Here is a 115,343-nt window from a genome sequence, read left to right as displayed (position 1 = left end):
GGATCTGGTGTTGTTCGATCCTGCGACGATTCGCGATGTGGCCGACTTCAACGATCCACAACGGGCGGCGCAAGGGATTGATGGAGTGTGGATCAACGGAGTCTTGAGTTATCGCGACGGGCAGGCGAACGGCAGAAGGGAAGGGCGATTTCTGGCGCGGGAGGGGGATTTGCGTAAAGGGTTTCATTGATCGCGCCTTCGTAGACGCTGCCAAAGGTTCGGGCCGCGTTCGGACGATCTTTTGATCCAGGTCTCATGGTGGCACATTGCAGTTAAAGAAAGCCGTCGCCAAGCCGAAGCGCTGACATCCAGCCCAGCCACACTGGGCTCATTCAGTCAGGGAGTTACCCCCATGAGTTTCGGCAAAACCACCCCGATCCTGCGGATTTTCGATGAAACCAAGGCTTTGGAGTTCTACGTCGAGTTTCTGGGGTTCAAGATTGATTGGCAGCACCGCTTCGAGGCGAACCTCCCGCTGTACCTGCAAATCTCCCGTGGCGAATGCGTACTGCATCTTTCCGAACACCATGGCGACGCGACACCGGGCTCAGCCCTGCGCATCGAGACCGATGAGCTGGAGGCTTTCCAGCAGCAATTGCTGGCCAAGGAATATAAGTTTGCGCACCCACAAATCCAAGCGATGCCGTGGGCCAGTCAGGACATGACCGTGGCCGATCCGTTTGGCAATCGGTTGGTGTTTACCAATGCGATTAGTGTTTGAGGCAGCAGGAAAAAGCTTAACCCGTGATAGTGTCGTCCGATCAATTCAGCGAGCACAGAGGGCGCTTATGGCCAGCCTTACCATTGGCAATCTTGACCCGCAGATTTATGAGCAATTGCGCAACAACGCGCGCAGCAATGGCAGGTCCATGGAGGAAGAGGCTCGCTTGATTCTGAGGCGCGCTCTCGATCAGATGGATGGTGCTCATGGATTGGGGACACGAATCAACAACCGATTCAAAACTAGTGGCGGGATCGTGTTGGATCTGCCACATCGCAAGAGTGGGCAGTGAATGCGAAGCAAGGGCTAACCCGAAATAACTTGTGTCTGTTCAAAAGCATTCGCGGGCAAGCCCGCTCCCACAGGTTCAGTGAGTAACCTGTAGGAGCGAGGCTTGCCCGCGAATGGATCTTTCATTCACCGCAAAGTGAATATCAAACCCGGAAGTGACTCACCATCATCTGCAACTGATTGCCCAACCGCGCCAGCTCGACACTGGACGCAGCGGTTTCGTCGCTGGCGGTGGCGGTCTGTTCGGACACGTCGCGTACGTTGATGATGCTGCGGCTGATCTCCTCGGCCACGGCGCTTTGTTGCTCGGCGGCGGCAGCGATCTGCTGGTTCATTGACTGAATGTTGGACACCGTGCGGGTGATGTTTTCCAGTGATACGCCGGCCTTGCGAGTCAGCGCCACGCTGCTGTCGGTCAGGGTACGGCTGTTGTTCATCACCGCCGCCACTTGTTGAGTGCCGTTCTGCAAGCCGGCCACCAGGCCTTCGATTTCCTCGGTGGATTTTTGCGTGCGCTGGGCCAGGCCACGAACTTCGTCAGCCACCACCGCAAAACCACGACCGGCCTCACCGGCACGGGCCGCTTCGATGGCAGCGTTGAGGGCCAGCAGATTGGTCTGCTCGGCCACGGCTTTGATCACATCCATGACGCTGCCGATCTTGTCGCTTTCCTGCTGCAGTACGCTCATCGCTTCAGTGGAACGCACCACTTCGCTGGCCAGGCGCTCGATCTGGGCGATGGCTTCGTTGACCACTTTGTCACCTTCGCGAGCTTCACCGTCAGCGGCGGCTGCGGCTTGGGAGGCTTCTTCGGCGTTGCGCGCGACTTCCTGCACGGTGGCTGTCATTTCGTGCATGGCGGTGGCGACCTGATCGGTTTCCACTTTTTGGCTGTTCACACCGGCGCTGGTCTGTTCGGTCACGGCCGACAGTTCTTCGGCGGCGCTGGCGATCTGAGTGACGCCGTCACGGATGCCACTGATCAAGTCCCGCAGGGTCACGCCCATGCGCGCAATGCCTTGCTGCAACACGCCGAGTTCGTCGCGGCGGGTGACTTTGATGTCTTGAGACAAGTCACCACCGGCGATGCGTTCGACCACTTTAAGGGTATCGCGCAACGGACCGGTGATCTGACGGGTGATGACCACGGCGGCGATGATGCCCACCAGCAACGCCAGCAAGGTGCTGATCAATTGCAGTGTGCGGGCCTGGGCGCTTTCGGCATCACGGCGGTCGAGCTGGAATTGATACAGCTTATCGCTCAGGGTCACGATGGCGGCGCCCTGATCGGTCATTTCCTTGCGCGCCTGCACCGCATCGCTGTTGGCGGCCTTATAGGCTTGCAAGGCACTGCGGTAGTTGCTTAGGGCGGTTTCCAACTGACGCAGCGCGTCTTGTTGGGTTTCGGCGAAATGTGTGTTCAGTGATTTCAGGCTGGCAATGGCCGCATCCAGTTGGGAAACGGCCTTTTGCTCGGTCTCGGCATTGGTGTTGGCGGTGTAGCCGCGCACTTCATAGCGGGCAAGAATGAACGCTTCCTTGGCGGCGGTGATGGCCAGGAACTGTTCGAAGCGCTGATCGCTCAAGGGCATTTGCTGCACACGGATATTGATCGCATCGATCAGCTTGCTAGCGGTTTCGGCGTTGGCTGCCATGGCTTCGCGGGCACTGTTGCCGGTGCGGTAGGCGCTGCGCATTTTGTTCAGCGACGTCTGATAATCGGCGATGGTCGCGGCCTGCTCTTTGAGCATTTTGACGTTTTCAGGGTTTTTGAAGCTGCCCAGCAGGGCGGTTTGCTGAGCAACAAAACCGTCCAGGGTGGTTTGCACAGTCTGTGCGGCGGTTTCGTCGCCGTTGGTCAGCATGTATTGCAGGCGAACCACGCGCAGCTTGGTCAGGCCGGCATTGAGCTGAGTGATGTCGCTCATCCAGTTGCTGCGGTCAATCAACCCGCCCAGGCTGGTCCAGCCGGTCAGGGCGAGGATGCAGGTCAGTGCCAGGACCAGGCCGAATCCCAGGCCCAGTTTCAGGTTCACGCTGATGTTGCCGAACCAGCTATTCATCAAATTCCTCCAGGAACGTTGCGCTTTTGATCGTCGGTTGGCTGGAAGATTTTTGTTTTTGGGAGCCAGCAAGGTGTGTAGCAGGTATGTATCGGCCGCAATCCCGGGAGCTGAAAGGATTTTGTCGGATGGATTCTGTAACAAGATTTTTACGCAGGTCTTAAGCTTTTTTTCACATGGGTTTCACCAGCAGCCGACGCGAGACTCTCTACTCTGGTGGCTTTGTATGATTGTGATGCATGCCGGCGAGGCGGCTAACCGTGGAATTGAGACTGAGTCTGTTCGGGATAAAACGCTCGATCGATCTAAGCCGTTTGGCCCGTTATCGAAACGCCGCGGTCATCGTGGCCTCGCTGCTGCTGGTGATTCCGCTGACCGTGTGGCTGTTGCGGCCTGCGGCTGTGCCCGATCTGGCCCATGGCAATGTGGCGGGTGCCCGTGCGCTGGCTGCGGGTTGGGCCAAGGGCGACATGATCGTGCTGGTGCGTCACGTTGAGCGTTGCGATCACTCCACCGCCGCCTGTCTGATTGGCAATGATGGCATTACAGATCGCTCGCGCAGTGTGGCAGTGGGGGTCGGTGCGCAGTTTGAACATCTGGGCCTGAACAAGGCCGATATCTACAACAGTCCGGTCATCCGTGCGGCACAGACCTCCAGTTATATGTTCAACAAGGTCGGCGTCGGCGAAGACTGGCTGATCAACTGCCGGGGCAGCATGTTACGTGATGCCCTGGCGCACAAAGTGGCCGGGCGCAACCTGATTCTGGTGACCCACAGTGAGTGCATGGCGGAACTCGAAAAAGAGCTCAAGCTGCCGACTGCTACTCTAGGCTACGGCGCTTCTCTGTTTATCTCCGCTGAAAAACCTCAGGAACCTCGTATGCTTGGTTCCATCGAAGCCTCTGACTGGCATTCGGTGACCACCGAATGAGCTTCTTCATCCCTCTGGATCTGGACGTACGATGCTGACTTCTTCCCGTTACCGCTTTTACTGGGTGAACTTTGGTATTCCGCTGGCCTGCGCGGTCGCGGTGTTTCTGATGTTTGACATGACCAAAATCGACATCGCTTTCAGCGATCTTTTTTATGACCCGGTTACCCAGGTGTTTCCGTTGGAGCATGTCCGTCTGTTCGAGCAGATCACCCATAAATGGGCGCGGATCATCCCGAACTGGACCGGTGAGATTGCGATCATCGGCGCCGTGCTGTCATTTCTCTGGCCGCGACTGAAGGCTGAAAAACATTCGAAGATCATCGCCTTCCTGGAAAAAATCAAAGTCGCGCCCGTGCTTCGGTTCGCCAGTAAACACCGCCGAGACTTCCTGTATATGGTGTTCGCGTTTTCCATCAGCACCGGCGTTATCCACTACCTCAAGAGCCACACCAGTGTGTATTGCCCGGTTGAAACCACTCAGTACGCCGGGAAAATCGAGCACAAGGAGTGGTACCAGAATTTTGACCTGCTGAAAGAAGCCGGTGACGGTCGCTGCTGGCCGGGTGGGCATGCGTCGGGCGGCTTCACCATGCTCGCGTTGTACTTCGTGGCTCGCCGCTACCGCTGGCGGCACGCCAAAGCGGTGATGTACGGCTCGCTGCTGCTCGGTTTTGTCTATGGCACGACACGAGTCCTGCAAGGCTGGCACTACATGTCCCACACCTTCTGGTCCGGGATCTTCGTGTGGCTGACGTGTTTGCTGACGGCGTTGGCGTTTTATGGGCGTGCGCGGCTGGAGCTGCCGTTGTTGCAGAAGGCTGCGCTACCCGTCGCTGAGCCGTTTACAGGGTCACAAAGTAGTAAGCCTGACGCCCCACCTTCATTGTCTTGATCACCTTCAAGGGCGCGGCGGGTTCATTTACACCAGACATGAGTGCCACATTAGCCGGTGAGGCGCTCAGAAACTCATGCAATTGCGCCTCGGTATCCAGGCCTTTGAGTACGCGCCGGGTGTAGAACACACTGGCGCCGCCCACCCGCTCGTTGGCCTGAAACAACGCGACCTGCTGCCCGCTGTCCTGAAATGCCTGAATCTGTTCAGTCAGCGGCAGGAAGGACAGTGTGCGATCAGCGTGAGGCAATGCCCATTGAGCCGCGGCGACATAGCTGCCGATCACCACGGCCAGTACGCCAACACCTACACCACGACGATGCCGGACAATCAGCCCAGGCAAGGTCGACGCACCGGTGTAGGCTTGAAGCCGCTCGAACAGCACTCTCGCATACTCCGCGGCAATCACCGCCGCCGCCGGCGTCATGGACATCATGTACACCGTGCGTTTGCTCGACGCCAGGGTCAGCATGACGAACTGCGCCAGCAGCCACACCGTGAAAAACAACAGGTAACGATTGGCCATCAGGCTTTTGCGAAAGTGCCACAGCCCCAGGTACACCAGAATGTTCCAGGGCGCGAAGGCCTCCGGCAGCTTGGCCAGGTAGTAGTAGAACGGTTCGTAATGGCCGGCCTCGACGAAGGAGCCGCTGAAGCGCCCGACGCTATTGGTCAGCAACACTTCCCCCACGGCATGCACGCCATCGCGCTGATACAGCACCGCGAGCCAGATCATCAGCGGCACCAATCCCAACAGTGTCAACAGGCCGGGGCGCAGCCAGTCCGAGGGCTTCAGGCGCTTGTCCATCAAGGTTTCGGCCAGCAGATACGCGAAGATCACCACCCCCGGCATCGCCAGCCCCAGCACGCCTTTGCTCAAGGTCGCGATAGCGATTCCTGAAGCAAACAGCAGGGCATTGCCGACGGTCGAGTGCCGTTGACCATGAAAAAACGCCAGCAGCGCCATACTCACGCCGAAGGCCAGCAATGCGTCTTCGCCGACGCTGCGCGTATTACTCCAATAACTGGCCATGGTCGCCAGCAAAATCCCCGCCGTCCAGGCAACAACCTTGGGCCGGTTGAATCGCCGCAGCATCGTGTACAACAGCATCACACTGAACAGCCCGGCAAACGCGGACGTCAGTCGCACCGCCCACGGCGTACCACCGAATGCGCGAATCGCCCCGGCGTCGAGCCACAAGCTCAAGGGCGGTTTTTCAAGAAACGGCTCGCCGAACAAATGCGGGGTCACCCAGTCGTTATCCAGGTGCATCTCCATGGCAATTCCGGCGACCCGGGCCTCCGTGGAACCTTGTAATTGGTGATTGCTTAGCGCGAAGAAAAACAGCAGAGCGGCGAGTAGAAACAGTGAAGAGACGGGACGTGACATGAGTTTCTGGCTAACCGAGCAGGGACCGGGAACCCAAGCATACGAGTTGAATGCTTAACGAAACATGAACGGCCAGCGAGAGGTGACGGGTGACGTTGGGGCAGCACTAACGGGGGCGATCTGAGTAGCAGCGTCCTTCCAGGCGCTGTTATTGTCTGACGTCATGGAGTTGGTAGCTAAGGATGATGCAATGGAGCTTGCGCTGACGGTTGGCACTCACACATTGAGATTGAGCGCCCCCGACCCCGAATGGTGTAAAGCGTTGCAGCATGCGCTGAACGCCAGTTTTACAGTCCACTGCGAATTTCTGCCCTGGGCCAAACCCTACACCACCGAGGACGAGGCCCGATCGTTCCTCGCGCGGGCAGTCGATGAATTCAAAAGCGAAACCGGTGAGCGGCGGCTGTTTATCGTCGACGATACCGCGCACGCGATCGTCGGCTGCATTGGCTTGAAGCCCCGGCGCCGTAACCGGTATGTGGTCGGCTACTGGGTCAATACCGAGTATTCGGGCAAGGGCTATATGCGCACGACGCTTGAAGCGTTGATCAAAAGCATGCCCGGATTCACGTTTTACCTGACCATTGCCTCGGCCAATGTGGCGAGCCAACGGCTGGCCGAAGCGGCCGGGTTTGGTTTGATCAGACGGTGTTATCAGAGGGCTTGTTTGCAGCCGCATGAGGCGCAGGATACGTATTTGTATCGGTTGAAATGATGGTGGGAGCAGTCACTGGAACCGACCGCTAACCAAATCGCAGGCAAAAAAAAGCCCGCGGGAGGGCGGGCAAACCGTAGTTTCTTGAATGAGCGAGGGGGAATGTACAGGTTGGAGGGAGGCGATGGGGTGAAGAAAAATTCATGTGGATGGATGGCTTCAGTCGCTCGTTCGTAGCTTCACCAAAGGTATGTAATGAAACTGCATTGTCTCGTATAAGTAACATTCAGCTTCAATTGTCACGCATACAGAACATCTCTACCCATTCAAAGCCCAAAAAGGCACCTGCGATATTCTCGTCAGGTGCCTTTTTGTGTTGGGGGAGCGGTAAAGACTCCATTCGATCAACGAGCGCGATCACTCAGTGAAGAACGGGAGGCTCTCCCGCGGCAACCGACGCGTTCGGATCAAGGTTATCCTTCGCTCGGTTGACCAAAAGCTCGGTCAGCATCGTCAACTGCTGAAGCGCCAGTGCCACATTGCGCTGTGGGCCTTCGAGTCGGTTGGCAAAGTCCAGCGTCATGACGTTGAGGGACGCCAGGGTTTCGCTGGCGTGAGCGAGCAGGGTGGGCATGTCGACGTCGGGGCGGACGCTGAAGATGTTCCTGTTCAGGTTGCGCCGACGGGCGCTGACGGCGCGTTCGGTGGTTTTGGGCTGTTGGGTCGGGTCGAGGGTTTCAGGCTGTGAAGTGGCTGGGTTTTTCAGTGGGATTCGGGTGATCTTTTTCATAAGGGCGTTCCATTGGTTTGGGGATCCTTACGTAATTTCGGCTTGTTAAAACCATCCGCAGGGTCGCAGCGAAGGGTGAAGACTATCTTCCAGAAATGTTGTTCGCCAGTTCATGACAGTCGCTACGGGTTGCAGGAAAATTCCCAGGACGACGTGGTTCTAATCTGTCAGAGAAATCCTTTTTCACTACTGTTGACCCTGAGCAACCGCCGTGCCGTCTCAGCCGCTCAGTGTTGGTGCCTGTGATGGATATCGGGAAAGTGCGGATGACTGTGTTTGATGGGAGCGTGGTCGTGTAAATGGCTATGAGGTTCAGTGCCGTCCCACTCAAAGGCATGTTCATGTTGATGGTGTTCATCGTGAATATGCGGATGGTCATGTGTTTGCGGATCGTGTTGGTGTTCGTGAGAATGGCTTTCGGTCAGGTGTATCCAGACGCCAACCCCCATCAGGCCTGCGGCCACCCAGAACACCCACGTCACCGCTTCGCCTAACAACAGGATCGAAATAGCGGCCCCCAGGAACGGTGCAGTCGAGAAGTACGCACCTGTGCGCGCGGTGCCAAGCCACCGCAAAGCCAAAACGAACAGCACCAGGCTAACGCCGTAGCCCAAAAAGCCTACGAGTAGCGTTGGCCCCAGTAGAGACAATTCAGGGAGATGCATTCCAAGAGCAATCCCCAAAGCGCAGTTGACGACCCCGGCGACCAATCCTTTGATGCCAGCGATGAACAATGCATCCGACGCGGAAACCTTCCGGGTAAGGTTGTTATCGATGGCCCAACAAAAACAGGCAATCACCACGGCGACCGGGCCAACCCAGCCATGGATCCCTGCGGAAGTTTGAGGCCAACCCAAGAGCACGCCACCGGCAACGATTGCGATCATTCCAGCGACGATCCGCCGGTCGGCGTTCTCCTTGAACAGCATCCAGGCAAGCAGGGCGGTTAACACCGCCTCAAGGTTTAGCAACAGCGAAGCAGTGGTAGCGGATGTGAGAGTGAGGCCGAACATTAAAGACACCGGCCCCAGCACGCCGCCGAACGCGATAGCACCAATGAGCCATGGCCATTCGGAAAGGGTTAAACCGACAGGCAGCCAGCCGTGATCACGGATCAGCCGGGTGACCGTGAGACCCAAGCCACTTCCCAGGTAAAGCAAGCCGGCGAGCAAGACGGGTGAAACGTTCAGCCCCAGGACCTTGGCAAGCGGTGTACTGGCACCAAACAGCGCTGCAGCACCCAAGGCGTATAAAACGCTTTTGTTCATCATCTGTTCCGTAGCAAAAGGCATGGTTGAGAGACACGATACTCGTCATGCATCGACAGCGCATTGAATCGAACCCACAAAAAAGGCACCTGCGATAGGCTCGTCAGGTGCCTTTTTACGTTGGGGGCGCGGCTGCCGGAATCGTTAAGACGCTGAAACCTGCCTCTGCAACCGCCGCCCAACCACATCCAGCAAATCGCAACCATCGCGCAACGAAGTCACCAACACCCGCGCCAGCTCACTGTGAACGCCTTCGCTTACGGCGAAACTCTCCAGCAATTGAGTCGCCGTGCGGATGCGGTAGGCCGCCGTTTCATGCAGCACATCCAGCGGCGCTTCGGTGTCGATCAGCAGCGACGCGATAGTGCAGTCGATGCCGGTGATCGGCATGTATCGATCCATGACAAAACCTCCATTCGATCAACGAGCGCGATCACTCAGTGGCAGACGGGTTCGACCGCCGGCATGGGCGAATCGAGATTATCCAGCGCTCGATTGATCAACATCTCGGCCAGCACGGCCAGTTGCTGCATCGCCAACGCCACATTGCGATGCGAGCCTTCGAGATGGTCGGCCAGGTCGGTGGTCATGACGTTCAAGGAGGCCAGGGTTTCGCTGGCGTGACCGAGCAGGGTGGGGGTGTCGACGTCGGGGAGGATGGTGAACACATGGCTCACGGGGTCGGGGTGTTTCGGGTTGCGCAAGCGGGCGCTGACGGCGCGTTGGGTGGCTTGGGAGAGTTGGGTCAGGTCGAGGTCTTCCGACTCTGAAAGGGTTGGGTTTTCAAGTGGGTTGGTCTTTTTCATGGAGGAACTCCGAAAGGTTAGGGATCCCTACGCTTTTCGGCCTGTCAAAACCGTCCGCCGGGTTGCAGCGAAGACGGAAGGTTATCTTCTCGGATCGTTACTCGCCAGTTCATGAGGTTCGCCACAACTTGAGGGAAATTTCCTAGGACGGGGCGGATGCCAGCCAGAATTTTTTTGGAAGGAGGTTCTGGATTTGTCGTGGCGTTTGGGGGGGCGACGCTGGGCTGGCTGCCGATGGGTGCCTGGACGCCAACTCCCAGATGCAACAAAGCCCGCACTTGGCGGGCTTTGTCGTTTTCGGATTGGTGGAGCCGGGGGGAATTGAACCCCCGTCCGCCAGTACTCCGCTGTCGGTACTACATGCGTAGCCGTGTCTATTAAGTTAACCCTCAGCGACCCGACGGGCAGGGTGCTTTGGGCGAGTTGTGTAAGTTTTAGCCGCTTCGTCCACAACGTACTGCACGGCGATTCTGTTCTATATGACAATCACTTTGGGTTTACAGACATCCCCTGATGATTGCTGGACCCGAAGGTACCAGAAGCTCAGGATCTAAAGCTGCTTACGCAGCGAGAGAGAATTCCTGGCCGTAGGTTTCGTCATTGGCAACTATAAGTAGTTGCAACAGTGGATTTACGACTTCTGTTACCAAGTCGGCATGCACCTAAAGTTTCGCAACCGGCGTCGAATCCAAAGCGGCCCCGAACCTGCTGTGCATAACCAGCAGGTAAGCGAAGTGTACGCCAATACGCGCGCCGAGTCGACCTTCTGTCCTTACCTGCATGTTATCTGGCCTGGCCCTAATGGCTATTCATGTGGCTTTGAATGTCCTGAAGCGCTTGCTGCGCCAGGGAAACACACTCTCTGTCGTTGTTGGAGGCGTGGGCGGCCTTGGCTTGTTCGGCTTTGGTGACGACGACACCTTTGGTGGCGGCATCCAGCGTGGCTGCGCTGGACAGCTTGCTGTTGACCTCCTGGAGCTTCATTACGCATTGATCGCTATCGTTTGAGGCGTATGCGGAGGAGGCCAGCATTGTTGCAGCGATGAGCAGTCCAGCCAGGGCGGAACGCTTCATGGGTATCTCCTGGAACGGGGGTGGGGATTGGGCCACGCTGATTGGGGCTTAACAAATGGACTGTGACGGCGTGCAAGGGTTCTGTTTTCGCTTGCGAGGGAGTGAAAGATTTTCCGAGAGGAGGGTGCGAAAAAGGGGCAATAACGCCTAACGCACAATCCCTGTGGGAGCGGGTTTGTGCATTATGCGTTAATGCCCCTTCTTTTTGTGCTTCGGCGTCAGACCGCTCTAGCCCGGGTCACCCGATCCACCAGATAGACCAGCCCGTGGTAGTCAATTCCACCGTGTTGTGTCAGACCAATCTCACAGGTGCGGCTGGTGGAGATCCCTTCGCTGCATTGCTGTACCGCGTCCTTCAGCGTGCGTAACGAATGCGCGTTCAATTCCGGCGTGGTGAAGCCTTTGTCGCCAGCAAAACCACAGCAGTGAATGCCTTCCGGAATGACTACGTTGTTACTGCACTTACGCGCCAGATCGATCAACGCCTGGCTTTCGCCAAGATGTTGCGTGCTGCACGTGACGTGTACCGCGATCGGTGCTTCCTGCGGGGTGAAGTCCAGTCGGTCCATCAAATGCGTACGAATGAAACGCACCGGGTCGTACAGGTCCAGTCGTGCGTCGCCCAGGTCCTGAACCAGCCTCAGCGTGCAGGGGCTGGTGTCGCAGTAGATCGGGTCGAGCCCGCCGCGGCTGGCATGCAGCAGTGCGCCGATCAGCTCCTGACGTTTGTGTTCGGCCTGTTCGGCATAGCCCTTGGACGCGAATGGCTGACCACAGCAGAGGTTGTCCTGATTGTCTGGAAAAACTACCTGGTAACCAGCCTTTTCCAGCAGGCCACGGGTTTTGTCGTACAGCGACATTTGCTCTTTATCACCTGCCGTCGGGCCCATGACCCGCGACACGCAGGCCGCGAGGTACACCACCCGAGGGCGTTTGTCCGACACGCTCGGGCTGAAGCGAATGGCCTTTTCCGGTTGTGGCATGGCGTTGGTCCATTGCGGAACCTGGCCTTTGGACAAACGGGTCAATGTTGCCGAAAGCTTCGCCAAACGTGGTGCCCCCAACAGCATCCGCGCACCGTTGGCGACGTGCAGGGTGAAGCGTGCGCCTTGCAACGCGGTGGCGAAATTACCTTCAATCCAGTTGGCGGTTTTCGTATGGGTCGCGTTACGGCCACGGAGCTTTTTCACCAGCTCGCCGGTGTTGATGCCTACAGGGCAACGTTGTGCACACAGGCCTGTGGCGGCGCAGGTATCGATGCCCTGATATTCGTAGGCCTGTTCCAGTTCGGCGGTGTCTATGCCGGCGCGCTTCTTCGCCTGGATGTCACGCCAGATCACAATGCGCTGGCGAGGGCTCAAGGTCAGGCCTTTCGACGGGCACACCGGTTCGCAGAAACCGCACTCGATGCACTTATCCACAATCTCATCGGCGGCGGGCAGCGGCTTCAGGTGTTTGAGGTGGATCTGCGGATCGTCGCTGAGCACCACGTCCGGGTTGAGGATGCCGTTGGGGTCGAGCAGGCGTTTGAGCTGCCACATCAACTGGTAGGCATCGCTGCCCCATTCCAGTTCGACGAAGGGCGCCATGTTGCGACCGGTGCCGTGTTCGGCCTTCAGCGAACCGCCGAACTCCACGGCCACCAACTGCGCCACGTCGTCCATGAACGCCTGGTAGCGTGCGATTTCTTCCGCGCTGTTGAAGCCTTGGGTGAAGACGAAGTGCAGATTGCCTTCCAGGGCGTGTCCGAAAAGGATCGCTTCGTCGTAGTGATGTTTGTCGAACAGCTCGATCAGGCGATTCACGCCGATGGCCAGTTGTTCCACCGGGAAGGTCACGTCTTCGATGATCACCGTGGTGCCGGTTTTGCGCACCGCGCCGACGGCGGGGAAGGTGTCCTTGCGGATCGCCCAGAGCCGGGCGTTTTCCACAGGGTCTTCGGTGAAGTCGACTTGTTTCTCTACCGGGAAGCCGGTCAACGACGCCATGATCTGCGCCAGTTGTTCCTGCAGTAACGTGGAAGAGGCTGCGCGGGATTCGATCAACAGGGCGCAGGCGTTAGCCGACAGTTGTTGTACGAAAGCCGGCATGCCGGGTTTGTCCTGCACTGAGCGCAGGCTGCGACGGTCCAGCAGTTCCACGGCCGACACCGGTTGGCTTTTCAGGACGGTGACGGCGTTGCAGCAGGTTTCCACGTCCGGGAACACAATCAGCGCCGACGCCTTGTTCGGGTGATCGATCACCGTGTCGTAGGTCACCGCGCTGATGAACCCCAGCGTGCCTTCGGAACCCACCAGCAAGTGGCTCAAGATATCCACAGGCTCGTCGAAGTCCACCAGGGCATTGAGTGACAGCCCGGTGGTATTTTTCAGACGGTATTTGTGGCGAATTTTCGCAGCCAATTCGGCATTGGCGCGGGTCTCGCGGCCCAACGTCGCCAGGCGCTCCAGCAATTCGGCATGACTCTTTCGGAACGCCGCAACACTGCTGGCGTCTTCGGTATCGAGTCGGCTGCCATCGGCCAGCACCAGACGAATCCCGGCCAGGGTGTGATAAGTATTTTGCGCCGTGCCGCAGCACATGCCGCTGGCATTGTTGGCGACGATGCCGCCGATTTTGCAGGCATTGATTGACGCCGGATCCGGGCCGATCTTGCGTCCGAACGGTGCCAGCCACGCATTAGCTTGGGCGCCGATTACGCCCGGTTGCAGGCGGATTTGCATGCCCTGACCACGGATCTCGCGACCGTTCCAGTTATCCCCCAGCACGATCAGTACCGAGTCACTGATGGCCTGGCCAGACAGGCTGGTGCCGGCGGCGCGGAAGGTCACCGGGACGTGGTCCCGTTGCGCCAGTTTGAGCAGCGCCACCACTTCATCTTCGGACTCGACGCGGATCACCAGTTCTGGAATCAGCCGGTAGAAACTGGCGTCGGTGCCGAAGGCCAGAGTCGATAGCGGGTCGTCGAAACGTCGTGCTTCAGGAATCAGTTGCTGCGCATCGCGCAGAAAAGCCGCTGGTAGACTCATTGGTCCTCCAGGATCAACACCACCAAGTCTTTCGGGCCGTGGGCACCGTAAGCCAGCACTTGCTCGATGTCGGCAGTCTTCGACGGGCCGGACACCAGCAAGGCGTTGGTCGGCATGCCTTGGGCCCATTCGAACTCCTGCTGCACCTGATAGAAGTTGTCGCGGATTTCACTGGCCTTGAGCAGGGCGAAATGCACCGGCGGCACCAGGCTCATCAAGCGCGGTTCTTCCCGCGTCGGCCAGAGAATCAGGCTACCGGTCGCGGCGATCGCGCCGAGGGTGGTGGTCAGGCTGGCCGGGGTGTCGTTGAACAACTCGGCTTTCCATTCCTCGACCGGGCGGTTGTAGGCTTTGAGCGCTGGCAGGCCAGGATTTTTCGCCCAATGCTCGGTGATGCGTTGCCCGTGGGGCGTCGTCGGCGCAATCAGCAGGCTCGACAATTGGCGATCCCGCAGCAACTGTGCGAGCAATTCGGGCCAGCCTTCTCTGGAGGTCAGATGGATTTCGGTGTGCACCGCTTCCATCAGTTTGCGCAGTTGCGAAATGCGTTGTTCCGGCGTGTAGGTGTAGGGCTCGGTCACCAGTTCGACATCGAAGTTGTCAGCCACCGGCGTGGTGCCCGTCAGACTGTTGCGCAACTTGGCGAGGATATTTTGCTTGGCGCTCATCAACGGTCCCCTTGTTTGGCCAGATGCTCGCGGGCCATGTCATGCAGTGAGCGGGCCGCGGGTTTCGGTGCGCTGTGGTTCTGGGTCCATGGGCCGACGTTGCTCGGTGTCAGCGCTCGCAGGCGAGTGGCGAAGAAGCCGAACAGGCGATAAAGCGTTGGCGAACTGTTGAGCCTGGCCCAGGCGTTCCAGATAAATCGTTCTTTGCGCGAATACTTGCTGCCCTGACCGCGCATCACTTGATGTGGGCTGTCCGGCGCTTTGACGTTTTCTTCCCGCAGGCGACGCAGCAATGCGGGGATCGGAATTTTTACCGGGCAGACTTCACCGCAGGCGCCGCATAACGACGAGGCACTCGGGTGGTCGGGGACTTTCGCCAGGCCGACCATGTGCGGGGTGATGATTTTTCCGATAGGCCCAGGGTAAACCTCGCCGTAGGCATGACCGCCGATTCGGGTGTAGACCGGGCAATGATTCATACAGGCGCCGCAGCGGATGCAGTTCAGGGTCTGGCGCAATTCGCTGTCGGCAAACGCCTGGCTGCGACCGTTGTCGAGCAGCACCAGGTGCACTTTCTGCGGGCCGTCGAGTTCATGTTCCTTGCGCGGACCGGAGATCATGTTGACGTAGGTGGTAATCGGAATGCCCAGGGCCGAGCGGGTCAGCAGCGACAACAGAGGCACTACGTCGCGCAGGTTTTCCACGACTTTTTCGATGCCGGTGACGGCGATGTGCACCGGCGGCACAGTGGTGGTCATCCGCCCGTTACCTTCGTTTTCCACCAGCAGCAAGGTGCCGGTTTCGGCCACGGCGAAGTTGACGCCGGAGACGCCAATGTCGGCTTCGAAGAATTTCTGCCGCAAGACTTTGCGACCGATCTGAATGAGTTGGTCAACGTCCTTGGTGTACTCCACGCCAAGTTTGTCGTGGAACAAGGACGCGACCTGACCGGCATTCTTGTGGATCGCCGGCATAATGATGTGTGAAGGCTTCTCGTGGTCGAGCTGGACGATGTATTCACCCATGTCCGACTCCAGGCATTCAATGCCTTGAGCTTCGAGGACATGGTTCATCTCCATCTCTTCGCTGACCATCGATTTGCCCTTGATCACTTGCCGCCCCTCGTGAGCGCGGATGATCGACAAGACGATGCCATTGGCTTCGTCCACCGTTTCCGCCCAGTGCACTGTCACACCGTTGCGGGTCAGGTTCTGTTCAAGCTGCTCGAGCAGGTCGGGCAACTTGGATAACGCACGGGCGCGGACCGCATTGCCCAGCGCTCGCAAATGTTCTCTTTCATGGGCATCGCTGAAAGACGCTGCCCGTTTGCTCATTAGTGAATCCATCGCCGTGCGAAAGTTGTTTCGCAGTTGCGTGTCAGCCAAAGCCTTGTGAGCCCGGCTGCGAAAATCTTCTTCTACGGCGACCGTAGGAATAATCGTGGAGCTGCTCATCGGGCACCTCCGGTTCGCTGCCAAAGGAAGCTGGCCAGATGCTGACCGCGCAACGCTTCCTGCTGTTTCTCCAACGAGCCGTTGATGTTCATCAGGCAGCCGCAGTCGGCACTGAGTACCTTGTGCGCGCCGGATTCCTTCAACGCACGGGTCTTGTCAGCCACCATCGCACCGGAAATATCCGGCATACGGACGCTGAAAGTCCCACCAAAGCCACAGCATTCACTTTCGTGGCTGTGGTCGACTCGCTCCACGTTGCTCAGCTGCGCCAACAACTCACGGCCATGCAGGTGGGTGTTCATTTCACGGCGTGCCGAGCACGACGTGTGCAACGCCACTTTCACCGGTTCGCCGCTGTCCTTGAGCTGCACCTTGCAGACAAACAGCAGGAACTCGGCAAGTTCGTAAGTCCGTGCCGCGAGGGCCTGAACCTGTTTCAACGTTTGCGGCTCGTCCTTGAACAGGTCGGCATAGTGTTCGCGCAACATGCCCGCGCAAGAGCCCGACGGCACCACCACCGGATAATCCCCGGCAAACAACGCCAGTTGCGAGCGCGCCACGGTCCGGGCCTGTTCGGTGTAACCCGAGGTGTAGGCCGGTTGCCCGCAGCAGCTTTGCCCTTGCGGGTATTCGACACGAATGCCCTCGCGTTCCAGCAGGTGGATCGCGTCCATCCCGGCTTCGGGGTAGAACAGATCCACCACGCAGGTCCCGAACAGGTACACCCGTGACGGTTTTTCGCTGGGGTATTGCCGAGGTTCAGGCAGTGGCGGGGCGACGCGGGTCGCGTTCGGCACAGCGTTGTAAAAAAGCTCGCTCATCAGGCGTGTCTCCGGGTGGTCCCGGTTATCCGTCCGCTGAGGCTGCTGAATATAGAGAGAGAAGCTTTCAGCAGCCTTGCAGACCCGGTTGTGAATAGCTGACGCCGGGGGCGTAACCCAGCGTCGGTTTTTTCCGTGTGGCGTGTAGTGCTTAGTGCACCAGCATGCCGGTGAACCAGTAAGCCTGGGCCAAGGTGATCAGGCCGACGATCGTTGCAAAGAATAGGCTGTGCTTGAGGGTGAAGCGGAACAGATCCGATTCTTTGCCCACCAGCCCGGTCGCGGCGCAGGCCACGGCGATCGATTGCGGCGAGATCATTTTGCCGGTCACCCCGCCGCTGGTGTTCGCCGCCACCAGCAAGGTGTCGTTGACGCCGATCTGGTGCGCGGTGGTCGCTTGCAGCGAACTGAACAGCGCGTTGGACGAGGTATCGGAGCCGGTCAGGAACACACCGAGCCAGCCGAGGAATGGCGAGAAGAACGGGAACGCCGCGCCGGTGCCAGCCAATACCAGAGCCATGGTCGACGACATGCCCGAGTAGTTGGTGACGAAGGCGAACGCCAGCACCATGCCGATGGACAAAATCGGCCAGCGCAGTTCGTAGAACGTCTCTTTTAAAGTGGTCAGACCAGTTTTGATGTTGACCTTCAGCACCAGCATCGAGATCAGCGCGGAGAAGAAAATCGCCGTGCCGGTCGCGGAAACCGGATCGAGTTTGAACACCGCCGGAATCGCTGTCGGGTTGGTTACGATCGGCGCAACCTTGATCACCATTTGATCCAGGTGCGGGATCGCGAAGTTGAACACCCAGCCATACATCGAGCCGCCGGCGGCAAACATCGCCTTGAACGGTTTCAGCGTCCAGATAGTCACCAATACGGTGAGGATCAGGAACGGCGACCAGGCTTTGAAAATTTCCCCCAGGCTGTAAGGCGAAGCCTCGGTGGTGCGCGGTTGGCCGAAACCACCGGTGCTGGCCACCACGGAAGCCGAGACTGCGCCGACGATGTGCGCGCCCGCAGCGCGTTTTGGCTGCCAGATTTTCAGGAACAGCGTCAGGGAAATCAGGCTGACCAGCGCCGAGGTGATGTCCGGCAGTTCCGGGCCAATGAAGTTCGAGGTGAAGTATTGGGTGATGGCAAAACTCAAGCCGGCCACCAGCGCAGCTGGCCAGGTTTCCCGAACGCCGCGCAGGCCGTCCATCATGAACACCAGCCAGAACGGCACGAACAGCGACAGCAACGGCAGCTGGCGACCGGTCATGGCGCCGATCTTGAAGGCGTCGATGCCGGTGACTTGCCCGGCGACGATGATCGGAATCCCCAAGGCGCCGAAGGCCACCGGCGCGGTATTGGCGATCAGGCACAGGCCGGCGGCGTACAGCGGGTTGAAGCCCAGTCCAACCAGCAGTGCGGCGGTAATCGCTACCGGTGCGCCGAAACCGGCGGCACCTTCCAGGAACGCGCCGAAGCAGAAGCCGATCAGCAGCACTTGCAGGCGCTGGTCATCGGTAATCGACAGCACCGAGCTGCGGATCACTTCGAACTGGCCACTCTTGACCGTCAGTTTGTAGAGGAACACCGCTGCCACGATGATCCACGCAATCGGCCACAGCCCGTAGGCAAAGCCATATCCAGCGGCGGCGAAAGCCATGTCGACCGGCATCTGGAAAGCGAAGATTGCCACGGCAATGGACAACGCCAGGGTGATGCTGCCGGCCACATGGCCTTTGAGGCGGAACACGGCCAAAGCCAGGAAGAAAAATACGATGGGAATGACGGCCGCGAGTGCGGACACGCCGAGACTGCCGAGCGGGCTGTAGAGCTGTTGCCAGGTTTGCATATGGGGTGGCCCCTAATTGTTGTTGGTCAGGCACTGGTCAGCGTTCTTGGATAATTGGTAAGACCAATTTACAATCGCTGTTGGCTAGGGTAAAAGCCTTGGAGGCGGTGTGTCAATTTGCCGCCCTAAAACTTTTGTCGAATGAGCGGTGCAGAACGCATCTGATCTGTTCGATCAAGCGTCGTCTGGTAGGTGCTGGCGCAGCGCCGATAGGCCAGAATAGAGAGCCCGGCGAGCCGCCGGGATCGTGGAGAATTGAGTGATGGGGTTTGATCAGATTCGGCAACGCCGTTTGTCTGACGATATTGTCGAGCAACTCGAGGGGATGATTCTCGAGGGCACCTTGAAGGCTGGCGAACGCCTGCCGGCAGAGCGTGCGTTGGCCGAGCAGTTCGGCGTGTCACGCCCTTCGTTGCGTGAGGCGATTCAGAAACTGGTGGCCAAAGGGCTGCTGGTCAGTCGTCAGGGCGGCGGCAATTATGTGGTGGAATCCCTGGGCTCGACGTTCAGCGATCCACTGCTGCATCTGCTGGAAAGCAACCCCGAGGCCCAGCGCGATTTGCTGGAGTTTCGCCATACCCTGGAAGCGTCCTGTGCTTACTACGCAGCATTGCGCGCCACCGACGTCGATCGCGAGCGGTTGACGGCGGCGTTTGACGAATTGCAGGACTGCTATTCGCGCCACGACGAAGTGAGCCGGGCGGAAGAGGGCGCGGCGGATGCAAATTTTCACTTGGCGATCGCCGAGGCCAGTCATAACGCAGTGTTGCTGCACACCATTCGCGGACTGTTCGACCTGCTCAAGCGCAACGTGGTGACCAACATTGGCGGCATGTACAAACAGCGCGTCGAAACCCGTGACATGCTGATTGCGCAGCACCGAGAGTTGTACCAGGCGATTATTGAGGGGCGGGCGGAAGAGGCGCGAGAAGTGTCCAGTCGGCACATTTTGTATGTGCAGGAAGTGCTGGAAGAGGTGCGTCAGGAAGTGCAGCGCATGGCTCGGGCGGAGCGACGCAAGGGGATGTAGTGTGTGGCGAGGGAGCTTGCTCCCGCTGGGGCGCGAAGCGGCCCCCCGGCCAGCATTGTGGGCAGATTGTTTACGACTGCTTCGCAGCCGAGCGGGAGCAAGCTCCCTCGCCACAAAAGCCGCGATCAGGCAGGAAAATTAATCTTCCTTGCCCTTGTTCCGCACCGCACGCTGCAATTCACGGCCGGCGTCGCGTTCGCGTTCGGTATCACGCTTGTCGTACTCCTTCTTGCCCTTGCCCAGAGCAATCTCGCACTTGACCATGTGCTTGCTCCAGTACCAGGACAGGCATACGCAGGCGTAACCTTTCTGCTGCACGGCAGCGGCCAGCTTCTCCAGCTCGCGCCGATTGAGCAGCAATTTTCGGGTGCGGGTCGGATCAGCGATAACGTGGGTGCTGGCCGTCGTCAGAGGCGTAATGTGGCTGCCGAGCAGCCAGGCTTCGCCATCTTTGAGCAGTACGTAACTGTCAACCAGTTGCAGCTTGCTTGCCCGCAGACTTTTTACTTCCCAGCCGGCCAGGACCAGACCAGCCTCGAACCGATGTTCGATGAAGTAATCGTGTCGCGCCTTTTTATTTTGCGCGATGGTCCCTGTTGGGTGTTTCTTCTGTTTAGCCATAGGGGCGGCATTATAGGGAGTTGCGCGCGAGTCGGCTACGGTGACGCTACGTGCTTGAGCAGGTTGATTGAATCCCGGACAATGCGGCCTCTTTTTTGAACGCTTGGGCGTGATAACGATGTCGACAGACAAGGTTTCTGTCCACGGCAGTTGGGCTAGCCGCTGGGTCTTCATACTCGCCGCGACCGGTTCGGCCGTGGGTTTGGGGAGTATCTGGAAATTCCCTTATATGGTTGGCGTCTATGGCGGCGGGGCCTTCGTGCTGATGTTCCTGGCCTGTATCGCGCTGATCGGTATGCCCGTCATGCTGGCCGAAACCCTGATCGGCCGGCGCGCGCGGCAGAGCCCGGCCAATGCCTTGAAGGTCCTGGCGCTGGACGCGGGGCATTCGGCGAAGTGGTCCTGGGGCGCCTTTGCCGGGATGATCACGGCGTTGCTGATTCTGTCTTTCTATAGTGTGGTTGGCGGTTGGTCGCTGGATTACATCATCGACATGGGCCGTGGCGACTTTCGGGGCGTGACGGCTGATCAGGTCGGCGCATACTTCGGTAATGTGATCGCTGACCCATGGCGCCTGACACTTTGGCACACGATTTTCATGCTGTTGTCGGCAGTGGTGATCGCCAGGGGTGTGGTTGCCGGGCTGGAGCGCAGCCTGCGGATCATGATGCCGCTGCTGTTCGTGATGGTGATTGTCCTGCTGGGTTACAGCATGACCACCGGCCACTTCATGGAGGGCGTGCATTTCATGTTCGACTTCCATCCGGACAAGGTGCTTGATGGCTTGCTGCCGGCCATGGGGCACGCGTTCTTCTCTCTGAGCGTGGGTGTCGGCTCGATCATGATCTACGGCGCCTACATGCCGAAGCACTCGTCGATTTCCGGAACCGTCGTCGGTGTAGCGTTGCTCGACACCTTCGTTTCGCTGTTGGCCGGTCTGGCATTGTTTCCGATTGTGTTCGCTGCTGGCCTGAACCCGAGCGAAGGCCCCGGCCTGATGTTCGTCAGCCTGCCATTTGCCTTCGGTAACGTAGCGTTCGGCCAGTTGATGGGCGTAGTGTTCTTCGTACTGGTGGCGATTGCGGCCTGGAGTTCGGCGATTTCCCTGCTCGAACCGATGGTGGCTTACCTGGTTGAGCGCACGAAAATCAGCCGCGCCTGGGTCACCTTCTGGCTGGCATTCACCTGCTGGTTCGTCGGCCTGGGTACCGTGTTTTCTTTCAATATCTGGAAGCAAGCCAAGTTTTTCGTGAACGAAGGCGGGATGTTCCATCTCTACCAATGGGGAGCCGCCGGTGGCCTGGACTTCTTTGGTGTGATCGACTTCTTCACCTCACGGATCATGCTGCCACTCGGTGGTTTGTGTTTCGTGGTGTTTGCGGGCTGGGTGATGGGGCGTGAAGCGGTGCGCGACGAGTTGTCGATCCGTAGCCCGGTAATGTTCGCCCTGTCCCTGTTTTTGATGCGCTATGTGGCGCCCATCGGCATTCTTGTAGTGTTTGCCGCCCAGCTGTGGAAGTAACGCTGACATGACGACACATATTCAACGTTCGGCCCTGCTGCCGTATCCGGCGCAAGCGCTTTACGACCTGGTCAACGACGTGGCCCGCTATCCGGAATTCCTGCCGTGGTGCTCATCGACCGAAATTCTGGAAAGCTCCCCTGAGTTCATGCGCGCCAGCGTCGGCGTGGCCAAGGGTGGGCTTAGTCAGCATTTCGTAACGCGTAATACCCTGGTGCCCGGGCGTTCGATCGAAATGAACCTCGAGGAAGGTCCGTTCAGCCAGTTGCACGGCGTCTGGGTGTTTAAACCGTTGGGCGAGAAGGCCTGCAAGATCAGTCTGGACCTGTCGTTCGACTACTCGGGGCCGCTGGTGCGTGCGACGTTGGGGCCTTTGTTTAATCAGGCGGCGAATACGTTGATGGACGCGTTCTGCCAGCGCGCGAAGCAAATGCATGGTTGAGGCCGTGATCAAGGTCGAGGTGGTGTATGCCGTCGTTGATCGTCAGGTGCTGCTGAGCGTAACGGTGCCGGTGGGCGCGACGGTGCGGAATGCGTTGTTCAAATCGGGCCTGAATAGCGAATTCCCGGAGCTGGATCTGGCCAGTTGTCCGGTCGGGATCTTTGGCAAGGTGATCGCTGATCCGGCCACTCGCCAGGTTCAGGAAGGGGATCGCATCGAGGTTTACCGGCCGTTGCTCGCCGATCCAAAAGAAGTTCGGCGGTTACGTGCAGCCAAAGCGGCCGAGGCCAAAGCCCGGAATCAGTGATTCGATTAAACGCCAGACAATAAAAAACCCGGACATGCCGGGTTTTTTATTGCGTCGCAAATTATTGCGGCGAGGTTTCCAGCGGTTCTGGAGTCGGGACCGGGACAGTTTCTACGTTGTCCACGTCCTTCTGGATCTGGTCCAGCAACGAGCCTGGCTTGACCGGTTTTTCTGGCTTCGGCTTCTCGGCGTTTCCTGCCGGCGCGGTCACGGTAGTGCCGCTGTCCTTGCCGAGAATGGCCTCGTCGCGGCTCACGCCTGGCATGAAATCGCCAGAGAGGCTGACAAGTTGGTCATTCGGGTTGAAGATAACGCTGATGCGTTCCTGTTGGCGTTCACCGCCACCCGGTTGCAGGCTATACAAGTAATCCCAGCGATCGGCGTGGAACGTGTCAGTCAACAGAGGGTTGCCCATGATAAACCGTACTTGCCGACGGGTCATTCCCGGGCGTAACTGGTCTATCATGTCCTGCGTGACGACATTGCCCTGCTGGATGTCGATTTTGTAAACCCCGGGGAATGAACAACCGGCGAGTGCGAGCAGTCCCACAAAGGTGAAACTGGTTAGCAAGAGCTTGGTGTTTTGCATCGGTGGGCGACTTCCACTATCTTGGCTGGGACAACGTAAACGCCGATCATACCCGCATTAAGAGAAGCTGCGAAGCAGCATCGCGAGAAAGCTGACCATGGTTGAAAATAGCGAACTACGCAAAGCCGGCCTCAAAGTGACCCTTCCACGGGTCAAAATTCTGCAAATGCTCGATTCCGCCGAGCAACGCCACATGAGTGCCGAGGACGTCTACAAGGCACTGATGGAGGCTGGTGAGGACGTCGGTCTGGCCACGGTTTACCGTGTTCTGACCCAGTTCGAGGCAGCTGGCCTTGTGGTGCGGCACAACTTCGACGGAGGCCATGCGGTCTTCGAGCTGGACGACGGCAAGCATCACGACCATATGGTCAACGTCGAAACCAGCGAAGTGATCGAGTTCTTCGACGAAGAAATCGAGCGGCTGCAGAAAGCAATCGTCGACAAGTATGGCTTCGAGATGGTCGATCACAATCTTGTACTGTACGTGCGCAAGAAAAAGTAAGCATGTCGCGCGAACGCAAGGTTCGCGAAACGAACGAAGGCGACCTCAGGGTCGCCTTCGTGCTTTCTGCCGTCCTTAGATTTTTGCGGTAACGACCATTTTCTTCGCGTGAGCCAGGGACTCCTTGGTGAGGTCGATGCCGCCCAGCATCCGTGCCACTTCTTCGACACGATCATTCTTGCTCAGCTTGGAGACGGCCGTGTGCGTGGCGTCTTCACCGCGGACCTTGTGCACAAATAGATGTTGATGCCCTTGCGCTGCCACTTGCGGCAAGTGAGTCACGGTCAGAACCTGTCCGCGCTCCCCGAGGCGTCGCAGCAACTGGCCGACAATCTCGGCGGTCGGGCCGCCAATGCCTACGTCCACTTCGTCGAACACCAGCGTCGGTACGCGGGAGGTCTGTGCGGTGATCACCTGAATCGCCAGGCTGATGCGCGATAGTTCGCCCCCCGATGCCACTTTTGCCAGGGCTTTCAACGGTTGCCCCGGGTTGGCGCTCACCAGCAGTTCCACTTGTTCGAGCCCGTTGGGCAGCAGTTCGTCGCTGCTGTTGGGGCGCAGTTCGATGGTGAAGCGGCCGCCGGGCATGCCCAGGCGCTGGATTTCCTGTTCCACGGCGCTGGCCAGGCTGCTCGACGCTTGATGGCGCAGGTCGCTCAATTCCCGAGCCTTCTCCTGATAATGACGGGCGTAGGAGGCCAGCTCATCGCCCAGTCGCTCGATGGATTCATCGTTGGCATTCAGGGTTTCGATTTCGTCGAGTAGCTTCTGTTGCATCTCGGCGACTTCGGTCGGCTGGATGCGGTGTTTGCGCGCCAGGGTGTAGATCGCATCGAGGCGTTCTTCCAGGTATTGAAGGCGTGCCGGGTCAGCGTCGAAATTGTCGAGGAAACGGTTCAATTCGCCCACCGCTTCTTCAACCTGAATCTGCGCGCTGGTCAGCAGGTTGCTGGCTTCACCCAGGGCGCCGATCGAATTGTTCACGCTCGATAGGCGATTGAGGCTGGCGGTCAGTGCGTTCAATACATTGCCGGAATCACTTTCGCTGCATTGTTCGACCACTTGCCGACAAATGCCCAGCAGGGTTTCGGCGTTGGTCAGGTTCTTGTGTTCCTGCTCCAGTTGCTCCAGCTCGCTTTCGCCGAGGCCGAGGTTTTCCAGTTCTTCGAGTTGATAGCTGAGCAACTGATGGCGAGCGCGCTGTTCGTCGCCGGAGTTGGAGAGACGTTCCAGCTCCTGGCGGGTTTGGCGCCAGCGTTGGGCGGCCAGTTGCACCTGGCGGGCAAGGTCCGTGGCGCCAGCGTACTCGTCGAGCAGGCGGCGGTGGGTATCGGTTTTGAGCAGGGATTGGTGTTCGTGCTGGCTGTGGATATCGATCAGCAACTCGCCCAGGGCCTTCAGGTCGCCGAGAGGGCAGGGGGTGCCGTTGATATAGCCGCGCGAACGCCCTTCGGCGGTGATCACGCGACGCAGGATGCACGGGCCATCGTTCTCGAGGTCGCGCTCGGCCAGCCAGGCGCTGGCTTCAGGGATGTCGATCAGGTCGAAGGTGGCCAGGATGTCGGCCTTGTCAGCCCCCGGGCGGACCACGCCGCTGTCGGCGCGATCACCCAGGGTCAGACCGAGGGCGTCGAGCATGATCGACTTGCCGGCGCCGGTTTCCCCTGTGATCACGCTCATCCCGCGATCGAGTTCGAGATCGAGATGTTCAACGATGGCGTAGTTGTGTACGGACAGGTGCACCAGCATAAAGGCCGCTCCCAGGCTTTAGGTCTGGTTATTTATACAGTGTTTTGTTTCTGGCTGACAATGCCCCTTCTTAGGTCGATTTGCTTGATTGAAAGAAATCCTTAGCGCGCCTGGGAATGACAAAGCAGTTGTTTTTTGTAGGGTTAATCATCAAACAGCCCTTGAAGCTGAATTTTGCGGCCCCATATACCGGGGCAGAAGCGCGAGTTGAGCTCGCGGACGATATTGGAAGGAGAAATCTATGGCTGACGAACAGACAGTGGATACGCAAAATCTAGACGCCAATCAGGCCCCCGAGGCTTCGGGTGAAGACCTGGCGGCTCGTGTACAAGTGCTCGAAGAGCAATTGGCTGGTGCGCAGGATCAGGCTTTGCGTGTAGCCGCCGATCTGCAGAACGTCCGCCGTCGTGCTGAGCAGGACGTTGAGAAGGCTCACAAGTTCGCCCTGGAAAAATTCGCAGGCGACCTGCTGCCGATCATCGACAGCCTGGAGCGCGGCCTGGAGCTGTCCAGCCCTGACGACGAAAACATTCGTCCGATGCGCGAAGGGATCGAGCTGACCCTGAAAATGTTCCAGGACACCCTGAAGCGCTATCACCTGGAAGCCATCGATCCTGAAGGCGAACCCTTCAATGCTTCGCATCATCAGGCAATGGCCATGCAGGAAAGCGCCGACGTCGAGCCAAACAGCGTGCTCAAAGTGTTTCAGAAGGGCTATCAGCTCCACGGTCGCCTGCTGCGCCCGGCCATGGTCGTGGTCAGCAAGGCACCTGCACCGGTTTCGCCTTCGATTGACGAGCAGGCTTGAAATTAGCCGCAAGGCCCCCATTTAGAAGTCAAGCGTTTAAGTGCTACCGCAGTCAGCCACCACTACTGCGGCATCCAAATCCAAAGTTTCGGGAGAGTGAACATGGGCAAAATTATCGGTATCGACCTGGGGACTACCAACTCCTGCGTCTCCGTGCTGGAAAACGGCAAAGCCAAAGTTATTGAAAACGCTGAAGGCGCGCGTACCACGCCGTCGATCATCGCTTATGCCAACGATGGCGAAATCCTGGTTGGCCAGTCGGCCAAGCGTCAGGCAGTGACCAATCCGCATAACACCCTGTACGCGGTGAAGCGTCTGATCGGTCGTCGTTTCGACGAAGAAGTCGTACAGAAAGACATCCAGATGGTTCCTTACAAGATCGTCAAGGCTGACAACAGCGACGCCTGGGTTGAAGTGAACGGCCAGAAAATGGCTCCGCCACAAATCTCGGCTGAAATCCTGAAGAAAATGAAGAAGACCGCCGAAGACTACCTCGGCGAGCCTGTGACCGAAGCGGTAATCACCGTTCCGGCCTACTTCAACGACAGCCAGCGTCAAGCTACCAAAGACGCCGGCCGCATCGCGGGCCTGGACGTAAAACGTATCATCAACGAACCAACCGCAGCCGCACTGGCCTACGGTATGGACAAGGCGAAAGGCGATCACACCGTGATCGTTTACGACCTGGGTGGCGGTACTTTCGACGTTTCCGTGATCGAGATCGCTGAAGTCGATGGCGAGCACCAGTTCGAAGTGTTGGCCACCAACGGTGACACCTTCCTGGGCGGTGAAGACTTTGACATCCGTCTGATCGACTACCTCGTCGACGAATTCAAGAAAGAAAGCGGCATGAACCTTAAAGGTGACCCGCTGGCGATGCAGCGCCTGAAAGAAGCCGCTGAGAAAGCCAAGATCGAACTGTCCTCGAGCCAGTCGACCGACGTGAACCTGCCGTACATCACTGCAGACGCTACCGGTCCTAAGCACTTGAACGTGAAAATCTCCCGCGCCAAGCTCGAAGCGCTGGTGGAAGACCTGGTTCAGCGCACCATCGAACCTTGCCGCATCGCGATGAAAGACGCCGGTATCGACGTTGGTTCGATCAACGACGTGATCCTGGTCGGCGGTCAGACCCGTATGCCACTGGTTCAGAAGCTGGTGACCGATTTCTTCGGTAAAGAAGCGCGTAAAGACGTCAACCCTGACGAAGCTGTTGCCATGGGTGCTGCTATCCAGGGCGCGGTATTGGCTGGTGACGTGAAAGACGTTCTGCTGCTCGACGTCAGCCCGCTGACCCTGGGTATCGAAACCATGGGCGGCGTGATGACCGCGCTGATCGAGAAAAACACCACGATCCCTACCAAGAAATCGCAAGTGTTCTCGACTGCCGACGACAATCAGGGCGCCGTGACCATTCACGTGCTGCAAGGTGAGCGTAAGCAAGCCGCACAGAACAAGTCCCTGGGCAAGTTCGACCTGGCCGAGATTCCACCGGCTCCACGTGGCGTGCCACAAATCGAAGTGACCTTCGATATCGACGCCAACGGCATTCTGCACGTAGGCGCCAAAGACAAGGCTACCGGCAAGACTCAGTCGATCGTGATCAAGGCCAACTCCGGTCTGTCCGAGGACGAAATTCAGCAGATGGTTCGCGACGCTGAACTGAATGCTGAAGAAGACCGCAAGTTCGAAGAGCTGGCGAGCGCTCGTAACCAGGGCGACGCACTGGTTCACTCGACTCGCAAAATGATCGCTGATGCTGGCGACAAAGTGAGCGCTGAAGAGAAGACTGCAATCGAAGCGGCAGTAGTTGCCCTGGAAGCCGCTGTTAAGGGCGACGACAAGGCTGCTATCGAAGCCAAGGTTGAAGAGCTGTCCAAGGTCTCCGCGCCAGTGGCTCAGAAGATGTACGCCGATCAGGCTCAGCCAGCTGAAGGCGCGGCACCGCACGACGAAAAAGCTGAAAAAGCGGACGACGTTGTCGATGCCGAGTTCGAAGAAGTCAAAGACCACAAGTAAGTTGTTGGTCGCCCGGTTGACTGCCTTAAGGCGGTGACTGGTAGGATGTCGCCGCGCGGGAGCTTGCTCCCGCGTTGGCGTGTCTGGAGTAAGCGAATTTTTACAGCATGCGACAACGCTCGGATGTTGGTGGTATGGCCGGGAATGCTCCTGCTTTTCGAGCCGAAAGTACCGCATTGAATCAAAGACCAGGATCGTTGAATTGACGTGAGTTGGGTCCGGGCCTGTATTGGGGCTCAACGAGTTCGGCGAGGCTCAGGAGAGGTTTGTCGAACGTCCTTAAGAGTGCAAAGACTTATGGCAAAGCGTGACTATTACGAAGTATTGGGTGTTGAGCGTGGCTCAAGCGAAGCAGACCTGAAAAAGGCCTACCGCCGCCTGGCGATGAAGCACCACCCGGACCGTAATCCCGATGACAAAGCATCGGAAGAGATGTTCAAGGAGGCCAACGAGGCCTACGAAGTGCTGTCCGATTCCAGCAAGCGCGCGGCCTATGACCAATACGGTCATGCCGGTGTCGACCCGAGCATGGGTGGCGGCGGTGCCGGTTTTGGTGGCCAGAACTTCTCCGACATCTTTGGCGATGTCTTCAGTGACTTCTTCGGTGGCGGTCGCGGCGGCTCCCGTGGCGGCGCGCAGCGCGGCAGCGACCTGCGTTACACGCTGGAGTTGAACCTGGAAGAAGCGGTGCGCGGCACAACCGTGAATATCCGTGTTCCGACACTGGTCAACTGCAAGCCGTGTGACGGCTCGGGTGCCAAGAAAGGCTCCTCGCCGGTCACCTGTCCGACGTGCGGCGGTATCGGTCAGGTACGCATGCAGCAAGGCTTCTTCTCGGTGCAGCAGACCTGCCCGCGTTGCCATGGCCAGGGCAAGATCATTTCCGATCCGTGCGATTCCTGCCACGGCGAAGGTCGTGTCGAAGAGTACAAGACGCTTTCCGTCAAAGTGCCGGCCGGTGTCGATACCGGTGACCGTATTCGTCTGTCCGGCGAAGGCGAAGCAGGCGCGCAGGGTGGTCCGACCGGCGACCTGTACGTGGTGATCAATGTGCGTGAGCACGCGATCTTCCAGCGTGACGGCAAACACCTGTTCTGCGAAGTGCCGATCAGCTTCGTCGACGCAGCGTTGGGCGGCGAGCTGGAGATTCCAACCCTCGATGGTCGGGTCAAGCTGAAGATCCCTGAGGGGACTCAGACCGGCAAGCAGTTCCGTGTTCGCGGCAAAGGCGTTGCGCCGGTTCGTGGCGGCGGCGCTGGCGACCTGATGTGCCGTGTGGCGGTCGAAACCCCGGTCAATCTGGGTCGTCGCCAGCGCGAATTGCTGGAAGAGTTCCGCAGTTCTTTGGCGGACGACAACAGTCATTCGCCGAAAACCACTGGTTGGTTCGAAGGCGTGAAGCGCTTCTTCGGCGATTTGTAAGGAGTGAACATGCGACGTATAGCTGTGATGGGTGCCGCCGGCCGCATGGGCAAGATTTTGATCGAGGCGGTGCAGCAGCGCGCGCCGCTGACCGGTCTGACCGCCGCCATCGTGCGCCCCGGCAGTACGCTGATTGGCGTGGATGCCGGTGAGCTGGCCTCGTTGGGGCGTATTGGTGTGCCGCTGTCCGGTAGTCTGGATTCGGTGGCTGATGAGTTCGACGTGCTGATCGACTTTACGCTCCCGGAAGTCATGCTGAAAAACCTGGCTTTCTGCCGCAAGGCGGGCAAAGCCATGGTGATCGGCACGACAGGATTGGACGCCGCGCAGAAGCAGTTGCTGGCCGAGGCGGGCAAGGATATTCCTATCGTGTTCGCGGCCAATTTCAGTGTCGGTGTAAACCTGTCGCTGAAGCTGCTCGACATGGCTGCGCGCGTGCTGGGTGATGATGCGGATATCGAAATCATCGAGGCTCATCACCGGCACAAGATCGATGCCCCTTCAGGTACGGCGCTGCGCATGGGCGAAGTAATCGCCAGTGCGCTGGATCGTGATCTGCAGAAGGTTGCGGTCTATGGGCGTGAAGGTCACACCGGTGCGCGCGAGCGTGAAACGATCGGCTTTGCCACTGTTCGTGGTGGTGATGTGGTCGGTGATCACACGGTGCTGTTCGCCTGTGAGGGCGAGCGACTGGAAATCACGCACAAGGCATCCAGTCGCATGACCTTCGCCAAGGGCGCGGTACGTGCGGCTTTGTGGTTGGACGGTCGTGAGCCAGGCCTCTATGACATGCAAGACGTGCTCGACCTGCGTTAAGATGCAGCCGAAACCGGGTTCAAACATAGCCTTTGAGCCCGGTTTTAAACCGCCAAGCGACGTCCTGTCGCATTCTCCGGCCTTTAGGGCTCATTGGCGGTAGACCAAAAATGCCTTTTTCTGTAAGCTACAGCTTTAGTGTGTCCACTAAAAGCGCGCAGAATAATTCGATGAAGAAGCGGGGTGACGTGTCCATACGTCACTCCGCTTTTTTACAACCTGCGATCGCCCTTTCAGGCTTTATTTACGGGAGGTCTTCTTGACTAAGCCAGCCATACTCGCCCTTGCTGATGGCAGCATTTTTCGCGGCGAAGCCATTGGAGCCGACGGTCAAACCGTTGGTGAGGTGGTGTTCAACACCGCAATGACCGGCTATCAGGAAATCCTTACCGATCCTTCCTACGCCCAACAGATCGTTACCCTGACTTACCCGCACATCGGCAACACCGGCACCACGCCGGAAGACGCCGAGTCCGATCGCGTCTGGTCCGCTGGCCTGGTCATCCGTGACCTGCCACTGGTTGCGAGCAACTGGCGCAACACGATGTCTCTGTCCGACTACCTGAAAGCCAACAACGTCGTGGCTATCGCTGGTATCGACACCCGCCGCCTGACACGCATCCTGCGTGAGAAAGGCGCGCAGAACGGCTGCATCATGGCCGGTGACAACATTTCCGAAGCCGCCGCCATCGCCGCTGCCCAGGGCTTCCCTGGCCTCAAAGGCATGGACCTGGCGAAAGTCGTCAGCACCAAAGAGAAGTACGAGTGGCGCTCGACTGTCTGGGACTTGAAGACCGACAGCCACGCGACCATCGACGCTTCCGATCTGCCATACCACGTGGTTGCCTACGACTACGGCGTCAAGCTGAACATCCTGCGCATGCTGGTCGAGCGCGGTTGCCGCGTGACTGTGGTGCCAGCTCAAACGCCGGCGGCTGACGTTCTGGCTCTGAAGCCGGACGGCGTGTTCCTGTCCAACGGCCCAGGTGACCCTGAGCCATGCGACTACGCGATCCAGGCCATTAAAGACGTGCTGGAAACCGAGATCCCGGTATTCGGTATCTGCCTCGGCCACCAACTGCTGGCTCTGGCCTCCGGTGCCAAGACCCTGAAAATGGGCCACGGCCACCACGGTGCCAACCACCCGGTCCAGGATCTGGACAGCGGTGTGGTGATGATCACCAGCCAGAACCACGGTTTTGCGGTAGACGAAGCGACCCTGCCAGGCAACGTTCGGGCGATCCACAAATCGCTGTTCGACGGCACCCTGCAAGGCATCGAGCGTACCGACAAGAGCGCCTTCAGCTTCCAGGGTCACCCTGAAGCCAGCCCTGGCCCGAACGACGTAGCGCCACTGTTTGATCGCTTCATCAACGAAATGGCCAAGCGACGCTAATCGCTCGCCCTGATGTAGCTAAGCCTGAGGGCGGTCCCGAAACCGGCGGCCCCCTCAAGGCTTCAGAGATTGAACAAGACGGCTTGCCGACTGACCTGCGGATTTGAGTGACAACCCATGCCAAAACGTACAGACATTAAAAGCATCCTGATTCTCGGCGCTGGCCCGATCGTGATCGGCCAGGCCTGCGAATTCGACTACTCCGGCGCCCAGGCCTGTAAAGCCCTGCGCGAGGAGGGTTACCGCGTCATCCTGGTGAACTCCAACCCGGCGACCATCATGACCGACCCGGCCATGGCCGACGCCACCTACATCGAACCGATCAAGTGGCAGACCGTTGCCAAGATCATCGAGAAAGAGCGTCCGGACGCGCTGCTGCCGACCATGGGTGGCCAGACCGCCCTGAACTGCGCCCTGGACCTGGAGCGCGAAGGCGTTCTGGAGAAGTTCGGCGTAGAGATGATCGGCGCCAACGCTGACACCATCGACAAGGCTGAAGACCGTTCGCGCTTCGACAAGGCGATGAAATCCATCGGTCTGGACTGCCCGCGTTCGGGTATCGCCCATAGCATGGAAGAGGCTAACGCGGTTCTCGATCGCCTGGGCTTCCCGTGCATCATTCGTCCGTCCTTCACCATGGGCGGCACCGGTGGCGGCATCGCTTACAACCGTGAAGAGTTCGAAGAAATCTGCGCCCGCGGTCTGGATCTGTCGCCGACCAAAGAGCTGCTGATCGACGAATCGCTGATCGGCTGGAAAGAATACGAGATGGAAGTTGTCCGCGATAAAAAGGACAACTGCATCATCGTCTGCTCCATCGAAAACTTCGACCCGATGGGCGTGCACACCGGTGACTCGATCACGGTCGCACCTGCACAGACCCTGACCGACAAGGAATACCAGATCCTGCGTAACGCCTCCCTGGCGGTACTGCGCGAGATCGGCGTGGAAACCGGCGGCTCCAACGTCCAGTTCGGCATCTGCCCGAACACTGGTCGCATGGTGGTCATCGAGATGAACCCGCGGGTATCCCGCTCCTCGGCCCTGGCATCGAAAGCCACCGGTTTCCCGATCGCCAAGGTCGCGGCGAAACTGGCCGTGGGTTACACCCTCGACGAACTGTCGAACGACATCACCGGCGGCAAGACCCCGGCGTCCTTCGAGCCGTCCATCGACTACGTCGTCACCAAACTGCCACGCTTTGCCTTCGAGAAATTCCCGAAAGCCGACGCACGCCTGACCACTCAAATGAAGTCGGTCGGTGAAGTCATGGCCATCGGCCGGACCTTCCAGGAATCCCTGCAGAAAGCTCTGCGCGGGCTGGAAGTGGGTGTTTGCGGTCTGGACGAGAAGCTCGACCTGAGCAACCCGGAAAGCATGAGCATCCTCAAGCGCGAACTGACCGTGCCGGGTGCCGAGCGTATCTGGTACGTGGCTGACGCGTTCCGCGCGGGCCTGTCGGTCGAAGATATCTTCGGCATGAACATGATCGACCCGTGGTTCCTGGTGCAGATCGAAGATCTGATCAAGGAAGAAGAGAAGGTCAAGACCCTGGGTCTGTCCGCTATCGACCGCGACCTGATGTTCCGCCTCAAGCGTAAAGGCTTCTCCGATCAGCGTCTGGCCAAGCTGCTGGGCGTCACCGAGAAGAACCTGCGTACCCATCGTCACAAGCTGGAAGTGTTCCCGGTCTACAAGCGCGTCGACACCTGCGCCGCCGAGTTCGCCACCGACACCGCGTACCTGTACTCGACTTACGAGGAAGAGTGCGAAGCCGCGCCGTCGGGTCGCGACAAGATCATGATCCTCGGCGGTGGTCCAAACCGCATCGGTCAGGGCATCGAGTTCGACTATTGCTGCGTACACGCAGCACTGGCCCTGCGCGATGACGGGTACGAGACCATCATGGTCAACTGCAACCCGGAAACCGTTTCCACCGACTACGACACCTCCGATCGTCTGTACTTCGAACCAGTGACCCTGGAAGACGTGCTGGAAATCGTCCGCGTCGAGAAGCCAAAAGGCGTGATCGTTCAGTACGGCGGTCAGACCCCGCTGAAACTGGCCCGTGCCCTGGAAGCCGCCGGCGTGCCGATCATCGGCACCAGCCCTGACGCCATCGACCGCGCCGAAGACCGTGAGCGCTTCCAGCAGATGGTTGAGCGTCTGAACCTGCGTCAGCCGCCTAACGCCACCGTGCGCAGCGAAGACGAAGCGATTCGCGCCGCCGCCAAGATCGGTTACCCGCTGGTGGTTCGTCCATCCTACGTACTGGGCGGCCGTGCGATGGAAATCGTTTACGAAGAAGAAGAACTCAAGCGCTACCTGCGTGAAGCGGTTCAAGTGTCCAATGACAGCCCGGTGCTGCTGGACCACTTCCTCAACTGCGCGATCGAAATGGACGTGGATGCGGTCTGCGACGGCACCGACGTGGTGATCGGCGCAATCATGCAGCACATCGAGCAGGCCGGCGTTCACTCTGGTGACTCCGCATGCTCCCTGCCGCCGTATTCGCTGCCTGCACATATCCAGGACGAGATGCGCGAACAGGTCAAGAAAATGGCCCTGGAACTGGGCGTGGTCGGCCTGATGAACGTTCAGTTGGCGCTGCAAGGCGAAGACATCTACGTCATCGAAGTCAACCCGCGCGCATCCCGTACCGTACCGTTCGTCTCCAAGTGCATCGGTGTGTCCCTGGCGATGATTGCGGCTCGCGTGATGGCCGGTAAAACCCTGAAGGAAATCGGTTTCACCAAAGAAATCATTCCGAACTTCTACAGCGTGAAAGAGGCGGTGTTCCCATTCGCCAAATTCCCTGGCGTGGACCCGATCCTGGGCCCAGAGATGAAGTCCACCGGTGAAGTGATGGGCGTGGGCGACACCTTCGGTGAAGCCTTTGCCAAAGCCCAGATGGGCGCCAGTGAAGTGCTGCCGACCGGCGGTACCGCGTTCATCAGCGTGCGTGACGATGACAAGCCACTGGTTGCAGGCGTGGCCCGTGATCTGATCAACTTGGGCTTCGAAGTGGTTGCCACTGCCGGTACTGCCAAGCTGATCGAAGCCGCAGGCCTGAAAGTGCGTCGTGTGAACAAGGTAACCGAGGGTCGTCCGCACGTGGTCGACATGATCAAGAATGACGAGGTCACTCTGATCATCAACACCACTGAAGGTCGTCAGTCGATCGCTGATTCCTACTCCATTCGTCGTAATGCCTTGCAGCACAAGATCTACTGCACCACTACTATTGCTGCTGGCGAAGCTATCTGCGAAGCGCTGAAGTTCGGTCCCGAGAAGACCGTGCGCCGCTTGCAGGATCTACACGCAGGATTGAAGGCATGATCAAATACCCAATGACCGTCAAGGGCGCTAAAGCCCTGGAAGAAGAACACGCTCATCTGACCAAGGTCGTTCGTCCGAAACTCAGTCAGGACATCGGTACGGCCCGCGAGTTGGGTGACTTGAAGGAAAACGCCGAATACCACGCTGCTCGCGAGCAGCAGGGGATGGTCGAGGCGCGGATTCGTGACATCGAAGGCCGGATTCAGAATCAGGTCATCATCGATGTCACGACCATTCCTCATACCGGCAAAGTGATTTTCGGCACCACCGTTGAAATCGCCAACGTCGAGACGGATGAGCGCGTCACTTACCATATCGTGGGTGAGGATGAGGCTGACTTCAAACTCGGCAAGATCTCCGTCGGTTCGCCACTTGCCCGTGCCTTGATCGCCAAGGAAGAGGGTGATGTGGTGGCGGTCAAAACGCCGGGTGGCGTTATCGAGTATGAGATTGTCGAAGTTCGCCACATCTGAAAGAAGGCGCCCGCTACGTGCGGGTGCCATGCTTTGGCAGCTGACCCAGATGCTCTGGGTTGGCGGCTTGTGGTTGTTGCACATCGGTCTGCTGCCGGTGCTGGGGCAAATAGGCCTGGCGCCGCTGCTGATCGACGAAATTGCAGGTGCGCTGAATACGCTGATGGTGGGATTCGCCACAGCGAGTGTGATTTTTCAGGCTTTGGTGCTGGTACAGGCCGAGGGCCTTGCCAGTCTATGGCGGGATATTCGCGGGCAACTGCTGCTGATGGCGCTGTATGGGTGCGCGATGTATTTCGCAGTACGCTTCGGTTGGCCGCAGGCGCTGCATTGGCAGTTGTTCAGCTATCTTGTTCTGGGCTTTTCCGGGCTGGTGCTGGTCATGCAGCCGGTGCCTGGATGGAGTGTCAGGGTGCGCGAAGCACACCCTTGACCCTTGTCATCACTTGAAGCGATGGACGTTCGACAGCTGCTTGTTGACGCTGAAGTTCTTGCGGTAAATCAGCGCCATCTTGCCGATGACCTGAACCAGATCGGCTTTGCCGGCCTTGCAGAGTTCTGCAATGGCTGCCAGGCGCGATTCGCGATCGAGGATGTTGAGCTTGATTTTGATCAGCTCGTGATCCGCCAAAGCGCGTTCAAGTTCGGCTAACACGCCTTCAGTCAAGCCGTTGTCAGCCACAATCAAAACTGGTTTCAGATGGTGGCCAATGGACTTGTACTGTTTCTTCTGCTCTTGAGTGAGCGGCATAATCTGACCCTTTCGTCTGGATTCTGTAAAATGGCGGCCATTTTACCCGAGGGCTCGTGGATCCGCCCAATTAATCACGACCCTTATCATCGAGGTGCCCAATGGCGCGTTCCAAGACAAGCCTTGGTTGGCTGAAAAGACATGTCAACGATCCCTACGTGAAGCAGGCGCAGAAGGATGGCTACCGCTCGCGTGCGAGTTACAAACTTCTGGAGGTCCAGGAGAAATACAAGCTGATCCGTCCCGGCATGAGCGTTGTCGACCTGGGTGCGGCGCCCGGGGGGTGGTCGCAGGTGACTAGCCGTCTGATTGGTGGTCAGGGGCGTCTGATCGCCTCGGACATTCTGGAAATGGACAGCATTCCGGACGTGACTTTCATTCAGGGGGACTTCACCGAGGACGAAGTGCTCACGCGGATCCTTGAAGCTGTGGGTAATTCGCAGGTGGACCTTGTGATTTCCGATATGGCCCCCAATATGAGTGGTACGCCTGAAGTGGACATGCCAAAAGCCATGTTTCTTTGCGAGCTGGCGCTTGATTTGGCTGAGCGGATACTCAAGCCGGGTGGCAATTTTGTGATCAAGATTTTTCAGGGCGAGGGGTTTGATGTTTACCTGAAGGATGCTCGTCGGAAATTCGACAAGATCCAGATGATCAAGCCGGACTCTTCCCGTGACAGTTCCCGCGAGCAATACATGCTGGCTTGGGGTTACCGCGGGCGTAGTGAGTAAAACGAGGTTTTTTGGCGGGGTGATAGGTTTTTCATATTTCGCCCCGCGTGCATTAGCGAATATCGTGTAGAAAGTGTTTCACAAAGGGTTACAGACGGCGCCTGCCAGAGCCGTAGGTAATGTAGTAAGTTAGGCCGGTGAATATCATGCGAAGCGCGCGCCATTAGCGGAGCTTGCTTCAGAGGGTAGTTAATTGAACGATATGGCAAAGAATCTGATCCTGTGGTTGATCATCGCGGCTGTCCTGGTGACGGTGATGAACAACTTCTCCAGCCCTAACGAGCCGCAGACCCTCAACTATTCCGACTTCATCCAGCAGGTCAAGGATGGCAAGGTCGAGCGCGTAGCGGTTGATGGCTACGTGATTACCGGCAAGCGCAACGATGGCGATAGCTTCAAGACCATTCGTCCGGCAATCCAGGACAACGGTCTGATCGGCGACCTCGTGGATAACCACGTTGTGGTCGAAGGCAAGCAGCCTGAGCAGCAAAGCATCTGGACTCAACTTCTGGTCGCAAGCTTCCCGATCCTGGTGATCATCGCCGTCTTCATGTTTTTCATGCGGCAGATGCAGGGCGGTGCCGGTGGCAAGGGTGGGCCGATGAGTTTCGGCAAGAGCAAGGCGCGCCTGCTCTCCGAAGATCAGGTGAAAACCACCCTGGCTGACGTTGCAGGTTGTGACGAAGCCAAGGAAGAAGTCGGCGAACTGGTTGAGTTCCTGCGTGATCCGGGCAAGTTCCAGCGCCTGGGCGGTCGCATTCCTCGCGGCGTGCTGATGGTTGGTCCTCCGGGTACCGGTAAAACCTTGCTGGCCAAGGCGATTGCCGGCGAAGCCAAGGTACCGTTCTTTACTATTTCCGGTTCCGATTTCGTCGAAATGTTCGTCGGCGTCGGTGCCAGCCGTGTCCGTGACATGTTCGAGCAGGCGAAGAAACATGCGCCATGCATCATCTTCATCGATGAAATCGACGCCGTCGGTCGCCACCGTGGTGCTGGCATGGGTGGTGGTCACGATGAGCGCGAGCAGACCCTCAACCAGTTGCTGGTAGAGATGGACGGCTTCGAAATGAATGACGGCATCATCGTCATCGCCGCGACCAACCGTCCGGACGTGCTGGACCCTGCGTTGCTGCGTCCGGGCCGCTTCGACCGTCAGGTCGTGGTTGGCCTGCCGGACATTCGTGGTCGCGAGCAGATTCTCAAAGTCCACATGCGCAAAGTGCCGATGGGTGACGACGTCGCTCCGGCCGTGATCGCTCGTGGTACTCCTGGTTTCTCCGGTGCTGACCTGGCCAACCTGGTGAACGAGGCTTCGTTGTTTGCAGCTCGTGCCGGCAAGCGCATCGTCGAAATGAAAGAGTTCGAACTGGCTAAAGACAAGATCATGATGGGTGCCGAGCGCAAATCCATGGTCATGTCCGAGAAAGAAAAGCAGAACACTGCTTATCACGAAGCTGGCCACGCTATCGTCGGTCGCGTCGTGCCTGAGCATGATCCGGTCTACAAGGTGTCAATCATTCCGCGCGGTCGCGCACTTGGTGTGACCATGTTCCTGCCGGAAGAGGATCGCTACAGCCTGTCCAAGCGTGCACTGATCAGCCAGATCTGCTCGCTGTACGGCGGTCGTATCGCTGAAGAGATGACCCTGGGCTTCGATGGCGTCACCACCGGTGCGTCCAACGACATCATGCGTGCCAGCCAGATAGCGCGAAACATGGTGACCAAGTGGGGGTTATCGGAAAAACTCGGTCCATTGATGTACGCCGAAGAAGAGGGCGAAGTGTTCCTTGGTCGTGGCGGCGGTGGTCAGCACGCCAGTTTCTCTGGCGAGACGGCCAAGCTGATCGACTCCGAAGTGCGCAGCATCATTGACCAGTGCTACGGCACGGCCAAGCAGATCCTCACGGATAACCGCGACAAGCTTGATGCGATGGCGGATGCCTTGATGAAGTACGAGACGATCGATGCCGATCAGATCGATGACATCATGGCAGGTCGTACGCCTCGCGAACCTCGCGACTGGTCTGGCGGCAACGACACTTCCGGCACGCCTCCGGTGGTGCAGGATGGGCGTCCGGAAACACCTATCGGCGGTCCGGCTGCTGACGTTTAAGGTTTGAAATGACTTCTGTTCAGTCCTCGACCCGGTTGCCTTGCGGCAACCGGGTTCTTGATTTGGCCCAGACGCATGTCATGGGCATTCTCAATGTCACTCCCGATTCCTTTTCCGATGGCGGTCGATACAGCCAGCTGGACGCGGCCCTGCGCCACGCCGAGGCGATGGTGGCGGCCGGTGCGACGCTGATCGACGTCGGTGGCGAATCGACCCGGCCCGGTGCCAGGGCCGTTTCGCCGCTTGAAGAGCTCGAGCGTGTAGCGCCTATCGTTGAGCGCATCAGTCGCGAACTGGATGTGATTATCTCGGTCGATACCTCCACGCCTGCCGTCATGCGTGAAACCGCAAGGCTGGGGGCGGGGTTGATCAATGACGTACGCTCGTTGCGTCGAGATGGTGCTCTGGATGCAGCGGCGGCCACCGGTTTGCCGGTGTGCCTGATGCATATGCTCGGCGAGCCGGGCGACATGCAGGACAACCCTCAGTACCAGGATGTTACGAAAGAGGTCGGCGAGTTTCTTGCCGAACGCATGGTTCAGTGTGCATCGGTAGGTATCCCTGCTGAGCGGATCATTCTTGATCCGGGCTTCGGCTTCGCGAAAACCCTGCAGCACAACCTAAGCTTGTTTAAACACATGGAGGCCCTGCATGCCTTGGGGCGGCCCCTGTTGGTCGGGGTGTCGCGAAAAAGCATGATCGGGCAGGCGTTGAATCGTCCGGTGGGTGAGCGTCTGCATGGCGGTCTGGCACTTGCGGCACTGGCTTCGGTCAAAGGTGCGCGTATATTGCGCGTCCATGATGTGGCGGAAACAGTCGACGTGGTGCGGATGATTGCCGCCGTAGAATCAGCCGAATAAGAATGATGGAGTACTTATGAGCAAGAAATACTTTGGCACCGACGGCATTCGTGGTCGGGTCGGTCAATACCCGATCACTCCTGATTTCATGCTCAAGCTTGGCTGGGCGGCAGGCATGGCATTTCGCAGCATGGGCGCCTGCAAGGTGCTCGTGGGCAAGGACACCCGTATCTCCGGTTATATGTTCGAGTCGGCGCTTGAGGCTGGGCTGACCTCGGCCGGTGCTGATGTGATGCTGTTGGGGCCAATGCCGACTCCGGCCATCGCCTATTTGACGCGGACCTTTCATGCCGAAGCCGGCATCGTGATCAGCGCTTCGCATAACCCTCATGACGACAACGGCATCAAGTTTTTCTCTGGTAAGGGCACAAAGCTCCCGGATGAAGTCGAGCTGATGATCGAAGAACTGCTCGACACCCCGATGACCGTGGTTGAGTCGAGCAAGATCGGCAAGGTGTCGCGAGTCAACGATGCCTCGGGCCGTTATATTGAATTCTGCAAGAGCAGCGTTCCGGCCGGCACCAGTTTTGCCGGCCTGAAGATCGTGCTCGATTGTGCCCATGGTGCGACCTATAAAGTGGCGCCTAGCGTGTTCCGTGAGTTGGGGGCGGATGTTGTTGTGCTTTCTGCCAATCCCAACGGCCTGAACATCAATGACAATTGCGGTTCGACCCATATGGCGCCGCTGCAAGCGGCCGTACTGGCCGAGTGCGCCGATTTGGGTATCGCCTTCGACGGTGATGGTGATCGGGTGCAGATGGTTGATCACACCGGCGCTGTCGTCGATGGTGATGAGCTGCTGTTCATCATCGCTCGCGACCTGCAAGAGCGTGGCAAGTTGCAGGGCGGTGTGGTCGGTACGCTGATGAGTAACCTGGGGCTGGAGTTGGCCCTGGCGGATCTGGCGATTCCTTTTGTGCGGGCCAACGTTGGTGACCGTTACGTCATCTCCGAGTTGCTGGAGCGCGATTGGCTGGTGGGTGGTGAGAACTCGGGGCACATTGTCTGCTTCAGTCACACCACTACCGGTGATGCGATCATTGCTGCATTGCAGGTATTGATGGCGCTGAAGCGGCGCGCAGAAGGCCTGGCTCAGTCGCGTCAGGCGTTGCGCAAGTGCCCTCAGGTGTTGATCAATGTGCGGTTTGGCGGTGGTGCGAGCCCGCTTGAGCATCCGACTGTCAAGGAGGCCAGTGATCGTGTCACTCAAGCGATGGCGGGCCGCGGGCGCGTGTTGTTGCGCAAGTCCGGGACAGAGCCGCTGGTGCGTGTCATGGTCGAAGGCGAGGACGAAACGCAGGTTCGCGATTACGCCGAAGAGCTGGCAAAACTGGTAACTGAAGTTTCTGCCTGATTTCGGCTTGCCAGCCATGATTGTGTTGGGTAACATCTGCGCCCACTTTGACCGACGAGGTACAGCATGCGTCGCCCTATGGTAGCTGGTAACTGGAAGATGCACGGTACCCGCGCCAGCGTCGCTGAGCTGATCGACGGCCTTCGTCATCTGGCCTTGCCGAGCGGTGTTGATGTCGCGGTGTTCCCGCCTTGCTTGTATATCAATCAAGTGATTGATGGTTTGCAAGGGAAGTCGATTTCGGTCGGCGCGCAGAACTCTGCGATTGAATCCGGGCAGGGTGCGTTGACAGGTGAGATTTCACCGAGTCAGTTAGTGGATGCAGGTTGTTCCCTGGTGCTTGTCGGGCACTCCGAGCGCCGCCAGATAATGGGCGAGCTCGACGGGACGCTGAATCGCAAATTTGCGGCAGCACAGGCGTGTGGTTTGATTCCGGTGTTGTGTGTAGGGGAAACCCTCGAGCAGCGCGAGGCTGGAAAAACTCTTGAGGTTGTCGGGCGTCAGCTGGGCAGCATCATCGAGGAGCTGGGTGTTGGTGCTTTTGCAAAGGCAGTGATTGCTTACGAGCCGGTCTGGGCCATTGGTACCGGGCTGACTGCTTCGCCGCAACAAGCGCAGGATGTGCACGCAGCCATTCGCGCCCAGTTGGCGGCAGAGAATTCTGAAGTCGCACAAGGTGTGCGGCTTCTATACGGCGGCAGCGTGAAGGCGGCCAATGCGGCCGAACTGTTCGGCATGCCGGATATCGATGGGGGGCTCATTGGTGGGGCTTCCCTGAATGCAGATGAGTTCGGTGCGATTTGTCGCGCCGCGGGAAACTGAAAAAATGCTGGAAACAGTCGTAGTCGTTTTTCATCTGCTGGGTGCGTTGGGCGTAGTTGCTCTGGTATTGCTGCAGCAGGGTAAAGGTGCGGACGCTGGTGCATCTTTCGGAGCAGGTGCTTCAAATACTGTGTTCGGAAGCCAAGGTACCTCTACCTTTCTTAGTAAGTTTACTGCTATACTTGCCGCCGGTTTCTTCATGACCAGCTTGGGGTTAGGTTACTTTGCTAAAGAGAAAGCTCACCAGCTGACTCAAGTAGGTTTGCCAAACCCGGCAGTGTTGGAAGTTCCAAAGCAAAAACCGGCTTCTGATGATGTCCCGGTGCTTCAAGAGCAAAAGTCGGCTACTCCAGCGACTGACGTGCCTCCAGCTCAAGAGCAGAAGTAAGAAGAGTTTCAAACGTAGTATTGCCGAGGTGGTGGAATTGGTAGACACGCAACCTTGAGGTGGTTGTGCCCATAGGGTGTAGGGGTTCGAGTCCCCTTCTCGGTACCAATTATCAGGAGAGCCCGCTGTTGCGGGCTTTCTTGTAGGTGGAAGGTTACATTGACCCTGTCAGGGATCGGTCGTATACTTCCGCCCCAGCTTTGTCGCGGGGTGGAGCAGTCTGGTAGCTCGTCGGGCTCATAACCCGAAGGTCGTCGGTTCAAATCCGGCCCCCGCAACCAGTTTAAGGAGCCCCTTTTCAGGGGCTTTTTGTTAGCTGGACACTTTCAACGCCGCTATTCGGCGGCGTTTCAAGGATGGGCGTTTCGCCCATTTTTTTATTTTGCATAGCATGCACATACATGCACGAGGGGGTTCAGGTGTCGAGCAAGCTAGAAGAGTTGCAGGCCTTGCTGGCCCCGGTGGTCGTGGCCCTAGGCTATGAATGCTGGGGTATTGAGTTTTCGGCTCAAGGTCGCCACTCAATGTTGCGCGTTTATATCGATAAAGAAGGCGGCGTGCTGGTGGACGATTGTGCCATCGTCAGTCGCCAGATCAGCGGTGTGCTGGATGTTGAAGATCCAATCTCCGTTGAATACACCCTTGAAGTTTCCTCGCCTGGCATGGAACGCCCACTGTTCACTCTTGAGCAGTTTGCAAAATTTGCCGGTGAACAAGTGAAGATCAAGCTGCGCTCGCCTTTTGAAGGTCGACGCAACTTTCAGGGCCTTCTGCGCGGTGTAGAAGAGCAGGACGTCGTGGTGCAGGTTGAAGACCATGAGTTCCTGTTGCCGATCGATATGATCGACAAGGCCAACATTATTCCCAGTTTTGACTGAGACGCGGATCCCGCGGATCCAATGGCTTGCGAAAGGCGAGGCGTACGATGAGCAAAGAAGTACTGCTGGTTGTTGAGTCGGTATCCAATGAAAAGGGCGTACCGGCAAACGTAATTTTTGAAGCGCTGGAGCTGGCTCTGGCCACTGCTACCAAAAAGCGTTTCGAGGACGAAGTCGATCTGCGTGTGGAAATCAATCGCCACACCGGTGCTTATGAGACATTCCGTCGCTGGACGGTCGTCGAAGAAGCAGACCTGGACGATCCGGCTATCGAAACCTGGCCGAGCAAGGTTGCGCAAACGCATCCTGGCGCCAAGGTCGGTGACGTTGTCGAAGAAAAAATCGAATCCATCGAGTTCGGCCGCATTGCTGCACAGACTGCCAAGCAAGTCATCGTGCAGAAAGTTCGCGAAGCCGAGCGTGCTCAAGTCGTTGATGCCTATCGCGAGCGTCTGGGGGAAATCATCTCCGGCACCGTGAAGAAAGTCACCCGCGACAACGTGATCGTCGACCTGGGCAATAACGCAGAAGCGTTGCTGGCCCGTGAAGACATCATCTCTCGCGAAACCTTCCGGGTTGGCGTGCGTCTGCGTGCGCTGCTCAAGGAAATCCGCACCGAGAACCGCGGCCCGCAGCTGATCCTGTCGCGTACCGCGCCGGAAATGCTGATTGAGTTGTTCCGCATCGAAGTGCCGGAAATCGCTGAAGGCCTGATCGAAGTAATGGCTGCGTCCCGTGACCCGGGTTCGCGTGCCAAGATCGCGGTCCGCTCCAAAGACAAACGCATCGATCCGCAAGGCGCTTGCATCGGTATGCGCGGTTCGCGCGTCCAGGCAGTGTCCGGCGAGTTGGGCGGTGAGCGTGTGGACATCGTCCTGTGGGACGATAACCCTGCTCAGTTCGTGATCAATGCAATGTCGCCGGCTGAAGTGGCGGCAATTATCGTTGACGAAGATGCCCATGCAATGGACATCGCCGTTGGCGCAGACAATCTGGCTCAGGCCATCGGTCGCGGTGGTCAGAACGTGCGTCTGGCTAGCCAGTTGACTGGCTGGACCCTGAACGTGATGACCGAATCGGACATCCAGGCTAAGCAACAAGCAGAAACCGGCGACATCCTGCGCAACTTCATCGACGAGCTGGAAGTCGACGAAGACCTGGCACAGGTGCTGGTAGATGAAGGTTTCACCAGCCTGGAAGAGATTGCCTACGTACCGTTGGAAGAAATGCTCAACATCGACGGCTTTGACGAAGAAACCGTCAACGAGCTTCGCGCTCGCGCCAAGGATCGTTTGTTGACCAAAGCCATCGCTACTGAGGAAAAGCTGGCAGACGCCCATCCGGCCGAAGACCTGCTCTCGCTTGAGGGTATGGACAAGGATTTGGCGATGGAACTGGCGGTGCGCGGCGTAATTACCCGCGAAGACCTGGCCGAGCAGTCTATTGACGACCTGCTCGACATCGACGGCATTGACGATGATCGTGCCGGCAAGTTGATCATGGCCGCCCGAGCCCACTGGTTCGAGTAATTAGGCGCGGCCTGAGGAGAGAAGTGCATGACGCAAGTCACGGTGAAACAACTGGCCGATGAGGTCAAAACACCGGTAGAGCGCCTGTTGCAGCAGATGCGTGAGGCAGGTCTGCCGCACACCGCCGCCGAAGAACATGTGACTGACAGTGAGAAGCAATCTTTGCTGACTCACTTGAAAAGCAGCCACAAGGCGAAAGTGGAAGAACCACGCAAGATCACGCTGCAGCGTAAAACCACCAGCACCCTGCGTGTTGCTGGCAGCAAAAGCATCAGCGTTGAAGTACGCAAGAAGAAAGTCTTCGTGCAGCGCAGCCCGGAAGAAATCGAAGCCGAGCGCAAACGCGAACTGGAAGAACGTCGCGCAGTAGAAAATGCTGCACGTCAGAAGGCTGAAGAAGAAGCCAAGCGTCGCGCCGAAGAAGAAGCGCGTCGCCAGCCTGCTGCTGCGCAAACCGCTCCTGTCGAAGCTGTCGCAGCGCCTGTTGCAGTTGCCGAACCTGTGCGTGAAAGCGCCCCGGTCGTGGCCGCTGCACCTGCAGCCGACACTCGCAAGCGCGACGAGCAGCGTCGTCCGGACAAACCACGTGCCGACGATAGCAATCGTCGTGGCAGTGGCGATGGCGAGCGCAAAAACGCTCCGCATCGTGCTTCGGTCAAGGAAAAAGCGCCTGCTCCACGCGTTGCCCCACGTACTACCGACGAAGAAAGCGATGGCTTCCGTCGTGGTGGTCGCGGCAAGGCCAAGCTGAAGAAACGCAACGCCCACGGTTTCCAGAGCCCAACCGGCCCTGTTGTGCGCGAAGTGAAGATCGGCGAGACCATCACTGTTGGCGATCTCGCCCAGCAGATGTCGGTCAAGGCTGCTGAAATCATCAAGTTCATGTTCAAACTGGGTACCCCAGCGACCATCAACCAGGTATTGGATCAGGAAACTGCCCAACTGGTTGCTGAAGAGCTGGGCCACAAAGTGACCCTGGTCAGCGACACCGCCCTGGAAGATTCCCTGGCAGAGTCCCTGAAGTTTGAAGGTGAGACGTTCTCCCGTGCACCGGTTGTGACCGTAATGGGTCACGTTGACCACGGTAAGACCTCGCTGCTCGACTACATCCGTCGTGCCAAGGTTGCTGCTGGCGAAGCCGGTGGTATCACCCAGCACATCGGTGCATACCACGTTGAAACCGAACGCGGCATGGTCACCTTCCTCGACACCCCTGGTCACGCCGCGTTTACCGCCATGCGTGCCCGTGGTGCCAAGGCGACCGACATCGTGATCCTGGTGGTTGCAGCGGACGACGGCGTAATGCCGCAGACCGTTGAAGCTGTTCAGCACGCTCAGGCGGCTGGCGTACCTCTGGTTGTTGCAGTGAACAAAATCGACAAGCCGGGCGCCGATCTCGATCGCATCCGTAGCGAATTGTCGGTTCACGGCGTGACTTCGGAAGAGTGGGGCGGCGACACCCCGTTCGTATCGGTTTCGGCGAAAGTCGGTACCGGCGTGGATGAGTTGCTCGAAGCTGTTCTGCTGCAAGCTGAAGTTCTCGAACTGAAAGCGACCCCTTCGGCTCCTGGTCGTGGTGTTGTGGTTGAATCGCGTCTCGACAAAGGTCGTGGCCCGGTTGCAACCGTTCTGGTTCAAGACGGTACCCTGCGCCAGGGCGACATGGTGCTGGTCGGTTCGAACTATGGCCGCGTTCGCGCCATGCTCGACGAGAACGGCAAGCCAATCAAGGAAGCCGGTCCTTCCATCCCTGTCGAGATCCTCGGCCTGGACGGTACTCCGGACGCTGGCGACGAGATGAGCGTAGTTGCTGACGAGAAGAAAGCCCGTGAAGTGGCTCTGTTCCGTCAAGGCAAGTTCCGCGAAGTCAAACTGGCCCGTGCTCACGCCGGCAAGCTTGAAAACATCTTCGAGAACATGGGTCAGGAAGAGAAGAAGACGCTCAACATCGTCCTCAAATCCGACGTCCGTGGTTCGCTGGAAGCGTTGAACGGTGCCTTGAATGGCCTGGGTAACGACGAAGTGCAAGTGCGTGTGGTCGGTGGCGGTGTCGGTGGTATCACCGAATCCGACGCCAACCTGGCACTGGCCTCCAACGCTGTACTGTTCGGCTTCAACGTGCGTGCCGATGCCGGCGCTCGCAAGATCGTCGAGCAGGAAGGTCTGGATATGCGTTACTACAACGTGATCTACGACATCATCGAAGACGTCAAGAAAGCCCTTACCGGTATGCTGGGCAGCGATGTTCGCGAGAACATCCTGGGTACCGCTGAAGTGCGTGACGTGTTCCGTTCGCCGAAGTTTGGTGCGATCGCCGGTTGCATGGTTATCGAAGGTGTTGTTCACCGTAACCGTCCAATCCGTGTACTGCGTGAAGACATCGTTATCTTCGAAGGCGAGCTGGAATCCCTGCGCCGCTTCAAGGATGACGCTTCCGAAGTACGTGCCGGCATGGAATGCGGTATCGGCGTGAAGAGCTACAACGACGTCAAAGTCGGTGACAAGATCGAAGTCTTCGAGAAGGTTCAGGTTGCTCGCAGCCTCTAACTCGCGTACTTCAAGAGCCGTGATGGCCAGCCGCATGCAATTGCGCGGCGCATCAGTCGGACTCTAAACGCAACGCCCGGTCTGGCTTTTGTCAGGCCGGGCGTTTGCCGCTTTCAGACCCTTCGGGTTTCACCGTGGGGCAGTAACAGGTAACAAGACATGGCAAAAGAATATAGCCGTACCCAACGTATCGGCGATCAGATGCAGCGTGAGCTGGCACAGCTGATCCGTCGTGAAGTCAAAGACCCGCGCGTCGGGCTGGTCACCATTACCGCTGTTGAAGTCAGCCGTGACGTCGGTCACGCCAAGATCTTCATCACCGTGATGGGGCAGGACAGCCGTGACGATATCGCGCAAAGCATCAAGGTGCTCAACTCCGCCGCCGGTTTCCTGCGCATGCAGTTGGCTCGCGAGATGAAATTGCGCAGCGTTCCACAGTTGCACTTCCATTACGACGAAAGTGTCGTGCGTGGTGCGCACCTGTCGGCCCTGATCGAACGCGCGGTGGCTGAAGACAATCAGCACCCGGTAGCGGCTGAACCCGAAGACGCCAAGGAGTAATCGGTGGCTCAGGTCAAACGTATCCGTCGTAACGTCAGCGGTATCATCCTGCTCGACAAGCCGTTGGGGTTCACTTCCAACGCGGCGTTGCAGAAGGTCCGCTGGTTGCTCAATGCCGAGAAGGCCGGGCACACCGGCAGTCTCGATCCGCTGGCCACTGGCGTGTTGCCGTTGTGCTTCGGCGAGGCCACCAAGTTCTCGCAATACCTGCTCGATTCCGACAAGGGTTATGAAACCCTGGCGCAACTGGGCAAGACCACCACCACGGCGGATGCCGAAGGTGAGGTTTTGCTGGAACGTCCGGTGACCGTTGGTCGTGCCGATATCGAAGCTGTGTTGCCGAAATTTCGTGGGCAAATCAGTCAGATACCGCCGATGTACTCGGCACTCAAGCGCGATGGGCAGCCGCTGTACAAGCTGGCCCGTGCAGGTGAAGTAGTGGAGCGCGAACCGCGTTCTGTTACTATTGCGCGCTTGGAATTACTGGCCTTTGAGGGTGATACTGCGCGGCTTGCGGTGGATTGCAGCAAAGGCACCTATATCCGTACCCTGGTGGAGGATATCGGTGAGCAACTCGGTTGTGGCGCTTACGTGGCTGAATTGCGACGTACCCAGGCCGGGCCTTTCACGCTTGCACAGACCGTCACTCTGGAAGAGCTGGAAGCGGTACATGCCGAAGGCGGCAACGAAGCGGTCGACCGCTTCCTGATGCCATCGGACAGCGGCCTGCTGGATTGGCCACTGTTGCAGTTCTCGGAAGCGAGCGCGTTCTACTGGCTCAACGGCCAGCCGGTACGTGCCCCGGATGCACCGAAATTTGGCATGGTACGGGTACAGGATCACAATGGTCGCTTCATCGGTATCGGTGAAGTGAGCGAAGACGGGCGCATCGCGCCACGTCGACTGATTCGGTCAGAATGACCGAACGAGGGTGGCTGTTAACAGGCACGGTCACTACTCATTTTTAGATACAGGGATTTGTCCCTGGCCTGTTGAAACTGTTTTTCTGAAACAGTTTCCTGATAAAAGGATTGCCTCATGGCTCTCGACGTTCAAGAAAAAGCTCAAATCGTAGCTGACTACCAGCAAGCTGTTGGTGACACTGGTTCGCCAGAAGTGCAAGTTGCACTGCTGACCGCCAACATCAACAAACTGCAAGGTCACTTCAAGGCCAACGGTAAAGATCACCACTCCCGTCGTGGTCTGATCCGCATGGTTAACCAGCGTCGTAAGCTGCTGGACTACCTGAAAGGCAAGGACGTGAGCCGTTACAGCGCTCTGATCGCTCGCCTGGGTCTGCGTCGCTAATAAGCGATTGCGCTAGAGGTTGGTTGTTTGCTGTGTGCCAGCGGGTTTCCCGCAGGTACATGGCAGGCTCCCAGCCTCAAGTTTTATCTGGACAATAGTTTTACCCTGGACAATGACAGTCGGGCCGATTCCCGGCGTTGCCCAAGAATTTCGCAAGAAACCAGTTCCCCCAAGAGCCACAAAGAAGGTAGGACACCGTGAACCCGGTAATCAAAAAATTCCAGTTCGGTCAGTCGACCGTTACCCTCGAGACTGGCCGTATCGCCCGTCAGGCCTCCGGCGCAGTATTGGTCACCGTTGACGACGACGTCAGCGTATTGGTGACCGTAGTCGGTGCCAAACAAGCTGATCCAGGCAAGGGCTTCTTCCCTCTGTCTGTTCACTACCAGGAAAAGACTTACGCTGCCGGCAAGATCCCTGGCGGTTTCTTCAAGCGTGAAGGCCGTCCTTCCGAGAAAGAAACCCTGACTTCCCGATTGATCGACCGTCCGATCCGTCCGCTGTTCCCTGAAGGTTTCATGAACGAAGTGCAGGTTGTCTGCACCGTCGTTTCCACCAGCAAGAAGACCGATCCGGACATCGCTGCGATGATCGGTACCTCGGCTGCGCTGGCTATCTCCGGCATTCCTTTCGATGGCCCGATCGGCGCTGCCCGCGTTGCGTTCCACGAAAGCACCGGTTACCTGCTGAACCCGACTTACGAACAACTGAAAGCTTCGAGCCTGGACATGGTCGTTGCCGGTACTTCGGAAGCCGTGTTGATGGTTGAATCGGAAGCCAAAGAGCTGACCGAAGACCAGATGCTGGGTGCGGTACTGTTTGCTCACGACGAGTTCCAGGTGGTGATCAACGCCGTTAAAGAACTGGCCGCTGAAGCTGCCAAGCCGACCTGGACCTGGGCTCCACAGCCAGAAGCCACTGCTCTGCTGGGCGCTATCCGTGCCGAGTTCGGCGAAGCGATCTCTCAGGCTTACACCATCACCATCAAGGCCGACCGTTACGCTCGCTTGGGCGAACTGAAAGACCAGGTGGTTGCCAAGCTGTCCGGTGAAGAAGGCCAGCCTTCCGCTGCTGACGTCAAAGCTGCTTTCGGCGAAATCGAATACCGCACCGTTCGCGAAAACATCGTTAACGGCAAGCCACGTATCGACGGCCGCGACACCCGTACCGTACGTCCGCTGAACATCGAAGTGGGTGTTCTGCCGAAGACCCACGGTTCGGCACTGTTCACCCGTGGCGAAACCCAGGCTCTGGTCGTCGCGACACTGGGCACCGCCCGTGACGCACAGCTGCTGGACACACTGGAAGGCGAGAAAAAAGACCCGTTCATGCTGCACTACAACTTCCCTCCGTTCTCGGTAGGCGAGTGTGGTCGCATGGGTGGCGCTGGTCGTCGCGAAATCGGTCACGGCCGTCTGGCCCGTCGTTCGGTTCAGGCCATGCTGCCTGCTGCCGACGTGTTCCCGTACACCATCCGTGTTGTATCGGAAATCACCGAGTCCAACGGTTCGAGCTCCATGGCTTCTGTCTGCGGCGCTTCCCTGGCGCTGATGGACGCCGGTGTACCGATGAAGGCACCGGTTGCCGGTATCGCCATGGGTCTGGTTAAAGAAGGCGAGAAATTCGCCGTCCTGACTGACATCCTGGGTGACGAAGACCACCTGGGCGACATGGACTTCAAAGTGGCCGGTACCGCCAAAGGTGTTACCGCGCTGCAGATGGACATCAAGATCAAGGGCATCACCGAAGAAATCATGGAAATCGCTCTGGGCCAAGCCCTGGAAGCGCGCCTGAACATCCTCGGCCAGATGAACCAGATCATTGGCCAGTCGCGTACCGAACTGTCGGAAAACGCTCCGACCATGATCGCGATGAAAATCGACACCGACAAAATCCGTGATGTCATCGGTAAAGGCGGCGCGACCATTCGTGCGATCTGTGAAGAGACCAAGGCTTCGATCGACATCGAAGACGACGGCTCGATCAAGATCTTCGGCGAAACCAAGGAAGCGGCTGAAGCTGCACGCCAGCGCGTTCTGGGCATCACCGCTGAAGCTGAAATCGGCAAGATCTACGTCGGTAAGGTTGAGCGCATCGTCGACTTCGGCGCGTTCGTCAACATCCTGCCGGGCAAGGACGGTCTGGTTCACATCTCGATGCTGAGCGACGCTCGCGTTGAGAAAGTGACCGACATCCTGAAAGAAGGCCAGGAAGTGGAAGTTCTGGTACTGGACGTGGACAACCGCGGCCGTATCAAGCTGTCCATCAAAGACGTAGCAGCGGCCAAGGCTTCGGGCGTTTAATTACCCCCGCGCCTGACCGTTGAACAGCAAAACGCCCCGACTGGTTCGGGGCGTTTTGCTGTGTGCAGGAAAAAGCTGAGCGTGGAATTTGGTGTGGCGAGGGAGCTTGCTCCCGCCGGGTTGCGAAGCGACCCCACTGTTTTACGACTGCTGCGCAGCCGAGCGGGAGCAAGCTCCCTCGCCACAAGTTGCCGGACCTCGAGACCGGTGCTAGGTTTAGCCCACAGCCCGTGTAGCTCAGCCGGTAGAGCAGCGCACTCGTAACGCGAAGGTCGCAGGTTCGATTCCTGTCTCGGGCACCATTTCCCCCGCTTACTTCACCTTTCTGCTCAGCTCCTCGACGGTGCGCTTGAGCTGATCCATCGCGCGATCCTGATCGCTGATTTCCCGTTTAAGACTGGAGATCTCGCTGTTGTTCGAGCTGGAGCTGGAACCGCTGTTGCGCTTGAGCTCTTCCACTTGTTTGGTGAGAGTGTTCAGGTCGCGTTCCTGTTCATTGACCGTGCGCTTGAGATCATCAATCTCCTTGCTGCTGGAGCTGGTGCTGGAACCACTGTTGCGTTTGAGTTCTTCGATCTGACGGGCCTGTTCGCTGATAGTGCGCTTCTGGCTTTCGAGTTCGCTGGCATTGGCCTTCACGGTTTTTTGCAGGTTTTCCAGATCATCGATGCTGACACTGGTTCTGACGAGCGTGTCCTTGCCGTATGAATTGTGGAGGGCGGAGATTTTGTCGGAGTACAGCGAAGGGTCAGAGGCGACTTCGACAGCCGCTTGAGCTGCGCTGGCCAATGTCAGGCTGCCGAGCAGCAGGGTAGCAGCGGCAAGACGGGTAGACGAAAGCTTCGAAAAACTGCGCATCACTGGGGTTCCTTGTGAAGTGCCGATATGGCACATCGCTATGACTTGGGATTTGAATTTATGTTCCCCGAGGTCTCCAGCATCTCTTGCACACAGCTTTTTGCGGGATAGATGTAAAGAGCCGTGTAAATCGTCGGCAAAACGTCCTATATTCGTTGCCTGCATGAGCATCGCCCAGCAGTTTTCAGATGATCCCGAATGGTTCTGAAGGCCAGACAAACCGGGCTTCAAACGGTTTTTTTGCGTCAGAGAGATCCTTGATGATCCAGATCCATCTTCCATTCCCCAGATCAGCGAGAACGCCATGACCGTTAAAGAATTGACCCAAGAAGCCAGACACGAAGAAGCCCTGAAAAAGTACGTACTGGATGCACCCCAGTTACTGGAAGAGATCAAGGACTTGCCTGCCGACGATCAGAAAGACCAGATCCAGTGGGCATTCGAGGATGAGGCAGAAGCCCAGGGCTTGCAGCCTTGGGAACTGACGCTCAAGTACACCTCAACCCCGGAAGAGTTTGAGGCCGCTCGCCTGGCACTGCACAAGGAGGCGGCCGAGGTATTGGGTGTCGAGTGGGAAGAGTACTGCGAGATGAACAATCTGGTGGTCTGAAAAAAACGCCAGCCTTCATGAGGCTGGCGTTTTTGATTATCAGGGGCGTGATCAGAGACTCAGGCGCATCGACAGATCCACCGCCTTCACATCCTTGGTCATCGCACCAATCGAAATGTAATCCACCCCGGTTTGCGCAATCGGCAGCAACGTACTTTCGTTGATGCCGCCACTGGCCTCCAGTTTTGCCTTGCCGGCGTTCAGGCGCACGGCTTCGCGCATGTCATCCAGGCTCAGTTCATCGAGCATGATGATGTCGGCCCCCGCCGCCAGAGCTTCTTTGAGCTCCGCCAGGTTCTCCACTTCGATCTCCACCGGTTTACCCGGAGCGATCTTGTGCGCGGCAGCAATAGCCTCAGGGATGCCACCGCAGGCGGCGATATGGTTTTCCTTGATCAGGAAGGCGTCATACAGGCCGATGCGGTGGTTGTAGCAACCGCCGCAGGTCACGGCGTATTTCTGGGCCAGACGCAGCCCCGGCAGGGTTTTGCGGGTATCGAGCAACTTCACTTGGGTTTGGGCGACGAAATCCGCCAGGTACTGCGCGCGAGTGGCCACGCCCGAGAGCAGTTGCAGGAAGTTCAGCGCGCTGCGTTCGCCGGTGAGCAGCGAGCGTGCCGGGCCTTCGAGGTGGAACAGCGCCTGATTGGGTTTCACCCGCTCGCCATCGCTCACCTGCCAGTGCACGGCGACCCGCGGATCCAGCTGCCGAAACACGGCATCGACCCACGCAGTGCCGCTGATGACGGCAGCGTCGCGGGTGATGATGGTGGCTTTGGCCAGACGTTCGGCCGGGATCAGTTGCGCGGTGATGTCGCCGCTGCCGATGTCCTCGAGCAACGCACGGCGCACGTTGGCTTCGATTTCGGCGGTCAAATCGGCGAGACGTAGATTCGGCATAACGGGCTCCACAAACAAAGTGGCCCGATTATAGGGCCATGGCGCGAGGCAACCCAAGGCATCAACAACCATCCCGTCGTTCGCAAACCTGCATTTGGTCGATTCGCGTGAGCAATTGGCGCTAAGCAAGGGTCACTCATAAACGTCTATTCCTTGGTGACGCGCAGAGTCAGCTGGCACAAGGGGGGGCTTTTGTCGATAATCCGCCTTGCATTTGACGTCATGGCTTTGACGTGAACCGAAGAATCACCGTTTCAGGAGGCTTGGATGCACAACGACGGGAATGTAGTGCCTTTGCACAAGGCGACTACCGATCAGGCGACTCATTCGCTGCTCGCCCGCCTGCCTGTGATTCTGCTTCAGGTTCGCGACAAAGCTGCCCAACAGCTCAAGCAGGGTTTGCAGGAGCTGTTCGATAACGCCGACGACACCTTGTTCGAAATGGCCGACCGGGCCCGGAACGATGTCGAGCAAAACATCTTCTTCGAAGCCATGCGCGATTTGCGCCTCAAGCGCAAAAATATCGAGCGCGGTTTTCTTGAGCAGTTCCTCGAGGCTTTCCTCAGGCTCACGCAGTGCGACACCTCACAGGCTGCCTTGCCCCGGGTATTGGCTTTCGATACCTCGGTGTCGCTATCCCATGACGACATGGAGCGTAATGTGGCGGTGGAGGTCATGGTCGGCAAAGTGCTGAACCGTGATGGTTTCGCCCTCGACCAGCTCACCGCCCGACTGAGCACCTTGCTGGGCAAGAAATTGGTCGAACAGCACAACCCCCTGGGGCCGACGCTGCTCTGCGAGTATTTTCTGCAGGCGGGGCGCAACCTGGGGATGGAGATCAAGGTCAAGCTGATCATCCTCAAGCTGTTCGAGCGCTATGTGCTCAGCAACGCCGATCAGCTCTACGCCGAGGCCAATCAACTGCTGATCGCCACCGGTGTGCTGCCGGACCTCAAGCCCGCCCCGGCGCGACGTGCCACTGATCGAGCGGCTGCCAGTGCTCACGCCGACCCTGTCGAGGCAGGGAGTCGCAGCGGCAATCCACAGATTGACGAGGGGGTGCAGGAAGTTTTCGCCGCCTTGCAGGAGTTGCTGCTCCATGTGCGCGGCAGCGTTGCGCCGACCCTGGAGGTCAGTGCCCAGACCCAGCCCATTTCTACCCGCGATCTGCTGCGACTGCTCTCGCACTTGCAGCAATACGTGCCGGCGCTGGCGGTTCAGGACGACTTCGACCTGCGTAACCAGCTCGAACTGCTGCTGACCCGGGTCAGCGTCAAAAGCGGCAGGTCGCGGGTGGTCGGGGTGGCTGATGAAGACGTGATCAACCTGATCGCCATGCTCTTCGAATGCATTCTCGATGACCGCAACCTGCCGGACTCCCTCAAGGCGCTGATCGGCCGCTTGCAGATTCCGATGCTGAAAGTTGCGGTGCTCGACAAGAGTTTTTTCAGCCGCAGCAGCCATCCCGCCCGGCGCTTGCTCAACGAAATCGCCGCGGCGGCCATGGGCTGGGGCGAGTGCGATGACCATCAGCGCGACAGTCTGTACCTGCGCATTGAGCAGGTGGTGCAGCGCTTGTTGAACGACTTTGTCGATGACCCGGCGATCTTTTCCGAACTGCTGGCGGATTTCCTCGCCTTCACCAATGACGAGCGTCGTCGCAGTGAATTGCTGGAGCAGCGCACCCGAGACGCCGAAGAAGGCCGTGCCAGGACCGAACTGGCCCGTCAGCGCGTCGAGCAGGCGTTGAATCAGGTGTTGGTGGGCAAGGTTTTGCCGCACAGCGTGGTGGTGTTTGTTCAGGAGGCCTGGAGCAAAGTGCTGTTGCTGACCGGCCTCAAGCACGGTGATCAGTCCGCCGAATGGCACGCCGATGTGCAGACCATGGAGCAGTTGATCTGGAGCGTTCAGCGCCATGACGAACCCGATGCGAGCCTGCGCTTGTTGGCGCTGGTGCCAGGGTTGCTCAAGTCGTTGCGCGATGGGCTGAACAGCTCGGCATTCGACCCGTTCGCCACCAGCGAGTTTTTCAGCGAGCTGGAAGCCCTGCACGTTCAACTGTTTGAGCGTCCGGGCCAGAACAGCTCGCCTGTCGAGGGGCCGATGATGGTGGAAGTGCAGGAGGAAATCGTGCTTCGTACTGCTGACGAAGGCCCGGTCGAAACCGCCTCGGTGCGTTTGCCGGAGGATGATGTCGCGCTACTGCAAGTCGATCAACTGCGCCCGGGGTGCTGGGTCGAGTTTCAGGAAGACGAGGAAAACACCCTGCGTTGTAAATTGGCGGCGATCATTGAAACCACCGGCAAGTACATCTTTGTCGACCGCACCGGAATGAAAGTGCTGGAGCACAACCGTACCGGCCTGGCCCTGGAGTTTCGGCGTGGCGCGGTGCGCACGCTGGACGACACCTTGCTGTTCGATCGGGCGCTGGAATCGGTGTTGGGCAACCTGCGGCGTCTCAATCGCGGCAAGTGATCGCGCGCCGAGGGTCTATCGCGGCATACTGGGCGCCAACACAGTCGTCGTTGAAGGAGCCTGTATGCAGTTGGACCCCGCGAGTGGTTGGTGTCAGGGTGTGCGTTTATGCCCTTCGCCCAACTTCAATGCGCGCCCCGAGGGCGAGATTTCCCTGCTGGTGATCCACAACATCAGTCTGCCGCCCGCGCAGTTTCTGACGGGCAAGGTGCAGGAGTTTTTCCAGAATCGTCTGGATGTCACGGAACATCCCTACTTTGCAGGGATCGCCGACCTGCGGGTGTCTGCGCACTTTCTGATTGAACGTGACGGCACCGTCACTCAGTTTGTCTCTTGTCTTGAGCGCGCCTGGCACGCCGGCGTTTCGTGTTTCGAGGGACGGGAAACCTGTAACGATTTTTCCGTGGGCATCGAGCTTGAAGGCACGGATGATCTACCGTTTACCGATGCGCAATATCAAGTGTTGACGGCCCTGACCCGACAGTTGCAAAGCGCCTTCACGGGTATCACCGCGCAACGTATCTGCGGGCATAGCGACATTGCACCCGGGCGCAAGACTGATCCGGGACCGGCGTTTGACTGGGCACGCTATCGTGCGGCCCTGGCAAAAGCTGCTCAGGAAGAAGAGGAGCAACAATGAGTTTTCTGGTGCTGCTGTTAGCGGTATGGATCGAGAAATTCTCGGCCCTGCGCCATCGGGTTCAACGTGATGCGGGTTGGGTGCGTGAGCTGAACAAGCTTGAAGTGAGCCCACGCATGAGCAACCGTCCGTGGCTGATACTGGTGGTGCTGGTGTTGTTGCCGGTGGCGCTGCTGGGGTTGCTGTTGGTGGTGCTGGACCCGGTGGCCTATGGCTTGCTGGCGTTGCCCGTCCACCTGTTGGTGGTGATTTACAGTCTGGGGCGTGGCGATCTGCTGGCCGGCCTGGGGCCGTTTCGCGATGCCTGGCGCCGGGAAGACCTGCAAGCCGCCGCCCATGTGGCCAAACGCGATCTGGATATCTGCGCCGACAGCGGCGAGCAGTTGCTGGAGCGGGTACAAGGGCATTTGCTGTGGGAGGCCTATCAGAGCTTTTTCGCGGTGATCTTCTGGTACTTCCTGCTGGGCCCGGTCGCGGCCCTGAGCTATCGACTGCTGGCGCTGGCCGAAGAGCATGGGCAAAACCCGGCCGTGGTCGAGCGCGCGACACAACTGCGCCACGCGTTCGATTGGGTGCCGGTGCGGTTGCTGGCGGCGAGCTTCGCGTTGGTTGGCAACTTTGTCGCGGTCAGCCGGGTGATGCTGCATGAGCTGCTGAACTGGAACATCAGCGCCGCCCAACTGATCGAGAAGGTCGGACTGGTGGCCGGTGAAATTCCGGCGCCGGTGGTCGGCCCGGACGGCATCAACAGCCTGGACCGGATCTGGGAACTGCTGCTGCGCGCGGCGGTGCTTTGGTATGCCGGTTTTGCGTTGTGGACTGTTTTGTCGTAATCCAAACACATCTGAAGCGAACTTCATTGTGGCGAGGGAGCTTGCTCCCGTTGGGTCGCGAAGCGGCCCCTGGCCCCCCGGCGCCCGTCCAGACAGACCGACTTGTCTGGATTTACGACTGCTTCGCAGCCGAACGGGAGCAAGCTCCCTCGCCACAGGGGCTCATCCGCTCCAACAACGGCGACTTGTCGTTAACCTTAAGTTACAAAACCTCCCTCCGATTTAGGCTATACAGAGGCAGCGCCAATAGTGGCTATCTGCTGTCTCTGCGCGCCTGCCAATAAAAATAAGAAATCAAAGGGAGACTTCACAGTGAAGAGCTTGCTCTATCCCGCCGTCGCGCTGATGAACCGCTTGAGCTTCGGCATGAAGTTCAGCCTGATCAGCGTGCTGTTCCTCGTACCGATGCTGGTGACCAACTTCTATCTGGTGCGCGATTCCTATCGCGAATTCCAGGGCACCCGGATCGAGTTGCAGAGCCTCGACCTGTTGGGCAGCGGCCTGAGCCTGCGTCGAGACCTGGAAACCCTGAACAACCTGGTACAGATCAACGTCACCCTGGGCCAGTCCGGCAAGGCCAATCATGTCGAATCGACGATCAGTGCCCTGGAGCAAAGCGTTCTGAGCCGTTTGCAAGGGCTGGCGGCGATGACCACTGACCCGGAGCAAATCACGTTTTTCGATGGTAAACGCGATGAAATGATCGCCGCGTTCAAGGCCCAGCAAGCGGAAAACTCCCTGCAAAGCAAAAGTGCGCTGATCGGCAAGTTGCTCGGTAACGCGCAGATTTTCAGCCAGATCATCGCCAGTCAGGCCGGCCTGAGCCGCGACAGCCAGAGCGACATGCGTCAGCTGAGTGAACTCATTACCAACGTCACGCCGGCCGTCACTCAGACACTCGGCGAGGGCCGGGCGATGGGGTCTTACTCGCTGGGGCAGGGCTTTCTCAATTCGGCCTCGAGTACCCGATTTGATGAGTTGCTGGCGCAGATCGAAAAACTTCAGGCCGAATACGGCCTGAAGTTGAAGGACGCACTGGGCTCCAGTAAAGCCGCGCACGAAACCCTGGCGGCTCAGGCAGAAAGCAGCAAGGCCTCCCTGAAAAAGGCCAGTGAACTGTTCGAGGAACAGGTGGTGATGGCCGACACCCTCGATGCGCCGTGGCAGGCCTTTTTCGATCAGGTCACGGGCCTGATGGACCAGACCTATCAACTCAACGAAGCCACCCTGAAGTTTCTCGGCACCCAGTTGCAGCAGCGGCTGGAGCAGCACCGTACCCACATGGTGTTGCAGGCGGTGGCGCTGGCGCTGGTGTTTGTGTTGATTTTTTACCTCTATGGCGGGTTCTACGCCTCGACCCGCACCACCCTCAAGCGTCTGGGCGCGGTGATGGACAAGGTGGCGGCCGGTGACATGACCGTGACCTTCAGCGCCAACAGCCGCGACGAACTGGGCGAGTTGGGCGAGGTGTTCACCGGCACCGTGAAGAAAATCCATGACCTGATCGAACGAGTGGGGCAGACCGTCAGCGAGGTCGAGCGCCAGGCCGGGCAGGTCGAACACGTGTCCGCCCAGAGCAACCAGGCGGTGGCGGGACAGCGTACGCAGATCGAACAGGTCGCCACCGCGATGAACCAGATGTCGGCCACTTCCCTGGAGGTGGCGCGCAGTGCCTCTGCGGCTGTCAGCAGTGCCCACAGCGTCAATGACGAGACCATCAGCGGTCGCGGATTGGTGGAGTCCCAGCAGGGCAGCATCGCGGCATTGGCCAGCGAAATCGATCAGTCGGTGCGGGTGATCAATCAACTGGCCAGCGACAGTCAGTCCATCAGTCGTGTGCTGGAGGTGATCAAAAGCATTGCCGAACAGACCAACCTGCTGGCCCTCAACGCCGCCATCGAAGCCGCCCGCGCGGGCGAGCAGGGCCGGGGTTTTGCGGTGGTGGCGGATGAGGTGCGGACCCTGGCCAAGCGCACCCAGCAATCGACCGAAGAAATCGAGCAGATGATCGCCAAGTTGCACAGCGGTGTCGGTGCGGCGGTCAAGGCAATGGGCACCAGCCATCAGATGGCCAACGGCACCGTCGGGCAGTCGGAAAAGGTCCAGCAGGCGCTGGAAAACATCCTCGGCGCCGTCGGCATGATCGTCGACCAGAACCAGCAGATTGCCGCTGCGGTAGAGCAGCAGACCGCTGTGGCTCACGACATCGACCAGAACATCGTCGAGATCAACCGCGCCGGCGAGCGCACCGCCGAAGGCGCGCACCAGACCGAGAATGCGAGCCGAGCGCTGTCGGCGCAGGTGGTGGAGCTCAAGCAGTTGATCAGTGCGTTCCGGGTTTGATGTGGCGAGGGGGCTTGCCTCCGTTGGGTCGCGAAGCGGCCCCCGGCGCCGGTCCAGACAGACCGAGTTGTCCGGATTTACGACTGCTTCGCAGCCGAACGGGGGCAAGCCCCCTCGCCACAAAAGCCCGCTCCCACAGGTATTGGATTACCAGTTGAACAGCTCACAGGCGTTGGCCGTGCTGGCAGCGGCCAGTTGTTCGGGGCTGATCGTCATGAGGGTGGCCAGTGCCTCACAGATCGCCGGCAAATGGGCCGGGCTGTTGCGTTGGCCGGGGAACATGGCGGGGGCCATGTCCGGTGAGTCGGTTTCCAGTACCACCGATTCAAGGGGCAAACCGGCAATCACCCGGTGCATGCGCAAGGCTTGTGGCCAGGTCGCGGCGCCGCCGAGGCCGAGTTTGAAACCGAGCTTGATGTATTCGCGAGCCTCTTCCTGGCTGCCGGCGAAGGCATGAATGATCCCCGCCCGTTTCAAGCGAAACCGTTTGAGCGTGGCAATCACTGCCGCGTGGCTGCGTCGCACATGAATCAACGCTGGAAGGTTGAAGTCCGCTGCCAGTTGCAGCTGGGCATCGAACAGCGTTTGCTGACGTTCACGATCCAGAGTTTCGATGAAGTAATCCAGACCAATCTCGCCCACCGCGCATAGTTGGCGATGGCCCGCTAACCGCGTCAGCCAGTCACCGAGTTCGGTCAGATCCTCAGGGCGATGGTCATCCAGATACACCGGGTGCAAACCAAACGCCGCGTGCAGATCGGGATCACTTTGCACCAGCTCCCAGACCCGCTGCCAATTGGCCTGATACACCCCCAGCACCACCATCCGCCGCACGCCGAGGGCGCGGCTCTCGGCCAGCAGCGCCTGACGATCCGGGTCGAAGTCCGGAAAGTCCAGGTGAGTGTGGGTGTCGATCAGTTCCACGGTTCAGTCCTGAAGAATACGCTGCTTGAACGTCCGCGCGATGGCCTGCACGCCGGGCTGGTAATCGGCCTGTTCGATGGCGGCCACTGCCAGTTCCAGGGCTTTGTCGGCGATCAGTTGATGCTGCTGGGCCATGGCGTTGACCGGCAGCGGCAGGAAGTCCAGCAACTGCGTATCACCGAAGGTGCCCAGGCGCAGCGGGCGGCTTTTCAGCGGGAAATCGTGCAAGGCATCGAACACGCCCTGAAGCAGCACATAGGAGGTGGTCACCAGCGCATCCGGCAAATGGCCCAGGCGTTGGATCAATTCTTCCATCAGTTGTTTGCCGCACTCACGGCTGAACGACTCGCCGTGCTCGATCAGCGCCTCGCCTTTGAAACCGTTCAGCGCCTCCTTGAAGCCCGCTGCCCGCTCCTGGCTGATACTCAATTCGGGGCGTGCGCCGAGCAGTGCGATCTGTTTTGGCAGCGGGGTCAGCAGGCTGCGGGTCAGGTGCAGGCTGGCTTCGCGATCATCGCTGATCACCGAGCAGAAATGCTCGGGCTCCATCACCCGGTCGATGGCGATGATCGGGATGCCTTTGGCCTGCAACTGGCGATAGCTGTCGTCGCCGGCCGGCAGGCAACTGGCGACGATCAGCGCATCGCAGCGGCGGGCGCGGAACAGTTGCAGCAATTGCCGTTCGCTGTCTGGCGCATCGTCGGAGCTGGCGATCAGCAGCTGATAGCCACGCGCCCGGGCGCCTTGTTCCAGCAGTTTGGCGATTCGCGCGTAACTGGGGTTTTCCAGGTCCGGCAGAATGAAGCCCAGGGTGCGGGTGTGCCGACTGCGCAGCCCGGCGGCCTGCGGGTTGGGCGTGAAGCCATGTTGTTCGACCACTGCCCGCACACGCTCGACGGTGGCGCTGCTGATGCGTTGCTGTTCGGCCTTGCCATTGATGACGTAACTGGCGGTGGTCACGGAGACACCGGCCAATTGTGCAATATCACTGAGTTTCAACCCGGTATTCCTTGTTTTTAGAGCGTGCCCCGACATTTTCGCCAATCCTACCCGATTGAGGCAGGCGACCATTGTCGCAGCACATCCGATAATTGGACTTCAAGGATGAGACATTATCGAGTAACGTGCCTAAGATTCTAGATTAAACGTTTCAGCAGGCGTATTTTCTACGTTACAGGTCGCTTTGGCCGGTTCTGCCGCGAAACCGCCAAAACTGCGTCTGAAAAGGTGTACTCAAAGCGCCTAAGCTGAATCAATCAAAACAATACCTGGCGTCACACGGCGCCAAAAAGGAGAAAGCATGCTCGAGCTCACCATAGAGCAGATATCCATGGGCCAGTCGGCTGTGGATAAAGCCACCGCCTTGCAATTGCTCGCTGACCGACTCGTGACCGATGGCCTGGTGGCCGACGGTTACCTCGCAGGCTTGCAGGCCCGGGAAGCCCAGGGCTCGACCTTTCTCGGCCAAGGTATTGCCATCCCCCATGGCACTCCCGAAACCCGCGATCAGGTATTCGCCACCGGCGTGCGGCTGATGCAGTTTCCTGACGGCGTGGACTGGGGCAATGGCCAGATCGTTTATCTGGCCATCGGTATCGCCGCCAAATCCGATGAACACCTGCGCCTGCTGCAACTGCTGACCCGTGCCCTCGGTGAAACCGACCTGGGCCAGGCCCTGCGCCGCGCCAGTTCCGCCGAAGCCTTGCTGAAATTGCTGCAAGGTGCGCCACAAGAGCTGGCACTGGATGCACAGATGATCGGCCTCGGTGTGTCCGCCGATGACTTCGAAGAGCTGGTTTGGCGCGGTGCCCGCTTGCTGCGTCAGGCCGATTGCGTGAGCAACGGTTTTGCTGGCGTCTTGCAGCAGGTCGAAGCGTTGCCGCTGGGCGATGGCCTGTGGTGGCTGCACAGCGAGCAAACAGTGAAGCGTCCCGGCCTGGCGTTCGTTACCCCGGACAAACCCATCCGCTACCTCGGTCAGCCGCTGAGCGGGCTGTTCTGCCTGGCCAGCCTCGGTGAAGCCCATCAGGCACTGCTCGAACGTCTTTGCGCGTTGCTGATTGAAGGTCGCGGCCATGAATTGGGCCGTGCCACCAGCAGCCGCGCGGTGCTGGAAGTCCTTGGCGGTGAAGTGCCGGCGGACTGGCCGAGCGCACGCATTGCCCTGGCCAACGCCCACGGTTTGCATGCGCGCCCGGCGAAGATCCTCGCGCAACTGGCGAAAAGTTTTGAAGGCGAGATCCGTATACGCATCGTCGATGGCCACGACAGCGCGGTGTCGGTGAAGAGTTTGAGCAAACTGCTCAGCCTTGGCGCCCGTCGCGGTCAGGTGCTGGAGCTCATCGCCGAACCGGTCATCGCCGCCGACGCCTTGCCGGCCTTGCTGGCGGCCATCGAAGAAGGCCTCGGTGAAGAAGTCGAGCCGCTGCCCGTGGTGAGCCAGCAGCGCGAAGTGCTCGTAGAGGCGGAGGTCGCCGAAACACTGCTCGCGCCAGCGTCCGGCAGCCTGATTCAGGCGATTGCCGCGGCACCCGGGATCGCCATCGGCCCGGCACATATTCAAGTGCTGCAAGTTATCGATTACCCGCTGCGCGGTGAGTCTGCGGCCATCGAGCGCGAGCGTCTCAAGCAAGCGCTGGCCGATGTGCGTCGTGACATCGAAGGCCTGATCGAGCGCAGCAAGGCCAAAGCTATACGCGAGATTTTCATCACCCATCAGGAAATGCTCGACGACCCGGAATTGACCGACGAAGTCGAAACCCGCCTCAAGCAAGGTGAAAGCGCCGAAGCGGCGTGGATGACGGTGATCGAAGCCGCCGCCAAACAACAGGAAGCGCTGCAGGACGCGTTGCTCGCCGAACGTGCCGCCGACTTGCGCGACATTGGCCGTCGGGTGCTGGCGCATTTGTGTGGCGTCGAAACGCCTGCGGAGCCTGCGCAACCGTACATTCTGGTGATGGACGAAGTCGGCCCGTCGGATGTGGCGCGTCTTGATCCGACGCGCGTCGCCGGCATTCTCACCGCTCGCGGTGGTGCCACGGCTCACAGTGCGATCGTCGCCCGGGCCCTGGGTATTCCAGCGCTGGTGGGCGCTGGCGCCGCCGTGTTGTTGCTGAAACCGGGTACACCGCTGTTGATCGATGGCCAACGCGGTCGCCTGCATGTGGACGCCGATGCCGCGACCTTGCAGCGCGCCACCGAAGAGCGCGACACCCGCGAACTGCGCCTCAAAGCCGCCGCCGAACAACGCCATCAACCGGCGCTGACCACCGACGGCCACCCCGTGGAAGTGTTCGCCAATATCGGTGAAAGCGCTGGCGTCACCAGTGCGGTGGAGCAGGGCGCCGAAGGCATTGGCCTGTTGCGCACCGAACTGATTTTCATGGCTCATTCACAAGCGCCGGACGAAGCCACCCAGGAAGTCGAATACCGTCGCGTACTCGATGGCCTTGCCGGGCGGCCGCTGGTGGTGCGCACCCTCGACGTCGGTGGCGATAAACCGCTGCCGTACTGGCCGATCGCGAAAGAAGAAAACCCGTTCCTCGGCGTGCGTGGCATTCGCCTGACCCTGCAACGCCCGCAGGTCATGGAAGCGCAATTGCGCGCCTTGCTGCGTGCGGCGGATAACCGTCCCTTGCGGATCATGTTCCCGATGGTCGGCAGCGTCGATGAGTGGCGCCAGGCTCGGGACATGACCGAACGTCTGCGTCTGGAAATCCCGGTCGCCGATCTGCAACTGGGGATCATGATCGAAGTGCCGTCGGCTGCCTTGCTGGCGCCGGTATTGGCCAAGGAAGTGGACTTCTTCAGCGTCGGCACCAACGACCTGACCCAGTACACCCTGGCCATCGACCGTGGTCATCCCACTTTGTCGGCCCAGGCTGACGGCTTGCACCCGGCGGTGCTGCAACTGATCGACATCACCGTGCGAGCGGCTCATGCTCATGGCAAGTGGGTCGGCGTGTGCGGTGAACTGGCGGCCGATCCGCTGGCGGTGCCGGTGCTGGTGGGCCTGGGTGTGGATGAGTTGAGCGTGTCGGGCCGCAGCATTGCCGAGGTCAAGGCGCGCATTCGCGAACTCAGCCTGACCCAGACTCAAACCCTTGCCCAACAGGCCCTGGCCGTGGGCAGCGCGAACGAAGTCCGCGCATTAGTGGAGGCGCTGTAATGGCCAAGATCTTAACCCTGACCCTCAACCCGGCGCTGGACCTTACCGTTCAATTGCCGATGCTTGTGCCCGGTCAGGTCAATCGCAGCGACGAAATGCACACCCACGCCGCCGGCAAAGGGGTGAACGTGGCGCAGGTGCTGGCCGACCTCGGGCATCAGCTGACTGTCAGCGGGTTTCTCGGGGAAGATAACCTTCAGGCGTTCGAAACCCTGTTCGCCAAACGCGGCTTCACCGACGCGTTTATCCGCGTCCCCGGCGAGACCCGCAGCAATATCAAGCTGGCGGAAAACGATGGGCGCATCACCGATATCAACGGCCCGGGGCCGCGGGTCAGTGAAGCGGCGCAGCAGGCTTTGCTCGATCGGCTCGACCAGATTGCGCCAGGGCATGACGCGGTCGTGGTGGCCGGCAGTTTGCCCCGTGGCGTGAGTGCTCAATGGTTGCGGGAGTTGATCCTGCGCTTGAAAAAACGCGGCTTGAACGTTGCGCTCGACACCAGCGGTGAAGCCTTGCGCGCCGGCCTGTCGGCTGGCCCGTGGCTGATCAAGCCCAACACCGAAGAGCTGGCTGAAGCACTGGATTGCGAAGTGGTTTCCGTGGGCGCCCAAGCCGAGGCCGCGAGCCGTTTGCACGCTCATGGCATCGAGCACGTGGTGATTTCCCACGGTGCCGACGGGGTGAACTGGTTCAGTGTCGGCTCGGCGATGCACGCCACGCCGCCCAAGGTCAGCGTGGTCAGCACCGTCGGTGCGGGGGATTCGTTGCTGGCGGGCATGTTGCACGGCTTGCTCAGTGCCGATACGCCTGAACAGACCTTGCGCACCGCCACTGCGATTGCCGCCATGGCCGTCACCCAGATCGGTTTTGGCATCGGCGACGCCGCGCAACTGGCGCAGCTCGAACAGGGCGTGCGCGTGCGCCCCCTGACAGAACAATAAGAGGGTTTGCAATGAAATTAGCCATTGTTACGGCCTGCCCGAACGGCATGGTCACCAGTGTGCTGTGTGCTCGTCTGCTCGATGCAGCGGCCCAGCGTCAGGGCTGGAGCACCAGTGTCGAAGTCGTGGATGCAGCCCATCCGGAACGTCAATTGTCGGCGGCGATCATCGAGGCCGCCGAGTGGGTGTTGCTGGTCACCAGCGCGCCGGTGGATATGTCGCGGTTTATCGGCAAACGGGTGTTCCAGAGCACCCCGGCCCAGGCCCTGCAAGATGTCGAAGCGGTGCTGCGCCGCGGGGTAGAGGAAGCCGAGGTTTACGTCGCGCCCGCAGCCACCGCTGAACCTGCCGCGGTTGCTAAACAGGCGCCACGCCTGGTGGCCGTCACCGCGTGCCCGACCGGTGTCGCCCACACCTTCATGGCCGCCGAAGCCTTGCAGCAAGCGGCCAAGCGTCTGGGTTACGACCTGCAAGTGGAAACCCAGGGCTCGGTCGGCGCACGCAATCCGCTTAGTGCAGAGGCGATTGCCAATGCCGACGTGGTGCTGCTGGCGGCAGACATCGAAGTTGCCACCGAGCGTTTCGCCGGCAAGAAAATCTACCGCTGCGGCACAGGCATCGCCCTGAAGCAGGCCGAAGCGACGCTGAACAAAGCCTTGGCCGAAGGCAAGCAGGAAAGCGTTGCGACCGGCGCCAAAGGCCCGGCCAAGCAAGAGAAGACCGGTATCTACAAACACCTGCTGACCGGTGTCTCGTACATGTTGCCGATGGTGGTGGCGGGCGGTCTGATGATTGCCTTGTCCTTCGTGTTCGGCATCACCGCGTTCAAGGAGCAAGGCACGCTCGCGGCGGCGCTGATGCAGATCGGCGGCGAGAGCGCGTTCAAACTGATGGTGCCTTTGCTTGCGGGCTACATCGCTTATTCGATCGCCGACCGCCCAGGCCTGGCGCCGGGGATGATCGGTGGATTGCTGGCGAGCACGCTCGGTGCCGGTTTCATCGGCGGGATCATTGCCGGTTTCATCGCCGGTTATGTGGCCCAGGCGATCAACCGATATGCGCGCTTGCCGCAAAGTCTTGAGGCGCTGAAACCGATCCTGATCATTCCGTTGCTGGCGAGCCTGTTCACCGGTCTGGTGATGATCTACGTGGTTGGCAAACCGGTGGCCGGGATGCTTGCGGGGCTCACCCATTTCCTCGACAGCATGGGCACCACCAACGCGATTCTGCTCGGTGTGCTGCTGGGCGGCATGATGTGCGTCGACCTTGGTGGGCCGATCAACAAGGCGGCTTACGCGTTTTCGGTGGGGCTGCTGGCATCGCAGAGTTATGCACCGATGGCCGCGACCATGGCCGCCGGCATGGTGCCGCCGATTGGCCTGGGCATCGCCACGTTGATTGCCCGGCGCAAGTTCGCCCAGACGGAACGCGAGGCCGGTAAAGCGGCGCTGGTGCTGGGGTTGTGCTTTATCTCCGAAGGGGCGATTCCGTTCGCGGCCAAAGACCCGCTGCGGGTGATTCCGGCGAGCATCGCCGGCGGTGCGCTGACCGGCGCGTTGTCGATGTACTTCGGCTGCAAACTCATGGCGCCGCACGGTGGATTGTTTGTGATGCTGATTCCGAATGCGATCAACCATGCGCTGTTGTATCTGCTGGCGATTGTGGCCGGGAGTCTGCTGACGGCGGTGGTGTATTCGGTGCTCAAGCGACCTGAGGCGGTGGAGTTGGTGCTGGAGCCGGCTAACGCATAGATCTTATTTGTGTCATACCTGCTTCATGCGGCCGTGCTTTAGTTTGCCTTTTTCAGGGAGAGCACCATGAGCGAATTCGATCTCGGCCGCCGTCGTGTCATACAAGCTGTCGGGGCCGGGCTATTGCTGCCCGGTCTGGCCCCGGCGGTGATTGCTTCGGTCAAGGATCGGCCGCAACTCACCGATGGTGTGCAGTCCGGCGACCTGTTGGGCGACCGGGCGATGATCTGGAGCCGTAGCGATCGTGCGGCGCGGATGGTGGTGGAATGGGACACGCGCAGTCTGTTCAGCAACCCCCGTCGATTCGTCTCGCCATTGGCCGATGCCGGCACCGATTTCACCGCTCGGGTCGAACTCACCGGCCTGCCCGCCGATCAGGCGATTTTCTACCGCGTGACGTTCGAAGACGCCCAGAGCGGTGTCGCCAGTGAACCCTGGTTCGGCCATCTGCGCAGTGTGCCCAGCGCTCGGCGGAATATTCGCTTCGTCTGGAGTGGCGACACGGTTGGCCAAGGCTTCGGCATCAACCCGGACATCGGCGGCATGCGCATCTACGAAGCCATGCGTCTGCGCCTGCCGGATTTTTTTATCCACAGCGGCGACACCATCTACGCTGATGGCCCGGTGCCGGCGCAACTGATCACCGAAAGCGGCCGGGTGTGGCGCAACGTCACCAGCGAAGCCAAGAGCAAAGTCGCCGAAACCCTCGACGAGTATCGCGGCAATTACCGCTATAACCTGATGGACGAAAACGTCCGTCGCTTCAACGCCGAAGTGCCGCAGATCTGGCAGTGGGACGACCACGAAGTGGTGAACAACTGGTCGCCGGGCAAGCAACTGGATAATCGCTACAAGAGCAAAGATATCCACAGCCTGGTGGGCCGCGCGCGGCAGGCCTGGCTGGAATATGCGCCGATGCGTTTGCAGAGTGCTGACGGTGGCGGGCGGATTTATCGCAAGCTGAGTTATGGGCCGATGCTCGATGTGTTCGTGCTCGACATGCGCAGCTACCGGGGTGCCAATGACGACAATCTCGGTGCCGCCAAACCGTTCCTCGGTCGAGAACAATTGGATTGGCTCAAACGTAAATTGAAAAGCTCCCAGGCTCAATGGAAAGTCATCGCCGCTGACATGCCTATCGGCCTCGGCGTCCCGGACGGCGAAGTCAGCCCCGGTGTGGCGCGTTGGGAGGCGGTGGCCAACGGTGATCCGGGCCCGGCTCAAGGCCGTGAACTGGAGATCGCTGAATTACTGAGCTTTCTGCGGGCGCAGCAGGTGCGCAATTTCGTTTGGCTGACGGCGGATGTGCATTATTGCGCGGCGCACCATTACCATCCTGATCGCGCGGCGTTCCAGGACTTCGAACCGTTCTGGGAATTTGTCGCGGGGCCACTGAATGCGGGGAGCTTCGGGCCGAATGCGCTGGATAAAACCTTCGGCCCCGAGGTGGTGTTCCAGAAGGCGCCAGCGGCGCAGAACACCTCGCCGTTTGCCGGGTTTCAGTTTTTTGGCGAGGTGAACATCGATGGGCAGTCGGGGGAGTTGAGTGTCGTGCTGCGGGATCTGGATGGGGTGGGGGTGTTCGAGCGTAAGTTGCAGCCGGTTTGAGGGCTTGATGCATGATCGTTCCCACGCTCTGCGTGGGAATGCCTCAACGGACGCTCCGCGTTCGGCTCTGGAAGGGACGCGGAGCGTCCCAGGCTGCATTCCCACGCGGAGCGTGGGAACGATCATGTACCGCGCTATTAGTAAACGTCGCGGCGGTAGCGGCCTTGTTCGATCAGGCGCTCGACTTCATCCGCGCCGAGGACTTCATTGAGCACTTGGTCCACCCCTGACGCCATCCCCTGCAAACTGCCGCAGATGTAAATCACGGCGCCATCGGCCAGCCATTTCTTCAGCTCGCCGGCAGACTCGCGCAGGCGATCCTGCACGTAGATTTTCTCGGACTGATCGCGGGAAAACGCCAGGTCCAGACGCGCCAGATCACCGTTGATCAACCACTCTTCCAGCTCCGCACGGCACAGGTAATCGTGTTCCCGATTGCGCTCGCCAAACAGCAGCCAGTGGTGCTGTTGCCCGTCGGCAATCCGTGCCTTGAGCAAACTGCGCAACCCGGCCAGGCCGGTGCCGTTGCCCAGCAGGATCATCGGCACCGGTTCGTTCGGCATATGGAAACCACTGTTGCGCCGCACCCGCAGGTTGACGTGGCTGCCCACAGGCACGTGTTCGGTCAACCAGCCGGAGCCGATGCCCAGGCTGCCGTCTGGGTGCCGCTCCTGACGCACGATCAATTCCAGCACGCCGTCGGCGGCGATCGAGGCGATGGAGTATTCGCGCAGGGCCAGTGGCACCAACGCATTCACCAGCGCTTGCGCGTGCAGGCCGACCAGATGAGCGCGGTTCTCGGGCAGTTGGCGGCTGGCCAGGGCTTGCTCCAGAGACTGCGACAGGCCATCGAGTTCAACCGTGGCTCGACCATCAATTCCCAGGCCTTCGAGGAAATGCTCGATGGCCCACGCACCATTGCGCGGCAGCACTTCCACCAGATCACCGGCCAGCCAACTGCTGGTGCTGGGAGCGGTAAGGCCGAGCAAGTACACGGGAGCTCCACTGCTGTCCGGGTTCATCAATTCGCGGCGGGTCAGGGTCCAGTTGTCGTAGCTGGGCGCTTGCCAGGTGTCGACCGGTGCCTGACCCGTCAGCAGACCGAGTTGCTGTTGCCAGTGACGCAGGGCGTAAGGGTCGCCACCGTCGACTTCAACCGGGGCGAACAAGGTCTTGCCGCCGTGCTCGCCCAGCCAGGTGTGCAAGCGACGGGCGAAGCCGCAGAAGTGTTGATACTGGCGGTCACCGAGGCCGAGCACGGCATAGTTCAGGCGTTTAAGACTCGGTGCACGCCCCAGCACTTTGCGTTCGAAACCGCGGGCGCTGTCCGGCGCTTCGCCGTCGCCGAAGGTGCTGACCACAAACAGCGCGTTGCTGGAATCTCGCAGGTCCTGTTCGCTGACATCGGCCAACGGTTGAACTTTCACCGGTAATCCGGCGGCCTGCAATTGCCCGGCAGTCTGCCAGGCGAGCTGTTCGGCAAACCCGCTCTGGCTGGCGAAGCCGATCAGCCATGCCGGTGCGTCGCTACCCGGTTGCTCAAGGCCTTTACGGGCATCCTTGATCTGACGTTTCTTGCGTCGGCGGTCCAGGTACAGCAACCAGCCCGTGACGAAAAACAGCGGCATGCTCAGCGCGGTGATGGTCAGGATGATCCGCCCGACAAGCCCGAAATAACTGCCGACGTGCAGTGCATAAATACTGGTCAGCAACTGCGCCTTGAGGCTCTTGTCGCTGTAGCGGTCATGACGGCTGACGGCGCCGGTCACCGGATCGAGGGTGATCTGGTTCCGTGCCTGGTCGTGGGGTGAATCCTTCAGCAGGTAGAACACGGTTGCCGGTTGCCCGGCCACTGGCGGCATCCGAACGTTGTAGGACGAAAGACCAGGGCCGGCGGCGCTGTAGATGCTGCTCCACATGGCGGCGTAATCGGCGGTGGGGGCCGGGCCGCTTGGCGCAGGGCCGCGACCACTGCGAACCCGCTCGTTTTGCGGCGAATCGGAAAGCAGCCTGGTCAGCCCTTTGTTGTACCACTCGTACGACCAGGACAACCCGGTCAGTGCTGCCAAAAGGTAGAACACCAGGCACCAGGTACCGGCCACCGAGTGCAGGTCCCAGTTGAAGCTGCGGCCCTTCTTCTTCCAGTCCAGCGTCAGCCAGGCGCGCCAGCTTTTCCACTGGCGCGGCCAGCGCAGGTACAGGCCGGACAGGCAGAAGAACACCAGAATCAGCGTGCAGGCGCCGGTGATCTGCCGGCCGGTATCACCCATGGCGAGGAAGCGGTGCAGTTGCAGCATCAGGCCGAAGAAGTCCTGGCCGGTGACGTCGCCCATGAACTCGGCGGTGTACGGGTCGAAATAACGCATCTGCCCGCGACGTTCACCGGGCGGCGCCGTGAAGATCACCCGCGCAGCATTGCCGCTGTCGGTCTCGACCCAGAGCATAGAGACGATCTTGCCCGAAGCGCTTTCGATTTTCTCCACCAGTTCGGCCGGTGGCAGCACGCCGGCGATCTGCTTCTCGACGTGCAGCACGGAAGGGTTCAGCGTTCGCAGGATTTCATCCTGAAACGAGACTGCCGCCCCGGTAATGCCCATCAGGGCCAGGACCAGTCCGGCGCTGATGCCGAAAAACCAGTGCAACTGGAACAGGGATTTCTTCAACACGTCGCTCGCCTTGTTCGTTCAAAAGTCATCATCACGGGCGCGCATTATGCCGTGAGTTGTCGAGAAGCATTCTTTTTTACACGCAAAAGCCCCGTTCACTTTGATGAACGGGGCTTTTGCCTGAGCGCTTTGGTCTTCACGCTTCTGTTATCAGAAGTGGAAGTTGGCACTCAGCAGGGCAGTGCGGCCCGCCGCCACGTGGGCGTAGTGCGTCTGGAATACCTGGTCGAAGTAACGTTTGTCAGCCAGGTTCTGCACGTTGAGTTGCAGGTCGACGTTCTTGGTCAGGCGGTAGCTGGCCATCGCGTCGTAACGCCAATAGGACGGAATCTCCACCGAGTTGGCGACGTTGCCGAACTGGGAATCGACGAAGGTCGCGCCGGCACCGACGGTCAACTTGTCCGGCACCAGGTCGTAGGTCGACCAGAACGTGAAGTTGTTTCGTGGGGTGCTTGGCATGTGGTTGCCTTCATCGGCGGCGAGGGTGGTTTTGACCACTTCGCTGTCCATGTAGGTGTAGCCGCCGAAGACTCGCCAGTTACGGGTCAGCTTGCCGGTGTAGGTCAGTTCCAGGCCATTGACCTGCTGTTCGCCGTCCAGCACTTGGGTGGTGCCGCCGTCCGGATCGTTGATACGCGCGTTGGTTTTCTCGGTGCGGAACAGTGCGGCGGTCAGCGACAGGTCGTCACCGAAGAAGTCCCACTTGGTGCCAATCTCGTAGTTGCGGTTCTTTTCCGGGTCCAGACTGCTGTTGTTCGCCGCCAGTTCCAGGCCCCCGTTGCCGCTGGTTTCGCCGGCCGGGTTGCTGGACGTCGAGTAGGCGGCATAGATGCTGCCGTTTGGCAGTGGGTTGTAGACCACGCCGATCTGGTAGTTCACCAGGTCGCTGGTGTTCTGACGGGAGAAACTGCCCGCTGGAGCCGTGCTGCTGGCGTTGGCGAAACCGCTGGATTCGACTTGGTAGTTGTCATAACGCAGACCCAGGTTCAGGGACCATTGCTCGTTGAACTTCAGGGTGTCGAACACGTAGGCCGCGGCGGTCTTGGTGTCGGTGTCGGTGAAGGCGTTGCTGTCGGTGATCCTGCCGTTCCAGTTATCCCCAGGCGTCGGGTTGTACAGGCTGGTGCAGTCGCCGGAGTTGAACAGGGCGCGGTTGCACCGGGTGCCGCTGGCGCTGGAGGTCAGGAGGTACGGACGGTTGTGGGTGTCCTGATAGGAAAACTCCAGACCGGTTACCAGGCTGTGCTCGATGGCGCCGGTGTTGAATTTGGCACTCAGGTCGGTCTGGTTGATCCAGCCGCTGGACGTCGAGTTACGGCTCTTCGCGCCACGGTAGAGACTGCCGTTGGCCACGTTGCCCTTGCTGTCGTCAGGGTTGGTGACGATGTAGTCCAGGGTTGAACGGGACATGCGAAAGCTGTTCGACACGGTCAGGCTATCGTTCAGATCGTGCTCGAGCTTGATCGTGCCGCTGTCGTTGCTGGTCTGGCGATAGTCGCGACCGGTGAGGCCGTAGAAGTTGTCGCGGTTGACGTTGGCCGGCTTGTCGACGTTGTACTTGCTGCGGTTGGGGCTCGAGGTCAACGGGATGCCGTAGTCGGGCATGTCGTCGGTTTCGACGTGGTAGTAGCCGACGGTCAAGCGGGTATCGGTGCCCAGGCCGAAGGCAAAGGACGGTGCCACGCCCCAGCGGCTGACGTCCACGGCATCACGCCCGGCGACGTTGGCTTCGTGCTTCATCAGGTTCAGCCGGAACGCCGAGGTGTCGGTCATTTGCTGGTTCAGGTCGAGAGTGGTGCGCTTGGTCTGGTCCGAGCCCCAGGTGAAGCCGCCGTTGTAGGCATTGCCCAGCTTGGCTGTCTTGCTCACCAGGTTCAGGCTGCCACCGGTGGAACCGGCGCCGGTGAAGGCTGATCCCGGGCCCTTGCTGACTTCGATCGATTCAACGTTGAAGATCTCGCGGCTCTGGGACGCCACGTCGCGCATGCCGTCGATGAACACGTCGCTTTCGGCGTTGAAACCACGAATGATCGGACGATCACCGGCCGGGTTGCCGCCCTCGCCGGCACCAAAGGTGATACCCGGCGTGGTGCGCAGGGCGTCGACCAGGCTGGTGGCGCCGGTGTCGCGAATCACTTGTTGCGGGATCACTGTGACGCTTTTCGGCGTCTCGCGCAGTGGCGCGGTGTACTTCTTGGAGGCCGAGGTATCGGTCTTGTAGGAGGTGTCATCCTGCTCGCCTACAACGCTGGTCGCGTCCAGGGATATGGCGTTGCCGGGTGCTTTTTCGTCGGTCTTCTCGGCCGCGAAAACCATGTGGCCCGCAGAGCCGGCGGTGATCGCCACGCCAATTGCAGACGCGAGCAAACGCGGTGAACTGACCGTTGATTGTGGTTGTTGGCGTGACATGTGAATTCCCCTCCCCAAGGATTTGAGGTCGCGGAATGTAGAGTAAATACGTATCTGTATCAATTGCGAAACGTTTCTATTCGCGATGAATTTACATTCTTTACAATTTGCCTTTACGGTTTTTGCGGGTTCATTCGTCTCTTGGGTTTTACAAGAGTAATAAGAATCAATACCATTAGCGCCCCTTTGCTTTCAGGTGTCTTTCCATGTTGTTGCACATTCCCGGCGTGTTCGCGAAAAAAGAAGTGCAGCGCATTCGCGAGGCCCTGGCGCAGGCGGATTGGGCCGATGGCAAAATTACCGCCGGTTATCAGTCGGCGAAGGCCAAGCACAATCTGCAACTGCCTGAAGGACATCCGTTGACCAAGGAAATCGGTGCGGCGATGCTCGAACGGCTGTGGAAAAATCCGCAGTTCATGTCAGCGGCATTACCGCACAAGGTCTTCCCTCCGTTGCTGAACTGTTACACGGCCGGTGGCAGTTTCGACTTCCATATCGACAATGCCGTGCGTCAGCCCAAGGGCAGCATCGAGCGGGTGCGCACCGATCTGTCGGCGACGCTGTTCTTCAGTGACCCGGAGGATTACGACGGCGGCGAACTGGAAATCCAGGACACCTTCGGCACTCAGCGCGTGAAATTGCCGGCCGGCGATATGGTCCTGTATCCCGGCACCAGCCTGCACAAGGTCAACGCCGTCACGCGTGGAACCCGCTACGCATCGTTTTTCTGGACGCAAAGCCTGGTGCGTGAAGACAACCAGCGCGCTTTGCTGTTCGAGATGGACGGGGCGATTCAGCAGCTGACCCAGGACTTGCCCGACCATCCTTCATTGATCCGCCTGACCGGTACTTACCACAACCTGTTGCGTCGCTGGGTCGAGGTATGAGTTATCAATTGCGCCGCGAGGAAGTCCTCGACGGTGATCGCCTCAAAGCCATGCTGGAGGAAAGTCCGGCGCGGGCGGCCCAGGCGATTCTGATCGCCGCCCGTGAAGGTGTGCTGGATGCCCAGGCCTTGCTGGGACAGATTTTGCTGGACGGGAGGGGTATCGAGCGGGATCAGCCGCTGGCGCTGCGCTGGTTCGAGATTGCGGCTCAGCGCGGGCACTTGATGGCGCGCAACATGCTCGGTCGTTGCCATGAACATGGCTGGGGGTGCACCGCCGATGGCTCGATAGCCGCGGGGCATTATCGTGTCGCCGCCGAAGCCGGGCTGGATTGGGCGATGTACAACTACGCCAATCTGCTGGCTACCGGGCGCGGGGTGGCTGAAAACCAGTCGCAAGCGCTGAATCTCTATCGGCGTGCCGCTGAACTGGGCCACGCGAAGTCGATGAATCTGCTGGGGCGTTATCTGGAAGAAGGCAAGTCTTGCCTCGCCGACCCTCTCGCGGCGCGAGTCTGGTATCGACGATCTGCCGAAGGCGGGGATTTTCGAGGTCAGTTCAGTTATGCGGCACTCCTGGCCGATGAGGGGCATGTTGACGAAGCGCTGTCCTGGTTACGTCGGGCATTGGCCACCGGTAACCAGAACTTTTTGCGGGTAAGCGGGGAGGCGCTGAATAACGCCTCCCACCCCAGGATTCGAGAGATGGCTGGGAAGTATAGCCAGCGTGCATCCGATCTCGCTCAACCGTTGGGTTAGCCGCGCAGCCACTGGCCTTTAGGGTTTTCCAGGTAGCGCTTGAAAGGCTTGGCCTGCGCGATCAGCTTTTGACCCTTTTGGGAGACGTCGTTTCCAGCACCCTCGGTGATGGTTTCGAGAAACAGTGACACGGCTTCGACAATGCTGCTCGTTTCATCCGCATACGAGTCGCGCGGTTCGATCACCTTTTTCGTGTCGTTCAGCTGTTTGACCTTCTTGTCGATGTCGCTCATTTGGGTGACGAGAGAGTCCAGGCGACCTTGTCGATCTTTAAGGCGAACCCGCAGTGTGGTTCGAGCTTTGATCAGGTCCTGGTATTTGATCAGTTCGTTTGCCTCATCAAGAAACTTGTTCGCGACCACAATGCCAGCCTTCAACGCGGCGGATTGAGGCGTTTCAGGTTGATTGCCGATCATCCCTGTCAGTTGCTCCAGCAGAGGTTTCAGGCGATCAATGAAGCTGAGGCTTTCAAACAGGCTGATCGCTTCGTTCAAGACCTTTTCATCTTCGAGCAGCTTATCCACAGGTGGCTTTTCTTTGTCCAGCTCAATGGCCAATGTCTCGCGAGCTTGCGCCAGTTCGGCAATCTTGAATCGATTATTGCTGATGGAGGAATACCGGACACTGTGGATAGCGTCGCTGAGTTCTGTCTGAGCTTCGTCCAGCTTGTTAGTGCACATCGAGATCAATTGTGTGGCTGTTTTGGTATAGAACTCAATAGCGTTTTTGGTTTGTGAATTCACTTCGCCGGCTGACAGAGCGGTCAGCGCTTCCAGCGTCTCGTTGAGTGCCGTGGTTTCCAGGCTGATGATTGCAGAAGTTAATGTCTTGGACGCGACCAGGTCTGTCTCGGTAATTTGAGAATTAAGCTTGATCAGTTCATTGCGCAGGGCTTCGATATACAGGTCAGCGGAGCCGATAATGGCCTGATAGCGAATGGTTTCTCGGCTGTCGCGAATAATAGACATGTCAGGTGCGGTATACGATGGGATGTTCATAAATATCCTTGTTTATAGTGGGGTAGATTGGCTTTGGTATCAGTCGAATGCTTTGGTTAACGCTTTGGCGTTGGATTCAATATTTTTCCAGTTGCTGAGCACAACTTTCAGGCTCGAAACAAAGGACCTGAGCGTGAGGAATTCGTGAATGCCATCGATTTTGTTTTTTGACGAGTCGATGTATTCGGAAATCGTGATCCACAAAGTTTCTAGAAGTGCAGTACTTTCCACCGCTCCGATGATGTAAGAATCGACGCTGTACAAACGGTCGTGGAGGACTAACAAGGTGCCCGTCAAAACACTTTTCTTGCGTACTTGCTCGGTGAGTTCATCCCGGCGTCGGATCAAGGGAGCTACGTGGACATCTCGCAGCATGGCTTTGACTCTTAGATATTGGGATCCCAGCGGGTCGGTGAAAGCCATGAAGTAATCGAAGAAGTTGGGTTCGTTTTCTTTGGTTTTTTCATCGACCAAGCGTTGAGCTTCATCAATTTCAGCATTGAGTCTAGTGATCTCGGCATTCAATTCGTGGCTGCCGGCAAGCTTGAGCTTTTCTCCGATCAATACCGCGACCACATTCGTCAGTTCGGTTTTGAAGAGTTTCAGGCGAAGCTGGATGTCAGTGCTGCTGGTTTTCTTTTGTTCGATGGAGCTGGCAATGAACTGGATAGAGTCCTTGATGGACGGAAATCTGTTTTTCTCGTCCCGTCCAATTTTAAGTTCAGGAAGTCTGGCAACCTCTTCGTCAGTCAGGCCTTCAATTGTGCCAATGTAATTTTGGTAGCCGGGCATTGTTTCAATGGCGGCGATAATGTCGTCTCCGAAATACCGCAGGTCTTCAGAAAATGTCTGGAGGCTGCCAGCGACTCTTTTCATCGACAACTCGATGTCGTTCCAGCTATTGGCATTAGTGACGATTTTGGTACAGGCATTTGCTATGTCATAAGGCTCCAGTCCCGCGATGCCAGTATGTTCGCTTTTTAACAGGATTTTAACGTCGTCAATGTTTACTGGAAGTGACTTGGCGGTAGTAATATACTCTTTGATTCGTTGGATATCTTTTTTGTCAACAATTGGCGGAGAGGTGCTAAAGGCGAAACCTTTGCTAATGGGTTCGGCGGTATAGCATGGTGCTTGATTAAGTTGCATGTTTGAAATCCATTTCAAGTTAGTGGGCGCGCAGCATAACTTTACTTTGGGGTTGAACGGTTGATGGGTGTGTAACGATATATGGAGTTGGTGGTTAAGTTGGTTTAGCTGTAAGCAGAAATAAAAAAACCCGTGAAGTTCACGGGTTTTCTCAGTGGGCGATTGCTTGTTAAACGTAAAACGACTTCAGCGGCGGGAAGCCATTGAATTCAACCGCGCTATAACTGGTGGTATATGCACCAGTCGACAACCAGTACAAACGATCACCGATCGCCAGGTTCAGCGGCAAACCGTACTTGTAGTTTTCGTACATGATGTCGGCGCTGTCGCAGGTCGGGCCGGCGATGACCACTTCTTCCATCTCGCCTTTCTTCTCGGTCCAGATCGGAAACTTGATGGCTTCGTCCATGGTTTCGATCAGGCCGGAGAACTTGCCCACATCCGTGTACACCCAACGCTCTACAGCGGTACGGGATTTACGCGCCACCAGCACCACTTCGCTGACCAGAATGCCGGCGTTGGCGATCAGCGAACGGCCCGGCTCCAGGATGATTTCCGGCAGGTCGTCGCCGAAGTCTTCCTTCAGGAAGCGGATGATTTCTTCAGCGTAGGTTTCCAGGCTGTTGGTGCGGGTGATGTAGTTGGCCGGGAAGCCGCCACCCATGTTGATCAGCTTCAGGTGGATGCCGTCTTCTTCTTTCAGGCGTTCGAAGATCACTTTGACCTTGGCGATTGCCGCGTCCCAGACGCTGATGTCGCGCTGTTGCGAACCGACGTGGAACGAGATGCCGTATGGCACCAGGCCCAGGTCACGAGCGAGGATCAGCAGGTCCATGGCCATGTCGGTCTGGCAGCCGAATTTGCGCGACAAAGGCCAGTCGGCAGTGGTCGAGCCTTCAGTCAGGATACGCACGTAGACTTTCGAGCCCGGAGCGGCCTTGGCGATGTTGCGCAGGTCGGCTTCGGAGTCGGTGGCGTACAGGCGCACGCCCTTGTCGTAGAAGTAGCGAATGTCTTTGGATTTCTTGATGGTGTTGCCGTAGCTGATCTGGTCGGCGCTGACGCCACGGCTCAGCACTTTGTCCAGCTCATAGATCGAGGCGATGTCGAAGCTCGAGCCTTTCTCTTTGAGCAGGTCGATGATTTCCACGGCCGGGTTGGCCTTGACCGCGTAGTAGACCTTGGCGAATTCGAAACCGGCACGCAGGTCGTCATAGGCCTGGGCGATCATCGCGGTGTCGATCACCACGAACGGGGTTTCTTGTTTGTCGGCGAAGGCCTTCATTTTCTGGAAGGTTTCGCGCGCGAAATAGTCTTCGACGTTGATCGACATGCTGGGAACTCCTACTGGCAAACTGAAATTATCAATGGGTGCAAATGAACGCCCTCCGTATCCCCACTTTGGTTCGCCTACTTCCCAAGGCATGTCGCCGAAAGCAAAAAGGCCATGGGAGGCGGTGCTTCCCTTGGCCTTGCTGTCTCGTCGTCAGTACTTGAGCCGGATGGATCGTTTCCAGCATGGACGTTCGGCGCGAACTTTAGGGCGTGAGGGGCTTGAGATCAACAAAAAATGTCGCGTTTTTGCACGCTTCCGTCGTGCGGTCCCTGACAGCTACTGATGTAACCGACCTGCGTGACAGTGTGATGTTCCCAAGACAAGGATTTTAGAAGGGAGCTTGCTTGGCTTTTGTGGCGAGGGAGCTTGCTCCCGCTGGGCCGCGTAGCGCCCCCAAAATCAGGCAATGCGGTTCTTCAGAAGGATCGCATCGGCTGACTTTACGACTGCTTCGCAGCCGAACGGGAGCAAGCTCCCTCGCCACAAAAGCACTAGAGCCTCAGACAGATCAGGCCAACGCAGTTTCCGCAGGTGAAACAATGCTGGTCTTGCCGCCACGGGACTTACCGGAGCTCAAATACTCGGCAATTGATTCCTGAGTCACTTCCCCAAGAAACACCCGCTCCGCATCCATCACCGGCAACCACGAGCGATTGAACTCGTACATGCGCGACAGCAGGATGCGCAAATGTTCGTCATACGCCGCGGTGGCGTTGAACTCGCGCCGGTATTGCGCGCAGGTGCCGGTCTGGCGATGCAGGTCGCGCCGACGCACATAGCCCAAGGCCTTGTTCTCGGCGCAGGTCACCACCACGTAGCGACGGTCCAGTTCGTCCATCAACTCCAGCGCTTCGGCCACCGGAGTTTCCGGGCTGACCGACGGCGCGTTGTCCGCCGCATCTTCAGCCTTCACCAGCAGCAGGCGCTTTAGCGTGCTGTCCTGGCCGACGAAGTCGCTGACAAAGTCGTCCGCCGGATGCGCGAGCAAGGTGTCTGGGTGGTCGATCTGCAACAGCTTGCCGGCGCGGAAGATCGCGATCTTGTCGCCGAGCTTGATGGCTTCGTCGATGTCGTGGCTGACCATGATCACGGTCTTGTTCAGCGCCCGTTGCATTTCGAAGAACTCGTTCTGGATCATCTCGCGGTTGATCGGGTCGACCGCGCCGAACGGTTCGTCCATCAACAACAGCGGCGCATCTGCCGCCAGCGCACGAATTACGCCGATCCGCTGTTGTTGGCCGCCGGACAATTCACGGGGGTAGCGAGTCAGGTATTGCTTGGGTTCAAGCTTGATCATGCTCATCAACTCACGGGCGCGGTCGTGGCATTTCTGTTTGTCCCAGCCGAGCAGGCGCGGAACGATGGTGATGTTTTCCTCGATGGTCATGTTCGGGAACAGACCGATCTGCTGGATCACATAACCGATGTTGCGGCGCAGCGTCACTTCGTCGAGGTCGGTGGTGTCTTCGCCGTTGATCAGGATCTTGCCCGAGGTCGGTTTGATCAACCGGTTGATCATTTTCAGCGTGGTGCTCTTGCCGCAGCCCGATGGCCCGAGGAACACACAGATCTCGCCTTCGTTGACGGTCAGGCTCACCGAGTCCACGGCTTTCACATCTTTGCCGTTGCTTTGGAAGGTCTTGCTGAGGTTCTGAAGTTCGATCATTTGAGTAATCCTTTTGGAGTCAGCGTGCGTTGCAGCCATTGCAGAAGCAGGTCGGCGAAGATGGCCAGAAGACTGACCAGCACCGCGCCGACGATAAGCATCGACATGTCGCTGCGGCTGATGGAAGCGAGGATGAGTACACCGAGGCCACCGGCGCCGATGGTGGCGGCGATGGTCATCACGCCGATGTTCATCACTACGGCGGTGCGTACACCGGCGAGGATCACCGGCACGGCAATGGGCAGTTCGACCATGCGCAGGCGCTGGCCGAAGGTCATGCCGATACCGCGGGCGGCTTCGCGAATGCCGGGTTCCACGCCGGTCAGCGCCAGGTAGGTGTTACGCATGATCGGCAGCAGTGAGTAGAGAAACACGGCGGTGATTGCCGGCATCGGGCCCAGGCCCTGGCCGAACCTGGAGTAGAACGGCAACAGCAGGCCGAACAGGGCAATCGACGGCACGGTCAGCAAAACCGTGGCGCTGGCTTGCAACGGGCCGGCCAATGTCGGGAATCGGGTCATCAGGATGCCCAGCGGCACGCCGACCAGAATCGCCAGCGTTACCGCGATGCCAACCAGGGTGATGTGCTGCCAGGTCAGGTGCAGCACTAGCGGCCAATCGAGATGGGAAAAGGCGTTGAGAAATTCCATGTCTTTTTCTCCTCTGCCTTATTGAACAGACAGCAGTGGATGCTGGCGCAGGAAATCGGCGGCAACGGATGAAGGGCTTTCGTGATCGACATCGACCCGTGCGTTGAGCTGGCGCATGGTGGCGTCGTCGAACAGTTCGGCCAGTGGCTTGAGCTCTTCGGCGAGTTTCGGGTGGGCATCGAGGTAGGCCTGGCGCACCACCGGCGCGGCGGTGTAGTCGGGGAAGTAATGCTTGTCGTCTTCGAGCAACTTGAGTTTGAAGGCGTTCAAGCGACCGTCGGTGGTGTAGACCAGGCCGGCGAACACCTGGCCGTTGCGCAGGGCGGTGTAGACCAGCCCGGCATCCATCTGGCGAATGTTGTTGCGGGTCAGGTTCATGCCATAGCGGTCGACCATGCCGCCCAAACCGTCGGAACGGTTGGCGAATTCGGTGTCTAGCGCGACGAGGTGATTAGTCTTCGCCTCGGCTTGCAACACCTCGTTCAACTGGCTGATGGTGTTGATCTGCGGATAAGCCTTCGCGGTTTTTTCCGGCAGGGCCAAGGCGTAGGTGTTGCTGAATTTCGACGGAGTCAGCCAGATCAGGCCTTTTTTTCCGTCGAGTTCTTTCACTCGGGCGTAGGACTGCGCGCTGTCGAGTTTTTCAGTGACATGGTTGTAAGCCACCAGCGAGACGCCGGTGTATTCCCAGAGCATGTCCAGTTGGCCACTTTCGTGGGCGCTGCGGGCCAGATTGCTGCCCAGGCCGCCGGTCACCTGGGTGTCGTAGCCCTTGGTGCGCAGGTATTGGGAAGTGATTTCCGCGAGCAGGGTTTGTTCGGTGAACACCCGGGCGCCGATGCGGATCAGCGGTTTTTCAGCGGCTTGGGCAAATCCTGCGAGCAGCAGAACGCAGCCTAGTAAAAAGCTTGATGTCTTCATGAGAGTTCCTTTGCCGAGGCTTAAGACGGGCGCAGGCCGCGTTCGAGCCAGAGGCGGCTGGCGAGTGTCACCAGTCCGTCGAGCAGCAAGGCCAGCAGGGCGGTGCAGGCCGCGCCGAGCAGCAGTTGCGGCTGATTGTTCAGGGCGATGCCGGGGAAAATCAGGCTGCCCAGACTGTTGGCGCCAATCAGGAACGCCAGCGGCGCGGTCCCGACGTTGATCGCCAGCGCCACGCGCACGCCACCGATGATGATTGGCACGGCATTCGGCAATTCGACCCGGCACAGCACCTGAGTCGGGGTCATGCCGATGCCGACGGCGGCTTCCTTGAGCGAACCCTGAACGTTTTTCAGCCCTTCATAGGTGTTGCGCACGATCGGCAACAGCGAAGCCAGGAACAGAGCGAAGATCGCCGGGCCGCTGCCGATGCCGAGGATGCCCAAGGCGATGGCCAGTACGGCGAGCGGCGGCACGGTGTTGCCGATGTTGAAGATCTGCATGAAGCGTTCGGCGCGTCCGACCATGGTCGGGCGGCTTAAGACGATGCCGGCGGGGATGCCCACAACGAGGGCGGCCAGCATGGAAGCGAGGACAAGAATCAGATGAGCTTGCAGGTAAAACAACAAATCGTCGCGGTACTGTTCGATCGTGTTGATGCCAATCAAGTGGACCAGCAGGGCCAGAAGGGCGACGACAACCGCACCTCCTGTCAGCCCTTTGCCATAGCGAATAGCCACAGGCAGACTCCTTTTTTCAGTCGGCGAACGCAGTCCCGTGTGGCATGCCATTCCTGGCTGCCGGGAAAACAACGTTCGCGAGAAGCAGCTCTACATGCTGATAAAACCGCATGAAATCGAGCCATAAGCGCAGCCTCGTCAGGCTAACTTGCTGATTTTTCAGCCCCTGACGATGGGTCGTAACAGGGGAGTGGACGCCTCTACCTTTTAAAAGGTTCCATAATCAGCAGCGTAGGAGCTGGCGAAGCCTGCGATCTTTTGATGTTGCGTTTAGAAGCGAAGATCAAAAGATCGCAGCCTTCGGCAGCTCCTACGTTGGGTTGCAACCTCCGTCAGCCCTGTGGATGGTGGTCCGTAGATCACTTTTTAAGCTATACTCGCCGCCCTTTTTTGAATCACCGCCAGGCGATTTCCCATGACCAAACAGGCCGCCGAAGTCGCGAAACGCCGCACTTTCGCCATTATTTCCCACCCCGATGCCGGTAAGACCACCATCACCGAGAAGCTCTTGCTGATGGGCAAGGCGATTGCGGTTGCCGGCACGGTGAAGTCTCGCAAGTCCGACCGCCATGCCACCTCCGACTGGATGGAAATGGAAAAACAACGGGGTATCTCCATTACCACGTCGGTCATGCAGTTCCCGTATCGCGACCACATGGTCAACCTGCTCGACACCCCGGGCCACGAAGACTTCTCCGAAGACACCTACCGCACCCTGACTGCGGTGGACTCGGCATTGATGGTCCTCGACGGCGGTAAGGGTGTAGAACCGCGGACCATCGCCCTGATGGACGTCTGCCGTCTGCGTGACACGCCGATCGTCAGCTTCATCAACAAACTCGACCGTGACATTCGCGACCCGATCGAACTGCTCGACGAAATCGAAGCAGTCCTGAAGATCAAGGCTGCTCCGATCACCTGGCCGATCGGTTGCTACCGCGACTTCAAGGGTGTTTATCACCTCGCCGACGACTACATCATCGTCTACACCGCCGGCCACGGTCATGAGCGCACCGAAACCAAAATCATCGAGAAGCTCGATTCCGATGAAGCGCGCGCGCATTTGGGTGACGAGTACGAACGTTTCATCGAGCAGCTGGAGTTGGTGCAGGGTGCCTGCCACGAGTTCAACCAGCAGGAATTCCTCGACGGCCAACTGACCCCGGTGTTCTTCGGTACCGCGCTGGGCAACTTCGGTGTCGATCACGTACTCGACGCCGTGGTCGACTGGGCACCGCAACCACTGGCCCGTGTCGCCAACGAGCGCACCGTCGAGCCAGTGGAAGAGAAGTTCAGCGGTTTCGTGTTCAAGATCCAGGCGAACATGGACCCGAAACACCGCGACCGCATCGCCTTCATGCGCATTTGCTCCGGCAAATACGAAAAAGGCATGAAGATGCGCCATGTGCGCACCGGCAAGGACGTGCGGATCGGCGACGCGCTGACGTTCTTCTCCTCCGAGCGTGAGCAACTGGAAGAAGCGTTCGCCGGTGACATCATCGGCCTGCACAACCACGGCACCATCCAGATCGGCGACACCTTCACCGAAGGCGAAGCCCTGGGCTTCACCGGCATCCCGCACTTCGCCCCGGAACTGTTCCGCCGCGTACGCCTGCGCGATCCGCTGAAATCCAAGCAACTGCGTCAAGGCTTGCAGCAACTGGCCGAAGAGGGCGCCACCCAGGTGTTCTTCCCCGAGCGCAGCAACGACATCATTCTCGGCGCCGTCGGTGTGCTGCAGTTCGATGTGGTCGCCAGCCGTTTGAAAGAGGAATACAAGGTCGAGTGCTCCTACGAGCCGATCACGGTGTATTCCGCGCGCTGGATCGAGTCCGGCGACAAGAAGAAGCTTGAGGAATTCACCAACAAGGCCGTGGAAAACCTCGCCCTCGACGGCGGCGGTCACCTGACCTACCTGGCCCCGACCCGGGTCAACCTGGCACTGATGGAAGAACGCTGGCCGGACGTGAAATTCCGTGCGACGCGTGAGCATCACTAAGCGCTGAGTTACAAGCCCCAAAGCCCCGATGCGCGAGCCTCGGGGCTTTTTATTGTCCGGGCGGCGAGCCGCACCATGCCCCATGTAGGCTTTTTCCAGTTCGCCTGTGGCTTGCCTCCTGTTTTGCATATTCGGTGTTTTTACCCGCGACAACCTGATCGCTGACGTCTAGTGTTCGAAGCTCACACAAGCGGCCTTTTCAAGGATCAATGGAATGACCATTCGGCTGACTCATCTGCTGCGGCTGGATGGCTATTTCTGCGCAATGGCCTGGGTGCTGGCGGCGTTGCTGTTCATCAATCGCTTGAGCAGCATGGTCAAACTGTTCATGGCGTTGTACCTGCGCCAGGAACTGGGGCTGGCGATTGAAACCGTCGGCTGGCTGTTATCCGCTTATGGCGCGGGCTTGCTGGTCGGGTCGATGCTGGGCGGATGGCTGAGCGATCATGTCCGCACGGCGCGGCTGACCGCTGCACTGTTTTTTGTCTCTGTGTGGGTTCTGGTTTTGCTGGGGCTGATCACGCAAGTGCCACTGCTGGCCGGCCTGCTGTTGCTCAGTGGGATCCTCGACGGGGCGATTCGTACACTGCATCAGCGGCTGATCATGGAGTATTGCGAAGTTGCACAGCGTCCGCGTGCACAGGCCTTGAGCCGTGTCGCCAGAAACCTCGGGATGGCCGTTGCCGGGGTATTGGGTGGAGTGTTGGCACAATCCGGTTTTCGCTGGGTATTTTTCGTCAGCGCGGCCATGACCTTGCTGGCATTGCTCTGGTTTGTCCGTACGACATGGCGTCGACCGGTGCTGATTGCTGACGGAACGCCCGATGCAGAGTCGGGTTCGGGTGTGCCGTATCGCGACAAACCGTTCCTCTGGTTGTTGGCTGCAGCGATCGTGCTCGGAATGGCATTCGATACGGTCTACAGCATGTTGGGCAACTATCTGCGTGATTACTACCGGTTGAGCACCGAAGCCATTGGCTGGCAGTTCGGTCTCAATGCGACGTTGGTGGTGTTGCTGCAAATTCCACTGTCCCATTGGGGGGAGCGCTGGGGCGTGCGGCGGCAACTGGTGGCGGGATGCTTGATGCTGGCGGTCGGGCTGGGCATGTTGCCACTGGGTTCCGGGCTGTTTTACGCCTGCCTGTCGACGGTGATCTGGACGCTGGGTGAGGCGTTGTTCATGCCGCCGCTGAATGTGTTGGTGATGCAACATGCCCAAGCCGGAAAAAGCGGCCAGTACTTTGGGCTCTTCTTCATGAGCTGGAGTGCGAGCGCGCTGGTTTCGCCTGTCCTTGGCGGCCAGCTGTATGGTCATTACGGCGGGCATAGCGTCTGGTTCGCAAGCGCGGTGCTGGCGATGTTGTCCATACCGCTGATTTATCAAGCGACTCGGTTGTCCGGGTATAAAAAGGCTCTTCCTTCCGTGCGCAGCGAGCCCGCATCACTTAGTTGATCTGGTTATAGGCATTATTCGAAACCAATCTCCCTTCTCACGGCATTTCCCGACCTTCGTTAGCGTCCTATCTGGAGAATCGCGCTAAATTTCTCTCTGCGCCATTCCGGCACCCATGCTTCACCCAAGAAAGGATGGAATCGGCTATGAGCATTATTCAACGCATAGTGTTGCTGCTGAAGGTTTTGGTGATGCTATCCCTCGGCACGTCAGCGGCGTGGGCGGAGTGCACGAACCATGATGAGCAGGCCTGGAGCGGGCAAGGCGTGCACAGCGAGCTGATGCTCGCCGCATCGGAATCGGGCAGCTCGGACGATGACGACACCGCCGACGACCCAGACAGCAACGAAGACGACACTTGAGCCTGAATGACAGGCAAAAGAAAACCCCGTCTGCCTGACTGATGCGCAGTCGGGGCAGAAGGGGTTTGGTCAACTCAGCAAAAGCGCGCCCCGGTATCCGGGGCGCGTTTTTTCAGGCCGCGCCGTCGAGGAATTGCTCGGCGTAGTGGCAAGCCACCTGGCGTGTGTCGAGCAGGCGCAGGGCCGGCTCTTCGATGGCACAGCGCTCGGTCGCGTACGGGCAACGCTTGTGGAAGGCGCAGCCAGACGGCGGGTTCAGCGGGTTTGGCAGTTCGCCGACGATCTTGATTTTCGGCTTGTCCGGATCCGGGTGAATGGTTGGCGTCGCCGACAATAACGCCTGGGTGTATGGGTGCAGGGGACGGGTGTAGATGTCCTCTTTCGGGCCCATTTCCACCGGACGGCCGAGGTACATCACCATCACGTGATCGGCAACGTGGCGTACCACCGCCAGGTTGTGGGAGATGAACACGTAAGCGGTGTTGAACTCTTGCTGCAAATCCATGAACAGGTTGAGTACCTGCGCCTGAATCGACACGTCCAGCGCCGAGGTCGGTTCGTCCGCCACCAGCACTTTCGGTTGCAGCATCATCGCGCGGGCCAGGGCGATCCGCTGGCGCTGACCGCCGGAGAACATGTGCGGATAGCGCTGGTAGTGCTCGGGACGCAAGCCCACCTGCTTCATCATCGCCTGGACTTTCTCGCGACGTTCGGCGGCGGAAAGGTTGGTGTTGATCAATAGCGGTTCAGCCAGTTGATCACCGATTTTCTGCCGTGGATTCAACGACGCGTACGGGCTCTGGAATACCATCTGCACATCTTTGCGCAGTTGCTTGCGTTGAGCCTTGTCGGCGCCGGCGACTTCCTGACCGGCGATTTTCAACGAGCCGGAGGATGGCTCTTCGATCAACGTCAGGGCACGGGCCAGGGTGGATTTGCCGCAACCGGACTCACCCACGACAGCGAGGGTCTTGCCGGCTTCCAGTTCGAACGACACACCGTTGAGGGCGCGCACGGTCGCATGGCCCTTGAACAGGCCACGGGACACTTCGTAGTGACGGGTCAGGTTGCGGGCGGTAAGTACGACGGCCATTACGCCACCTCCTGGTTCAACGGGTAGAAGCAGCGGGCGAGGCTGTTGCTTTTCTGGTCAAGGGCAGGACGCTGGGTGCGGCAATTGTCTTGCACGTACGGGCAGCGCGGCGACAGCAGGCAACCTTGCGGACGGTCGTAACGACCGGGAACGATGCCCGGCAGTGTCGACAGGCGCGCAGCACCCAGGCTGTGTTCTGGGATGGCCTTGAGCAGCGCTTCGCTGTACGGGTGCGCCGGAATGTCGAACAGTTGTGGCACCTGACCGACTTCAACCGCTTGGCCCGCATACATCACGCACACGCGCTGGGCGGTTTCGGCCACGACCGCGAGGTCGTGAGTAATCAGCACCAGGCCCATGTTCTGCTCTTTCTGCAGGGCCAGCAGCAGGTCCATGATCTGCGCCTGAATCGTTACGTCGAGTGCCGTGGTCGGTTCGTCGGCGATCAGCAGTTTTGGTTCGCCGGCAATCGCCATGGCGATTGCAACACGCTGGCTCATGCCGCCGGAGAGTTGATGCGGGTAGGCATCCATTCGGCTGGCGGCGCCCGGGATTTCCACTTTTTCCAGCAGTTCGATGGCGCGCTTGCGAGCGTCCTTCCTGGACATTTTCAGATGCAGGCGCAGCACTTCTTCGATCTGGAAGCCCACGGTGTAGCTCGGGTTCAGCGCGGTCATCGGGTCCTGGAAGACCATGGCCAGGTCTTTGCCGACGATCTGTCGACGCTGACGGTTGCTGAGCGCGAGCATGTTCTTGCCGTCGAAATTCAGGGCGTCGGCGGTGACGATCCCCGGATGCTCGATCAGGCCCATCAGCGCCATCATGGTCACGGACTTGCCGGAACCCGACTCGCCAACGATGGCCAGCACTTCGCCCTTTTCCACGGATATGTCGAGACCATCGACCACCGGAACGGCGTTGGCGTCGCCGAAGCGAACGTTGAGATTCTTGATTTCTAACAGTGACATTTGAATCTCCTCAGGCGGCGTTCTTGAGTTTCGGGTCCAGCGCATCGCGCAGGCCGTCGCCCATCAAGTTGATTGCCAGCACGCTGAGCAAAATGGTCAAACCAGGCAAGCTCACCACCCACCAGGCGCGTTCGATGTAGTCGCGAGCCGAAGCCAGCATGGTGCCCCACTCAGGGGTTGGCGGTTGTACGCCAAGGCCGAGGAAGCCCAGTGCTGCGGCATCGAGAATCGCCGAGGAGAAACTCAAGGTGGCCTGAACAATCAGCGGCGCCATGCAGTTGGGCAGCACGGTGACGAACATCAGGCGAGGCAGACCGGCACCGGCCAGGCGCGCGGCGGTCACGTAGTCGCGGTTCAATTCGCCCATCACCGCGGCGCGGGTCAGACGGACATAGGACGGCAACGAAACCACGGCGATGGCAATAATGGTGTTGATCAGGCCAGGGCCGAGGATGGCGACAATTGCCACCGCCAGCAGCAGGGACGGCAGGGCCAGCATGATGTCCATCAGACGCATGATGGTCGGGCCGAGCACGCGCGGGAAGAACCCGGCGAACAGTCCCATCAGGATGCCTGGAATCAGCGACATCACCACCGATGACAAGCCGATCAGCAGGGACAGGCGCGAGCCGTGAATCAAACGCGACAGCAGGTCACGACCGAGTTCATCGGTACCCAGCAGGAACTGGATATGCCCGCTTTCCAGCCAGGAGGGCGGGGTCAGCAGGAAGTCGCGGTACTGTTCGCTCGGGTTATGCGGTGCGACCCATGGGGCGAAGATCGCGCAGAAAATCACCAGCAGCATGAACATCAGGCCGGCGACGGCCCCTTTGTTCCTGGAAAACGCATGCCAGAATTCTTTGTAGGGCGACGGATACAGCAGGCTTTGATCGACTGCTACCGGTGTAGTGAGAGTGGTCATGGTCATTGATCTCAGCGCTGATGACGGATGCGTGGGTTGGCAAAGCCGTAGAGGATGTCCACTACGAAGTTGACCAGAATCACCAGGCAGGCGATTAACAGGATGCCGTTCTGCACCACGGGATAGTCCCGTGCGCCAATGGCTTCGATCAGCCATTTGCCGATGCCGGGCCAGGAGAAGATGGTTTCGGTCAGGACCGCGCCGGCCAGCAGCGTGCCGACTTGCAGGCCGACCACCGTCAGTACCGGAATCAGCGCATTGCGCAGACCGTGCACGAATACCACGCGCGATGGCGACAGGCCTTTGGCGCGGGCAGTGCGGATGTAGTCTTCACGCAGCACTTCGAGCATCGACGAACGGGTCATCCGCGCAATCACCGCCAGCGGAATGGTGCCGAGCACGATGGCTGGCAGGATCAGGTGATGCAGGGCATCGAAGAACGCTCCGACGTCATCGGCCAGCAACGTATCGATGAGCATGAAGCCGGTGCGTGGCTCGATGTCGTAGAGCAGGTCGATCCGCCCGGATACCGGGGTCCAGCCCAGGCTCACCGAGAAGAACATGATCAGGATCAGGCCCCACCAGAAGATCGGCATCGAGTATCCCGCCAGGGAGACACCCATTACCCCATGGTCGAACAGGGACCCTCGCTTGAGTGCCGCGATCACCCCGGCCAGAAGGCCCAGGATGCCGGCGAACAACATGGCGGCCGAGGCCAGTTCCAGGGTCGCGGGGAATAGAGAGCTGAACTCGGTCCAGACGCTTTCACGGGTACGCAGGGATTCGCCGAGATCGCCGTGGGCCAGTTTGCCAATGTAATCCAGGTATTGGGCATACAGCGGTTTGTTCAGACCTAGGCGTTCCATTGCCTGAGCATGCATTTCGGGGTCGACCCGACGTTCGCCCATCATCACTTCCACGGGGTCGCCAGGAATCATGCGGATCAACGCGAAAGTCAACAAGGTGATGCCGAAGAACGTGGGGATCAGTAACCCCAATCGGCGGGCAATAAAACTAAACATCTTGTGTGGTACCTCATCAGCCGGTTAGGCGTACCCGGCATCGCTGGGGTCAGCGATGCCGGGCGTTTCTTATCTACTTCACCTGGGTGGTGGCGAAGTTGTTAGTGGTGAGGGGGCTAATGTGATAGCCCTCTACGTTGGTGCGCATTGCAGTGAACATGCGGGTGTGCGCCATGCTGATCCATGGCTGGTCCTGATTGAAAACGTCCTGGGCCTGTTCGTAGAGCGCCGTGCGTTCGGCCGGGTTCACTTTGGCCCGTGCTTCGTCGATCAGCGCCTGGAACTTTTCATTGCACCAGCGAGCGTAGTTTTCGCCGTTCTTGGCAGCCTCACAACTGAGCATAGGCGTCAGGAAGTTATCCGGGTCGCCGTTATCGCCTGCCCAACCGGCGGACACCATATCGTGCTCGCCGTTCTTCGCGCGCTTGAGCATTTCGCCCCATTCCATGACACGAATATCGACCTTGATTCCAACCTTGGCCAGATCTGCCTGCATCATTTGTGCGCCGAGCATCGGATTAGGGTTGGTCGGGCCGCCGCCGTTACGGGTGAACAGGGTGAACACGGTGCCATCCGGCACACCGGCTTCCTTGAGCAGGGCGCGAGCCTTGTCGAGGTCGCGAGGCGGGTTGGTCAGTTTATGGTTGTAGCCCAGCAGGGTGTCCGGGTACGGGTTGACCGCCACCGTCGCATTGCCTTTGCCGAACAGCGCGTTGACATATGCCTCTTTGTCGAACGCGATGTCGATGGCTTTGCGCACTCGCACGTCGCTTATGTACGGGCGTGCGGTGTTCATGGCGACGTAGGAGACGGTCATCGCGTTCAGCTCATCAACCTTCAGGTTGGTGTCTTTCTTGATGCTCGGGATGTCATCCGGTTTCGGATACAGCGCGATCTGGCACTCGTTGGCCTTGAGCTTTTGCAGGCGCACGTTGTTGTCGGTGGCAATCGCCAGGACCAGCGCGTCAGCCGGTGGCTTGCCACGGAAGTAGTCCGGGTTGGCCTTGAAGCGCACCTGGGCGTCCTTGGCGTAACGCTGGAAAATGAACGGGCCGGTACCGACCGGTTTGTTGTTCAGGTCGCCGGTCTTGTTGGCCTTGAGCAACTGGTCGGCGTATTCGGCCGGGTAGATCGAGGAGAACGCCATGGCGATGTCTGCCAGGAACGGCGCTTCGCGGCGGGTCAGGGTGAACTTGACCGTGTTGTCGTCGACTTTCTCTACGCTTTTGAGCAGTTCCTTGAAGCCCATGCTCTCAAAGTACGGGAAGCCCACGCTCGACAGCTTGTGCCATGGGTGATTCGGGTCCAGCTGACGCTGGAAGCTCCAGACCACGTCGTCGGCGTTCATGTCGCGGGTCGGCTTGAAGTAATCGGTGGTGTGAAACTTGACGCCTTTGCGCAGGTGGAACGTGTAGGTCAGGCCGTCTTCACTGATGTCCCAGGATTCGGCCAGCGCCGGAATCACTTCAGTGGTGCCGGGCTTGAAGTCCGCCAGGCGATTGAAGATGGTTTCGGCCACTGCGTCGGCTGTGACTGCAGTCGTGTACTGGACCATATCGAAGCCTTCCGGGCTGGCTTCGGTACAGACCACCAAGGGTTTGGCCGAGACGCCAACAGCGACACTCAGCAATGCGGCAGCGATGGCCGCTCGTAGGGGAAGCATTTTCATCAAGAACCCTCTGCAATCGGTTGAACAGGAAAAACCGGACGGCCGACTCGTCATGAGTCAGCCGCCGGCGTGCGTTTTACAAAATGTTGAAAGGGATGGTGGTCACGAGACGGAACTCGTTGAGGCTGCCATCAGCCTGGTTTTCGCTGGCACGGTGCGCGGTGTAGGTCGCGCGGATAGCGGTGGCCTTGAGTGGGCCGCTCTGTACCGCGTACGAAGCGCCGATGCCGTATTCGTAGTGGTGCTCGCCATCCTGGGTCTGGATGCCGTCGTAACCTTTGCCAACCACGCCACCGTTGCCGGTGTAGTGAGTGCCGTCGATACCCCAGCCGCGAGCCTGGTAGATGTTGAACTTCAGACCTGGCACGCCGTATTCGGCCATGTTCAGGCCATAGGCGATCTGGAAGGACTTCTCGTTCGGGCCGTTGAAGTCCGACAGCAGGGAGTTGGCCAGGTAGATGCCGTTGGTTTCATGCAGGTAGTCGAAGTACTCGTTACCGTTCACTTCCTGGTACGAGAAGGTCAGGCTGTGGGCCTGGTGGGTCAGGCCGAACGACAGGGAGTAGGTGTCGTTGTCGATCTCGCCGAGCTTGGCTTTACCTTCGTCTACGGTTTTGTAGTAGTTCAGGCCGGTGGTCAGGCTCAGGACCTGGCTGTCACCCAGTACATGGGTGGCGCCGAAGTAGTACTGGTTCCACAGGTCTTCAGCCTGGGTGCCCCAAAGGCTGGTGGTCAGGCTGGAGAATGGCTGGTAGGTGATACCGGCAGTGTGGACGTGATCGGCTTCGGCATTGGTGTCGCCGTATTCGGAGCGGAACTTGCGCTGGCTTTGTTCGGTACGCGGAGAGTTGCGGTCGAAAGTGCCGAGGTCGAAGGTCAGGTTTTCCAGTTCTTCACTGTGCAGGCTCACACCTTCGAAGCTCGAAGGCAGGGCACGGTTACCGATGACATCGACCATCGGGCTGCTGAAGTTCTGGCGGCCGGCGGTCAGCGTGGTGTTGGAGATACGGGCCTTGACGTTGGCCAGTCCCAGTTTGCTCCACTGACCTTGTGCGTCGCCGCCTTCTTTGGTCAGGGTACGGTTGTTGCCCGCGCCAGGTCGGGTGGTCGGTGCGCCGCCGTTGTTGGACGCCAGGTCCTTGCGATCACGATCCAGAGCGATGGCATTGTAGGCAGCCACTTCGGTACTGAAGCCTACGGTGCCTTCAGTGAAACCGGAGTTGTACTTGACGATAGTGCCCTGAACCCAGTTGATACGACGATCAGTCGGGGTCGATACACCGTCCTTCTTGTAAGTGAACTTGCCGCCACGTTTCAATTGCTCGTTGGCGTACCAGTTACGCGTGCTGCCGGTGATCGATTGGCCTTCGACAAAGCCAGTGGCTTCGCTTTGGGCGCTTTTCTCTTTCACGGTAACCGGGGTGAACGCCTGGCTCTGGGATTCTGCGTAAGCCGTGGCGGTCACGCTGCTGATGGCCAAGGCCAGTAACGCGGTGCTGCTCAGTTTCATGTGTGAAGCTCCTTACTTTCTTTTTTTAATGCCGGTCTTTTTTGGTGATCCGGCTATTTGGTTTAGAACTCATTCAGGCTTAGCAAACGTTTGCTGTAGGCCGATTTGACGAATTACGGCAATACGCTTGCATGAGGGCGGAATCCGCCCCCGGCGTTTCTGGCTAATTGGTTATTGGTCGATACTGACGCCCGAGAACACGTTGCGACCGAAGGGGCTGACCTTGAACCCTTCGACTTTGGCGCTCAACGGCTGGTTGACCGTCGAGTGGGCGACCGGCGTGATCGGCACCTGCTGCTTGAGGTACTGCTGCGCCTGTTTGTAGAGCACGGTGCGCTGGTCGCGATCGGTGACGACCTTGGCCTGCTTGATCAGCTTGTCGTAGGCCGGATCACACCACATGGAGTAGTTGTTGCCGCCAATGGCATCGCAGCTGTAGAGCGTGCCGAGCCAGTTGTCCGGGTCGCCGTTGTCACCGGTCCAGCCGATCAGGCTGATGTCGTGCTCGCCGTTCTTGGTGCGCTTGATGTACTCGCCCCATTCGTAGCTGACGATCTTGACCTTGAGGCCGATCTTCGCCCAGTCCGCCTGGAGCATTTCGGCCATCAGTTTGGCGTTGGGGTTGTACGGACGCTGGACCGGCATGGCCCAGAGGGTGATTTCGGTGCCTTCCTTCACGCCGGCGGCCTTGAGCAGTTCCTTGGCTTTTTCCGGGTTGTAGGAGGCGTCCTTTATGGTGTCGTCATAGGACCACTGGGTCGGTGGCATGGCATTGACCGCCAGTTGACCGGCACCTTGATAGACGGCGTTGAGAATGCCTTGCTTGTTCACCGCCATGTCCAGCGCCTGGCGCACTTCGAGCTGGTCGAAAGGCTTGTGCCGGACGTTATAGGCGATGTAGCCGAGGTTGAAGCCGGGTTTCTCGATCAGCTGCAGTTTAGGGTCATTCTTCAGGGCGGTTACGTCGGCGGGGCGTGGGTGCAGGGTGATCTGGCATTCGTTGGCCTTGAGCTTCTGCACGCGCACCGAGGCGTCGGTGTTGATGGCAAAAATCAGGTTGTCGAGCTTGACCCGGCTGGGGTCCCAGTACTGCTTGTTGCCGCTGTAACGGATGTTGGAGTCTTTCTGGTAGCTCTTGAACACGAACGGCCCGGTGCCGATCGGCTTCTGGTTGATCTCGCTCGGCTTGCCGGCCGCCAGCAACTGCTCGGCGTATTCGGCCGAAAGGATGGCGGCGAAGCTCATGGCGATGTTCTGGATGAACGCGGCGTCGACGTTGTTGAGCGTCATCACCACGGTCAGCGGCCCGGTCTTTTCGACCTTGGCAATATTCTTGTTCAGGCTCATCCCATTGAAATACGGGAACTCGGTCGGATAAGCCTTACGGAACGGGTGCTGCGGATCGAGCATGCGATTAAACGTGAACAGCACGTCGTCGGCGTTGAAATCGCGGGTCGGCGTGAAGTATTTGGTCGTGTGAAACTTCACCCCCTCGCGCAGATGGAACGTGTACTTGAGGCCGTCTTCGGAAATATCCCAGCGGGTTGCCAGGCCTGGCACGACATTGGTGGCGCCTTTTTCAAACTCTGCCAAACGGTTGTACAGCGGCTCGGCGGCGTCGTTATCGGTCGCAGTGGTGTACTGCGCGGTGTCGAAACCGGCGGGGCTGCCTTCGGAGCAGAACACCAGGCTGTTATTGGCGGCCTGGCTGATGGAAGTGGCGGCCAGCAGGCCGGTGCCCAGCAATGCGGATAAAACCAAGGAATGGCGCATGACGCTCCCTCTTTTTTTAGTGTTATTCAATGCGCCGCGATCCCGTCCGGGGACGTTGTGGCGGCATTGAGCTCAAACCAATACGGGCAGCAAACCGATAGCCCACACAGTCACTGGTCAGAACCCGACGGTAGGTGCCGTGGGTCTGGCAGTAAATGCGCTGAGTCCTAAAGACTCGTAGGAAAAGGCAACGCGTCCTGTCCCCTGGCTGTGTCAGACAGCGGATTTGGATGTAGGCAAATTCCTAGCTTCTCGGCAGAAAAAAGCAGCGGCGACGCTGAAAACGTCGCCGCTGCCTTTTCTTATTTGCTGACGCTGACGCCGTAGAAGGAGTTCAAGCCAAATGGGCTGATCTTGAAGTCCTGCACGTTGGCGCGCATGGGTTGGAACACCGTCGAGTGAGCGATAGGTGTCATTGGAACAGCATCTTTGAGGACGTGTTGCGCCTGTTTGTACAGTTCGGTGCGCTTGGCCTGATCGGTGGTGCGTTTGGCTTCCTTGACGAGGCCGTCGAATTTCTTGTCGCACCATTTGGAGAAGTTGTTGCCGCTCAGCGAGTCGCAGCCGAACAGTACGTTGAGCCAGTTGTCCGGGTCACCGTTGTCGCCGCTCCAGCCGATGATCATCGCCTGGTTCTCGCCGCCTTTGGAACGCTTGATGTACTCGCCCCATTCGTAGCTGGTGATCTTGACGTTCAGGCCGATCTTCTTCCAGTCGGACTGCAGCATTTCAGCCATCAGCTTGGCGTTCGGGTTGTACGGACGCTGTACCGGCATCGCCCACAGAACGATTTCGGTGCCTTCCTTGACGCCGGCTTCCTTGAGCAGCGCCTTGGCTTTCTCAGGATCGTACTTGGCATCCTTGATGGTGGTGTCGTAGGACCATTGGGTCGGCGGCATGGCGTTGACGGCCAGTTGGCCTGCGCCCTGATAAACCGAGTCGATGATCTGCGGCTTGTTGACAGCCATGTCCAGCGCCTGACGAACGCGCAGGTCGGCCAGCGGGTTCGGTTCGTTGCTGCCCTTTACCTTGTCCATCACGTTGTAGGCGATGTAGCCCAAGTTGAAACCGGCCTGGTCAGGCAGCTTCAGGTCCTTGTCTTCTTTCAGCGCTTTCAGGTCGGCTGGACGCGGGAACAGAGTGATCTGGCACTCGTTCTTCTTCAGCTTCTGGATGCGTACCGACGGGTCGGTGGTGATGGCGAAGATCAGGTTGTCGATCTTCACGTCGTCAGGCTTCCAGTAGTCCTTGTTCCCGGTGTAGCGGATGTTGGAGTCTTTCTGGTAGCTCTTGAACACGAACGGGCCGGTGCCGACCGGTTTCTGGTTGATGTCGGCAGCCTTGCCTTCCTTGAGCAGCTGGGCAGCGTACTCGGCGGACTGGATCGAGGCGAAGCTCATGGCCATGTTCTGGATGAACGCGGCGTCTACGTCTTTGAGGGTGAACTTGACGGTGTGGTCGTCGACTTTATCGATCTTGGTGATGTTGGTATCCATCCCCATGTCGGTGAAGTACGGGAACTCGGTCGGGTATGCCTTACGGAACGGGTCATCCTTGTTAATCATGCGATTGAAGGTGAACAGCACGTCGTCGGCGTTGAACTCACGCGTCGGCTTGAAATACGGGGTGGTGTGGAACTTGACGCCTTCACGCAGGTGGAAAGTGTAAGTCAGGCCGTCACTGGAAATGTCCCACTTGGTCGCCAGGCCAGGAATCACGGCGGTGCCGCCGCGCTCGAACTGGGTCAGGCGGTTGAACATGGTTTCTGCAGAGGCGTCGAAGTCGGTTCCGGTGGTGTACTGACCTGGGTCGAAACCGGCCGGGCTTCCTTCGGAGCAGAACACCAGGTTAGACGCCGCTTGGGCGAAAGGTGCACTGGCTAACAGGCTTGCGCCGACTAAAAACGGAATGACCGCGTGTTTAAGCATGGTGGCCTCATGATTTGTTGTCATTTTTGGAATTAGAGGACGACCTCGTGAGTCGACCTGCGGATACTTATGCAGGGGCCGTACCCAATGCAAGATCCTGAATGGCCACAAGTCCTAAAGAGTGGCACGAACGTACCTTAATGTCGCATATGTATAAATAGTGACGTATTTGACCGTTTGCGCAGGTTTTTTACGGTGCAAGTCGTGCACCGATAAGGGGCGGCCGGGGCGTTTGACGCACCCGGTTGGAGCCTGGTGTTACTTATTTATACCCACGCCATAGAACGGTGTGAGGCCAAACGGACTGATCTTGAAGTCGGTGACTTCCTTGCGCAGTGGCTGGAACACCGTCGAGTTGGCAATGGGTGTGATAGGTACTTGTTGTTTAAGGATTTGCTGTGCCTGTTGGTACAGTTTGACCCGCTGTTGTTTGTCCGTGGACACCTTGGCTTGTTGCACCAGTTTGTCGTAGGCCGGGTCACACCATTTGGCGTAGTTGCTACCTTTCACCGCAGCGCAGCTGTAGAGCACGCCGAGCCAGTTATCCGGGTCACCGTTGTCGCCGGTCCAGCCGTAGATCATTGCGTCATGCTCACCGTTCTTGGCGCGTTTGATGTACTCGCCCCATTCATAGCTGACGATGTTGGCCTTGATCCCGACTTTCTCCCAATCCTGCTGGATCATCTGTGCCGACATCCGCGCATTGGGGGTGGAGGCGCGCTGCACGGTCATGGCCCACAGATTAATTGTAGTGCCGGGTGCAACCCCCGCTTCTTTCAGTAGCGCGCGGGCTTTGGTCGGGTCGTGCGGGGCGTCCTTGATGCTCGGGTCATACGACCATTGCGCCGGTGGCAAGGCGTTTTGCGCCAGTTGCCCGGCACTCTGGTAGACAGCCTTGATGATCGCCGGCTTGTCGATGGCCATATCCAGCGCCTGGCGTACCTTGAGCTGGTCCAGCGGTGGGTGGGTCACGTTGTAGGCAAGGAAGCCGAGGTTGAAACCGGCTTGCTTGAGCACCCTCAGATTCGGGTCTTGCTCCATCACTTCGATGTCTGCCGGGCGTGGGTAGCCGCTGACCTGGCACTCGCCGGCCTTGAGTTTTTGCAAGCGCACGGCGGCGTCCGGGGTGATCGAGAAAATCAGGTTGTCGAGTTTCACGTCCTCGGGTTTCCAGTAAGCCTTGTTGGCGGCGTAGCGGATTTGCGAGTCCTTTTGGTAGCGCTTGAACACGAATGGGCCGGTGCCGACCGGTTTCTGGTTGAGGTCGGCGGCTTTGCCTTCCTTTAACAGTTGGGCGGCGTATTCGGCGGATTGCACCGAGGCGAAGCTCATGGCGAGGTTTTGCACGAACGCGGCGTCGACGTTGTTCAGGCTGAAGCGCACGGTGTGGTCGTCGATCTTGTCGATGCTTTTGATCGTGGTGTTCAGGCCCATGTCGGTGAAGTACGGCGACTCGGCGGGGTAGGCCTTGCGGAAGGCGTTGTCCGGGTCGAGCAGGCGCTGGAAGGTGAACAGCACGTCGTCGGCGTTGAAGTCTCGGGTGGGGGTGAAGTAGTCGGTGGTGTGGAATTTCACGCCGTCGCGCAGGTGGAAGGTGTAGGTGAGGCCGTCCTCGGATACGTCCCATTTTGTTGCCAGGCCGGGTTCGATTTCGGTGCCGCCGCGTTTGAATTGGGTGAGGCGGTTGAAGACGGTTTCGGCCGAGGCATCGAAGTCGGTGCCGCTGGTGTATTGGCTGGGGTCGAAGCCGGCGGGGCTGGCTTCGGAGCAGTAGACCAGGGTGGTGGCGGCTTGGGCGGTTTGTGCGAGGGATGCGGTTGTGGCGAGGGCGAGTGCGAGCAGGAGTGGTTTGACGGTGGTTCTTTCCATGGAGTCCCCGAGGGCTTTGCGGCGATGTTTTCCTGAGGGTAGCGTTGTTGGCGGGGAGGGTGGAAATATCGTTTTTTGAGGGGGACCCCTCTGTTGTGGCATACCCCGGATTATTCGGGATCTTGGCGGCCTTCGGGCCGACCATGCTCTTGTTGGTCGGGTACATATCCGTTTCTGCGGTAACGGCTACTTATGGTTTCGCCCTTACGGCGACTCCCTTTTTTACAAGCGCCTAAAAAAGGAAGCAAAAAACGCTCGCCCCAAGCGTCCGGCCCCTCGCTGAGGCTCGGCGTTCCTTCGTTCCGGTATCCATCTGGGGGCATCGCCCTACGGTTGGCTTCGCTTCAACCTACATGCGATGGGTTCGACTGCGTCGAACGGCGCTGCGCGCCAATCCCCAGATGAACACCTCCACTCAGCCTCCCGAAGGGGCGGGTGAATCAAGATCAAAAGCGGCAGGCGAGCTAACGCTCGGCCTGTAGTTTGGCGGGTGTACGCCGCTCCACTGTGGGAGAGGGCTTGCCCGCGAAGGCGGCCTGATAGCCGACCCATCTCTTTCGTCTGTACCTGAATGATCGTTCCTACGCTCCCGCGTGGGAACGCCGCCAGGGACGCTCCGCGTTCCGCTTTTGAATGTTTAATCGATGTGTCAGAACGCAGACCTTTCCCACGCATCTTTCAGGTTGTCCGTCGGAAGCGGGCTCTCTAGTCTTTGGCTGTCGCTGCAAAACCAGCGAGCAGGTGTGGAAACCTGAACCTTAAGTAGTTGCATTGCATCACCACCGTAATCGTTGCCGATGTCTTCTTTCGTCTGCAAACTGCGTTATGGCGGCTGTGCGTGGGCAGACTTCGGTCTGGCCGGGTGCCTACTTACCGGTTTTCCACCCCGCGTACAGCTGCCACCCCTTTGTCGTGTGGAAACGACAAGTGGATGGCTCCCACTCAGTAAGTAGGAGTTTTTATGGATAAGTTGATCCCCGACCCACCCTTCAACGCCACCACACCCAACGCCGAAGCTTTGCGTAGCGAAGAGCTACTCAAAGACCGCGAAGCGATAAAACGTGCGCTCGACTACTACCTCGATCCGCCCAAACCTTACGCCGCAAAACCTCGTCGCCCCAGCACGATGTACTTGGTTGCCCCTGACATGGGCACCGAAAGTCTGCTGGCACAAGCCTGCGAGTCATTGGCCTCGGCCAGTGTCCTGGCCAGCGATTTCGCCACGAACCTGATCGGCCCGCAACGCAATACAGTGTTGGCGATTCAACAGATCATCATGCTGGCGGAATTGGCGGTGAATCGGGCGTTGGATAACGTCGATCCGCAGATTTAAGTCTGAATCACTGCGATGACGCCCATGCTTTCACCACCAAGCTGACGGTCACAACCAGATTCTTCTGGTACAAAAAAAAGGCGATCACTTCGGTGATCGCCGTTTTCGTGTCCGGGTTATCGCATCAAGGCATCAACACTTCAATCGCCCCATCCGCCGTCATGCTGACCTGGCTGGTGCCGGCTTCAACTTCTGGCGTCACCGGTGCCGAATCCATGCCGGCGGCAGCTTTCATCATCATCGGCCCGCGCATGTACGGTTGTGGATAACCGTTGCTGTTGAGGTTCAGGTTGACGATTTTGTAGCTCTTGCCGCCCAAGGCGTCGGTGGCGAGTTGGGCGCGGGCCTTGAAGGCGGTCACGGCTTCTTTGAGCAGGGCGTCTTCGCTGGCTTTGCGGGTTGGCGTCGCGATGGCGAAGTCCATGCCGCCCATTTTCAGGTCGGTGAGCAGTTCGCCGGTGAGTTTGGACAGGGCGGCGAAGTCCGAGCTTTCCAGACGCAGTTCGGCGCGTTCGCGCCAGCCGGTGATTTTCTGGCCTTTGGTGTCGTAGATCGGGTAGCTGTTGCGGCTGCCTTGGCGCAGGGTGATGTCTTTGACCTGCTTGGCCTGGGCCAGTGCCTTGTTCATGGTGGTGCTGACGTCGGCGGCGAGTTTGGCCGGGTCGGTGTTTTGTTCTTCGGTGTAGAGGGTCACGATCATCAGGTCGCGGGCCACTTCCTGGCTGACTTCGGCGCGCAGGGAGATCTGGTTGTAATGCAGCTCGTCGACGGCCAGGGCCGGGAGGCTGGCGGCGGTGCCAACGCTTAAGGCAAGAAGGGCGGCGCTGCGGCGCAATGTGTGCATGAAAAGCTCCTTGGACGATGCGCAGGGGTTAGGGTCCGAACCTGCGTGAAACCATCAGACTCTAGCTTCAATGGTCCGTTTCGCACAGTTACAACTTCTATACAGTCTCAACCGGTGCCGGGCTTTTGTGGCGAGGGAGCTTGCTCCCGCTCGGCTGCGAAGCAGTCGCAAAGTCGGTATGCGCGGTTTGCCAGTTTCATCCGGTTGAATGGTTGGGGGCCTGCTTCGCAGGCCGGCGGGAGCAAGCTCCCTCGCCACAGGGGGCTCATCGGCGAAGCATTCACTTATAAATCCATGAGCCGCAACTGTGGTCGTTTGCCGCACTTTCGCCTCTCATGCCCGCGGCTTGGTTATACTCCGTGCGATCCGCCTGGAGCGCTCATCAGGAGAGCTCATGCTCGCCCCCGTACAATTGACTTCCGCCACTCGCCAGAACCTCTGGCGGCTGACTTTCATCCGGATTCTGGTGCTCGCCGCCCAGGCCGGCTCCGTAGGCCTGGCCTACTGGCTCCAGCTGCTGCCGTTGCCGTGGGTGCCGCTGGCGATGACCCTGGGCTGTTCGACGCTGTTGTGTGTGTTCACCGCCGTGCGCCTGCGCACTTCGTGGCCGGTTACCGAGCTTGAGTACGCCCTGCAACTGGCCTGCGACCTGTTTATACACAGCGCCTTGTTGTATTTCTCCGGTGGTTCGACCAACCCGTTCGTCTCTTATTACCTGGTGCCGCTGACCATCGCCGCCGTGACGCTGCCGTGGCGCTATTCGGTGATTCTGTCGGGTATCGCCCTGGCGCTGTATACGTTGCTGCTGGCGCGGTTCTACCCGCTGGAAACCTTCCCCATCGCCCGGGAAAACCTGCAGATCTACGGCATGTGGTTGAGTTTTGCCTTGGCCGCCGCCGTCATCACCTTCTTTGCTGCACGCATGGCTGAAGAGCTGCGTCGGCAGGAAGAGCTGCGTGCGATCCGTCGCGAAGAAGGCCTGCGCGATCAGCAATTGCTGGCCGTCGCGACTCAGGCTGCCGGTGCCGCCCATGAACTGGGTACGCCGTTGGCGACCATGAGCGTGTTGCTCAAAGAGATGCAGCAGGATCACCCCGACCCGATGTTGCAGGACGATTTGAAGGTTTTGCAGGATCAGGTCAAGTTGTGCAAGGAAACCTTGCAGCAACTGGTGCGCGCCGCCGAGGCCAACCGTCGTATGGCGGTGGAGATGCAGGATGTCACCGACTGGCTCGACGAAGCGCTCAACCGCTGGCACCTGATGCGTCCTGAGGCCAGTTATCGCTTCCAGCGTCTTGGCCAGGGCACGGTGCCGCGTATGGCGCCGCCGCCGGATTTGACTCAAGCGCTGTTGAACCTGCTGAACAACGCCGCCGATGCCTGCCCTGAAGGCTTGCAAGTGACCCTGGACTGGACCGCCGAAGACCTGACCATCAGCATTCGCGACCATGGTGCCGGTGTACCGCTGGCTATCGCCGAGCAGATCGGCAAACCGTTTTTTACCACCAAGGGCAAAGGTTTCGGCCTGGGCCTGTTTTTGAGCAAGGCCAGCGTGACACGCGCCGGCGGCTCAGTGAAACTCTACAGTCATGAGGAAGGCGGCACGCTCACCGAGCTGCGCCTGCCCCGTGTCGCCCGAGGAGACGAACATGAGTGACGAGATCCAAGTTGAAGGCGAAGAACTGCCGCATTTGCTGCTGGTAGACGATGATGCAACCTTCACCCGCGTGATGGCCCGCGCCATGGCCCGCCGTGGTTTTCGCGTCAGCACCGCAGGTTCCGCCGAAGAGGGCCTGACCATCGCCCAGGCCGATATCCCTGATTACGCCGCGCTTGACCTGAAAATGGACGGCGATTCGGGCCTGGTGTTGCTGCCCAAGCTGCTCGAACTCGACCCGGACATGCGCGTGGTGATACTCACCGGTTACTCGAGCATTGCCACCGCCGTCGAGGCAATCAAGCGCGGCGCCTGCAATTACCTGTGCAAACCGGCGGATGCCGATGACGTGCTGGCCGCGTTGCTCTCCGAGCACGCCGACCTCGACAGCCTGGTGCCGGAAAACCCGATGTCCGTGGACCGTCTCCAGTGGGAGCACATCCAGCGCGTCCTGACCGAGCACGAAGGCAACATTTCCGCCACCGCCCGTGCTCTGGGCATGCACCGCCGCACGCTGCAGCGCAAACTGCAGAAGCGCCCGGTCCGTCGCTGAACGAGCGCTGAACGGTTATCGCCAGCCCTCGCGATCACACGAGCCGATCATTTATGATCGGTTCTTGTGTGTTCTTTTCTTTATTGAGCCTTATCCATGAATCAGAACGCTGAATATTCCGCGGTCAACGATGCTGTGCGCGGGCAGTTTTTTCGCAAAGTCTGGGCGATTACCACGCCTTACTGGCGCAGCGAAGAGAAGGGCAAGGCCTGGACGCTGTTGATCGCCGTGATCGCGCTGTCGCTGTTCAGCGTGGGGCTTTCGGTGTGGTTCAACACTTGGTACAAGGATTTTTACAACGCCCTGCAACAAAAGGATGAAGCGGCGTTCTGGCGGCTGATTCTGTATTTTTGCGGGATCGCGGCGGTGGCGATTGTCGGCGCAGTGTACCGGCTCTATCTGACCCAGATGCTGACCATTCGCTGGCGGGCCTGGCTCACCGAAAAGCACTTCGCCCGTTGGCTCGAAAACAAGAATTACTACCAGCTGGAGCAGGGCGGTTACACCGATAACCCGGACCAGCGGATTTCCGAAGACCTCAATAAATTCACCACTAACACGTTGGGCCTGGGCCTGGGCTTGATCCGTAACGTCGTCAGCCTGGTGTCGTTCTCGATCATTTTGTGGGGTGTGTCGGGCAGCATCGAAGTATTGGGCTTCACGATTCCCGGCTACATGTTCTGGTGCGCGCTGGTTTATGCCGCCGTCGGCAGCTGGCTGACGCATGTGATTGGTCGTCGCTTGATCGGCCTCAACAACAACCAGCAACGTTTCGAAGCCGACTTGCGTTTCTCCATGGTGCGGGTCCGCGAGAATGCCGAAAGCATTGCGCTGTACAACGGCGAACCCAACGAGAACCGTCGTCTGAGCAGCCGTTTCGGCCTGGTCTGGCGTAACTTTTGGGACATCATGAAAGTGTCCAAGCGCCTGACTTTTTTCACCTCCGGTTATGCCCAGATCGCAATCATTTTCCCGTTCATGGTTGCGGCGCCGCGCTATTTCGCTGGCAAGATCGAACTCGGTGAGCTGATGCAAATCAATTCGGCATTCGGCAACGTGCAGGAGAACTTCAGCTGGTTCATCAGCGCGTACCAGGACCTTGCCGAGTGGCGTGCGACTTGCGATCGTCTACTGAGTTTCCGTCAGGCCATGACCGACAACGAAGAGCGCGCGCCGGCCATCGACGTGCAGAATCAGGGCTCGGCGCTACGGGTGCATAACCTTGGCCTCGACCTGGCGGATGGTCGTCACCTGCTGACCAACGCCGACATGACCGTGGAGGAGGGCGAGCGCGTCATGCTCAGCGGTCGTTCCGGTAGCGGCAAGTCGACCTTGCTGCGGGCTATGGGGCACCTATGGCCGACCGGCCACGGCAGCATCCGCCTGCCGACAGCGCGTTATCTGTTCCTGCCGCAAAAGCCCTATCTGCCGATCGGCAGCCTGCGCGAGGCGTTGAGTTATCCACAGCCGGGCGACACCTACCCGCACGAGCGCTACGTCCACGTGCTTGAAACCTGCCGCTTGCCGCACCTGGTTTCGCGTCTGGATGAAGCCAATCACTGGCAGCGCATGCTCTCGCCGGGTGAGCAGCAACGCCTGGCCTTCGCCCGTGCGCTGCTGTATGCGCCGCAATGGCTGTACATGGACGAAGCCACTTCGGCGATGGATGAAGAGGATGAAGCGTCGCTGTATCAGGCGTTGATCGATGAGTTGCCGGGCTTGAGCATTGTCAGCGTCGGCCATCGCAGCAGCCTGAAACGTTTCCATCCACGGCATGTGCGCATCGAGAATGGCCACCTGGTGGACCAGGCCGTCACTGCCTGAACCTGTGGGAGCGTGGCAGGCCACGCTCCCACAGGTCAACGGTGATCGTACAACCTGCATGCGCTATGATGCGGTTTCAGCCGCTTTTTCGAGACCGATGTTCACCATGGAAAACCCGATCGACGCACCTCGCCTCCCTCGCAAGCGCCGCAGCCTCGCACAGGAATTGGTGACGGTGTTGTCCGAGCAGATCCGCGACGGTCAGCTCAAGCGTGGCGACAAGTTGCCCACCGAGTCGGCGATCATGAATGCCCATGGCGTCAGCCGCACCGTGGTGCGTGAAGCGATTTCCCGTTTGCAGGCCGCAGGGCAAGTGGAAACCCGTCACGGCATCGGCACCTTCGTGCTCGATACCCCGAGCCCGAGCGGCTTTCGTATCGACCCGGCGACCGTAGTGACCTTGCGCGACGTATTGGCGATTCTGGAACTGCGCATCAGCCTGGAAGTGGAGTCCGCCGGCCTTGCCGCGCAACGTCGCAGCCCGGAGCAGTTAGCGGCGATGCGTGAGGCGCTGGACGCCCTCAACGAAAGTGCCGCCCACGCCGGCGATGCCGTGGCGTCGGACTTCCAGTTCCACCTGCAAATCGCCCTGGCCACCGGCAACCGCTACTTCACCGACATCATGACCCACTTGGGCACCAGCATCATTCCGCGCACACGCCTCAACTCCGCGCGCCTGGCCCATGACGACCAGCAGCACTACATGAGTCGCCTGAGCCGTGAACACGAAGAGATTTACGATGCGATTGCCCGCCAGGATTCCGATGCGGCGCGGGCCGCGATGCGTTTGCACCTGACCAATAGCCGTGAGCGGCTGCGCCAGGCGCATGAAGAGGCGCAGGCGCAGCGAGGATAGGTTTGCGGGTTGGGGGATTTGATGCCTGACAGATAGCCATCGCGAACAGGCTCGCTTCCACAGTATTTTGAGTCGATCACAGTAATGTAATCGCACACAGATCCAATGAGAGCGAGCCTGCTCGCGATGAGGTCAGTGACCTTCCTGGAATATGTCAGCCAGTCTTCAAAATTGAACGATCCACTCTCACCGCCAACTCAGCAGCCCCAGGTTTGGCATCGAAGACCGCATGCCCCTGGTCATCCACGACCGCGCGAGCAACCGGCAAACCCTTCGACAGCAACTCCAGCGGCGCACCTTTCAGCGATTGGCCAGAAGCCAATTCCAGTTTCAGATTGATAGTCATCAGTGATCTCCTTATCAGGCATTGGCCGCTGAATTCAGCACGCCGGTTGGTTTGTAGTCCTTGAGCAACAGATAAGTGCTCCAGCCCCACCAATCATCCACGGTGGCGGTGTCGTTCAAGTTGTTGACGTCCTTGCGCCGCAACACCTTGTTGCCCTCGACCCTGAACAGCGGCGAGAAATTGTCTGCCGGACTCAACACCGCTTGCAGGTCAGGCAGATTTTTCAAAGCAGCAAAGCTGCCGGGCGCCGGGGCGATGCCACTGAGGTACGCCGCGAACACTTCATCCGCAGACACCTGAACCGCTTGATTCACCTGCGTGCGGTTAGCGCTGTCGATCGCGTCGAAATAGCGTTTGTCGCCATAGGAGCGCCAGCGATCACCGTTGCCATTGCGCACATTGAGGCCGAACTTGCTGTCTTCGTCGTGCATGAAACGGGTGATCAACGAGCCCAGATCACTCGGCGTGACCGCCGCCGCCAACTGTTTACGCGGCACTCGCAAATGCCCTGCGGAAAACAGGTCGGTGAGGGAGTGGTCGGCAAAAGCGTTCATCGCATAGGCCAGCTCCAACTGCTTTTCATCGCCGCTGTTGTGGGCCAGCACCGCTTGTTGCAATGCGGCCGTGTGCCCGGCGATGTAAGCCAGCAACGCCCATTCGCCAAAGTGGTCGGCATTGTTGGCGGCCAGTTTCAGGTAACGCCCCAAAGGGAACAGTGCCGAGACGAAACTGCCGCCGCCGGTGATCTTGTTCCACTCTTCCGACAACGTATCTCTGAGGGCCTCATAAGCCTCGTGAGGCTGTTTACCGTCCTTGATCGCCTGATTGATTGCGGCGATTTCCTTTTGCATCACACCAAGAATCAGCTTCGCCTCGGCGTTTGACGCCGGCAGTACTGCCAGGGAGTTGAAGGCGTTGGTAAAGCGCTGGATTCGCTCTGCGGCGGTTGCACCTTCGTTGATCGGCTGATCGGGAATTCCATAAAAATCACCCCCCAGCGCGATCACCTGACCATAGGTCAATGCCAGGCCATTGGGCAGATGCAATTCCACCTGCCAGGCCGGCAGCGCGGGTGCATCCTTGACGAAACGCAGCAGGGTGCTGTCGCCGATTGCAGTATGTTCTGCCCCCTCGAACCTCAACTGGGGCAGGCCTTTGCGTGGATCTTTCGGTGCTACGGGCAGCAGGCCACGGCGCTGATGTTTGGGGTGGTGATGACTTCCAGCGGTGAGTTTAAGCGCGTCGCCGTCACCGGAAATGGCGATACCGTGCGCGGTAAAAAGATCATCCAGATCGGCAATGACCTGTCGGGTATTTTCCTTCGGTTGTGCGTGTAGACCTGACATTTCTAGCTCCTTGATATGTCGTAGGCAAAGTTCAATTTAACTGTATGTATATACAGTTATATGAATCATAGATGAGAAACTTCCTACGTCAAGGAATTACCTTTTCTGACTCAAATGGTGAGAGCGGCGATGAAATGCAGTTGACGGTTGTATTTTAAGTTGTACGATGACCTACAACTTCGGCGAAGGCTGAACGGTTTTCTCACACAACGTTGCTACCCAGGGTGTTCGAATAATGAATCCACAAGAACTGAAGTCCATCCTCTCTTCCGGCTTGCTGTCGTTCCCGGTCACCGACTTCAATGCCCAGGGCGACTTCCATCGCGCGGGCTACATCAAGCGTCTCGAGTGGCTGGCCCCATACGGCGCTTCGGCGTTGTTCGCCGCAGGCGGTACCGGTGAGTTCTTCTCTCTGGCGGCCAGCGAATATTCGGAAATCATCAAGACTGCGGTCGACACCTGCGCCAGCAGCGTGCCAATTCTTGCCGGTGTCGGTGGTTCGACCCGCCAGGCTATCGAGTACGCTCAGGAAGCCGAGCGCCTGGGCGCCAAAGGCCTGTTGCTGCTGCCGCACTACCTTACCGAAGCCAGCCAGGACGGCGTTGCCGCCCATGTCGAAGCCGTGTGCAAATCGGTAAAAATCGGCGTGGTGGTCTACAACCGCAATGTCTGCCGCTTGACCGCGCCGCTGCTGGAACGACTGGCCGAGCGCTGCCCGAACCTGATCGGCTACAAGGATGGCCTGGGCGATATCGAGCTGATGGTGTCGATCCGTCGCCGCCTCGGCGATCGCTTCAGCTACCTGGGCGGTTTGCCGACCGCTGAAGTCTACGCCGCGGCCTACAAGGCTTTGGGCGTACCGGTTTACTCCTCGGCGGTGTTCAACTTCATCCCGAAAACCGCGATGGATTTCTACCACGCCATTGCTCGCGAAGATCACGCCACCGTCGGCAAGATCATCGACGACTTCTTCCTGCCGTACCTGGATATCCGCAACCGCAAGGCCGGTTACGCGGTGAGCATCGTCAAGGCCGGGGCAAAAATCGCAGGCTATGACGCAGGCCCGGTGCGTGCACCGCTGACCGATCTGACGGGCGAAGAGTACGAAATGCTCGCGGCGCTGATCGACAAGCAGGGCGCGCAGTAACACCCGACAAACCCAAGGCCGCTGAGCAATCAGCGGCTTTGTGTGTGAGGACTTCTTTTAAAAGGTGCAAGCCGTGGCTGATTTGAAGCGTTACGACAACTACATCGGTGGCCAATGGGTCGCCGGCGCCGACTATTCCAGCAACATCAACCCGTCGGAATTGACCGACACCATCGGTGACTACGCCAAGGCCGATCTGGCTCAGGTCAACGCCGCCATCGACGCCGCTCGCGCTGCGTTTCCGGCATGGTCCACTTCCGGTATTCAGGCTCGGCACGATGCGCTGGATAAAGTCGGCAGCGAGATCCTCGCCCGTCGCGAAGAGCTCGGTACGTTGCTGGCCCGGGAAGAGGGCAAGACCCTGCCCGAAGCCATCGGCGAAGTGACCCGCGCCGGCAACATCTTCAAGTTCTTCGCTGGTGAGTGCCTGCGTCTGTCCGGTGACTACGTGCCGTCGGTGCGTCCGGGCGTCAATGTCGAAGTCACTCGCGAAGCGCTGGGCGTGGTCGGCCTGATCACGCCATGGAACTTCCCGATCGCGATCCCGGCGTGGAAAATCGCTCCGGCTTTGGCTTACGGCAACTGCGTGGTGCTGAAACCTGCCGATCTGGTGCCGGGCTGTGCCTGGGCGCTGGCGGAAATCATCTCCCGCGCCGGTTTCCCGGCCGGCGTGTTCAACCTGGTGATGGGCAGCGGGCGAGTAGTCGGCGAGGCGCTGGTCAACAGCCCGAAAGTCGATGGCATCAGCTTCACCGGTTCGGTCGGCGTGGGCCGGCAGATCGCGATCAATTGCGTGTCGCGTCAGGCCAAGGTGCAGCTGGAAATGGGCGGCAAGAACCCGCAGATCATTCTCGACGATGCCGACCTCAAGCAAGCGGTCGAACTGTCGGTGCAGAGCGCGTTCTACTCCACCGGCCAGCGTTGCACCGCGTCGAGCCGTCTCATCGTCACCGCCGGGATTCACGACAAATTCGTCGAAGCCATGGCCGAGCGCATGAAGTCGATCAAGGTCGGTCATGCGTTGAAGTCCGGCACCGACATCGGCCCGGTGGTCTCGCAAGCGCAGTTGGAGCAGGACCTGAAGTACATCGACATCGGCCAGTCCGAAGGTGCGCGTCTGGTCAGCGGCGGTGGTCTGGTGACGTGCGACACCGAGGGCTACTTCCTCGCCCCGACGCTGTTTGCCGACAGCGAAGCTGCGATGCGCATCAGCCGCGAAGAGATCTTCGGCCCGGTGGCCAATATCGTGCGTGTAGCCGATTACGAAGCAGCGCTGGAGATGGCCAACGACACCGAATTCGGTCTGTCGGCGGGCATCGCCACCACGTCGCTGAAGTATGCCAACCACTTCAAGCGCCATTCCCAGGCCGGGATGGTGATGGTCAACCTGCCGACCGCCGGCGTGGATTACCACGTTCCGTTCGGTGGGCGTAAAGGTTCATCCTATGGTTCACGTGAGCAAGGTCGCTATGCGCAAGAGTTCTACACGGTCGTGAAGACCAGCTACATCGGCTCCTGACAGGAAACACCGCCGTATCGGCATCGATACCGCACCCCCTGTAGGAGCTGTCGAGTGAAACGAGGCTGCGATCTTTGCTTTTAAAGATCAAAAGATCGCAGCCTCGTTTCACTCGGCAGCTCCTACACAGGGAACACAACAGTTTCACCCGCGCATAAAAATAATCAGTGGGAGTACATCTACAATGCAATCGACCAAGCCGACTCACGTCCGCTATTTGATTTTGCTCATGCTGTTTCTGGTGACCACGATCAACTACGCCGACCGGGCGACCATCGCGATCGCCGGCTCCAGCCTGCAAAAAGACCTCGGCATCGACGCGGTCACTCTCGGTTATATTTTCTCCGCATTCGGTTGGGCCTACGTGGCCGGGCAAATTCCCGGTGGCTGGTTGCTGGACCGGTTCGGTTCGAAAAAAGTCTATGCCCTGAGCATCTTTACCTGGTCGCTGTTCACCGTACTGCAAGGCTATGTCGGTGAGTTCGGGCTTTCCACCGCCGTCGTCGCGCTGTTCATGCTGCGCTTTCTGGTGGGCCTGGCCGAAGCGCCATCCTTCCCCGGCAACGCACGCATCGTAGCGGCGTGGTTCCCGACCGCAGAACGCGGCACCGCCTCGGCGATCTTCAACTCGGCGCAATACTTCGCCACGGTACTGTTTGCACCGCTGATGGGCTGGATCGTCTACAGCTTCGGCTGGCAGCACGTGTTCATCGTCATGGGTGTGATCGGCATTATCTTCTCGGGGATTTGGCTGAAAGTTATCCACAGTCCGCGCCAGCACCCGATGATCAACGACGCCGAGTTCAAGCACATCGCCGACAACGGCGGCATGGTCGACATGGACCAGGACAAGGGCAAAAAGGTCGACGGTCCGAAGTGGGACTACATCCGCCAGTTGCTGACCAACCGCATGATGCTCGGTGTGTATCTGGGCCAGTACTGCATCAACGGCATCACCTATTTCTTCCTGACCTGGTTCCCGGTGTACCTGGTGCAGGAGCGCGGCATGACCATTCTCAAGGCCGGTTTCATTGCCTCGTTGCCGGCGATCTGCGGGTTTATCGGTGGCGTGCTCGGCGGGGTGATTTCTGACTATCTGCTGCGCAAGGGCCACTCGCTGACCTTCGCCCGCAAGGCGCCGATCATCGCCGGTCTGCTGGTTTCCAGCAGCATCGTGGCTTGCAACTATGTCGATATTGAATGGATGGTGGTCGGCTTCATGGCCCTGGCCTTCTTCGGCAAAGGTGTGGGCGCATTGGGCTGGGCGGTGGTGTCCGATACCTCGCCGAAACAGATCGCCGGTTTGAGTGGTGGCCTGTTCAACATGTTCGGCAACATCGCATCGATCACCACGCCGATTGTCATTGGCTACATCATCAGCTCCACCGGCTCGTTCAAGTGGGCGCTGGTGTTCGTTGGTTGCAACGCGCTGGTGGCAGTATTCAGCTACCTGGTGATCGTTGGCCCGATCAAACGCGTTGTGCTCAAAGAGCCGCCGGCCAGCGGTCCTGAAACGAACAGCAAGTTATCTGAAGCGCATTCCTGAGGAGCGGCGTCATGCAGTTGATTGAACATTCCGACTCGCCGCGCTACATCCGCCTGCACGAGCGGGACAATGTGGTGATCGTGGTCAACGATCAGGGCGTGCCGGCCGGCACCGAATTCCCCGATGGCCTGGTCACCGTGGATTTCGTGCCGCAGAGCCACAAGGTCACCCTCGAGGACATTCCCGAGGGCGGCCAGGTGATTCGTTACGGCCAGACGATCGGCTACGCGTTGCAGCCGATTCCCCGCGGCAGCTGGGTCAAGGAAGATCAACTGCGCATGCCCACCGCGCCACCGCTGGACAGCTTGCCGCTGTCCACCGAAGTGCCGGCCGCGCAGGCACCGCTGGAAGGCTTCACCTTCGAGGGCTATCGCAACGCCGACGGCACCGTCGGCACGCGCAACATTCTCGGCATCACCACCACCGTGCAGTGCGTCACCGGCGTGCTGGATCACGCGGTAAAACGCATCAAGGACGAGTTGCTGCCCAAGTACCCGAACGTCGATGACGTGGTGGCGTTGACCCACAGTTACGGCTGTGGCGTGGCGATCACCGCCACCGACGCGTACATCCCGATCCGCACCGTGCGCAACCTGGCGCGCAACCCGAACCTGGGGGGCGAGGCGCTAGTGATCAGCCTGGGCTGCGAGAAATTGCAGGCCGGGCAGGTGATGCATGAGAACGACAGCTCGGTGGATTTGAGCGAGCCGTGGTTGTATCGCTTGCAGGATTCAAGTCACGGTTTCACTGAGATGATCGAGCAGATCATGGCGCTGGCCGAAACCCGTTTGAAGAAGCTCGATCAACGCCGCCGGGAAACCGTACCGGCGTCCGAGCTGATCCTCGGCATGCAGTGCGGCGGCAGCGATGCGTTCTCCGGGATCACCGCCAACCCGGCCCTGGGCTATGCCTCGGACCTGTTGCTGCGGGCTGGTGCGACGGTGATGTTTTCCGAAGTCACCGAAGTGCGCGATGCGATTTACCTGCTGACGTCCCGGGCGCAAACCGAAGAAGTCGCTCAGGAACTGGTGCGGGAAATGGACTGGTACGACCGTTACCTGGCCAAGGGTGAAGCGGATCGCAGCGCCAACACCACGCCGGGGAACAAGAAGGGCGGGTTGTCGAACATTGTCGAGAAGTCCTTGGGCTCGATCGTCAAGTCCGGCAGCAGTGCGATCAACGGGGTGCTTGGCCCTGGGGAACGGTTCAAGCGCAAAGGGCTGATTTTCTGTGCGACCCCGGCCAGTGATTTTGTCTGCGGGACGTTGCAGTTGGCGGCGGGGATGAACCTGCATGTGTTCACCACCGGCCGTGGTACGCCTTATGGGTTGGCGATGGCGCCAGTGGTAAAGGTCTCGACCCGTACAGAACTGGCGCAGCGCTGGCCGGACCTGATCGACATCGATGCCGGGCGGATTGCCACCGGGCGGGCGTCGATCGAAGACCTCGGCTGGGAGTTGTTCCACTACTACCTGGACGTGGCCAGCGGCAAGAAACACACGTGGGCGGAGCAGCACAAGCTGCATAACGACATCACCCTGTTCAACCCGGCACCGATCACGTAAGGCCGCGTCCCGCGAAGGGGCCATGGAGCTCACCGAAGGTTTCAAGAATGTACCTGTCTAGTCCTGAAATAGGTTTACACCTGTTTCACCCCAACGCCCGATGCACCGCATCGGGCGTTTTGTATTTCAGG

The 115,343-nt window shown here is 59.0% G+C and carries 96 protein-coding genes, 3 tRNA genes, 1 other RNA gene and 2 pseudogenes (1 of these 102 running past the window's edge); 59 read left to right on the top strand and 43 right to left on the bottom strand.

The features are described 5' to 3' along the window. The 3 genes from ACCC96_RS16100 to ACCC96_RS16090 form a co-directional block, all read left to right on the top strand. Positions 1 to 190, top strand: partial view of an N-acyl-D-amino-acid deacylase family protein gene (locus ACCC96_RS16100; protein WP_413696283.1) — the 3' portion only. 1,268 nt of this gene lie to the left of the window's left edge; the window shows 190 of its 1,458 coding nt (coding positions 1,269-1,458); its start codon lies off the left edge, out of view; its stop codon occupies positions 188 to 190. Positions 191 to 322: 132 nt separating this feature from the next. After that, positions 323 to 721: a glyoxalase superfamily protein gene (locus tag ACCC96_RS16095; RefSeq protein ID WP_413696302.1), complete on the top strand. Its 399-nt coding sequence runs from the start codon at positions 323 to 325 to the stop codon at positions 719 to 721. A 67-nt stretch (positions 722 to 788) separates the two neighbouring features. Continuing rightward, the gene (locus ACCC96_RS16090; RefSeq protein ID WP_258672321.1) at positions 789 to 1,013 is read left to right on the top strand and encodes a FitA-like ribbon-helix-helix domain-containing protein; all 225 of its coding nucleotides are present in this window, start codon (positions 789 to 791) and stop codon (positions 1,011 to 1,013) included. A gap of 142 nt (positions 1,014 to 1,155) precedes the next feature. Here the strand turns inward: ACCC96_RS16090 and ACCC96_RS16085 are convergent, their stop codons facing one another. Further along, positions 1,156 to 1,860, bottom strand: a complete 705-nt coding sequence (locus ACCC96_RS16085) for a methyl-accepting chemotaxis protein (RefSeq protein ID WP_404942391.1) — start codon at positions 1,858 to 1,860, stop codon at positions 1,156 to 1,158. 201 nt (positions 1,861 to 2,061) lie between these two features. Next, positions 2,062 to 2,940 (bottom strand): annotated as a pseudogene (locus ACCC96_RS16080) (methyl-accepting chemotaxis protein); the annotation flags it as partial. A gap of 395 nt (positions 2,941 to 3,335) precedes the next feature. On the opposite strand from ACCC96_RS16080, the gene ACCC96_RS16075 reads away from it, so the two are divergent. Next, a complete protein-coding gene (locus ACCC96_RS16075) occupies positions 3,336 to 4,007 on the top strand; it encodes a histidine phosphatase family protein (protein WP_019651030.1) in 672 nt (223 codons plus the stop codon). A gap of 31 nt (positions 4,008 to 4,038) precedes the next feature. Beyond that, positions 4,039 to 4,902 carry a phosphatase PAP2 family protein gene (locus ACCC96_RS16070; RefSeq protein WP_413696282.1) on the top strand — a complete coding sequence of 288 codons (864 nt, stop codon included), beginning with the start codon at positions 4,039 to 4,041 and terminating at the stop codon, positions 4,900 to 4,902. Here ACCC96_RS16070 and ACCC96_RS16065 read toward each other — a convergent pair. Next, a complete protein-coding gene (locus ACCC96_RS16065) occupies positions 4,853 to 6,292 on the bottom strand; it encodes an ArnT family glycosyltransferase (RefSeq protein WP_258672324.1) in 1,440 nt (479 codons plus the stop codon). The two genes, ACCC96_RS16070 and ACCC96_RS16065, sit on opposite strands and share 50 nt — an antisense overlap. A gap of 190 nt (positions 6,293 to 6,482) precedes the next feature. Here ACCC96_RS16065 and ACCC96_RS16060 point away from each other — a divergent pair, with 190 nt between their 5' ends. Then, positions 6,483 to 7,007, top strand: coding sequence for a GNAT family N-acetyltransferase (locus ACCC96_RS16060; protein ID WP_413696281.1), 525 nt, complete (start codon positions 6,483 to 6,485; stop codon positions 7,005 to 7,007). Positions 7,008 to 7,368: 361 nt separating this feature from the next. Here ACCC96_RS16060 and ACCC96_RS16055 read toward each other — a convergent pair whose 3' ends face one another. The 11 genes from ACCC96_RS16055 to ACCC96_RS16005 form a co-directional block, all read right to left on the bottom strand. Further along, positions 7,369 to 7,737, bottom strand: a complete 369-nt coding sequence (locus ACCC96_RS16055) for a DUF6124 family protein (protein ID WP_413696280.1) — start codon at positions 7,735 to 7,737, stop codon at positions 7,369 to 7,371. Positions 7,738 to 7,964: 227 nt separating this feature from the next. After that, complete coding sequence (locus ACCC96_RS16050) at positions 7,965 to 9,005, bottom strand: EamA family transporter (protein WP_413696279.1); 1,041 nt, start codon at positions 9,003 to 9,005, stop codon at positions 7,965 to 7,967. A gap of 144 nt (positions 9,006 to 9,149) precedes the next feature. After that, entirely contained in the window at positions 9,150 to 9,407 is a 258-nt protein-coding gene (locus tag ACCC96_RS16045) for a hypothetical protein (protein WP_018929441.1), read from the bottom strand. A gap of 35 nt (positions 9,408 to 9,442) precedes the next feature. Beyond that, the gene (locus tag ACCC96_RS16040) at positions 9,443 to 9,811 is read right to left on the bottom strand and encodes a DUF6124 family protein (protein WP_413696278.1); all 369 of its coding nucleotides are present in this window, start codon (positions 9,809 to 9,811) and stop codon (positions 9,443 to 9,445) included. 303 nt (positions 9,812 to 10,114) lie between these two features. Beyond that, positions 10,115 to 10,512, bottom strand: a transfer-messenger RNA (tmRNA) gene (ssrA, locus tag ACCC96_RS16035). 97 nt (positions 10,513 to 10,609) lie between these two features. Further along, positions 10,610 to 10,885, bottom strand: a complete 276-nt coding sequence (locus ACCC96_RS16030; RefSeq protein ID WP_019582464.1) for a hypothetical protein — start codon at positions 10,883 to 10,885, stop codon at positions 10,610 to 10,612. Between the two features lie 218 nt (positions 10,886 to 11,103). After that, positions 11,104 to 13,914 carry an FAD-binding and (Fe-S)-binding domain-containing protein gene (locus ACCC96_RS16025; protein WP_413696277.1) on the bottom strand — a complete coding sequence of 937 codons (2,811 nt, stop codon included), beginning with the start codon at positions 13,912 to 13,914 and terminating at the stop codon, positions 11,104 to 11,106. Continuing rightward, positions 13,911 to 14,582: a LutC/YkgG family protein gene (locus ACCC96_RS16020; RefSeq protein WP_413696276.1), complete on the bottom strand. Its 672-nt coding sequence runs from the start codon at positions 14,580 to 14,582 to the stop codon at positions 13,911 to 13,913. Before ACCC96_RS16020 ends, ACCC96_RS16025 begins: the two co-directional genes overlap by 4 nt. Then, a complete protein-coding gene (locus ACCC96_RS16015; protein WP_413696275.1) occupies positions 14,582 to 16,036 on the bottom strand; it encodes a LutB/LldF family L-lactate oxidation iron-sulfur protein in 1,455 nt (484 codons plus the stop codon). Before ACCC96_RS16015 ends, ACCC96_RS16020 begins: the two co-directional genes overlap by 1 nt. Continuing rightward, positions 16,033 to 16,857 (bottom strand): (Fe-S)-binding protein, encoded by an 825-nt coding sequence (locus ACCC96_RS16010; RefSeq protein ID WP_018929467.1) that lies wholly within the window; start codon positions 16,855 to 16,857, stop codon positions 16,033 to 16,035. The genes ACCC96_RS16015 and ACCC96_RS16010 overlap by 4 nt, the downstream gene beginning before the upstream one ends. Positions 16,858 to 17,008: 151 nt before the next feature. After that, complete coding sequence (locus tag ACCC96_RS16005; protein ID WP_413696274.1) at positions 17,009 to 18,700, bottom strand: lactate permease LctP family transporter; 1,692 nt, start codon at positions 18,698 to 18,700, stop codon at positions 17,009 to 17,011. 262 nt (positions 18,701 to 18,962) lie between these two features. On the opposite strand from ACCC96_RS16005, the gene ACCC96_RS16000 reads away from it, so the two are divergent. Then, the gene (locus ACCC96_RS16000) at positions 18,963 to 19,730 is read left to right on the top strand and encodes an FCD domain-containing protein (RefSeq protein ID WP_018929469.1); all 768 of its coding nucleotides are present in this window, start codon (positions 18,963 to 18,965) and stop codon (positions 19,728 to 19,730) included. A 138-nt stretch (positions 19,731 to 19,868) separates the two neighbouring features. Here the strand turns inward: ACCC96_RS16000 and smpB are convergent, their stop codons facing one another. Next, positions 19,869 to 20,351, bottom strand: a complete 483-nt coding sequence (smpB, locus tag ACCC96_RS15995) for an SsrA-binding protein SmpB (protein WP_018929470.1) — start codon at positions 20,349 to 20,351, stop codon at positions 19,869 to 19,871. A 118-nt stretch (positions 20,352 to 20,469) separates the two neighbouring features. Here smpB and ACCC96_RS15990 point away from each other — a divergent pair, with 118 nt between their 5' ends. Genes ACCC96_RS15990 through ACCC96_RS15980 form a run of 3 tightly spaced genes read left to right on the top strand, consistent with a single transcriptional unit; the run spans position 20,470 to position 22,622 of the window. Beyond that, the gene (locus ACCC96_RS15990) at positions 20,470 to 21,873 is read left to right on the top strand and encodes a sodium-dependent transporter (protein ID WP_413696273.1); all 1,404 of its coding nucleotides are present in this window, start codon (positions 20,470 to 20,472) and stop codon (positions 21,871 to 21,873) included. A 7-nt stretch (positions 21,874 to 21,880) separates the two neighbouring features. Then, positions 21,881 to 22,315, top strand: coding sequence for a type II toxin-antitoxin system RatA family toxin (locus ACCC96_RS15985; RefSeq protein ID WP_007933502.1), 435 nt, complete (start codon positions 21,881 to 21,883; stop codon positions 22,313 to 22,315). Continuing rightward, positions 22,308 to 22,622, top strand: coding sequence for an RnfH family protein (locus tag ACCC96_RS15980; protein ID WP_413696272.1), 315 nt, complete (start codon positions 22,308 to 22,310; stop codon positions 22,620 to 22,622). The genes ACCC96_RS15985 and ACCC96_RS15980 overlap by 8 nt, the downstream gene beginning before the upstream one ends. Before the next feature lie 61 nt (positions 22,623 to 22,683). On the opposite strand, the gene ACCC96_RS15975 is transcribed toward ACCC96_RS15980, so the two are convergent. Beyond that, a complete protein-coding gene (locus ACCC96_RS15975; RefSeq protein WP_018929473.1) occupies positions 22,684 to 23,211 on the bottom strand; it encodes an outer membrane protein assembly factor BamE in 528 nt (175 codons plus the stop codon). A 97-nt stretch (positions 23,212 to 23,308) separates the two neighbouring features. On the opposite strand from ACCC96_RS15975, the gene fur reads away from it, so the two are divergent. Continuing rightward, positions 23,309 to 23,713, top strand: coding sequence for a ferric iron uptake transcriptional regulator (gene fur, locus ACCC96_RS15970; protein WP_003197684.1), 405 nt, complete (start codon positions 23,309 to 23,311; stop codon positions 23,711 to 23,713). Between the two features lie 75 nt (positions 23,714 to 23,788). Here the strand turns inward: fur and recN are convergent, their stop codons facing one another. Further along, a complete protein-coding gene (gene recN, locus ACCC96_RS15965; protein WP_018929474.1) occupies positions 23,789 to 25,462 on the bottom strand; it encodes a DNA repair protein RecN in 1,674 nt (557 codons plus the stop codon). A gap of 241 nt (positions 25,463 to 25,703) precedes the next feature. Here recN and grpE point away from each other — a divergent pair, with 241 nt between their 5' ends. The 8 genes from grpE to ACCC96_RS15925 all read left to right on the top strand — a co-directional run bounded on the left by grpE (position 25,704) and on the right by ACCC96_RS15925 (position 36,168). Further along, positions 25,704 to 26,270, top strand: coding sequence for a nucleotide exchange factor GrpE (gene grpE / locus ACCC96_RS15960; protein ID WP_413696271.1), 567 nt, complete (start codon positions 25,704 to 25,706; stop codon positions 26,268 to 26,270). A gap of 102 nt (positions 26,271 to 26,372) precedes the next feature. After that, positions 26,373 to 28,289 (top strand): molecular chaperone DnaK, encoded by a 1,917-nt coding sequence (gene dnaK / locus ACCC96_RS15955; RefSeq protein WP_413696270.1) that lies wholly within the window; start codon positions 26,373 to 26,375, stop codon positions 28,287 to 28,289. Between the two features lie 297 nt (positions 28,290 to 28,586). Beyond that, positions 28,587 to 29,711 carry a molecular chaperone DnaJ gene (gene dnaJ, locus ACCC96_RS15950; RefSeq protein WP_019651071.1) on the top strand — a complete coding sequence of 375 codons (1,125 nt, stop codon included), beginning with the start codon at positions 28,587 to 28,589 and terminating at the stop codon, positions 29,709 to 29,711. A gap of 9 nt (positions 29,712 to 29,720) precedes the next feature. Continuing rightward, complete coding sequence (gene dapB / locus ACCC96_RS15945; protein ID WP_413696269.1) at positions 29,721 to 30,527, top strand: 4-hydroxy-tetrahydrodipicolinate reductase; 807 nt, start codon at positions 29,721 to 29,723, stop codon at positions 30,525 to 30,527. A 259-nt stretch (positions 30,528 to 30,786) separates the two neighbouring features. Beyond that, on the top strand, positions 30,787 to 31,923 hold the full coding sequence (gene carA, locus ACCC96_RS15940) for a glutamine-hydrolyzing carbamoyl-phosphate synthase small subunit (protein ID WP_019651073.1): 1,137 nt from the start codon (positions 30,787 to 30,789) through the stop codon (positions 31,921 to 31,923). Between the two features lie 117 nt (positions 31,924 to 32,040). Next, a complete protein-coding gene (gene carB, locus ACCC96_RS15935; protein ID WP_019651074.1) occupies positions 32,041 to 35,262 on the top strand; it encodes a carbamoyl-phosphate synthase large subunit in 3,222 nt (1,073 codons plus the stop codon). Then, positions 35,259 to 35,735, top strand: a complete 477-nt coding sequence (greA, locus tag ACCC96_RS15930) for a transcription elongation factor GreA (RefSeq protein WP_019651075.1) — start codon at positions 35,259 to 35,261, stop codon at positions 35,733 to 35,735. The genes carB and greA overlap by 4 nt, the downstream gene beginning before the upstream one ends. A 28-nt stretch (positions 35,736 to 35,763) precedes the next feature. After that, positions 35,764 to 36,168, top strand: a complete 405-nt coding sequence (locus tag ACCC96_RS15925) for a hypothetical protein (protein ID WP_007933533.1) — start codon at positions 35,764 to 35,766, stop codon at positions 36,166 to 36,168. 9 nt (positions 36,169 to 36,177) lie between these two features. Here the strand turns inward: ACCC96_RS15925 and ACCC96_RS15920 are convergent, their stop codons facing one another. Beyond that, positions 36,178 to 36,486, bottom strand: coding sequence for a YhbY family RNA-binding protein (locus ACCC96_RS15920; protein WP_007900503.1), 309 nt, complete (start codon positions 36,484 to 36,486; stop codon positions 36,178 to 36,180). 101 nt (positions 36,487 to 36,587) lie between these two features. Here ACCC96_RS15920 and rlmE point away from each other — a divergent pair, with 101 nt between their 5' ends. From rlmE to ACCC96_RS15840, 16 genes are all read left to right on the top strand, one after another. Next, entirely contained in the window at positions 36,588 to 37,217 is a 630-nt protein-coding gene (gene rlmE, locus ACCC96_RS15915) for a 23S rRNA (uridine(2552)-2'-O)-methyltransferase RlmE (RefSeq protein ID WP_007933535.1), read from the top strand. Between the two features lie 202 nt (positions 37,218 to 37,419). After that, positions 37,420 to 39,330: an ATP-dependent zinc metalloprotease FtsH gene (ftsH, locus tag ACCC96_RS15910; RefSeq protein ID WP_018929483.1), complete on the top strand. Its 1,911-nt coding sequence runs from the start codon at positions 37,420 to 37,422 to the stop codon at positions 39,328 to 39,330. A gap of 8 nt (positions 39,331 to 39,338) precedes the next feature. Next, on the top strand, positions 39,339 to 40,190 hold the full coding sequence (gene folP / locus ACCC96_RS15905; protein WP_019582454.1) for a dihydropteroate synthase: 852 nt from the start codon (positions 39,339 to 39,341) through the stop codon (positions 40,188 to 40,190). Between the two features lie 16 nt (positions 40,191 to 40,206). Next, the gene (gene glmM / locus ACCC96_RS15900) at positions 40,207 to 41,544 is read left to right on the top strand and encodes a phosphoglucosamine mutase (RefSeq protein ID WP_413696268.1); all 1,338 of its coding nucleotides are present in this window, start codon (positions 40,207 to 40,209) and stop codon (positions 41,542 to 41,544) included. A gap of 66 nt (positions 41,545 to 41,610) precedes the next feature. Further along, a complete protein-coding gene (tpiA, locus tag ACCC96_RS15895) occupies positions 41,611 to 42,366 on the top strand; it encodes a triose-phosphate isomerase (protein WP_007933541.1) in 756 nt (251 codons plus the stop codon). 4 nt (positions 42,367 to 42,370) lie between these two features. Further along, positions 42,371 to 42,754, top strand: a complete 384-nt coding sequence (gene secG / locus ACCC96_RS15890) for a preprotein translocase subunit SecG (protein WP_018929487.1) — start codon at positions 42,371 to 42,373, stop codon at positions 42,752 to 42,754. Between the two features lie 22 nt (positions 42,755 to 42,776). Continuing rightward, positions 42,777 to 42,862: transfer RNA gene (locus ACCC96_RS15885), tRNA-Leu, on the top strand. A 96-nt stretch (positions 42,863 to 42,958) separates the two neighbouring features. After that, positions 42,959 to 43,035, top strand: a tRNA-Met gene (locus ACCC96_RS15880). 138 nt (positions 43,036 to 43,173) lie between these two features. Then, the gene (rimP, locus tag ACCC96_RS15875; RefSeq protein ID WP_007973115.1) at positions 43,174 to 43,632 is read left to right on the top strand and encodes a ribosome maturation factor RimP; all 459 of its coding nucleotides are present in this window, start codon (positions 43,174 to 43,176) and stop codon (positions 43,630 to 43,632) included. Positions 43,633 to 43,679: 47 nt separating this feature from the next. Next, positions 43,680 to 45,161, top strand: coding sequence for a transcription termination factor NusA (gene nusA / locus ACCC96_RS15870; RefSeq protein ID WP_007933547.1), 1,482 nt, complete (start codon positions 43,680 to 43,682; stop codon positions 45,159 to 45,161). Positions 45,162 to 45,188: 27 nt separating this feature from the next. Then, complete coding sequence (gene infB, locus ACCC96_RS15865; protein WP_019582451.1) at positions 45,189 to 47,708, top strand: translation initiation factor IF-2; 2,520 nt, start codon at positions 45,189 to 45,191, stop codon at positions 47,706 to 47,708. Between the two features lie 159 nt (positions 47,709 to 47,867). Continuing rightward, positions 47,868 to 48,269 carry a 30S ribosome-binding factor RbfA gene (rbfA, locus tag ACCC96_RS15860; protein ID WP_007900467.1) on the top strand — a complete coding sequence of 134 codons (402 nt, stop codon included), beginning with the start codon at positions 47,868 to 47,870 and terminating at the stop codon, positions 48,267 to 48,269. A 3-nt stretch (positions 48,270 to 48,272) separates the two neighbouring features. Next, a complete protein-coding gene (gene truB, locus ACCC96_RS15855; RefSeq protein ID WP_007933551.1) occupies positions 48,273 to 49,190 on the top strand; it encodes a tRNA pseudouridine(55) synthase TruB in 918 nt (305 codons plus the stop codon). Between the two features lie 117 nt (positions 49,191 to 49,307). Beyond that, positions 49,308 to 49,577: a 30S ribosomal protein S15 gene (rpsO, locus tag ACCC96_RS15850; protein ID WP_011332409.1), complete on the top strand. Its 270-nt coding sequence runs from the start codon at positions 49,308 to 49,310 to the stop codon at positions 49,575 to 49,577. Positions 49,578 to 49,774: 197 nt separating this feature from the next. Beyond that, positions 49,775 to 51,880, top strand: a complete 2,106-nt coding sequence (gene pnp, locus ACCC96_RS15845; protein ID WP_258672337.1) for a polyribonucleotide nucleotidyltransferase — start codon at positions 49,775 to 49,777, stop codon at positions 51,878 to 51,880. A gap of 226 nt (positions 51,881 to 52,106) precedes the next feature. After that, a tRNA-Thr gene (locus tag ACCC96_RS15840) sits at positions 52,107 to 52,182 on the top strand. A gap of 10 nt (positions 52,183 to 52,192) precedes the next feature. Here ACCC96_RS15840 and ACCC96_RS15835 read toward each other — a convergent pair. Further along, positions 52,193 to 52,738, bottom strand: a complete 546-nt coding sequence (locus ACCC96_RS15835; protein ID WP_413696301.1) for a hypothetical protein — start codon at positions 52,736 to 52,738, stop codon at positions 52,193 to 52,195. Between the two features lie 304 nt (positions 52,739 to 53,042). Here ACCC96_RS15835 and ACCC96_RS15830 point away from each other — a divergent pair, with 304 nt between their 5' ends. Further along, on the top strand, positions 53,043 to 53,348 hold the full coding sequence (locus ACCC96_RS15830; protein ID WP_018929491.1) for a DUF6388 family protein: 306 nt from the start codon (positions 53,043 to 53,045) through the stop codon (positions 53,346 to 53,348). Between the two features lie 51 nt (positions 53,349 to 53,399). Here the strand turns inward: ACCC96_RS15830 and nadC are convergent, their stop codons facing one another. Beyond that, positions 53,400 to 54,248: a carboxylating nicotinate-nucleotide diphosphorylase gene (nadC, locus tag ACCC96_RS15825; RefSeq protein WP_413696267.1), complete on the bottom strand. Its 849-nt coding sequence runs from the start codon at positions 54,246 to 54,248 to the stop codon at positions 53,400 to 53,402. Positions 54,249 to 54,515: 267 nt separating this feature from the next. Between nadC and ACCC96_RS15820 the strand changes: the two genes are divergently transcribed. From ACCC96_RS15820 to ACCC96_RS15800, 5 genes and pseudogenes are all read left to right on the top strand, one after another. Next, positions 54,516 to 56,723, top strand: coding sequence for a DUF1631 domain-containing protein (locus tag ACCC96_RS15820; RefSeq protein ID WP_413696266.1), 2,208 nt, complete (start codon positions 54,516 to 54,518; stop codon positions 56,721 to 56,723). Positions 56,724 to 56,787: 64 nt separating this feature from the next. Then, complete coding sequence (gene ampD / locus ACCC96_RS15815; protein ID WP_019651084.1) at positions 56,788 to 57,363, top strand: 1,6-anhydro-N-acetylmuramyl-L-alanine amidase AmpD; 576 nt, start codon at positions 56,788 to 56,790, stop codon at positions 57,361 to 57,363. Beyond that, the gene (gene ampE, locus ACCC96_RS15810; RefSeq protein WP_064616142.1) at positions 57,360 to 58,196 is read left to right on the top strand and encodes a regulatory signaling modulator protein AmpE; all 837 of its coding nucleotides are present in this window, start codon (positions 57,360 to 57,362) and stop codon (positions 58,194 to 58,196) included. The genes ampD and ampE overlap by 4 nt, the downstream gene beginning before the upstream one ends. A 345-nt stretch (positions 58,197 to 58,541) precedes the next feature. Then, positions 58,542 to 59,633 (top strand): annotated as a pseudogene (locus tag ACCC96_RS15805) (methyl-accepting chemotaxis protein); the annotation flags it as partial. Then, positions 59,610 to 60,539, top strand: a complete 930-nt coding sequence (locus tag ACCC96_RS15800; RefSeq protein WP_413696300.1) for a methyl-accepting chemotaxis protein — start codon at positions 59,610 to 59,612, stop codon at positions 60,537 to 60,539. The pseudogene ACCC96_RS15805 and the gene ACCC96_RS15800, both read left to right, overlap by 24 nt. Before the next feature lie 147 nt (positions 60,540 to 60,686). Here ACCC96_RS15800 and ACCC96_RS15795 read toward each other — a convergent pair whose 3' ends face one another. Both ACCC96_RS15795 and cra read right to left on the bottom strand, forming a co-directional pair. Beyond that, positions 60,687 to 61,463, bottom strand: a complete 777-nt coding sequence (locus ACCC96_RS15795) for a TatD family hydrolase (protein WP_019651087.1) — start codon at positions 61,461 to 61,463, stop codon at positions 60,687 to 60,689. Between the two features lie 3 nt (positions 61,464 to 61,466). Beyond that, positions 61,467 to 62,462: a catabolite repressor/activator gene (gene cra / locus ACCC96_RS15790; RefSeq protein WP_064616145.1), complete on the bottom strand. Its 996-nt coding sequence runs from the start codon at positions 62,460 to 62,462 to the stop codon at positions 61,467 to 61,469. Positions 62,463 to 62,763: 301 nt separating this feature from the next. On the opposite strand from cra, the gene ptsP reads away from it, so the two are divergent. The 4 genes from ptsP to ACCC96_RS15770 all read left to right on the top strand — a co-directional run bounded on the left by ptsP (position 62,764) and on the right by ACCC96_RS15770 (position 69,931). After that, complete coding sequence (ptsP, locus tag ACCC96_RS15785; protein WP_413696265.1) at positions 62,764 to 65,631, top strand: phosphoenolpyruvate--protein phosphotransferase; 2,868 nt, start codon at positions 62,764 to 62,766, stop codon at positions 65,629 to 65,631. Then, positions 65,631 to 66,572 carry a 1-phosphofructokinase gene (gene pfkB / locus ACCC96_RS15780; RefSeq protein WP_018929500.1) on the top strand — a complete coding sequence of 314 codons (942 nt, stop codon included), beginning with the start codon at positions 65,631 to 65,633 and terminating at the stop codon, positions 66,570 to 66,572. Before ptsP ends, pfkB begins: the two co-directional genes overlap by 1 nt. A gap of 11 nt (positions 66,573 to 66,583) precedes the next feature. Beyond that, entirely contained in the window at positions 66,584 to 68,323 is a 1,740-nt protein-coding gene (locus ACCC96_RS15775; RefSeq protein WP_413696264.1) for a PTS fructose-like transporter subunit IIB, read from the top strand. A gap of 66 nt (positions 68,324 to 68,389) precedes the next feature. Continuing rightward, the gene (locus ACCC96_RS15770; protein ID WP_413696263.1) at positions 68,390 to 69,931 is read left to right on the top strand and encodes an alkaline phosphatase D family protein; all 1,542 of its coding nucleotides are present in this window, start codon (positions 68,390 to 68,392) and stop codon (positions 69,929 to 69,931) included. A 137-nt stretch (positions 69,932 to 70,068) separates the two neighbouring features. On the opposite strand, the gene ACCC96_RS15765 is transcribed toward ACCC96_RS15770, so the two are convergent. Continuing rightward, positions 70,069 to 72,597: a PepSY domain-containing protein gene (locus tag ACCC96_RS15765; protein WP_413696262.1), complete on the bottom strand. Its 2,529-nt coding sequence runs from the start codon at positions 72,595 to 72,597 to the stop codon at positions 70,069 to 70,071. 150 nt (positions 72,598 to 72,747) lie between these two features. Further along, positions 72,748 to 75,006 (bottom strand): TonB-dependent siderophore receptor, encoded by a 2,259-nt coding sequence (locus ACCC96_RS15760; protein ID WP_026346016.1) that lies wholly within the window; start codon positions 75,004 to 75,006, stop codon positions 72,748 to 72,750. A gap of 206 nt (positions 75,007 to 75,212) precedes the next feature. On the opposite strand from ACCC96_RS15760, the gene ACCC96_RS15755 reads away from it, so the two are divergent. Both ACCC96_RS15755 and ACCC96_RS15750 read left to right on the top strand, forming a co-directional pair. Further along, positions 75,213 to 75,893, top strand: a complete 681-nt coding sequence (locus ACCC96_RS15755) for a Fe2+-dependent dioxygenase (protein WP_413696261.1) — start codon at positions 75,213 to 75,215, stop codon at positions 75,891 to 75,893. Then, on the top strand, positions 75,890 to 76,651 hold the full coding sequence (locus ACCC96_RS15750; protein WP_413696260.1) for a tetratricopeptide repeat protein: 762 nt from the start codon (positions 75,890 to 75,892) through the stop codon (positions 76,649 to 76,651). Before ACCC96_RS15755 ends, ACCC96_RS15750 begins: the two co-directional genes overlap by 4 nt. On the opposite strand, the gene ACCC96_RS15745 is transcribed toward ACCC96_RS15750, so the two are convergent. From ACCC96_RS15745 to ACCC96_RS15715, 7 genes are all read right to left on the bottom strand, one after another. Then, positions 76,648 to 77,649, bottom strand: coding sequence for an alpha-xenorhabdolysin family binary toxin subunit B (locus tag ACCC96_RS15745; RefSeq protein ID WP_413696259.1), 1,002 nt, complete (start codon positions 77,647 to 77,649; stop codon positions 76,648 to 76,650). The two genes, ACCC96_RS15750 and ACCC96_RS15745, sit on opposite strands and share 4 nt — an antisense overlap. Before the next feature lie 39 nt (positions 77,650 to 77,688). Continuing rightward, complete coding sequence (locus ACCC96_RS15740; RefSeq protein ID WP_413696258.1) at positions 77,689 to 78,798, bottom strand: alpha-xenorhabdolysin family binary toxin subunit A; 1,110 nt, start codon at positions 78,796 to 78,798, stop codon at positions 77,689 to 77,691. 169 nt (positions 78,799 to 78,967) lie between these two features. Beyond that, a complete protein-coding gene (locus tag ACCC96_RS15735; RefSeq protein WP_018929507.1) occupies positions 78,968 to 80,131 on the bottom strand; it encodes a type III PLP-dependent enzyme in 1,164 nt (387 codons plus the stop codon). 511 nt (positions 80,132 to 80,642) lie between these two features. After that, positions 80,643 to 81,800 (bottom strand): betaine/proline/choline family ABC transporter ATP-binding protein, encoded by a 1,158-nt coding sequence (locus ACCC96_RS15730; protein WP_413696257.1) that lies wholly within the window; start codon positions 81,798 to 81,800, stop codon positions 80,643 to 80,645. After that, entirely contained in the window at positions 81,797 to 82,450 is a 654-nt protein-coding gene (locus tag ACCC96_RS15725; protein ID WP_018929509.1) for an ABC transporter permease, read from the bottom strand. Before ACCC96_RS15725 ends, ACCC96_RS15730 begins: the two co-directional genes overlap by 4 nt. Before the next feature lie 18 nt (positions 82,451 to 82,468). Further along, a complete protein-coding gene (locus ACCC96_RS15720; protein ID WP_413696256.1) occupies positions 82,469 to 83,371 on the bottom strand; it encodes a glycine betaine ABC transporter substrate-binding protein in 903 nt (300 codons plus the stop codon). Positions 83,372 to 83,391: 20 nt separating this feature from the next. Further along, positions 83,392 to 84,108, bottom strand: a complete 717-nt coding sequence (locus ACCC96_RS15715) for an ABC transporter permease (RefSeq protein WP_413696255.1) — start codon at positions 84,106 to 84,108, stop codon at positions 83,392 to 83,394. Positions 84,109 to 84,523: 415 nt separating this feature from the next. On the opposite strand from ACCC96_RS15715, the gene ACCC96_RS15710 reads away from it, so the two are divergent. The 3 genes from ACCC96_RS15710 to ACCC96_RS15700 all read left to right on the top strand — a co-directional run bounded on the left by ACCC96_RS15710 (position 84,524) and on the right by ACCC96_RS15700 (position 87,922). After that, positions 84,524 to 86,107: a peptide chain release factor 3 gene (locus ACCC96_RS15710; RefSeq protein ID WP_019651101.1), complete on the top strand. Its 1,584-nt coding sequence runs from the start codon at positions 84,524 to 84,526 to the stop codon at positions 86,105 to 86,107. Between the two features lie 214 nt (positions 86,108 to 86,321). Next, a complete protein-coding gene (locus tag ACCC96_RS15705) occupies positions 86,322 to 87,560 on the top strand; it encodes an MFS transporter (RefSeq protein WP_413696254.1) in 1,239 nt (412 codons plus the stop codon). A gap of 146 nt (positions 87,561 to 87,706) precedes the next feature. Beyond that, on the top strand, positions 87,707 to 87,922 hold the full coding sequence (locus ACCC96_RS15700; protein WP_258672356.1) for a hypothetical protein: 216 nt from the start codon (positions 87,707 to 87,709) through the stop codon (positions 87,920 to 87,922). Between the two features lie 112 nt (positions 87,923 to 88,034). Here ACCC96_RS15700 and ACCC96_RS15695 read toward each other — a convergent pair whose 3' ends face one another. The 9 genes from ACCC96_RS15695 to ACCC96_RS15655 form a co-directional block, all read right to left on the bottom strand. After that, complete coding sequence (locus ACCC96_RS15695) at positions 88,035 to 89,015, bottom strand: peptide ABC transporter ATP-binding protein (RefSeq protein ID WP_064616155.1); 981 nt, start codon at positions 89,013 to 89,015, stop codon at positions 88,035 to 88,037. Then, on the bottom strand, positions 89,015 to 89,983 hold the full coding sequence (locus ACCC96_RS15690) for an ABC transporter ATP-binding protein (protein WP_007941106.1): 969 nt from the start codon (positions 89,981 to 89,983) through the stop codon (positions 89,015 to 89,017). The genes ACCC96_RS15695 and ACCC96_RS15690 overlap by 1 nt, the downstream gene beginning before the upstream one ends. Before the next feature lie 10 nt (positions 89,984 to 89,993). Then, positions 89,994 to 90,905, bottom strand: coding sequence for an ABC transporter permease subunit (locus ACCC96_RS15685; RefSeq protein ID WP_064621194.1), 912 nt, complete (start codon positions 90,903 to 90,905; stop codon positions 89,994 to 89,996). Between the two features lie 11 nt (positions 90,906 to 90,916). Then, positions 90,917 to 91,927 carry an ABC transporter permease subunit gene (locus tag ACCC96_RS15680; protein WP_018929516.1) on the bottom strand — a complete coding sequence of 337 codons (1,011 nt, stop codon included), beginning with the start codon at positions 91,925 to 91,927 and terminating at the stop codon, positions 90,917 to 90,919. Between the two features lie 73 nt (positions 91,928 to 92,000). Continuing rightward, on the bottom strand, positions 92,001 to 93,596 hold the full coding sequence (locus tag ACCC96_RS15675; RefSeq protein ID WP_258672358.1) for an ABC transporter substrate-binding protein: 1,596 nt from the start codon (positions 93,594 to 93,596) through the stop codon (positions 92,001 to 92,003). 76 nt (positions 93,597 to 93,672) lie between these two features. Then, positions 93,673 to 95,106: an OprD family porin gene (locus ACCC96_RS15670; RefSeq protein WP_413696253.1), complete on the bottom strand. Its 1,434-nt coding sequence runs from the start codon at positions 95,104 to 95,106 to the stop codon at positions 93,673 to 93,675. A 171-nt stretch (positions 95,107 to 95,277) separates the two neighbouring features. Then, positions 95,278 to 96,879 carry an ABC transporter substrate-binding protein gene (locus ACCC96_RS15665; RefSeq protein ID WP_019651117.1) on the bottom strand — a complete coding sequence of 534 codons (1,602 nt, stop codon included), beginning with the start codon at positions 96,877 to 96,879 and terminating at the stop codon, positions 95,278 to 95,280. Positions 96,880 to 97,181: 302 nt separating this feature from the next. Further along, entirely contained in the window at positions 97,182 to 98,807 is a 1,626-nt protein-coding gene (locus ACCC96_RS15660) for an ABC transporter substrate-binding protein (RefSeq protein WP_413696252.1), read from the bottom strand. A gap of 258 nt (positions 98,808 to 99,065) precedes the next feature. Next, a complete protein-coding gene (locus ACCC96_RS15655; protein WP_413696251.1) occupies positions 99,066 to 100,676 on the bottom strand; it encodes an ABC transporter substrate-binding protein in 1,611 nt (536 codons plus the stop codon). Positions 100,677 to 101,637: 961 nt separating this feature from the next. Here ACCC96_RS15655 and ACCC96_RS15650 point away from each other — a divergent pair. Further along, positions 101,638 to 102,009 (top strand): DUF6124 family protein, encoded by a 372-nt coding sequence (locus ACCC96_RS15650; protein WP_413696250.1) that lies wholly within the window; start codon positions 101,638 to 101,640, stop codon positions 102,007 to 102,009. A gap of 124 nt (positions 102,010 to 102,133) precedes the next feature. Here the strand turns inward: ACCC96_RS15650 and ACCC96_RS15645 are convergent, their stop codons facing one another. Continuing rightward, positions 102,134 to 102,853 (bottom strand): SIMPL domain-containing protein, encoded by a 720-nt coding sequence (locus ACCC96_RS15645; protein ID WP_007939711.1) that lies wholly within the window; start codon positions 102,851 to 102,853, stop codon positions 102,134 to 102,136. 394 nt (positions 102,854 to 103,247) lie between these two features. Between ACCC96_RS15645 and ACCC96_RS15640 the strand changes: the two genes are divergently transcribed. From ACCC96_RS15640 to ACCC96_RS15625, 4 genes are all read left to right on the top strand, one after another. Beyond that, a complete protein-coding gene (locus ACCC96_RS15640) occupies positions 103,248 to 104,510 on the top strand; it encodes an ATP-binding protein (protein ID WP_019582419.1) in 1,263 nt (420 codons plus the stop codon). Next, positions 104,503 to 105,063 (top strand): response regulator transcription factor, encoded by a 561-nt coding sequence (locus tag ACCC96_RS15635; RefSeq protein WP_007939714.1) that lies wholly within the window; start codon positions 104,503 to 104,505, stop codon positions 105,061 to 105,063. Before ACCC96_RS15640 ends, ACCC96_RS15635 begins: the two co-directional genes overlap by 8 nt. A 96-nt stretch (positions 105,064 to 105,159) precedes the next feature. Continuing rightward, complete coding sequence (locus tag ACCC96_RS15630; protein ID WP_019651123.1) at positions 105,160 to 106,887, top strand: ABC transporter ATP-binding protein/permease; 1,728 nt, start codon at positions 105,160 to 105,162, stop codon at positions 106,885 to 106,887. A gap of 106 nt (positions 106,888 to 106,993) precedes the next feature. Beyond that, entirely contained in the window at positions 106,994 to 107,743 is a 750-nt protein-coding gene (locus tag ACCC96_RS15625) for a FadR/GntR family transcriptional regulator (RefSeq protein ID WP_026346018.1), read from the top strand. A gap of 154 nt (positions 107,744 to 107,897) precedes the next feature. Here the strand turns inward: ACCC96_RS15625 and ACCC96_RS15620 are convergent, their stop codons facing one another. Next, positions 107,898 to 108,089 (bottom strand): hypothetical protein, encoded by a 192-nt coding sequence (locus ACCC96_RS15620; RefSeq protein ID WP_413696249.1) that lies wholly within the window; start codon positions 108,087 to 108,089, stop codon positions 107,898 to 107,900. 14 nt (positions 108,090 to 108,103) lie between these two features. Beyond that, the gene (locus tag ACCC96_RS15615) at positions 108,104 to 109,435 is read right to left on the bottom strand and encodes a phospholipase (RefSeq protein WP_413696248.1); all 1,332 of its coding nucleotides are present in this window, start codon (positions 109,433 to 109,435) and stop codon (positions 108,104 to 108,106) included. Positions 109,436 to 109,670: 235 nt separating this feature from the next. On the opposite strand from ACCC96_RS15615, the gene kdgD reads away from it, so the two are divergent. From kdgD to garD, 4 genes are all read left to right on the top strand, one after another. Beyond that, complete coding sequence (gene kdgD, locus ACCC96_RS15610; protein ID WP_007939720.1) at positions 109,671 to 110,582, top strand: 5-dehydro-4-deoxyglucarate dehydratase; 912 nt, start codon at positions 109,671 to 109,673, stop codon at positions 110,580 to 110,582. 73 nt (positions 110,583 to 110,655) lie between these two features. Next, positions 110,656 to 112,101, top strand: coding sequence for an aldehyde dehydrogenase family protein (locus ACCC96_RS15605; RefSeq protein ID WP_413696247.1), 1,446 nt, complete (start codon positions 110,656 to 110,658; stop codon positions 112,099 to 112,101). Between the two features lie 184 nt (positions 112,102 to 112,285). Further along, complete coding sequence (locus ACCC96_RS15600; RefSeq protein ID WP_413696246.1) at positions 112,286 to 113,647, top strand: MFS transporter; 1,362 nt, start codon at positions 112,286 to 112,288, stop codon at positions 113,645 to 113,647. 11 nt (positions 113,648 to 113,658) lie between these two features. Beyond that, entirely contained in the window at positions 113,659 to 115,212 is a 1,554-nt protein-coding gene (gene garD / locus ACCC96_RS15595) for a galactarate dehydratase (protein WP_413696245.1), read from the top strand. The last annotated feature ends 131 nt before the right edge of the window (positions 115,213 to 115,343 follow it).

The organism is Pseudomonas sp. Pseusp11, from assembly GCF_047304405.1.
GTDB lineage: Bacteria > Pseudomonadota > Gammaproteobacteria > Pseudomonadales > Pseudomonadaceae > Aquipseudomonas.
This window is presented reverse-complemented; position numbering and strand designations above follow the sequence as displayed.

Excerpts from the sequence above, each read along its gene's own strand:
- ptsP (WP_413696265.1), top strand. The coding sequence starts at position 62,764 with ATGCTCGAGCTCACCATAGAGCAGATATCCATGGGCCAGTCGGCTGTG.
- carB (WP_019651074.1), top strand. The coding sequence starts at position 32,041 with ATGCCAAAACGTACAGACATTAAAAGCATCCTGATTCTCGGCGCTGGC.
- ACCC96_RS16025 (WP_413696277.1), bottom strand. The coding sequence starts at position 13,914 with ATGAGTCTACCAGCGGCTTTTCTGCGCGATGCGCAGCAACTGATTCCT.
- tpiA (WP_007933541.1), top strand. The coding sequence starts at position 41,611 with ATGCGTCGCCCTATGGTAGCTGGTAACTGGAAGATGCACGGTACCCGC.
- rpsO (WP_011332409.1), top strand. The coding sequence starts at position 49,308 with ATGGCTCTCGACGTTCAAGAAAAAGCTCAAATCGTAGCTGACTACCAG.
- ACCC96_RS16020 (WP_413696276.1), bottom strand. The coding sequence starts at position 14,582 with ATGAGCGCCAAGCAAAATATCCTCGCCAAGTTGCGCAACAGTCTGACG.
- ACCC96_RS15820 (WP_413696266.1), top strand. The coding sequence starts at position 54,516 with ATGCACAACGACGGGAATGTAGTGCCTTTGCACAAGGCGACTACCGAT.
- glmM (WP_413696268.1), top strand. The coding sequence starts at position 40,207 with ATGAGCAAGAAATACTTTGGCACCGACGGCATTCGTGGTCGGGTCGGT.
- rbfA (WP_007900467.1), top strand. The coding sequence starts at position 47,868 with ATGGCAAAAGAATATAGCCGTACCCAACGTATCGGCGATCAGATGCAG.
- smpB (WP_018929470.1), bottom strand. The coding sequence starts at position 20,351 with ATGGCTAAACAGAAGAAACACCCAACAGGGACCATCGCGCAAAATAAA.
- recN (WP_018929474.1), bottom strand. The coding sequence starts at position 25,462 with ATGCTGGTGCACCTGTCCGTACACAACTACGCCATCGTTGAACATCTC.
- ACCC96_RS15725 (WP_018929509.1), bottom strand. The coding sequence starts at position 82,450 with ATGGAATTTCTCAACGCCTTTTCCCATCTCGATTGGCCGCTAGTGCTG.
- ACCC96_RS15630 (WP_019651123.1), top strand. The coding sequence starts at position 105,160 with ATGAATCAGAACGCTGAATATTCCGCGGTCAACGATGCTGTGCGCGGG.
- ACCC96_RS15600 (WP_413696246.1), top strand. The coding sequence starts at position 112,286 with ATGCAATCGACCAAGCCGACTCACGTCCGCTATTTGATTTTGCTCATG.
- ACCC96_RS15690 (WP_007941106.1), bottom strand. The coding sequence starts at position 89,983 with ATGTCACTGTTAGAAATCAAGAATCTCAACGTTCGCTTCGGCGACGCC.
- ACCC96_RS15720 (WP_413696256.1), bottom strand. The coding sequence starts at position 83,371 with ATGAAGACATCAAGCTTTTTACTAGGCTGCGTTCTGCTGCTCGCAGGA.
- ACCC96_RS15705 (WP_413696254.1), top strand. The coding sequence starts at position 86,322 with ATGACCATTCGGCTGACTCATCTGCTGCGGCTGGATGGCTATTTCTGC.
- garD (WP_413696245.1), top strand. The coding sequence starts at position 113,659 with ATGCAGTTGATTGAACATTCCGACTCGCCGCGCTACATCCGCCTGCAC.
- grpE (WP_413696271.1), top strand. The coding sequence starts at position 25,704 with ATGGCTGACGAACAGACAGTGGATACGCAAAATCTAGACGCCAATCAG.
- ACCC96_RS15800 (WP_413696300.1), top strand. The coding sequence starts at position 59,610 with ATGACCGTGACCTTCAGCGCCAACAGCCGCGACGAACTGGGCGAGTTG.
- nadC (WP_413696267.1), bottom strand. The coding sequence starts at position 54,248 with ATGCCGAATCTACGTCTCGCCGATTTGACCGCCGAAATCGAAGCCAAC.
- ACCC96_RS15675 (WP_258672358.1), bottom strand. The coding sequence starts at position 93,596 with ATGAAAATGCTTCCCCTACGAGCGGCCATCGCTGCCGCATTGCTGAGT.
- ACCC96_RS16085 (WP_404942391.1), bottom strand. The coding sequence starts at position 1,860 with ATGACAGCCACCGTGCAGGAAGTCGCGCGCAACGCCGAAGAAGCCTCC.
- infB (WP_019582451.1), top strand. The coding sequence starts at position 45,189 with ATGACGCAAGTCACGGTGAAACAACTGGCCGATGAGGTCAAAACACCG.
- ACCC96_RS15620 (WP_413696249.1), bottom strand. The coding sequence starts at position 108,089 with ATGACTATCAATCTGAAACTGGAATTGGCTTCTGGCCAATCGCTGAAA.
- ACCC96_RS15665 (WP_019651117.1), bottom strand. The coding sequence starts at position 96,879 with ATGCGCCATTCCTTGGTTTTATCCGCATTGCTGGGCACCGGCCTGCTG.
- ACCC96_RS15625 (WP_026346018.1), top strand. The coding sequence starts at position 106,994 with ATGGAAAACCCGATCGACGCACCTCGCCTCCCTCGCAAGCGCCGCAGC.
- ACCC96_RS15700 (WP_258672356.1), top strand. The coding sequence starts at position 87,707 with ATGAGCATTATTCAACGCATAGTGTTGCTGCTGAAGGTTTTGGTGATG.
- ACCC96_RS15980 (WP_413696272.1), top strand. The coding sequence starts at position 22,308 with ATGGTTGAGGCCGTGATCAAGGTCGAGGTGGTGTATGCCGTCGTTGAT.
- ACCC96_RS16010 (WP_018929467.1), bottom strand. The coding sequence starts at position 16,857 with ATGAGCGAGCTTTTTTACAACGCTGTGCCGAACGCGACCCGCGTCGCC.
- secG (WP_018929487.1), top strand. The coding sequence starts at position 42,371 with ATGCTGGAAACAGTCGTAGTCGTTTTTCATCTGCTGGGTGCGTTGGGC.
- ACCC96_RS15685 (WP_064621194.1), bottom strand. The coding sequence starts at position 90,905 with ATGACCACTCTCACTACACCGGTAGCAGTCGATCAAAGCCTGCTGTAT.
- ACCC96_RS15985 (WP_007933502.1), top strand. The coding sequence starts at position 21,881 with ATGACGACACATATTCAACGTTCGGCCCTGCTGCCGTATCCGGCGCAA.
- fur (WP_003197684.1), top strand. The coding sequence starts at position 23,309 with ATGGTTGAAAATAGCGAACTACGCAAAGCCGGCCTCAAAGTGACCCTT.
- pfkB (WP_018929500.1), top strand. The coding sequence starts at position 65,631 with ATGGCCAAGATCTTAACCCTGACCCTCAACCCGGCGCTGGACCTTACC.
- ACCC96_RS15770 (WP_413696263.1), top strand. The coding sequence starts at position 68,390 with ATGAGCGAATTCGATCTCGGCCGCCGTCGTGTCATACAAGCTGTCGGG.
- dapB (WP_413696269.1), top strand. The coding sequence starts at position 29,721 with ATGCGACGTATAGCTGTGATGGGTGCCGCCGGCCGCATGGGCAAGATT.
- ACCC96_RS16055 (WP_413696280.1), bottom strand. The coding sequence starts at position 7,737 with ATGAAAAAGATCACCCGAATCCCACTGAAAAACCCAGCCACTTCACAG.
- ACCC96_RS15635 (WP_007939714.1), top strand. The coding sequence starts at position 104,503 with ATGAGTGACGAGATCCAAGTTGAAGGCGAAGAACTGCCGCATTTGCTG.
- greA (WP_019651075.1), top strand. The coding sequence starts at position 35,259 with ATGATCAAATACCCAATGACCGTCAAGGGCGCTAAAGCCCTGGAAGAA.
- ACCC96_RS16060 (WP_413696281.1), top strand. The coding sequence starts at position 6,483 with ATGGAGCTTGCGCTGACGGTTGGCACTCACACATTGAGATTGAGCGCC.
- ACCC96_RS16065 (WP_258672324.1), bottom strand. The coding sequence starts at position 6,292 with ATGTCACGTCCCGTCTCTTCACTGTTTCTACTCGCCGCTCTGCTGTTT.
- ACCC96_RS15695 (WP_064616155.1), bottom strand. The coding sequence starts at position 89,015 with ATGGCCGTCGTACTTACCGCCCGCAACCTGACCCGTCACTACGAAGTG.
- ACCC96_RS15710 (WP_019651101.1), top strand. The coding sequence starts at position 84,524 with ATGACCAAACAGGCCGCCGAAGTCGCGAAACGCCGCACTTTCGCCATT.
- kdgD (WP_007939720.1), top strand. The coding sequence starts at position 109,671 with ATGAATCCACAAGAACTGAAGTCCATCCTCTCTTCCGGCTTGCTGTCG.
- ACCC96_RS15740 (WP_413696258.1), bottom strand. The coding sequence starts at position 78,798 with ATGCAACTTAATCAAGCACCATGCTATACCGCCGAACCCATTAGCAAA.
- ACCC96_RS15645 (WP_007939711.1), bottom strand. The coding sequence starts at position 102,853 with ATGCACACATTGCGCCGCAGCGCCGCCCTTCTTGCCTTAAGCGTTGGC.
- ACCC96_RS15680 (WP_018929516.1), bottom strand. The coding sequence starts at position 91,927 with ATGTTTAGTTTTATTGCCCGCCGATTGGGGTTACTGATCCCCACGTTC.
- ACCC96_RS15925 (WP_007933533.1), top strand. The coding sequence starts at position 35,764 with ATGCTTTGGCAGCTGACCCAGATGCTCTGGGTTGGCGGCTTGTGGTTG.
- ACCC96_RS15750 (WP_413696260.1), top strand. The coding sequence starts at position 75,890 with ATGAGTTATCAATTGCGCCGCGAGGAAGTCCTCGACGGTGATCGCCTC.
- folP (WP_019582454.1), top strand. The coding sequence starts at position 39,339 with ATGACTTCTGTTCAGTCCTCGACCCGGTTGCCTTGCGGCAACCGGGTT.
- ACCC96_RS15745 (WP_413696259.1), bottom strand. The coding sequence starts at position 77,649 with ATGAACATCCCATCGTATACCGCACCTGACATGTCTATTATTCGCGAC.
- ftsH (WP_018929483.1), top strand. The coding sequence starts at position 37,420 with ATGGCAAAGAATCTGATCCTGTGGTTGATCATCGCGGCTGTCCTGGTG.
- ACCC96_RS15835 (WP_413696301.1), bottom strand. The coding sequence starts at position 52,738 with ATGCGCAGTTTTTCGAAGCTTTCGTCTACCCGTCTTGCCGCTGCTACC.
- ACCC96_RS16000 (WP_018929469.1), top strand. The coding sequence starts at position 18,963 with ATGGGGTTTGATCAGATTCGGCAACGCCGTTTGTCTGACGATATTGTC.
- ACCC96_RS15655 (WP_413696251.1), bottom strand. The coding sequence starts at position 100,676 with ATGGAAAGAACCACCGTCAAACCACTCCTGCTCGCACTCGCCCTCGCC.
- nusA (WP_007933547.1), top strand. The coding sequence starts at position 43,680 with ATGAGCAAAGAAGTACTGCTGGTTGTTGAGTCGGTATCCAATGAAAAG.
- ACCC96_RS16050 (WP_413696279.1), bottom strand. The coding sequence starts at position 9,005 with ATGAACAAAAGCGTTTTATACGCCTTGGGTGCTGCAGCGCTGTTTGGT.
- ACCC96_RS15830 (WP_018929491.1), top strand. The coding sequence starts at position 53,043 with ATGACCGTTAAAGAATTGACCCAAGAAGCCAGACACGAAGAAGCCCTG.
- ACCC96_RS16070 (WP_413696282.1), top strand. The coding sequence starts at position 4,039 with ATGCTGACTTCTTCCCGTTACCGCTTTTACTGGGTGAACTTTGGTATT.
- ACCC96_RS15640 (WP_019582419.1), top strand. The coding sequence starts at position 103,248 with ATGCTCGCCCCCGTACAATTGACTTCCGCCACTCGCCAGAACCTCTGG.
- ACCC96_RS16090 (WP_258672321.1), top strand. The coding sequence starts at position 789 with ATGGCCAGCCTTACCATTGGCAATCTTGACCCGCAGATTTATGAGCAA.
- ACCC96_RS15650 (WP_413696250.1), top strand. The coding sequence starts at position 101,638 with ATGGATAAGTTGATCCCCGACCCACCCTTCAACGCCACCACACCCAAC.
- ampE (WP_064616142.1), top strand. The coding sequence starts at position 57,360 with ATGAGTTTTCTGGTGCTGCTGTTAGCGGTATGGATCGAGAAATTCTCG.
- ACCC96_RS15920 (WP_007900503.1), bottom strand. The coding sequence starts at position 36,486 with ATGCCGCTCACTCAAGAGCAGAAGAAACAGTACAAGTCCATTGGCCAC.
- ACCC96_RS15990 (WP_413696273.1), top strand. The coding sequence starts at position 20,470 with ATGTCGACAGACAAGGTTTCTGTCCACGGCAGTTGGGCTAGCCGCTGG.
- ACCC96_RS15975 (WP_018929473.1), bottom strand. The coding sequence starts at position 23,211 with ATGCAAAACACCAAGCTCTTGCTAACCAGTTTCACCTTTGTGGGACTG.
- ACCC96_RS15615 (WP_413696248.1), bottom strand. The coding sequence starts at position 109,435 with ATGTCAGGTCTACACGCACAACCGAAGGAAAATACCCGACAGGTCATT.
- ACCC96_RS15755 (WP_413696261.1), top strand. The coding sequence starts at position 75,213 with ATGTTGTTGCACATTCCCGGCGTGTTCGCGAAAAAAGAAGTGCAGCGC.
- dnaK (WP_413696270.1), top strand. The coding sequence starts at position 26,373 with ATGGGCAAAATTATCGGTATCGACCTGGGGACTACCAACTCCTGCGTC.
- ampD (WP_019651084.1), top strand. The coding sequence starts at position 56,788 with ATGCAGTTGGACCCCGCGAGTGGTTGGTGTCAGGGTGTGCGTTTATGC.
- dnaJ (WP_019651071.1), top strand. The coding sequence starts at position 28,587 with ATGGCAAAGCGTGACTATTACGAAGTATTGGGTGTTGAGCGTGGCTCA.
- ACCC96_RS15670 (WP_413696253.1), bottom strand. The coding sequence starts at position 95,106 with ATGAAACTGAGCAGCACCGCGTTACTGGCCTTGGCCATCAGCAGCGTG.
- ACCC96_RS15730 (WP_413696257.1), bottom strand. The coding sequence starts at position 81,800 with ATGATCGAACTTCAGAACCTCAGCAAGACCTTCCAAAGCAACGGCAAA.
- ACCC96_RS15760 (WP_026346016.1), bottom strand. The coding sequence starts at position 75,006 with ATGTCACGCCAACAACCACAATCAACGGTCAGTTCACCGCGTTTGCTC.
- ACCC96_RS15735 (WP_018929507.1), bottom strand. The coding sequence starts at position 80,131 with ATGTCGATCAACGTCGAAGACTATTTCGCGCGCGAAACCTTCCAGAAA.
- rlmE (WP_007933535.1), top strand. The coding sequence starts at position 36,588 with ATGGCGCGTTCCAAGACAAGCCTTGGTTGGCTGAAAAGACATGTCAAC.
- ACCC96_RS16005 (WP_413696274.1), bottom strand. The coding sequence starts at position 18,700 with ATGCAAACCTGGCAACAGCTCTACAGCCCGCTCGGCAGTCTCGGCGTG.
- ACCC96_RS15775 (WP_413696264.1), top strand. The coding sequence starts at position 66,584 with ATGAAATTAGCCATTGTTACGGCCTGCCCGAACGGCATGGTCACCAGT.
- ACCC96_RS16015 (WP_413696275.1), bottom strand. The coding sequence starts at position 16,036 with ATGAGCAGCTCCACGATTATTCCTACGGTCGCCGTAGAAGAAGATTTT.
- ACCC96_RS16040 (WP_413696278.1), bottom strand. The coding sequence starts at position 9,811 with ATGAAAAAGACCAACCCACTTGAAAACCCAACCCTTTCAGAGTCGGAA.
- ACCC96_RS16030 (WP_019582464.1), bottom strand. The coding sequence starts at position 10,885 with ATGAAGCGTTCCGCCCTGGCTGGACTGCTCATCGCTGCAACAATGCTG.
- ACCC96_RS15660 (WP_413696252.1), bottom strand. The coding sequence starts at position 98,807 with ATGCTTAAACACGCGGTCATTCCGTTTTTAGTCGGCGCAAGCCTGTTA.
- ACCC96_RS16045 (WP_018929441.1), bottom strand. The coding sequence starts at position 9,407 with ATGGATCGATACATGCCGATCACCGGCATCGACTGCACTATCGCGTCG.